This window comes from Streptomyces sp. NPDC020884, assembly GCF_044333935.1.
Classification (GTDB): Bacteria; Actinomycetota; Actinomycetes; order Streptomycetales; family Streptomycetaceae; genus Streptomyces.
The window spans coordinates 56104-169838 of record NZ_JBIRRY010000010.1; the positions used below are offsets into that span (position 1 = coordinate 56104).

A 113735-nucleotide genomic window follows, 5' to 3' on the forward strand; every position below is an offset into this window, starting at 1 on the left:
GCGCGCCGAGTTCGCGGCGTACTGCGAGGCGGCGGAGAGCGAGGACCTCGCGGCGGCATGGCTCTACCTGGGCGCCGGATGCATCGCGTCCTTCAACCAGGGCCGGGGCCTTCAGACACACGGGGAGTGGCGGACTTCCCTGGACCAGCTTGAGCAGCAGATCCAGGAGAACTGGCGGGGCTTGGTGGGAGCGGTCGACTTCACCGACGGGTTCACCACCGCTGAGGAGGTCTTCCAGCGGGATGTATGGGACCTGCCCACCATGACGATTCTGGCAGGGTTGCCGGAGTCGTCGTTGCCCGCGACGCTGCGGGAGTGGGCCAGGGCCTGTGGCAGCGTTGCCGTGGGGGACGCGGGACGTGCGCTGGTCGCCTTCGACCGGGCCCGTGAGCACCGGTTCGCGTCCGACCTCGCGCAGATCCAGGTCTCCACGATGCTGCGGGCCCTCACGTCGAGCTACACGCTGCCGGAGCTGGTCGAGTTCTCCGCCCAGTTCGCTGACGACTTGGCCCGACACCACATCGCCGCCGTCGGCGGTGACCCGGATGCTGACGCTTCGGGCACGGCTCCCTCCCCCTCCACTGCCGGACAGGAGGGCTGAGACGTGGCACAGCCCCTTCCTGCCATCTCCGCCAATGGCCTTGAGGTCCTGGGCGTGGAGTTGCCCGCGCTCGCCGCTATCCGAGTCGCCCTGACCGGCGGTGGCGGCGGGAAGTATCACGTCCCCCACTCCGACCTGCGGCGCTACTCCTACGGCGGCTGCCGCTACGCCCGGCCCGCGGCGGACGCGGCCACCTACCCGCTGTTGGAGGTGTTCAGGGAGATCTGCAAGAAGTGCGCTGTCTGTCTTCCGGACGCACCGGAGGCCTTGTGGCTGGCCGCCGCGTTCACCTCCGAGCAGGCGGTGGCTCTCCAGCGCGCCCGCGCGGACCGCACGGTGCGCACCTGGCTCGGCTACGCCCGCTACGCGGCCCAGCCCCAGCCCGGGCAGGAGGAGCAGTTCGAAGCCTGGCTCAAGCGGGCCCGCAGGGACCGCAAGCTGTCCAAGGACGCCCGGGCGCTGGCGCAGGCCCGCCAGGAACTGGAGGCCGGCTTCGTCGAGTTCCTGGCCGGGTACGCCGCCGACTGTCCGGAGGTCGACGCCTACAACGGTGCCCGTGATGCGGTGCGCCGCACGGCCGGCAGCCCGGAGCGGCGCGTCTTGGCCGAGGTGACGGCCGCGGTCGCCGGGAGGTCCGCCCGGCGACCGCAGCGATACGAGTCGCAGCCGGAAGTCGATGTGTGGCCGCTGGTGTCCGGGGTGTGGCTGGCGGCCCGCTCGCGCGGGATCGGCGCCGCCCGCACGGCCGGGCTGGTCCATGACGCGGTGTCCAAGGAATTGGCCGGGGCTCGCGTTGTGGACGTCACCCGCCTCCCTCCGCCACAGACCCGGGGCGAGGGGTACGCCAGCCCCTCGGCCTGGGCGGATCACTTCCCTGTCAAGTTCTTGTGTTCAGCTCTGTGGGCTGTTCGCGGGCGGGCTGATGGCCTGTTGCTCTGGGCCCGAGTCGAGCCGGGGAGCGGGATGCTGGCCCGTCACCTTCGGGGTGGTTTAGAGGATTGCCCGGCGGCGTAAGTCTTTCGGGTGTCATGATCTTTTTGGCATTCGCCGAAGATGATGACCAACCGATCCCGAGCTGGAGGACGTCATGGCCCAGCGCCAGAACGGCACTGTGAAGTGGTTCAACGATGAAAAGGGATACGGCTTCATCACGCCGGAATCCGGCCCCGATCTGTTCGTGCACCACCAGGAGATCCAGGGGAACGGCTTCAAGTCCCTGAAGGAGGGCCAGAAGGTCTCCTTCGTCGCAACCCAGGGTCAGAAGGGGCTGCAGGCATCCGAGGTCCAGCCCGAGGCGTGAACGCGTTGGTCTGGGTTCGCCCGGCCCGGCGGAGCCGGGCCGGGCGAACGGGCTGGTGCGGTCAGGTGAAGGGCCGGAAGGGGATCACGTTGTCTGCGGTCGCATCCGGGACCGGGGCGGGTCGGGCAGCCGGGCCGGTGCCCTGGGTGAGGACAGCCTGGGCGAGCGTCAGCCGGGTCACCAGCCCGCGAAGGTGGTCGAGTTCGTCGTTCTGGTTGGCGATGGTTTTCTTCAGCTGGGTGACCTTCTCCCGCAGTCGTCTCTCCGGCTCGGGTATCTGCGTGGTTTCGGTGCGGACCCGTTCGAAGAACTCGTTCTTCAGATCGACGTGCCGCTTGTAGAGGGCCATGCGGTGAACCCCGGCTTCGGCGGCGAGGGCTGCGGCGGTGAGGCTGCCGTCGGAGGCGCCGGCCTCCCCGGCCAGGAGCCGGTCCATGGCCTCGCGGATGCAGGTGCGTTCGTCCTGGTGCTGCTGGTTCATATCAGGGCCTCAGCGGTCTGGGCGGTGGCGTCGTGGGCGTCGGCCATCGTGCGGAGGTTGTCGGCGTTGATCCCTATCTGCTTGCGGACCGGCTCGGGCCAATGGCTGGCCAGCTCTTCGATCTCGTCGGCCCGCTGCCGCATGCGGAGCGCGTGGGTGTCGGTGCGGACTGTGTTGCCGCAACCTGTCTGGCACGCGTACTGCCTTGGAGCTGTTGCGCCCGGATCGGGGTCGCAGAGTGCGTTGTCGCGCTTGAAAGCGCAGATCAGGAATGCGTCCGGGTTGTCATAGAGCACGATGCCGTCCCGGGCGAGGAACTGGGTGGCCTTCTTCGCGAACGTCCTGGGGACGATGCGGCCCTCAAAGCGGGGTGTGCTGGCGGCACCGGTGATTGCGCGTCGGGCGGCCGGGCCGGAGACCTTCTCGCCAGCGGCAACTCGGTCGCGGAGACTGGCGGCGGTGTCGGCGGCGGCGAGAGCAGTCTCAACGTCGAGCTCGCTGTGGATGCCGCGGCGGCTGCGGGAGCCGTATCCACTGGATGTGCGGGCGTCCAGAACGGTGCGCATGTGACCGTACTGAATGGCGAGGGCAATCAACCCGCCGGGGCGGCGCGCGATATGCCAAGCCAGAGTGCGGCGGAAACGGGAGAGTCCGACCGAGCCGTAGGGGTCTTCCGGGATGGTCTGATGCAAGAGGTTCTGGGACGTCGCCTCTTGGTTCACCCAGGCTATGAAGCCTTCGATCCTTGTGTTCAGGGAGGATCCCTTCAACACACCGGGGTAGTAGTGCTGCCGGTGGAAGTCATGGTGGGCACTGCTGAAGAGATGCTCTCCTTCAGGAACCATGCGCTCCAGGACACGGATGGCGCGAACGACGGGCGTGATGGCGACCCAGGGGACTTCACGCTCTTCTCCGTAGGAGACATGAATGCCGTCCTCATCGGTGACGTTCTTGAAGTGATGGCTGTGGATCAAGTGGCGCCCGGGGGCACCATCGGCGGCCGGTTCGGGGTCAGGGCAACACCCTGAACGCAGAACTTGCGCCTCCTGAGGACGCATGCCTGTCAAGAAGAGGCAGATGATCATGGCGGCAGTGCCGAGATGCCGCATCAGGACAGCCGCCTCGTTGAAGTCCAGATGCTCGCGCCATGGGCGTCCGTCGATGTGTCCGGTGACCGGCACGTTGAGCGGGCAAGGGCCAGGCCGCTGAACTGTCAGATCAGTGAGCCCGTACGTTTCTGAGAATCGGTCAACCTGGCCGAGGCCAGCGCCGGTGGTGGCGGCGATGAACTTGCGGGCCACTGCGGTCCTGCCCTGGTTCTCGGTGCTGGGCAGAGGGACGCCCGCCTCGATAAGGGGCACCAGGTAGGCCGTGAGCGCGTCTCTGCCCGCCTGAGGCGTCGGGCGTGCGCCGACCGAGGCGTGAAGACGCTGGCTCTCCGCCCAGGCCGCCAGGATGTCGTCGGCGAAATCCTCGACCATGCGCATGGCCCAGACCAGCAAGGGCCCGATGACCAGAGGGTCAAGCGGCTCGGTCGTGTTCTCGCCGCTGCCCTGCTGGCTGACGGCGGGCAGGAAGTCGTCGATGCCCTCGCTGTCCCATGGAGGCCGGGCGACCCCCGAAGGATGGGCCGAGAGCCGGTCGAAAGCCCATAGATCGGTCAGATAGGTCAGAACCTTCTCCGCGCGGCCGCGACTGACGCCGCCTTTCCAGCGCTCAGCGGGATACTTCCGCCACTCGTCCTCGGTGCAGGCGGCCAGGTCCGTGATGCCCTGTTCCTCCAGCCAACGTGCAAGTCGGATCCACTCGCGAGACGTGTTCGCCATGTCCTCGGCGGAGCATCGGGCCCGGGCGGCCATGCCGCGGCTTCTGAGACGAGTGGGACGAAGCTGGCCGTTGATCATGGTCCAGGCCGGCAGTTTCAACTGGCCTCGGAACAGCTCGGGGCACTTCGTCCAGAGAATGCTGAGCAGGCGGGTGCCGGGGTTGTCGATGAGCGGGGCCAGAGGCCAAATCATCTCTCGGTAGCGCGAAACAGGATGCGAATTGTCCGGGTGTGTCCATTTCGGCAGCACGATGGGGCTGTCCGGAGACGGCATCGGCAGCACATACGGATCGCCCTCAACGGCGGGGACCGCGGTCACGGGGCAACTTCACCTTTCAAAAGAAGATCGACCAGAACACGGTCATTGCCGGTGACGCGGGTCAGAGCCCCGTTCCAGCCGGCCAGCCCGACTTTGCGCTGCAGATCCTCCAGCCGTAGCCAGTGATCGTTCCAGTGCCTGTGCCACCAGTGGTCGGGCAGAGCGGACCGCAGCCCCTGCAACTGCTGGTGGAGGTAGGCGAGGCGGGCGTGGTGGCCGGGGTGGACGTGTGCATTGGGGCAGGCGAGACAGAGTAGGAAGTGGGCTCCGCATCCTCCGTCGGGGGAGGGCCAGGGGCTGGTGGTCTCGTCCTCGCAGTCGGCTGTTGCCGTCTCCTGGTGCCCCGGATCCGCTGCATCGGCGAGGCGGCCGGCGAAGGCGGTCTTCCGTGCCAGGGCGAGGGCCTCCTGGACCCCGTCTTCGATCACTTCTTGCGCGGCCTGCTGGACGTTCTTGTCGGGCAGGACGTAGACGCTCTCGTGGGTGCCCCGGGTGTGCTGCAACGGGCGCCCTTCGCGGATCACTGTTGTGCGCCGGGCCCGCTGGAACGGCGATCCGACCAACTTGTGATGGTCCACCCACCCCTTGACGTCACTGTCCGAGACGCCGAAGGCGAGAGGGCCGACCGGGCGCGGCCGGTCCATTTTCTGGGAATCACGCCCGGTCAGACCGCTGCGGGCAGTCATGAGCAGATCCGTGCCCGGGGCCAGACTGACGGCCAGAGCACGACCATGTGCGGTGGCCTCCAGGGCGTGGGTGACCAGCCGGCCCGCAGAATCAGCGCCGGAGTCCGTGACGTTCTCGGTGGAGTACCAACGGCCGGGCCCGGCCCGCCGTTTCTCCACCTGAATCTGGTAGGTCACCGTGGCCGATTCCCCAGCCGACGGCGTTGCCGTCGGCGTAGGCATGCGGTCGTAGGCCGAGAGGTTCCATCCGAACCGGTCGGTCAACAGCACGGCCAGCGCGGCCAGCTCCCCGCGGGTCAGGAACAGCCGCCCCCACGTCCTGTCCACGCTTCTGCCGCCGAGGATCCTGCGGTTCGTCACCGTGGTCTGACCGCTCGGCAGCAGGGTGCGGGGGACGTCACCGGTGCGGGCGAGATAGTCGAGGACCTGACCCAGCTTCCACTCGTTGGTGCCCTCGGCGATCTCCCGGGCCCGCCAGCGTTCCAGGACCACCGTGTTCTCACGGATCCGAAGCAGTGCTGAGCGGAAATGCCGCCGGGCAGCCAGCCGCACCTCCTCCCGTTCGGAATCTTTGAAGGACTGCTTGCTCGGCTTCGGCCGGGGAATCCGCCGGGCAAGCTCTTCTGCCACCGGCCCACTGCCCAGCCGCGGATCGTGCACCAGCACACTGCGTACCGAACCGAGAATCTGCTTGCCGGAGTTCGAGGCGACATATCGCGTGCGCCAGCGTTTGAGCATGGCGGCGGTCAGCTCGTCCAAGTCCTGCGGAGGGTGATCCTGTTCTCCCAGGAACCGAGCGAACCACAACAGCCTGAGCCAGTGGTTGTAGGCCGTGAGGTGGCTGTCCCAACGGCGGGCCTGGGCCGCGAACCCGGCTGCCAGGGACCGCTGCATCGGCTCCGGGGCGTCCAGCTCGGCAAAGTGGAACGTCTTGGTGTGGCCGGCCTTGTTCACCACCGTCACCACGAGGCCGTCCTGAACGATCGGCACCTTGGTGCGGTGGTCACCCGGCGGGAGGCTGGCCTTGTGTCCCCGCCCGCTCACGACGCGGACTCAAGCAGGGCGTCGATATCCTGGATGCCAGCCGTCTCGCGAGCCAGCCGAGTGAAGACCCCGTCCACGTCCTCGACCTCCTCGCCCTCGTCAGTGGCCTCCGCGGCAGCGAGGATCGACTCCAAGTGCAGGTGGGAGACGGGCGCCAGGTAGTGCCGCTTCGTCGTCTCCACGTCCACGTGTCCCAAGATCGTCTTCACCAGCCACCACGGGTCCCCGAACAGCTGGGCAAAGTCCCGCCGGTCCTTCTTCGTCAGCCCGTAACGCTTCTCGAAAAGCTCGTTCAGCAGGATGAGCATGAAGAGGGCCATGGAATGCCGGGCCGAGTGCGGGGTTGCGTACGGAGTCTTCCCACGGACCTCCGCGAGCCTGAACTCCCGCTTGATCTCACGCTCCCCAGGCGTCAGAAGGACTTCCTCGCAACGCAGATTGGCGGCCCTGAACACGCCGTTCCACCGGTCCGGGAGCATCGGCATGCCCTGCTCGGTCAGCCACAACCATGCTGGCTCCGGCCCCTCCGGCCCCTCCAGGAACAGCCACTGCCGTTCCCTCCACCCCAGCAGGCTCAACTCCTGCCCGCCGACGACGCCGTCGACGTCTACCCACTCGACCCTCGTCTTCAGCCCGCGCGTCACCTTCGTGACCAGCTTCATCATCGACAACCGGTCGTAGGAGCCCTTCTCCTGGGCTTGCTGGACGGCCCAGGCCCGCTCGGACTGGACGTAAGCCTCGACCTGGCCGACCGCGTCCGCCGACGCATAGAACGTGCGGGAGGTCTTCGACCTCGTCACGGCGCCCGCAATCCTGCCGTGGAGGTAGCGGCCGTGCCGCAAGTGCTGGGTCGGCAGTTCGAAGGTCAGCAGCGAACCGCCCTCCTGCCGGCGCAGCCCCGAACTCAGCAGCAACTGCACGAAGCTGGTGTTGCGGATCTCCGTGCGCGACTCCCAGCCCGGTGCCGCCATCCCCGCTCTGGTGTGACCCCGCAGGCCCACGTCCGACCACAGACCCCAGGTCCGCGGCGTCAGCCACGACACCCGCGAACTCACCGCGTCCGCAGCCCGGTCCTCCCGCCGTGACACGTCCACCGGCAGCGGGTAGACCTTCCCCCACTTGAACAGCTTCGTGAACGCGGCCGCCTCACGGTTCCACTTGGTGCCACCGATCCGCTGCGGATTCCCCGGAGCGCTGCACCGCCAGTCCCGAAAGTCTGCAAGATCCTGCTCAGTCGCCTCTGGCCACGACACCCCACGCGACCACAGAAACTCCAGAAGTATTCGGATGTCCGTCGCGTAATTCCGCTTGGATTCGATTTCCAGGTTCCGGAACTCTTTGGACCGTACGAAATCCAGCAATCTGGTTTCGACCATGCCGTCCGGCTGCACGAAAACCGGATCACCCGGCTTCAACCCGATCCGGGCCACCGCCCCCGGCAGGTCCTGTACCCCCAGGACACCCTCGCTTGGCAGCGATCCCCACCGCTCGGCATCCGGTACCCGCACTACTTGCCACATGCTCAACACGCGCCCCTCTAGATGACTGAGAACACGCTCGATCATCAGGGAAGTGGTCGAACTTGCGACATGGTGGCCGCGCGCGATCGCCGAGGCCTGCGCGCGACTGGAGGCCGAGTTCGAGGCTGAGTCGGCGCACATGGCGGCGCGGCTGCTGCTCGTCCACGACTGGCCGCTCACGAACGGCCGGGACGCCCCCATCGCCTATCTCGCCGCTTCCCCGGTGCTCGGCCTGGTCCCCTTCGGGTTCCGGCGCCGCGACTACTTCAGCGACATCGGAGACGCCACCGGGCCCTCCTATTCGGCGGTCATCGCCGCGCCCGGGCACATCGTCGCCAAGCTAGAAAAGGAGCAGGCCGCCCAGGGCAGGCACCACCCGCCCCGGTTCGTGGCCGGCGGGCCCCTCACCAGCCGCCGCCGCACCGACCAGAGCGCCGCCTTGAAACTGCTGCGCACCGCCTTCCCCCTATTGCCCGCGGACGCCGACAGTGGCTCGGCCGAGGTCCTGACAGCCGTCGAGGAGCAGCGCCGCGCCCGGGCTGCGGCGGGCCACCGGCTCGAGCGCGGAGACGCCGACGAGCGGGCCTACCGGACCGCGTCCGCGCTGCGCGACGGCTACGGCTGCTGGATCCCGGGCGGGAGCGAGGAGACCGCGTTCCTCAAAGAGCTGAAGTCCTGGCTGGGCTGGCATGTGCTGCGCGTCGACACGTGGTGCGGGCCCGACGGTGGCGAAGGCGTCTGGGCGAGTCTGTACGGAACCCTCGACGACGTCAGCGAGGGTGAGCTGGCGTTGAAGCCCGGCGGCCAGCACCGCCCGGTCCGGGTGCCTCTCAACAGGGTGGTGGCGCTGGTCGGCGCACCCCGCTGGGACCGGGACCAGCACCGGGAAGCTCCACTGTGGAAGCCGTACGAGCCAGTGCGCGCTGTTGGCCCCGCTTCCACAGGCGTGATGGAGCGCCGTATGCGCGTCCTGCCCGGCGTCGACGAGGAGGGGTGACAGGACGCGCCGGGATCAGGTGAGGCCGTGAGCCGGCCCGACGTTGTCCGGGTGGGCAGTGCTCCGGAGGTCCGGAGGCCCGGCGTGGTCTGGGTGTAGCCGACCTGCTGGCCTCGCTGTGTGCTGTGGGTCCCGCCCAGCTCGGCGAGCTGGTGGAGCAGTTGACGGCCGCCGAGTGGCTAGCGGACGTCTCGGTGACGGACACGCACGTCACAGGCCGGCTGTGCGAGCGAGTCCTCGACCTCAGCTGTCCGGAATCGGCCGGGTGAGTACCCGGTCATCCGGCTCACCCGGACCGGTCAGAAGCGCCGTCCAGGCACCCTGCCTATGGGCTCGTCCGAAGCCACGCGGCCATCGCGCTGTACCCCGCGTGGCAAAGGCAACCAGTAGGTAGACGCGCTCGCCATACGGGGTTCCGTCTCGCCCCGGCATGTCGAGATGCCTTCTGCCCCTGCCCAGTGCAGCGTGTCAGGTGGAGCTCACCCGGACGCCCTTCGCACGTCGCCCGGGTGGGCCGCAATCCCGGTGGGCCCCGCACGACTCGCAATCCCGAGACCGCGTGGTCAGTAGGGCCGCTCGTAGGGGCTCATCCCGTTCGAGCACGATGGGATACACGGCATGCCTACGGGCGCAAGGCAGTCCTGGCAAGGCTCCTCCTCGTCGTCGTACGGCTCGAACGGCTCTGCGTACACGGATTCCATCGGCTTGTCCCTCTTCTGCGCGGGTTGGGTGTCGGCAGAAGCTACGACCGCAGGAAGGCCACCCACCAGCGCCGGCGAGAAGCCGCCTTGCATCGCGGCGCTCGTACGCGCTCGTAGACGGCGTACGGACAGGCCGGCAGACTCCCCGCCTCGGCAGAGAACCGCCGGACGCCGTGCGGGCCTCAGCTACGGACAGGCGCCCGCCCGCAGCTCGACACAGAACCGGAGAAGGCCCGACACAGCGCTCTCCAGGTCACCCGCGCAGAGAGCCGACTCGGCCCTGCGAACGTACTCGCGGGCCGTGTCGCGGTGTCGGAGCCCCCCAGCCGCCGGGTAGCTGCGCCCCTGCCGCAACTCCGCAGCGGCAAGCTCGACCAGCTCACGGACTGCCACAGGCAGCGCCTCCGCCGCAGGGCGGGACTCAAGCGGCAGCGGGGCAGGTACATGCTCGGCCACGACGTGCGCCTCACGGTAGAAGGTGGCGTTGCGTTCACTCGTTGCACAGACCACTTCACCGTGCTCCGCGCAGTCGACGACATGATCAGTGAATGGGCCGGCTTGGAGTTGGCGCGGCATGGACACCTGCTCATGCTCGGTGATCTGGACCTCCGGTGCCTCCCAGGCCAAGCAGTCGCACCTCCTTGCGCGGTGCTGCCCGGGGTCCTCACCTTCTTTGCAGTCGTGCAGTCGGTTGCCGTCATCGACGACCAAGGTTCCCCGGCCTCGCTGGTCGGAGTGGAAGGTCGCGTTCACCTGCAGCGTGCGTGCGTTCCGCCGGGCTACCGCTTCCAGGGTGCGGTGAATCTCGCTCCATGCGTGCGACCAGGTCCAAGAGGCTGCCCGGTCCGCCGTGGCGACTCCGACCAGGGACCGGTCCGCACCGGTCCCTGTGTAGGCGAGAGTGACGAGATCCGCCCGGGCCTGCAGGGCCTTGTGCTCCTCACGGATGGCCTTCAGAGGCACAGGCACATCGAAGTCCATGGACCCGTTGTAGATCATCTCGTCATCGTCAGCTGATGCCATGTGACCGCTCCTGGTGGTGTGGGTGGGCTTCCATGGCCCGAAGTCTTGGCCTTCTCCGGCAGTCCGCCGCATCCCCGCGAGTTCCACAGGGCCAGCAGGCCAGTCCGCCAGCCGCCCACGGGCCCAGGCGGACAGCGCCTCCGCCACCCCATACGGCTCCAGAGCGCTCGACGTGGAAGACTTTCAGGGCGCGAGCCGAACCGTACGTACGCCGTGGTGCGCGGGACCTTGTGCCCGCGCACCACGGCGTACGTACGGATCAGAAGCCGAGCACCTCGACCTGTGCCAGCACCTCATCGAGCGCGTCATCCCCGATCGTCCCAACCGCGTTCAGCCCCGCCAGGTACGTCCTCAGCCGCCCCGGTGCCGAGAGCCACTCGTTGGCCTTCGGCCCCCCAGACGGTTCCCACCAGCCCACCAGCTCCTCACCGGCGATCTCGTTCAGCACACGGGCCGCCTCCCGCTGCGGCCGTTCCCGCTCCTGACGCTCCTCCTGGGCCTTCCGACGAGCAGCCTCCGACGCGGCTTCATCCTCCTGGGCTCGCTTGTACGCCGCGTGCCACGCGTCGTACCGGGCGTCGCGCACGATCCGTTCACGCAACTCGCTGACCGATCCCAGGTACCCGATCTGCCGTCCCCCAGTGTTCAGCCGGAGCGTGCGCGGGGCGGCGCCAAGGCGTGGGGTTCCGAACCGCGTGATGACGCACGACTTCCAGAAGCCTGTCGGAGCGAAGCAGTCCACGACCGTGACAGTCCGAGCTGTCTTGCCGGTCACCCGAGCCACGGCCACCTTGTCACTCGTCCTGTAGCCCGCAACCGCTGAAACAGCCTCCCGAGCGGTCTGCATGCCCAAGAGGTCAAATGCAACCCCGCCGGGCTCGTCGTAGATCAGCACCAGGTCATCGACCTGGAGCTGGGACGTCTCAGTGACCGGGACCAGTCGGTCTTTCTTCAACGGCCGGTCATCGGGGTGCCGACGGGCCCACGTCGGCTTCAGGTCAGCATCGTCCGGCCACAACCCGAAGACGATCTGCGTGGCGAGCTGGCCAGCCTCAATACGCGCGGGCTGAGTAACCGTCTGGGTGGTCATGCGGTGAACCCCTCTCATCCTGTGCCGCCGGTGCAGCGGAACGAGACGAAAGGTAGGTACGAGCACCCACACTGGCGGCAGCCGCGCGAAACACGGAATCGACATCTAGGCCCATCGTGGGCCACCACGCGCGGGAGTACACCCGCCTGACCAGCGCTAACGCAGGTCCGCTTACCCCGCGCGACCCGGGCCTTCCGTTCTCCCTCAGGCGCTCCCGCGGTACGCCGAGGTCCACAGAGCGCGCCCGGCAGGGCCAGACTGCAACTGCCCCAACAAGCCCCTCGAGCAGAACCGGATCCTCGACCGGAGCATGCCGAAGCGGCGGCACGAACCGTGCGGCGCCCCAGGGGGGGAGGGCACACGCAGGCGTTTCGCACCGCCGCGTTCAGCATTCGGCCCCTTCCTGTAAGAGAGGCCGAACCTGCCGGGCTACCGATCGGCTTAGCGCCGGGCTGCCCAACAGAGCCGAAGATACTTCGCTGGCGAACCGCGGCTCAGATCTCGCGAATATTGCCCCCCGGAGCCCCCGAGAGTCACCCCCAGGGACGGACGCAAACTCAACACGCGCCGGAGCCCGCCTCGGGTGCGGCCGCCGGACAGGGCTCGGCTGCCCGGTTTGAAAGCGTCAGGGGCACGTCGGGCCGACCGTAGCTCAAGCCACGGTCCGGGCAGAGCCCTTGGCGCCCCCCGTTAAGCCTGCCGCCCCGCACGGTGGGGACCCGCGCGGGGCGGGGCCGGCCAGCCGAGGGGGATGGCAGGCCGGGGGAGCCGCGCTTGGAAGTGACACAGAGCGCGGCAGGTTCGAGAAGTCAGGTGCCGAAGACCAGCGCCGGCAAGCGACGTTCGATCAAACGCCAAGCCCACGCTGACAGTTCCTTAGCCTTCTGACGCTCCACTCCGGACTCCCACGCAAGCGCACCGTTCAGGCCGTACATGAGCACCACAGCCCTGCTCGTGCCCTCGATCTCCTCCTGGGTCAGGTCAGCGGGCAGGAAGTCGGCGTGACCGCCGTAGGCGTAACAGAGCAGGGCGTGCACGTCACTCGGCCCGAGCGTCAGCTGGCCGAGCTCCAACCGAAGCCGGTGGTCGGCGTCTACGGTGACGGTCACGGCGCCACCTGCACATCGATGCTGGCGGGCAGAGTGACGGTGACATCCACCTGGATTCCCTCCCACTGCGCCACCACGGTGTGCGTACGCACGAGGCGGCCATACATCTCCGCCGGTTCACAGCTGGTGACCACGCCCCCCAGCGCCTTCACGTACGCCTGGAACGCCTCCACCGTCTCGTACTCCCGCTGGAGGTACCCGTACAGCACCCGATCATCCCCCGACTGCGGGATCGGGACCGTCCAGTGCGGCGTCGGCAGATCCGGGTAGTCCGTGAACAGCTGCGCCAAAGCGAACGCAACGGCACGCTGGCTGCACGCCGGGGTGATCTTCCTGGTCGCCTCGGTGTGCGTGGCGGTCATCGCTGCTCCTGGATCGTTCGGTTGCTGACGACTCAGAAGGTAGTCAGCGAAGCGGCCACAATCCCGTTCTCGCGAATCCGGATCGGGCTGCCAGACCAGGGAGGCGTCCGAGCCGGGACCGGCCCTTCACTCGACACCGAGGGGCGGTCACCCCTCCCTCATTTCCCATGGCTCGGGTCTGGTGCGTAACCCTCCGCCCGGAGAAAGGCATCCAGGACAGCCGCGACAAGGTTGCCTACACCCGGCCCGCCACGTTCCACGTTGTACGCGTTGAGCCGGCGCTTCAGTTCGAGTTCCTCAGGAACGGCATAGTTGAGCTGTTCACGGTCCACCCCACGGCGCATGAGGAGCGCTTCCGTTTCGGGGTGCGGGCTGAAATCGATGGCTGCATCACCATCGCGCCCCTCCTGGGCTCTCAGGGCGTCGGCCAGCTCCTGAGCCTTGCGAGCAAGGGATGCTTTGCGCGGCATCGCTCTCCTTCCACGTAGGGATTGCTAGGCGTACGGCTATGGAAACGGCTATAAGTCTAGGCGTTCTGGCGTATGTAAGCCTAGTACTACCTAGCGACGAATGCCCGCCACCCGGGGAGGGTGGCGGGCATTCGTTTTCACGAAAGGGCTGGTCAGAACCCCATGACCCTCAGCCATCGGTCGAGCGCGACCGTGACGATGTCCGCGACGGGCATCTTGTCCAACCGGTTCAGAACGCGGTACATGGCCAGTCGGTGGTTCAGTTGCAGGTCTGCTGGCACTTGTGACTTGAGCGGTTCGCGCGAGATGAACCGCTCATTGAGGACCACTTCGGCCGGGCGGATCTCTTCAGGTGTGCCGTGACCCGTGTATCCGTTCCATGGGGGCAGCATGTCGTCGGCGGACGCCTTGCCACCTCGAAGGAACCAGTCCACAGCCACCGCGACCAGGTCAGCCGGCGGAATGTGATTTATCCGGGACACGACCTTGAGCAGCTGCAGTCGGTGTGGGATCTGCAACTCTGCCGGTACGGACGCGTTCAGAGCTTCCCGGTTGATGAACCGCTGGTTCAAGACCTCCTCGGCCCGGGGGAAGCCTTCGTTGACCGGCGGGGGCACGTGGTGATCCCACTGACTCGTGACGGCCGCAGCGGCTTGTCCCGAGCGCCGCTCGAGCGTAGCGCCAGGGCCCCCGACGCCGTTTCGAACGCCATCGGCTGCTGCCTCGCCGACCTCCTGATCGCCGACCGCTGCCGAAGCCGCAGCATGCGGAGGTACTTCCGCCCCAGGCCGGACAGAAGCGCCAGCCTCCTGGGCGTCGGCCACCCGGCGACCGTCGGGACTGCCAGGCGCCTGATCCCTTTCCGGTGTCCTCCCCTGCAAAGGGATGTCGGCGGAACCCAGGGAGTCGCCGACCTGATCGGAGGAACCTTCGGCATCAGATGCGGCCGAGGGAGCTGCCTCGTCTCCTTCTGGTGCACCAGACGCTCTTGGCACACCGTCGGCGGCGGCTCGGACGTACTCTTGCGCTTCACCGGTCTGCGCTGCCGCCTCCGGTTCTTGCGTGGGCGTACTTACCTCTCCGGGCACCACGGTCTCATGACGCCCGGCATCGCTGTCCTCATCCTTCGTTGCAACAGGACCTGCAGCCTGGACGCGGACAGGCTGCTGCTCCTCTGGCACCGCAGCGACCGAATGGCCGTCTCGCCCCTCCTGAGGAGCGTCAGCAGTTCTGGTGCCGCCAGCACCTTCTGCGGCAGCGGCCTTCGGGAACATGGGCTTGGGCGGTGTCCGGCGTGCCGTCTCACCTGTCGCCTCAGCTGCCTTGGTTTCCTTGGGCCCAGCGGCTGTCTTCTTGCCGGCGGCCTTGCGAGCTCGCAGCGCAGCCATGCCGCCCTGCGGCTGCGTGGACGACTCATCGGCCATACTTCTCCACCGCCTCCGCGACAGCCTTCATCTCCTCAACGAACGGCGTGGTCCGCTTGGACGGCGGGCTCGCACAGATAGGCACTCGGAGTCGGCGCTGCGGGATCCAGTAGTAGTCCCCCACTGAAGGACCAATCACAGCCTTGTTCTCCTCCGCAAGGCGCTCGAGCTCATCGAGCAGCCAAGCCGCAGGACTCCGGCCGACCTTGTACGGGATGAGCAGGAGAGGGTAATCCGGGAGGTTCTTCAGCAACCCCTCCAAAGCGCGGAGCTCCTCGTTCCCCAGCACGGCCGGTACGACGGTCACACGAGCAGCCGCCATCGCTCCGTAGGTAGATTCACTCCCACCCGGGTGAGTGTCGACTACCAGACGTCGCTTCAGGTCACGCGACCACTGCAGCAAGGACTCCGCCACGGTCCCAGCCCTCGGCTGGTTTCGCTCAAAGTCCGTGTGGCCGGGGATGAGGTCCGGCTTCCGGCCTCGGCCCGACAGCGGCTTGGGCGTCTCACCGGTCTGAAATGCCCTAATGAGAGGAGACTTGATCCTGTCTTCCTCGAAGTAACCCCACCCGCGGGTGACCCCACCCCAGTCCCACTCGAAGTCAGTGAGGACGCCGTTGAAGAGCCAGGCCAGCTCCTTGGCAGTGCGGCTCTTACCCACGCCCCCCTTGAAGCCTGCGACGGCGACGACGTCCGGCTCCTGCTCGGGCGGCACGTAGCCACCGCCGGCCTCAGTGGTGTCTTCCTCGTCGTGGCCCTCGTGCTGGGTAGGGATCGCGGTCGTCGCGTCCGCGGCGGCCACTTTCAAAGTCTCGCTGGTCATGCGTTGCCACCCCTCATGAGGTGGCTATCGTTGGTCTTCACGACTCTTTCTCCTTGCAGACGGTTGAGGGTCGAGCACCTTGCGCCCGTTGGGGAAAGGCCTCCCCGGCGGGCGCTGTGCGTTTCAGGGGGAGGCCCAAGCGCACTCGCGCCTCTCCTGACGGGCTCCATCTTGCCGGACAGCATCCCAGCACTTGGAACCGGTACAGCGTCACTGGTGAGTTTTAGTCCACAAGCGGCGCTGAAACCTGCCTGGATGGCCCGCCCCCAAGGTAGCTGTCAGTCGCGGCACGCCACGGGTTGCCGCGCGAACCGATCCGCTTACGGTTGGCACCGAACCAGCCTGAAACTGGAACATCTGACCAAAAGCACCTTGGAGTCGCACAAACATCTGGATATCCGCTCTCGACATGATCGCCGAAGGGGTGGTCAACAGGAAGGCGTCGCCTCCGGTTGACGGTTGACAACCGGATGCCCGCCAACGCCGGAGTTTCGGTAGCCGCCCACAGTCGACGCGATTGCCAACATCCAGCACGAAGCCCTTGCCTACGAGTACGGCGGATTGCCAGCGTCGGTGACAGTTCCCCAGCTGCAACCGCTGGCGCTTCCGTACCGCGAAGCAGTACTGCCTCGTTGGATACCCAGGGGTGCCCACGCCGCGCCCGGCGCTACCAACGAGGTTGAAACTGCATATCCAGCCGCCTGGCTACACGCTCAGCAACTGCCGACACGACTATGCCCTTTGCCACCGCCGACTACCGCGGCCCAGCAACCGGCCCGAGAAACAGCCAGCCCGTAGGCAGGCGCTACCGAGCCGAACCAAAACAACCCTCTCCCGCAGGCGACGTTCCGGCCCTTGCAGCAACTAGCCATTGACAGCTGGCATACGGCCGCAAGTGCATATCCAGGCGGTTTCCCCCGTAGCAGCGACTCCGATGCCGTATCCGGAGCCGCACTGGATACGGGTATTCGTCTCGCACCCCAGCCCTTCCCGCGACTCGGACAACCGTCTCCCATGGGAGACAAACGCCCTCTCCCACCTCACGCTGGCAGGCTGCTCAACAGCTCAAACCCGCCGAACAGCCTCCTCGGCCTCGACGAGGAACCGCAACGCAACCTCGTCGAGGGCCGGCGGCACTCCTTCCAAGAGCGCCTGGGTCCGGATGTCCCTGACGACTTGTCGCAGGTGCACGGCCGTACTCGCCTGCTCCGAAGGCGTCTCATCATTGCCGTCCAGGTACCAAGCGAGGTCATCCCACCACTCATCCAGGTCCTCCACTGCGAGGAACGACGAGCGCACAGCCAGCAAGTTGAGCGCGGCCTGGCGCACCCTGGCATGCCCCGAGGCGACCCGCCGGGTCTGCTCCGCTTCCAGGGCCGCCTTCGCCTTCGCCAGTCGAGGCGTACGGAGTTCCCACTTCGTCTGGATCGCCAACCGCAGCCGCTGCAGGCGCAGGGCCGCGCCCCCGCGGGACTCGATGCCGAGAATCACGCCCAGCTCCCGGCCTTTGAGCCCGGACCGGAAGCACGCCTCCAGCACCGCGACCTCCTGGACGTCGACAAGCTCACGTAGACGACGGGTCAGCCGAAGGCGGTCGAGGTTGTTCTCCCGCAGGGCTGCTCTGGCGTCCGCGAGCTGCTGTTCCTCGTCCCCAGTGCGTCTCCTCAACGCTTCCAGACGGTGCACCGGACGTTCCAGAACCTCTTCCCGCTCCCGGAGGTAGGCCAGAACGCCGAAGATGTCCTCCGGAGCCGGGAACAGCTCCAGGTCGCGGTCTCCTGCTCGGTGGTGACGTCTCATCACACGCTCGACAACGGGCGCGGTAGCGCGGTCCCTCAGGGGTTCTGGCGTTCCTCGTGGCATGACCAACAGCATGCCGGATCTGTCTTCACAGTAATGACAGGCCTCTCCGGGAAGGCCATTCCGAGGAATCTCAACCTGCCCTCACGCGCCCGCACGAAAGGTCGAATTCGCTCGGATCGCCGCAGGTCAGAGCGTCATCCGGACAGCGTGACCACCCGCACTTTACCGGGTTCGGACAGCCGGGAACAGCACCGCCGGACAGCCCGCCACCAGACGGCACCAGCGCTCCCGCTCCGCAGCCAGTCCGCCCCGCAGCAGCCCGCTCCCGCCCCCTCCCATGCACCCTCCGCCACCGCCCATCCCGGGCCCGGCCCCTCTCACCAGCACGCCCCAAGGCGGGCGCAGCACTCCCACCCCCCACCGCCCCCCACCACCCCCGGTCCGGAGCGCCACAGGCGCTCCGGACCGGCGGTGGTGAGCCCGGCCATCAGGCCGGGCTCACCACCGCCTCATGCAGATCCCCCTCGCCCTGGGCTGGCGTAGCGGCCGCCAGCACAGGCCAACTTCAGCGCCCGGCGGGGCACCTCTGGCCCCCGCCGGTGCGCACCCCTCGCTCCTCGCCGTGCTCCTGGTCCCCGCTCCTGGGCCCCTCGGGACGTCACGGGCCCGTAGCTGCTCCGCTACGCCGTACGGGCCGCTCCGAGGCGGGGGCACCGTACGGCGGCCGCCAGGTGCACACTCTGCGGCCCCTGGGAGCGCCACGGGTGCACGGCCGCACCGCGGCGGCCCCGCCCGTCCGCACCCCCGCCTCGGGGGTCCTCGTGCGCCCTGGAGCACCTTCGAGCCCAACCGCGCCCCGCCCCGGCACGTAAGGGCACCGGTAGGTGAGCCGGCCGAGCCCCTGGGCGAGACCGTGAACCACCGGGCCCGACACCAGACCACTATCAGCACCACTCACCACCCCTCGCTGCGGAGCGCCCAACCGCGCCCGCTCACCGGCCCCGCCGCGGAGCGGCCCGGCACCCAGCGCGCAGCGCACCACCCGAACCCCAGCCGAGCCCGACAGGGCGCACGGCGTCCTACGCCAGCCCCGCCAGGCCCGGAGGGCCGCGCTCTCCCTTCTTCTCACACCCCTTCCTCCCTTTACTTCCCGCGAAGATCCCAACTAGCTGGTGGGCCTCCACGGTGCCTGAGCTGCGAGTACGGCGATTTCCCGAACAGGTTTCCTCCACCAGCTGGCGGTGGCCGGTCTGGTTGGTATCTCTCGGCGTGTTCGCAACGTCAGGAAGGTGGAGACCGGATGCCGAGGCCAGTGTCGAGAGAGGTCACTCTGCTCCCGGAGGGGGTGCCGTTGGCGACCCCTCGCCGGCGTGCGGCCGCGCTACGAAAGGCATCAGCTGCTGGCGAAACGCGCGGGGATGGCACAGCGCGCTCAGATGGCTGGGAGCGCACTACTACCGACGAGTTGATGTTGGCCGGGGCCACGCGATTCGGTGTCATGACGCTGCGGCAGGCCGCGCGCCGGTACTGGCACGGGGTGGAGGAGACGGCTCGTCAGAGGGTCCGCTGGCTCCGAGAGGCGGGCTATCTGCGCATGTCGTCGGATATCCGTTGGGCGGGCGCGTGCGTGTGGACGACGGCGCGGGGCGCCCGTGCGAGCAGTACGGAACTCCGTCCGCCGGAGTGGCCCGGGGAGCGGCTGCTTCACCGCTTGGCGATGACGGACGCGGCGTTCACCTTCGAGCTCGGCGGTGCCCGGGTGCTCTCGGAGCGCGAGGTTCGACGTGCTGAGGCAACAACGTCAGGGCGCGCCGAGCAGGTCGCTGCGGCGCTGACGCGGCAGCCCGGTTCCACGTTCGACGGCCGGGGACGGGAGCGATTCCTGTGTGCCCCTGTCGGAGCGGGCGGGCGGGTCCATTACCCGGATCTTGTGGTTGCCGCGCCGTTGGGCCTGGTGGCTGTCGAGGTGGAGATCACGGCCAAGAGCCCGGCGGAGATCCGTCAGGTACTGCGGTCGTACCGCGACTCACGAGCGGTCTTTCCTCAGGTCGTCTACTTCGCCACGGAGCCGGTGATGGCTCTCCTGCACGGGCATGCGCACCCGCGCACGGGTGCCTGGTCGGACGGGGTCGCGCAGCAAGTGGGCCTGCTTCCTCCGGGGCCGCCTCAGTACCGGCCCGACAGTCCGTTCCTTGTCCGGCATTTTCAGCCGAAGGACCCGGGCGTGGCCTATCAGCTCGACCTGAGGCAGGTACCGGACACCTGGCGGGTGGATTTCTCGCGGTGGAAGCAGCTGCGCGAGCGGTGGGCAATGGAGGCGGCCGGCGTCGGATTCCTGACCTGGTGGCAGCAGCAGGCGTAGCTGGAGAGCGGACGTGCTGTGCGTTTCAAGAGAGCAAGGAGAGCGGGGATTTCGTGGATCACATGACGGAGATGAAGCGGGATGAGGACGAGTCCGTAGCCGGGTGGCTGGGTGCGGTTTGGGGGATGGCACTGCTTGCGGTGTGCGCGCCAGCCATCCCGATCGCGGTCGCGGGACGACTCGCGGTGCGGGTGGGAAATCAGGCATGGCGAGTCCTGACCGCGGCGGCTGCCGCCTGCGCCGGCGTTCTGTTCGTTGTGGCGTGGGTGATGGAGGGGACCGTTTCCGGTGCGGTGGACTGGCATGTCGCGGGGGTGGTCGGCCTGTGGCAGGTCATCGCTGCTGCGGTCGGTTGGGACCTGCCGCACGACATGTCCGTGACGGCCGCGCTGGGTTGGATGGTGCCGCTGTCGGTCCCGGTGGGGCTGGCCTCGGCGGCCGTGTGGATCGCGGTGGTCGACTTCCAGGCAGGGGTTGAGCCGCAGTTCGAACTTGACGACGTTCCTGCCGTCGTGGAACTCACCAGGGCTGAGCGGCGTGCTGCGGGGAAGACCGCAGCGCGGATGCGGGCCGGCGCGTACACGGACGCCACCACGGTGCGCCGGGACTTCCTCGGTCGGCGGGTGGAGATACCGGGAACGGTCGGTTTCGGTACCGGTCGGGCCGGGCTGCCGGTCGTCGCCGAGCATGACGGGTTCCTGCGGCCGACCTTCGTCCAGGGTGTGCCCGGCTCGGGTAAGACAGCCGTGACCAACTCGGTCGGCGCGCAGCTCGTCGGACTGGGATCCGGCTGGGTGGTGGTTGACTTCAAGGGCGGCCGGGATGTGGCCGCGCACTACGCGGAGGTTGCGCAGGTCCACGGGCGGCGCTTTCTCCACTTTGACCTGGCCGACCCGAACGGCTCGCCGTACGCGCCGGTCGCCCCGGGTGCTCCGTCCTCACCGGCGTTCTACGACCCGCTGGTCCGCGGTAACGCCACGTCGAAGTCGGACATGCTCCTGAACTCGGTGGGTCGCGATGGGGACGCGGCGGTCTACTTCCGCAGCGCTTACGAGTACACGCAGCTGGCGTACCAGGTCGCCGACTGGTCGGGGTACAACGTGGGCAAGGGCGGGTTCGAGTGCCTCGTCGACCTCCTCGACATCGAGTTTCTGCAGAAGGTCGCGGACGGGATCGACATCCATGCGGTGGCTGCACGTGTCCCTCCGGCGCAGCAGGTGGCAGCGCGCCGGGCGGTGCATGAGGTGCGTGAGCGGGTGGCCACGATGGTGGCGAACTGGCGGCGTGATGAGCTGACGCGGTCGGCGGTCGCGGATACGCAGCGTCTGATCTCGACGTACAGCAACGGGCCGGCGGCTGGTCAGTGGCTGCGCCCGGGGCCGGGGGAGCAGACGATCGATCTGCGCCGGGCGGCGCACGAGGGCGACATCGTCGTCTTCTCGCTGAACGTCTCCACGTACGGCTCGCTCGCCCGGACGTTGGGGACGCTGGTGCTGCTGGACATGCAGAACACCACGGACATGCTGCGGCGTGACATCGCCTCGGGTGCGGCACCGCAGTGGCCGTTGTATGTGCAGGTCGAGGAGTTCGGGTCAGCGACCGGCGATGCGGTGCTCGGGCTGTGCAACAAGGCCCGTGACGCGATGGTCCGGCCGATCCTGTCGACGCAGTCGTGGGCGGACCTGGTGGCCGTGGACGGCACCGGTGTGTGGGCGAAGCGGGTACTGGAGACGTGCGGGAACTTCCTGTGCCTGCGGGTCAACGGAGCTGAGGATGCGGAGGTGCTGTCGGGGCTGACCAGTCAGGTCACGAAGGTGTACGGGCGTAGGCAGCATCAGCTCGACCGGCATGGCCGTCGGCGTACGAAGCGCGGCGGGCTGATCCAACGGGATCCCCGCCGGGAGGCGCGGGTGCCCGCGTCCGTGTTCCAGGACCTGCCCGACCATCACTTGGTCTGGCTCACGAAGCATCCGGCCCTGTCGACGGTTCACTCGGTGGACGAGGGTCCTAACCGGTGGTGGGAGGCAGTCCATACCGTTCTCGTCGATGCCTCGGCGGTTCCTTCGGTGCGGGAGCCGGTAGTCGTCTGGAGGCCGGACGGGACGTGGGGGCTCCCCGGGCTGGAGCCGGTGACGCTACTGAAGCAGCCGCCAGCCCGGCCCGCAGCTGCACCGGGTCACCCTCTGCCAGAGCATCCGGCGGCAGGAGCCCTTCAGGGGTTCGCGACCGGACAAACCCCGGTGCCGGCACCTCCCGCGCGCGTGCCTGTCTCGGAGATTCCACCCGCTCCTCGGGGCTTGCCTCGTCTTCCTCCGGAGCCGGCCCCCGACGGGCCGGGGCATGGGGATGGCGATGGTGACGATGGCTGGGATTCGGTCATGTCGCAGTTCGACTGAGTCAGGTGGCCGTATGCGTGGGTGTCCGGTCGGCATCCGACACTGCCTCTCGCAGCTACAGCAGGTGCGGGGGGTTCACCCCGGCGCCGGACCGGTCCGCTTCCCGCTTTGGAGATCACGTGAGCTATCCGCACCTCCCGCACGGAGAGACGACGCCGCCTCAGCAGGAGCCGTCAGATCCCAATGCGTGGCTGCCGCCACCGCCCGGAGCGTCGGCGGCGGCTGCGGGGCACGCCGATCCGTCGGGTCAGGCGGGCGCTGCGCCGTGGGGTGAGCAGCCGGGCGCAGGACAGGGTGGTTGGCGGGCGCCCGGCCCGGCGGACGGGTACAACGCTGTGCGGGCGGCGGAGGAACTCTTCGCGCGGGGTGCCGCGCCGGGGCAGTCTCAGCAGTTCGTCATCGATCCGGTTGCGCAGCCGCAGACGGGGGCGGCGACGGCCAAGGAGAGGAAGCGGCAGAAGAAGGAGGCTAGGGGGAAGGCCAAGTCCGTTCCCTCGGAGACACCTACGGCCGCGGCCGGTGATCGGTTTGACGTGCCTCGCCCCGGAGGGCGGTTGAGCGGCGGCAGGGGCACTCACGTTGCCGCCCGGATGACTGCCCTGGTGTCCGTGTCGTTCCTCGCGCTGGGGACGGTCGGCGTGATGGCGTACACCGCAGGTCATCCGGCCCCGGTGGAGACCGGCATCACCGATGAGGAGGTATCCCAGTACCGGCTGACGCCCTTCCCGGTGGAGCGGGCGATCGCCTTCGCGGACCGGTACGCCCGGCTGTGCGCGAACCAGAATCCGGAGCAGGCCGAGCAGCGGCGCCAGGCCATTGCCCGGCTGTCCTCTGCCGGGGTGGACCCCACGTGCGGGTGGGACGGCAAGGGGACACAGGTTGTGGCGTACTCGGTGTGGTCGGGTGTCATGGAGCCGATCGCCGAGTATCCGGAGCACGGCTTCTACATCGGGGTCCAGGTGCAGCTGACCACTGGGGGGCTACGAACCTTGTCTATTCCGGTGTGGGTGGATGACCTGAAGTCGGGCAATGGCATGCGGGTCGTCGGCGACGTGGGGACGTTGCCGCAACCGGATCCGGCGACCCCGCCGGCGGTGAAGGACCCGCTGGAGGCGGACTCCGTCCTGTCGGCGGAGCTTCAGGGGAAGCTGTTCGCGGACTTCTTCACCTCGTGGGGGGCCTCGAACGCAACGACGCTGTCGCGGTACGTCGCGCCGGGAGCGAGCACTGCGGCGAGGGCGGGGCTCCGGGGTGCGCTGGGGTCCCCGCAGGTGTCCGACGTCCAGGTGCTGCTGCCGAAGGGGGTAGGGGCGACGGACGGACACGAGTGGGGTGTTGATGACGTCACCTGGGCGAGGGTGAGCGTGCGGTGGAAGGCGGGAAGCAGCCTAGTCACGGAGCGGTACCGGGTGCAGGTCGTTCTGACGGATCAGGGCTGGTTCGTGAAGGACATCAGGGCGGGTGTGGTCGACCAGGAGGGCGGGAAGGCCAACACGTCTTGACCCTGTGGTGCCCCTCGGCTGATGGCGCCCGGGCGGGGCGGTGGTGTCGGTGGCCCCGGGGCCGGGCGGAGCTGTGGCAGCTGAACGGTGCGCGGCCCGCCATCCGGCTGCCGTCGCGTTACGCGACGTTGAGGTCCTGGTCCCAGTCCTCGATGGTGCAGTCGCCGGGCTGCACCCGCGCGGGCTCGTCGGCGAGGTCCCAGTCGGCCACGAAGGAGTATGTTCCGCTGACCATGGCGTCGCCTTGCAGGTCGTCCGTCCCGCCCCCGTCTGAGCTGCTGCGGACCACGGACGCTGCGAAGCCTGCTTCGAAGGCGCCCTGGAAGGTGAACTCGACCTGCCCGGCGTACCGTCGGAAGTCGAGAGAGTCGATGTTGAGGGTGATGAAGTCGCTGGTGGGCGGTCCGGCGGTGATCGGGGCTCCTGTCTCCATGGCCTCGAGCCCGGCTGTGACCCGGCTGTGCATCTCCCCGATGAGCTGCGCTATCGGATCTTGGAGGACGTCTTCCAGTTCGGTGGCGCACAGGTTCTCCAGGAGGGAGATCGTGAGTCGTCCTCGGTCATCCAGAGCCACATCGATGCGCTGCCACAGGCCGTCTTCGTCGTCGACGCATACGTCTATCTCACGGAACGAGCGGTAGTCGCCGATGCCTTGCTCTGTCATCGCCAGGACCTGAACGACCGCCGGGGCAGTGTCCAGGAACTCACGCCGGGTGTCCGGTTGGCTGAGATCTGCGGTGGCGGCCTCCAGCAGGTGTGTGGCCACCTTGCCCGACCGGCCGAAGGTCTGGACTCGGGCGAGCACGGCAGGGCGACGCTTCTCGGCGGCGGCCAGGCAGTTCATCGTGACGCCCGCTTGGCGTGTGGAGTCGCTTTTGCCCTCCACTCCGTTGCACGGTGGGCAGATCGGGGCAAGGTTCTGAGGGTCCTGGACGTCGAAGTCGTCCGGCAGGCCGTACGCCGCCTTGAGTCGTTTCAGGTCCGCGTCGGTCACGTTTTTCGGGATGATGTGGTCGATCTGGGAGACGCTGAACTCCAGCGGTCTGGTGCACCAGTAGCACTTCGAGTCCCAGGCTTCCCACAAGGCCAGGCGCAGGACTCTGTTGGCCCGGCCCGCTCGGTAGCGGGCGATGGTGGCTGTCTTGCGTCCCATGGTCTTCCCCCCAGGCACCGCTGCGTGAGGAACCGTTGTACCTCAGGCTGTGCGGGTGCGCCGACCAGACCGTCGAACGGGAAGAGCAGGAGGCGCCAGAGCGGAGGAGGTTCCCGCGCGCACCGCCGCCTTGTGGTCGCCGTGCGCTGGCAGCCATGGTCCGCAGAGCCGCTGGGCTCTGTCGCGGTTGCAGCGGCGGCCCCACGACGGGGCAGCGGGCAAGGACCTGCGGGGCCGAGAGGGTCACCGGCCGGTGAGCAGGCCCTTGAGGATGCCGTCCCTGTAGGACACCCGCGGGGTGAGCGGGCGCACCAGGTGGCGCATCGACGTGCTCGCCGGAAACCGGATCCGGCCGATGGGTAGTTGCAGGTCGAGCGGTGCTCCGGGGGGCAGTACGTGGAAGCCGTCGTCCTCGTAGTACGGCGCGAGATGGGTCTGGTGGGCGTGAATGCCTCCGAGCATCACTTCGTACCCCTGGTCGGCGTAGGAGCGGACCAGGGTGTCGACGAGCCGGTGGCCCAGTTTGTGGCCGCGGGCGCTGTCGGCCACGGACACCGCCTCCAGCTCGACGAGGGTCGTTGCCAGGGTGAGGCACAGCTTCCGGCCCAGTGTCGCCTCCCTCGCCATCAGCCAGTCGAAGGGCGGGATCGCGTGGGCGAGACCGACGGCCGGTCCCGCAGGGGATTCGTGGGCGAGGAGCAGGGTCGCGGTGCCGAACTGGGCAGGCAGTCGCAGTCCGGTGCGCATCCGCTCGATGATCTGGTCGGGCATCGCCGCGTCCGTGAAGTTGACCGTCTCCAGCAGCGCTCGTACCGTGCTGGCGTCGTCATCCGGAGTGGCCGGGCGGATGAGGTACCGCTCTTCCAGAGCGCCTCCAGCCTCAGGCCGAACCGGCTTGTTGCGGCGTTCTGCACGTCGTCGAGAAGCTCGTCCCATACCCCTTGTCCTTCCTCACCCTGCCGAGCCCGGGAAGACGATGGTCCTCATCCCGGACTGCGCCATCGTGCACCCCGAACCGGCCACAGACCAACCCACAGTCCCTGGCAGTACGGAGCCGCGAACCGGCCCGAAGCCTGCGGCTCACACCGTGTGTTGGTCTTCTGCGGCCCCGGTGATGGGGCGAGCAAAACGTCACGTGGGGACCGCGCTGTCCGGGGCCGCACAGAGGGTGTCCGCTTTGCTGGCTAGAACGTGAGCGTCGGAATACCGCACCTCAAGCAAGGTGAACGCTCATGTCTCCTGCCCTTTCGGCCGTCGCGGCTTTCAGCCCGGCGTCCTTGCACACGCTCGCCGCTCCGACGGTGGACGGTGTGCTGAACAACATCGGCACTGAAGTGAAGGTGATCGGGCTCTCCCTGGCGGGAGTGATGATCGTGGTCCTCGGAATCAAGGTCATCATCTCGATGAAGGGCGGACAGAGCCTGCGTGAGGCCATACAGAACCTTGGGGTTCTCGGTCTCGGTGTCGCCATCATCGTCAGCGGTGCCGTGATCCTCACCATCATCCAGACGCTCGCGACGACCACGCTCAAGTAGCTGCCCCCGGGCGGCGCAGGGCCGTAGGGGCAGCTCCCTCTCAGGGAGCTCCATGAACTGGCATGACGGCGACGGGATCGTCGCCCACGACTACACGCGGATGCGGGACCGTCCGAAGCGCATGTTCAGGCTGGGCGGGCCGCTCCCGCAGTGGATGCCCGGCATCAACATGCAGGCCTGCGGCGTGACTCTGCTCGTCGGCCTGGGCTGGGGGGCGCTGCTCGGTCTGGTCAGCCTGGTGATTCCGCCGCTGCGCGACGCGTGGTGGGTGGCTGCCGTGCTGTTCGCCGGCCCTCCGGTGCTCGTGGGCTGGATGTGGACGCGTCCTATTCCCAGCAGCAAGCTGCGCCCCGGCACGGAGCTGCTGGTCCGCCTCGACTACGCGTTCCGACAGCCGCGCCGGGTTCAGGGGCTAGGGCGGTCCGAGGAACCGCAACGCCTGCACTGGCAGGTCATTCTCTGGTCCTCGCCCGGGGGATCTTCCATCCGCAGTACACGAAAGGGGGGCTCCTGATGGGGGCGCTGATCATCGGCATCGTGGCGATCGTGGCCGTGCTGGCCCTGACATGGTTCCTCGTGCCATCGACGAAGGACGGGCACACCGATAAGCCGAAGAAGGACGGGAAGACCGGTACAGCCGGCGGAGGGCAGATACGTGAAGATGCTCATCGGCTTCCGTACCGGTACGCGGATAACAGGATCTTTGTCCACGGGGACTCGGTGTGGACCGGAGTTCGGCTGACGACGCATCCTGAGGAGCTGGCGTCGGCGGACGAGCTCACTGCGATGGCGACGGAGCCGGGGCGGGTGTTCGCGGCGCTCGGCCGGTCGGACCGGCCGGTGGAGTGGCATCTGAAGATCGTGGAGAAGCCGGTCGACGCTCCGGCGGAGACCGCGCGGATCGTGGACGCGGCGTGGCTGCCGACGCGGAACTACCGGGCGTATGTGGAGCGGATCGCGGAGTACCAGCAGCGGCTGGGCGCTTCGGAGCGCGAGGTGGTCCTGTTCGTGAAGCTGGGCTCTCTGACCCACGGGCCGACGGTGAGCCTGGGGGAGACCTCTGCAGAGGTGCCGCGTCCGCGAAGTGGGGAGAAGGCCGGGCTGACTGCTCGGGCGGGGGAGTTGGTCACCGGGGTGTCCGAGGAGGACCTGGCGCCCGCCACGATCGAGCGGTGGCAGGCGGTGGCCGCTTCCGTTCACCAGGCGTTCGGCAGGCTCGGGGAGCCGCTGTCACGCGCGGACCTCGTGTACCACATCCGCAAGCCGCTCTACGGGCACCTTCCGGTGCCGAAGGAGCCGGTGATCCGCTCCAGGGCTTGGGGGCGCTCCCAGTTCGACCTGGTCGTGGATTTCCGGGGGGACAACTCGCGGCCGACGCACATCGAGATCGAGCAGGTCGACGAGGAGACCGGGCAGCAGCTGGTGTCGTACGCGACGACGCTGGTCGTCGCGTCGTGGCCGGAGAGCATGCGCTTTCAGCAGTACCAGGCGTGGGCCCGGCGGGTGGGGGAGCTGGACTTCCCGGTGGATGTCTCCTGGCGCGGCACGCTGCTGCCGGCGCAGCAGTTCAGCAAGGAGATCGTCAAGATCCACAACAACCTCAAGGACGAGTATGAGGACATGGTCGCCGGAGGGAGGACACCGGACCAGCAGCTGACCGGCCAGGTCGCCGTGTCCAAGGAAGCGGTCGACGCTGCCGTGGACGACCCCCGCCCGGGGTTCGAGGGCCGGATGAGGTTCGCGGTGTCCGCGCCGACGGTGGAAGAGCTGAACCGGCGGACCAGCGAGCTGAAGAAGCACCTGGAGCGACAGGCGGGCGTGGAGGTGCTGCGTGCCAAGCGGCTGCAGTGGCGGCTGATACAAGAGGCGCTGCCCGGCGACGAGCCGAAGGTGCCCATCGCCCCGTACCAGCGGATCCAGTCCCTGGAGACGTTCGGGGTCGGTCTGCCCACGGCCGGGGTCAACATCGGGGACCGCACGAGCCGGGATCGCAGCGGGCATGTACTGGGCTGGAAGGGACCGTTCATCGGCTGGTCCGGCCGTTTCCCCGTTCACTACGCGCTGCACGTAGGCCCGGCACGGAACATGGGGGCAGGGGTGGCCTGCGCAGGAGCGTCCGGCGGGGGGAAGTCCAGCCTGGGGCTGCTCAAGTTCTGGCAGGAGTCCGAAGCGGGCACCGAATGCGTGGCGATCGACCCGAAGGTCGACTTCGCCCAAATGTGCTACTACCTGGCTTTCGGGGCGCAGGTGAACGACCCCGAGTTCGAGCGGGAGGCCGCTGAAGGCACCATCGGCACGGCCTACTCGAAGTTCCAGCCCGTCAACGCAGAGTTCTGGGCCGAGACCCGGGTCATCGACCTGCTCAAGAGCCACGACGGTGTTCTGGACCCCTGGGCGATCACCCCTGACGTTCACGCCGGCCGGCTGGTGGCGGAGACGATGTTCGCCGGGTTCATCGGGCAGCAGATGTGGCAGCGCGTCCAGGTGCCGGTCACCGTCGCGATGGAAACGGTGGTGGACCGCTACGACCAGCGGTTGCAGGCCCTGATGGCGCAGGGGGCGGGCGCGGCGCTGGCCGCGGCCAGCGCACCGCGGCCTACAGCGTGGGAGGTCGTGCAGGACATCGAGGACCAGCTCGCAGCCGCGAGGGATGACGCCACGAGCCGGGCTGACAAGCTCGCGGAGCTGGAGCTCGCAGTCACGGTGCTGAAGTCGCTGCGGAAGATGCCCTACGCACGTCTGGCGTTCGCGAAGGAGCCACGCCCGTTCGAGGCGACCCGCCGCCGCCGGACGGTGATCACTCTGCGAGGACTGGAGCTGCCGCAGGACGACAACCCGGACAACTGGCAGGCGCCGGACCGGCTCGCGTCGACGATCCTGCAGATGGTCATGCGGATGGCCAGCCAGATGCTCGACGTAAAGCTGGAGCAGCACCCGGTGACCGGTCTGATGGCGATCCGGCCCAAGGCGCTGTTCGTCGACGAGAGCTACGTGGTGACGGCGACACCGGCCGGCCGGTCCCTGCTGCAGCGAGCCCTGAAGCAGGGCCGGTCGTACGCGATGGTCGTCTACCTGATCACGCAGCAGGTCGCCGACCTCATCCGGATCGAGGATGCGGAAGCCCGCGAAGGCGGGACGAACCAGATCCACTCGGCGTTCATGTTCCTGCAGAAGTCGGTGGAGGAGGCACGCCGCGTCGCGCCGATGCTCAAGCGGGACCCGGACGACCCGCGGGTCACCGCCTCGCTGATGGAACCGCACCTGGAAACCGGTGTGTGCATGTACCGCGATGCCGACAACCGGGTGGGCACGACCGAGATCGACCTGGTGTTCATGGAGCTGCTGCGGGCTACCGACACCAACCCCAAGACCCGGCCTTCCCGGCAGGCAGTCGACCCGCCGGCCGACGTGGCGCTCTGGTCGTTCCAGACCGACATGGGTGACCTGGAGGTGGCTGCCTGATGAGCATCCCACTGGCTGTTCGCCTGATTCCGCCTAGGCCCCGCAGCGGATCCGTCCGCGCGGGCATGACGCCGCTCGCCGTCCCGGCGGGCACGCTCCCACCACCCCGCCGCAACGGCCTGTTCATCCGTCAGGTCCGCCGGGCATCCGCAGCGGCCCGGGCGGGGGTCTTCACCGTTCTGACGGTCGCGGCCCTGGTCCTCGGCACGCCCATGTCCACAGCGCAGGCCGCCCCGTTCGGGCTGGACTGCATCGGTGTGCCGGGCAAGGGCAACTGGGGCCCGGAGTTCTACGCCTCCGCCTCCACCGTGCTGCTTCCGACAGCGAAGCCCCAGTACGGTCCGGCACCGACCGCGGACATGAACAAGAAGACCGTCGCCCGGAACTACACGCTGTACGAGCTGACCAACGGGCGCGGGCTGCTGTGGTCGACGTACAAGAAGAACGCCAACGGCGACGACTCCTGCTCGATCATGGACGTCGCCGGGAACTGGATGGCTCAGACCACGTTCGAGTTCAGCAAGTCGCTGGCCAACTTCAGTCTGGCGATCCAGGACCTCGCGATGAACACGGCCCCGTTCCAGGACCTGTACCAGGGCAAGAACGACTCCGCGAACAGCCTGGTGGCGAAGCTGTACTCAACGGTCTGGGCCCCCCTCGGGACCGTCATGATCACACTGTGCGGCGCGTGGGTGGTCGTGCAGAGCAGAACGAAAAGCAGGGCCAAGGTGTGGCAGGGACTCGGTGGCATGGCCGCCGCCCTGTTCGTCAGCGCGCTGCTGCTGCAGGGATCTTGGTACACCACCCTCACCTCGGAGGCCGACCAGGCGATCAACGGGTTCTCCTCCGCGATGACCGAGGTCATGCTCCCGGAGAACGCGGCGACGAAGACGGCTGACCCGTGCTGGCTGGCCGAGGGAGTCCCCAACCGGGCCAAACGCATCAGCTCCTGCACGATGTACAAGGCCATGATGTTCACCCCGTGGGCGGCGGGGCAGTTCGGGCACAATGCCGACAGCGTCATCGACAGCGGGTGGAAGGGCGACCCGGGTGGCGGGTGGAGTACCGATGACTGCTCGCAGGGGTACCGGTGCACCGACATGCGCACGGCCCAGGTGATGGCACAGACGTACACGCGTGCCGACGACAACGACTCCCTGGCGAAGAAGGGCGACTACTTCGAGAAGGTCGCCAAGCAGATGGCCAAGGACGAGCGCAAGAGCCGGTTCAACGACTGGCGGGGAGCGAACCCTTCGTCGCGGATGCAGGTCGCCATCGCCTCCGGCATTTCCAACGTGATCCTCGCACCGTCGATCGACATCGTCGCTCTCTTCAAATTGTTCTGGGAGGGCTTCATCCTGGTCCTCATCATCGTGCTGCCGATCGTCGGAGCCATCGCGGCTTTCCCACCGGCTACGTTCGTCGCACGGGAGTGGGGCAACGCCTTCACGATCGCTTTCGTCCTCAAAGGCATCGCCTGGACGGCGCTCACCCTCCTGCTGGCCATCTACACGATGATCCTGAGCAGCAGCGCTTCCCTGGGTGTGCAGGTGCTGATGATCGTCATGGTCGGAGCGGGCCTTTGGTACTTCGCCCTCAAGATCATGAAGGGTGCGCGGCGCAGCACCGATCAGGCTTTCGAGGCGCAGGCGGCGTACAACGACGTCACCTCCCGCTCGGGCAACTTCGTCAAGACGCAGGCCAGGTCCGCAGCACGCCGCGGGATGAGCCAGATCACCGGAAACCGGATTCCCAGTCCCCGAGGAACCCGACGCCCGCAGGCTCCGTCCCGGCCAACAGCGCCAAGCTCCTCGCCGGCTGGAGGTTCCGCCGGGGCGGGTGCGGGCAAGCCGAACGGTGGGCAGACGACCGTACAGCCAAGCAAGCCCGGGGGAGCGAAGCCGCCGGCTCCGACTTCCAAGGGGACCGGAAGCAGCCCCAGCGGTCCCGCTGCCACTCCGCCCCCCGCGAAGGGGAAGCAGGGCAGCAGCACGACCACTGGGGCGGGAGGCGGCAGCGTGAAACGTCCGGCTGCAACTCGGCCGGGCACGTCCGTGAAGCCCGCGAGCGGTGCAACCGGCAGCGGATCGGCTGTTCCGCCGACCCGCTCACCGTCTCCGCAGACAACAGTCTTCCGTCCGGCCCGCGGGCCCGTGCCCATCGCAGGCCCAGCCCCCACAGTTCCAGCGACACGGCGCCCCTCACCGCGCCCATCGCCAAGGCCGGTACCCCCCGCCGCACCTGGTGCGGTTCCCTCTCCGCCGGCTCGCCCCAACCCCCCAGCGACACCGGCTCCTCCCCGACCGCGCTCTCCCCGCCAGGACTGAGCGGCTGCGGGCGCGAATATAGGGGCACCCCGGCGTAGACGGAGCGTGAACCCAGGCATGACGCCCCGATCGAGGGAAGAGCTACGCGTCGGCCCTAGGGCACTGCTACGTTGTTGCCGTCGCCGGGACCCTGGGATACCCGGCGGAACCCCTTGACCCTGTGTCCAGGGAATACGCGCCCAGGGCGAGGATCGCAACGCAGACCGGACGAACGTCCACAGCAGTACAGGGCCTCAACGCCCCGTTCTCGGCAGATTGAGCGTCGAGGAAAACGAAGGCCTCCCGGGCGCCCCGGGGGGCCTTCGCCTTGGTCTGGATCAGCGCGACGCGTGCCACTTCTTCTCCCAACTGGCAGTGACCAACGCCTAGGGACGGTCACTCGATCCTGCAGTCCATGCCCCTCATCCCTTTCGACGCCCCAACGCGGGAGCGGGCCGCTCATGCTGGCACGCGGGGCAGATCGGGCTGGCCGGGCCGCCGTAGCGGGCGGTCAAGCCCCCGCAGGCGCGTACGCACGGACCGACCTGATGCGGGGAGCAGCCCAGGATGAGCGCCGCCGACGACGCGGGGGTATCCAGGGGAATGCGCTTGGGAGCATCGTCGCTCATGCGATCGAATCTACCGTTGGACCTGGGACAACCCCCTACTCGGCGCGCTGGGGGCCCTGGCCGCAGAGCGAACTCGGGGGCCGGGGTGCTCTGCTCGCCTCATCGACCTGCGTCCGCTCCTGCGCCGATTCGGCAGTGCGGCCTGGTTGTACGTCCGCGTCTCATGCTCTGATGTGCGCGGTCATTGCATGATCGAAACAGCAGAGGCGATGAGCCGCTGCCGCCTGTCGCCGCCTGCCTGGCCGACGGCCCCTCGCCGCCTCGTGGTGAGGCGCCCGCGCCTGACCACGAGGTGATGGAGATGCCCATGCGCCTCCGTAGCCGCAAGTAGCGTCACGCGGTGATCGACGTACCGATGTGCCTCCGTATCCCAGATTCCTGCTACGTCGATGGAGACGGTGCCTGAGGTGAGACCGGCGTTCGGTGCGGTGACCAGGGTGTGGACGTCCGTCGCGGCCAGGTTCATCTTGCGGGCGAGCGCACGGTCCGCGGCGGCGAAGCCTGCCAGTACATCAACGAGTTGGTCGGGAGCCCCATTCAGCGTGTACGCCTGCACCTTCCCCCGGGTCTGATCGGCGATACGGCTCAGGGCAACCCTGCCGGGGGGAAGCCGGTGCACCGCCGCGATCGTTCCGTGAGCGCCGACGAGTACCTCGGTGTCGCGCGGTGAGGTCGAGAGCCACAGCCGGCCTGCATCGTCGCGGCGCCGTACGGGGATGCGACCAGTGGATGACCGGGCTCGGCGCAGCCGCATCCTCCAAGCCGCCGGAAACCCGGAGCGCAGGACCAGGGCAAGGGACATCAGGGCGACCGCCGTTGACAGGGAAGCGGCGGGGAACACAGCGGCGGTCAACGCCGTGGCGCACAGGGCGAGGTGGCACAGCACCACGGTCACGGCACGTGAGCCACGGTGGCGGGCGGAAAGCCTCGCTCCCGCTGGAGCGGCGAGAGCGAGAGCCCACATGGGCACGACCTCCCAGGAAGCTATCGCCTCGGGTACGCCCGCAGCTTCGCCGACGCGGTGGATGGCAGCGGGGATCCACATCATCGTGAGGCAGGTCGACAACACGGTCGTGGCGACGCTGCGGTTCGCGCGGAGCCACAAGCCGAATCCGCACAGAGCACCGACGGCGCACACAGCGAGCCCTGCTGCGGGGCTGGTCGTAGCGATCTGCAGCGTGATGAGCGCCATCGCGAGGGCTGCGGCGGCGAGGAGGAGCCGCCGGGCGCGCGGGAAGGTTCGAGCGGTTGATGGTGTGCTCATGCCTGGGCCGTCCTTCTGCAGCAGGGTCTAAGCCGCTGGGGACGGTACGGAGAGAAGCGGACAGGGCCCGGAGAGGTCATCTCCGGGCCCTGTCGCGGTTCGGTTCAGGCGGTGGTGAGTACTTCAGCGTCCTGGAGGTCGGCCGGCCAGGCGCCGGTCTTCTGCCACTTCCCGTTGGAGGTGAGGATCCAGCCTGTGGCGGTGTTGCCGTCCTCGGCCTTGGCTGCGGCCTGGCCGTCGGGGAATGCCCACAGCTCGGTCTCACCATCAGCGGCCGCCGTGGCCGGCAGGGCCGCGGGGAGCTCCGTCAGCTTCAGCTGTGAACCCTCGGTGGTGAACCGCCACATCCTCCGCTCGCTGGGAGCTGCGGAGCCGGTGTCGATCAGTCCGGACATGCCGTCCAGGGTCGAGGTGCCATTCCCGCCGGCGCCGCTGACGCTCAACGGAAGGGCCGGCTTGCCGTCGCTGCCCTTCACGTAGCTGAAGGTCGCCTTCTCCGTACCGGTTCCTGATGCCGGGTTCGTCCAGCCGGTGTCAACGGTGCCGCTGACCGTGCGCTCGTTCTCCGGGCCGCTGGCCACAGGGGTTCCGGCCGCGTCGACGGTCCAGCAGCTCCAGGGGGTGAAGGTCTCCTGCCCCGGGCTGCGGGAGAACGCCGTCTGGCAGTCCTGGCTCTTCCAGTACGCCTGGATGTCGGCGGGCACCGGGTGCTTCTGCGCGGTGCGGTGACCGGCCTGCCAGTGCTTGATGTTGACCGACCACAGCGACGCGATCTTGTACTGGTTTGCCGTCGAGCTGGACCAGGTTTCGCCGGACGGGTGGTCGGCCTCCGTGGTCTGGAACCACAGCTCCGGCTCCGCGGACGAGCCAGTGAACTGTGCTCCGGAGATGGTGCCGGTCACCCCTGCCGCGGTCAGCTGCTCGCGAGACATCGCCAGGACAGCCTTCCCGCCGGTGGCGTTGAGATCAGCGACGGTCAGGGCGCCATCGCGTGCCTGCGCGCCCATGCCGCTCTCGCCGACCAGGGCGTAGCGGAAGGAACCGTCGAAGGCGCGGCTTCGACTGCCAGTCCCGGCGAGCTGGCCCTGGGCGACCGGCTCTGGGACGGTGACCTGCTTGCGGATCTGCAGGGTCGCACGGTCCAACGCGGCCACAGCCACGCCCTGGTGGGCGAGCAGGTCCTTCCCCGGCCGTACTGCCAGGCCCTGTCCGGCCGACTGTGACGGCTTCGCGCTGTTCTCCTGCGCGGGCGCGTTCTTGTCATCGTCGCCGGAGGCGGAGCAACCGGCAGCGAGCAGCACGGCGGCCGCGGCCGCCACGGCGCGGGTGGGGAAGCGGTTCATGTACCTCTCCTCGAGCTCGGTGGTCCGCCGGCAGTGCCGTCGACGGAGCGGATGTCAGGCTGTCGCGGATATTTGACCACTACCGCTGTGCCCGGGCGAAACCGGCTCTGCCCCTGCCGTACGAGCGTCTGCAAGTGGTGGCGAGATTCTGCTGGTCGTGCAGTCCCGGTCGTTGGAGGCCGCAGCGTGTTCAGCCGGACAGGATGACCGCCTGCACTTCGGGTATCGCGAAGGCGGTGCCGACTGCGGTGAGGGCTGTGAGAGCGGGGACGAGGACGGCCTTCTCGAAGCCACCTCCGGCTCGTATTCGCAGTGCTGCTGGCGGGGCGAACTCCCACCAGCGCTTGCCCCGGTACACGATCGGCCAGGCCAGCGGGCACCCCTGTTTGGTGATCATGTCGCCGAGGCAGTGGGTGAGCGCCCCGACCGTGACCGCCACGCCGAGAACCGGATAGCCGCGCCCGGTTGGTAGCCACCACATCGCTGCGGCAGCGGCGCCGCCGGTCATCAGGGTCGTCACGACCCATCCCTGCCGCCTGGCCCAGCGTCCCATCAGCCCCCGGATTGCGAGGCCCAGCGTTAGGAAGAGGACCGTGGCTGCTGCTGGTCGACCGAGCAGCCCGCACGCGGTGCCTACCAGTGCGCCAGCCGCGACAGCGAACACCGCGGTGTGCGTCAGGGTCCGGTGTCCGCCAGTCCGTGGGGCCTCACGTGGCATACGTGTCGCGTTGTACACCGTGGTTGAGACCCGGTCGACCGCTCTCGACACCGCTCCGGAAACAGGGCCGAAGGTGCGGGCAACGGTTGACGACGGGTGATCAATGTCCGGGAGCAGAGCAGCGCCTGCCGTCACCGCAGCGCCGACGGCGAGCTCAGCCGAAGGCACCGTTCCTCCGAGAAGTTGAACGCCTGCTGCGCCGGCCATCCAGACCGCCACCCCTGATAGTGCGTGAGTGGGTCCCATGACCATGTCAGGCCGCCTCTCCGAACAGGGCCGAGAGGAGCCCGGCGAGGAACTCTACGGTGGGCGGCACCCACCGGTAGGTGACGTCCGCGATGCCTCCGACGAACGCTGTCGCTAGATCACGGATGCCGCCGGCTCCGTCGTCGCGGACGTACCTGAGCAGGCCTGAAGCAAGGCCGATGGCCAGCATGGCGGTAAGTAGCCACCGTGCGACACGTATCACTGGTGTTCCCTTCGAGGACCGTCGTCTGCGGGCCATCACGTGATCTGGTCACCGAGTCGGCTGACCAGGTCGCAAGCCCAGCTGCCGAACTCGGCGACCGTGTCAGTGACGTTGCTGAGCCACCTTGGGTCAGTGACATCAACCCCTTGGCCTACCCATCGCCACGCGCCCAGCACCACGCCGACGGAGACAAGGGCGATGAGGAGACGTTTGACGGCCCCGACGGGACCTGCTGATCGTGATGGCATGAAGCGGATCGTCCCCGCAACACCGGACAGGGCCGGTGTCCGACTGCCGAGCGCTAGACAGCTCGGACGGCTCAGTGGGGACGCCCACCGAGCACGAGGTGCCGCCGGACCTCGGAGGGGGCCCGTGCCGCCTGGCTGGCTCACGCCGACGCGCAGGCTGAAGCTGCTGGCCCTACCGGAACGCCCGATTTGGGCGTGCGTGGGGACGGGCGTCCAAGACCGATATGGCGGCGAAACTTCTGGACGGCCTTCTCTGTGCCCTTTCCAATCCCGGCGGGAGGGCGACGTGGGCGCGCCGGCCGGGACCATCCTCTGACGGACTTGGAGCGGTGGACCTGCCGGCGCTCGCATCGGGTTGCAACGATGGCCTCTGAAAGACCAAGCCCCTTCGGCCCTTGCCAGGGGCTGAAGGGGCTGAAGGTTCGGGTCTCGACTACTGCGAGCTCCTGGCAACCCAATCGCGTTCTTCGGTAGACCTTGAAGTTCAGCCCCTACCGCCCCTGCGGAGGGCCTTGGGCGCAGCCTGACCTGCGGCAACACGTTCCAGGGCTCAGGGGCTAGAACGCTTCAGCTCAACCGAATCCGTCGCCAGCCGGTAGAGCCCGGGCTGCTGACGAAACGCACCGAGAGCGGACCTCAAACTCCTGTGGGAGTTATCGCTCGCCGCTGAGACCGTTCCGTCTTCATCCCTGTACGACGAGCGGCCACAGTCAGCGGATCCACGGCCTCGCCTGGCGAACCTGTCCGGTAGTCACCGTTGGGCGCGGAGTCACGGTCGTGGGGGACGAGGTAGAAAACGCGGCGGCGGAACAGGCTTGTCTCAGGGTCCCGCGCCACGGCTGATTTGAGCTCTGCGTAGCCCACCAGGCGACCCAACCCGTCGAAAGGGGGCTTCCCGACTCGGTAGGGGCTGCCGTGGACAGCCTGTCGCACGTACTCCAAAGTCGTGATGTCTTCCAGCCAAACGATATTGGCTTCTCCGGTGACGTCCGTGTCAGTGAGTAGCGAGCTCATGCTGTCCGCGTCCCTTTCTTGCTATCGGTTTCCTCGGGTCGGTGGGTGAAGCCTCGCGTGCCCGCGTCTACCGTCCCTCGCCAGTTTAGTTGGATGCAGCGGCGTTGCGTAGAGGCCACCCATCGCCCGTTTTGCACGTTTCGTGGGTTCTTCGGACTACTCATGCCCATCCCGCAACAACAGGCCCGGGTAGAACCGAACACCGTTCGACTTAATCATCTCTTCTGCAGACTTCAGACCGAGCTCCTTGCGTACTCGGTCTGCGAAAGCGCGGCTCGAAGCCGGCTTCACCTCCTCGCCTACGCACCAGGACTTGTAGATCCGGTGGAGCCTGGACTGGAGCACCTTCTCGTCCGGCTTCTTCTCGGTTGCGTCGCTGAGGAACCGGCCAATGTGGTCTTCAGTTGCCTCGTAGGCCGCCTTGGCCGTTCGAACTCTCTTCGGGCCATCGAGGTTGTCTCGATCAGCACCAGGAGCACGGGTCGCGAGGAAACGGCGTGACCCCTCAATGAGCCACGCAAGGATGCCGGGCCCTTCCTCCTCGACCAGGATGCGGGCCAGGTTATCGATCTTCTTGTCGTCCGGGATCTTGTGCTCGAAGGGAATCAGGCGAAGCCGCCGCCAGAAGGCGTGGCCGCCGGTCGCAACCTCCGGGTAGTGGTTGCCCAGGAGCCAGAGATGGTGGGTCGGCGGGAAGGTGAAGTAGTCCTGCCTCATGCGACGCGCGGTCACGGGCTCGCCACCGGTGAGCTGCTTCATCCGCACCTCGTTGAACCGGTCCGTGGCCTTCAGTTCGCTGCACACCACGAGACGCCGTCCGTACAGTTCGGTCAGCTCCGTCGAGTGCTCGTTGTAGCCACCCCGGTCCATAAGGAAGCCCGGAGGAGCTGCGTGTGCGTAGTCACCAAGGATCTGCACGACCAGGTCCAGTAGCACAGACTTCCCATTCGCCCCGTCCCCGTGGCAGAAGGGCAGAACTTGGGCGCCGACATCACCGGTGATGGAGTACCCCAGTAGGACATGGAGGTAATCGATCATCTCCTTGCCGTCTGCGTCATCACCAAAGGTGTCGACCAGGAATCGGTAGAACCGCGGCGTGTCCATGCGCACAGAGGGAGCGACGCGTGTGCAGCGGGAGTTGAAGTCTCGTGAGGGGTCTGCCGCCCGAAGTCGGCCAGTTCGTAGGTCGACCACGCCGTCTGGGGTGCACAGCGTGTACGGATCGCCGTCAAGTTGGCCGGCGTCCAGCGAGAGGGCGGGAGAGGCCTTCGCCTGATGCAGCATCGCCTTCATCCCGCTCGTCGACGACGAGTAGCGGCGATGGCGGACCACCTCTTGCGGCGAGAAAATCCCGGATGGGTCCTTGGTTGGCATCTGAGCAGCCATGTCTCCAGCAGCCCAGATCGCAGCGTTCTCGCCGCCCCTCAGTTTCCATCGCCCGGCGTCCCAGGAGTACCAGCCGTTCCCGTCTACGTAGCGGAACTTTCCTCCATACATGGAGGCGAACAACTCTGCGTTTGCGCGGTCGGTGAGATCGTGCGGGAGCCTCCTCTCTGGACGGCAGCCAGAAGGAGGGCTGGAGGACTCGTCGACGTAGAGACTCGCTTTCTGCGCGGGCAAGCTGGGTTCGACGGTCTCGGCAGCTGGGGCGTTGAAATCGAGCATCTGCTGAGCGACGGCTTCTGGGTCGAAGCTGGGGGTGCTCATGAGCGTCCTTCGAGGTGAAGCGGGCGCCTGGCACCCGCCGTGAGTCCGTCGCTGATGATGCGGGCAATCTTGTTCCGCTGGTTGGGCCGCGCCGATTCCGCGGCCTGCGTCAGACGCTCGACGGCGTCTGCTCTGGACAGTCGTCCTGCTGCTACGAGGCCTCCGCCGGTGAAGGCAGCCTTGTTCAGTTTGGCCGTAAACCCGGTGCCCTCGTCCGCCATCGAGCAAGCTCGGACGTCGTCAAGTAGCCTGCTCAGCCCGTCAACAGGCTCGTGGGTCCGTCGACTCAGAGGTCGGCTCACTCTGCCCGAGCCCGTCGGTGATGACGTTATGCCGTGACCGGTCCGGATCAGCTCCTTGGCCAGCCACTGGGGAAGGGGCGCAGGGTTTCGGGTTGCTCCCAGAGGTGTGTAACTGCCCTTCACGGTCCGCATGAACGGTGCTACGACGTATCCCTTCTCCGCCCGCACATCGACCTGCCAGGCCAGGGCAGCTGTCACTCCGGCACCGGTTGCGCCGGACGAGGACCTCAGCTGCATGCCATGAGGCAGCGTGTACCAGATATGCAAGCCTCCGGACGCTGTTTCCACACGCAGCGTGCTCTCGTCGTGGCAGGGGTTCTTCTGTCGAAGGTAGGCCGCCAGCAACGCCAGTGTGTGGAACCCGTTCTCAAGACCGGCCAAGTCGATCGACGGATGGATGGGGACTCCCGGCAGAAGACGATCTCGTGGAGGCTGCTTACTCGTGTGTGCATCCACGTCGAGGACTACCACGTGTGCCGGACCGCACGACACCCCCACCCCTAGCCGAGGCTGAATACCCCACCACTGACGAATGCGGTCGAGGTCAGTAGTCGCAGCGTGGAAGCCATGGCACCAGCGGCCGGCCGGGATGCACGGGCACCCCGTGGGTGTGTGCTGCTCCCGCGGACAACGGGGGCAGTTCGCAGCGGGGACCTTGCGCCCAGGGGTCAGCGGAAGCACCGGCCAGCCTCTCTGCGCGCACCAGATCGCCGTATCCACCAAGGACGGACCCGGTGACGCGGCGGAAGCTTCTGGAGGGCGGGTCATGCTTGCTGATCCTTGTTGAGGGTCTAGCCACACCACTGGACGTCCGGGAAACCCGCAGGTCAGAGGCGCATCTATGGAACGGGGAGGGTCTATAGGGGCTGAAGTTTCAGGTCTGTTGGTGCGAGCCTAGCGCAGCGGGGGTCCAGCTTTGGGACGTGCAGGGGAATGTTCGAGACGATGCCTCAGGTTCCGCCCCTTCAGACCCTGCGAGGGGCACGCTGCTGCGGTGCGCCGACGCCCATCACAGGGACGGACGAACATGTTCCTTGCGTCGATATCACTGCATTTGTGGCCTTAATGTCTGTTCTGCGAGGGTCCATAGGGGCTGAACTTCCAGCATGAGGGTCTGCCGGGGAGCGCATGCAGCAGCTCTGCGGCCTTCGCCTGTCGCTCTCACGCATTGACTGAAGGGTTGTCGACCCGGCGTCCAGACGCTGGCAGACCTCCGGTCTCGGCCAATAGAGGGCCTCTGGGTCCCTCATCAGGGACCAACTCCGCCCCTGAGGGTCTGAACCCTCACCCCGGCGGCTCTGTGTTTTCGCAGGTCACAGCACCTTCCTCATCTCAGTCAGGGTCTGAAGGGGCTGAACTTCCTAGTTATCAAGCGCTGGAGTCTTCACGCGCGCGCGTGCGGCCGCATGCGTGAAGAAAACCGCTTCCGCTTCTCACGCGCGCCCGCATCTAGATCCTTGAGACGGTACGCGCGCCCGCATACCCCCGCACGCAAGACGCTTAGTAACCTGGAAGTTCAGCCCCTTCAGACCCTTGATCAGAAGAGAAAGAGCTCTGACCTGCTGTTTTACGAAGGGTCAGACGGGCTCAGGCAGGGTCCCAACAGGGCCCCCCCGCCCCCCAGGCCCGTTTGAGCCCCTGCTTTCTGCCACCTGCAGACTCAGTCGTACTGAGCCGAGCTGAAAGCTGCCCGTGCCGCCACTGAAGCCCGGATGCTCTGGGATGCCGCTGTGGCAGCCCATGAAGCACAGCTGATGAGGGGGCCTACGGGACTTGGGAGGCACAAGCGGGTGTGGTGCGGATAGCTGCAGCTTTCTCCGAAACCTGGGGCGTGGACCATCGTCGTTGGGTTTCAACGGTGGAGCCAGCTGGATCCACGAGGGTCTGGCCCCTGGAGTCCGACTGTCGGATGAGGCCCTGAGTCCGGTCGGACAGCCGACGCGAGTGTCGCGAAGCGAGGCTGGGGATGAGGGAAGGACCTGGAGCGTGACCGGATGGACCCGACTGCCCGTGGTGCTGGTCGTTGAGACCTGAACCTTCGCCGACAGGACGTAGCTCATCCTTAGAGGTCGTACGCCAGGACGAAGCTCAGGACTGCTGGCAGAGGCAGGCGGAGCCTCGGAGGACTCACCGGCGTAGATGTGAGCGCAAGGGCTCGCCGCAGGGATAGGGTTGTCAGCAGCGACTGCTGAGTGCTGGTCACTCTGACCATGAGGCGTCGTCAACTGAACAGGACCACGAGGAAAAACCAGAAAAGCCCCGCTAGCTCAGCTGCAAGTCAAAGGCGGCGAAACCTTTGCAGCGAGCCCTTGCGGGGCGTTCTGGGAGACCTACATGAAGGATCGGTCTCTTGAGCACCAATGTACCCGCATCTGCGCGGGATGACGCAACAACAGATAGGCCCACCGGGCGGCGAGTCTCTCGCCGGCGTCCGGTGGGCCTACGTGTGTCTGCTGCGTGTGCTCCCCGTGGCTACCAGCCGACGGAGGTGGGGCTCAGGGCCTCGACGATCAGTGTTCCCCCTGCTACGTGCGTTGCTCACCTCTCGGAGGTCTTGGTGACCTAGTTCTCCTGCGGACTGGTGAGGCGTGGCCCGTGTGGCGCGGGCTCTCGTACTTAGCCAGTCCTGGCCGTTCGCTCGATGTGGCGTCGAGCTGGCAGCCGCTTCGTTACTCGGGCCCCGCTACGGGCCCGTTGGTCCCCCGCACATTCGTGCGGTTTCAACCGGTTCGCGCCGGACCCGCCAAGAGCGGGCCCCTTTGCGCTCGCTTTTGGCATCACGAGCACGGAGTCATGATGCCGTATACCCGCACGCGCGGCCAGCCCTCCTCAGCGGCGCGCCGCCAAGTAGCTGAGCCGACTGCACCCAGAAGTACCGCTCGGCCGTCCTTCACCCTGATCACGTCGGAGTCCGACCAGTGGGTGAGCGGGACGGCCTCGCGGCGTATGCGCACGGGTCGGGACTGGCTGAGAGCGGTCCGTTGGATGGTCGCTGCTGGTGTCCGTAAGGGGGCCAACGCGACGACCATCCGGGTAGCCGAGGACATCGCGGCCCGGATGCACCGCAGCAAGGACGGCACCGTGGCGTACTGCCAGACCGCCATGCAGAAGCGCCTGGGACTGTCGGAGCGGTGCGTCGCCGCTCACATCGCGATCCTGCGTGAACTCGGCCTCCTGGCCTGGGTCGAGAGGGGCAGTTCCCTTCGCAACTCTCTCCGGAGCCGGCACGGAGACGCTTTCGGTCCTGGCATGGGATTTCGACGGTCGGCGACGATCTACGCCCCGGTCGCTCCTCGCGCGTGGGATGACGCGATGGGGCACCGGATCGACGGGGAAGGCTACTGGGCGCGGCAGTGCGGAGTCACCGAGGCAGGCCGCGTCCGGGCCGTCGCTGAAGTTCAGGATGACCGGCAGAAGCGCCAGCTGAAGCCTGTGGATAACTCTGACTCGTGCACCCCTTCTGGGACGGTGCCTCAGCCACGTACTACCCCTGCTTCTAGTGGGGGCTCTCAAGACACTGCGCGTACACGCACGCTGCAGACCAGTAGCCGACGGCCGACGAAGCGCCATCGGGCCAAGGCGTCCACAGCGTTCACTCCGCAACAGGCCGCGTACTCCATTCGGGAGACGCGGTTCGTCAAGCTGCACACGTGGTGGACTCAGGGCTCGTGCGACCGTCAGCTCGCCCACTCTCTGCGCCCGTTGTACTCAGCCGGCTGGTCTGCGGAGGACTGCACGAGGGAGCTTGCTCGCTGGAGGGTCCCCTTTCGTCCCCGTCATGTGGCCGCCTATGTGACGTCTGAGATCCGACGTCGTGCGAACACTGGTGAGCTCTGCCTGCCGGACGATTCGGTAAGGCCCTATCGGCAGGTTCCCGCGCGGGAGACGACGGAAGCTGAACGGCGCGGGGTGATGGCCGCAAAGTGGCAGGCCTTGTACGGGCCCGCCTGGGACGCGTCGGCTGAGATCCGCCGAGTGTGCCGCGAGCGACTGCGGGCGCACCAGACTCCCGAATGCGGACAAGAACGACGGGCGACGGCACTTGCAGAGGCACGGCCCGAGCGAGTGCTGCTGACGTCTGCCGAGATCGAGCAACTGCATGCCCGCTTCTCTCCTCTCCAATCTGGTGAGGACCTATGGGCGGAGGTGGAAGAGCGGGCTGCCGCTCGTGCCCAGGGCGCTACCTGGGAGACCGCCCCGGCGGTCGTCGAACCGCGATGAGGAAGGGCTGGGGCCATGGCAGAAGTCGGCGGGAGCCGCCCGCAGTCGGCAGTAGGGCTGGCAGGCTACGCCCGAGGTCTCACGTACAGAAGGGTGATCCATGCCGCACGAGGATGCTCGGCTCCTGGACCAGACGCTGGGGCGGTACTCCCGTGACTCGGTGCTGACGCTGCTGCGTGCCGCGCTGGATTCGCCGGGATGCGCCCGGTTGCATGATCATCTGCTGTTCGCTTGGACTCGTGCGTTGACTTGCCCTGCTGGGGAAGGGCAACAGGCGCTTGCCGGTGACCTCGCCGAAGTTCTGCATGCCGCTTTGCGAGCGGACCCCGGGCGCGGCATCACCACCGGCCGGGTGCCCAACGATCCTGCGGCTGCTGTGCGGTTCACGATCGGTGAGAGGTCCTATCTCGTTCATCCTGGTGAACTCGACCATCCACTGATGGTTCTGCGGGCGCTCCGGGACACCGCCGATGCAGTGGATGAGCACATGGTGGACGCGTGCGGGTTCGGCATCCGGGACGTCCTGGAGCTCGCACTGCGCCACACCGATCACACCGTCAGGCATCTGGCGTCGGAGTGGTCTCCGGTGACTGACGCGGAACCCGCGCCAGAGCAGATCACATGCGAGGTCACGGCCGCCGAGTTGACCGCCGCGGGGAAGATCGGGGCCGACCATCTGACCGGCGCCGACTTCGCCGACCCGGGCCGGACCGCAGCCGCGTGCGCCTACCTGACCCGCGACACCACCGAACTGCCTCTCACCTACGCACCCGGTCTGCCCCTGCTCGGCCCGACCCTGCTTGTGAGGGTCGACGGCCGCACAGAACCTGTTCCAGCGGCGACGGCCCTGGAGGCCACGGCTGCGGCGGCGGGCGATCTGCTCCAGGCACACCCCATAGCGGACGACGCCCAGTCGAACCTCCGCCTTCGCGCCGTCACCCGCGTCGCACGTCTCCTCGGTCTTCGGGAGGCACCCGCTCAGACGAGCGAGGTGTGCCGGATCAGCTCACCGTCGCACCGGCTGGAGATCGCGGTCGTCGCCAGCCTCGCCGACGATCTGGCGGCCCTTGTGGAGAAGGCGCGCACCGAACTCCTGACGACCTCATCCGGAGCGGGTCGGCTTGTCGTGTACGCGGGGCCACGTTTCCTTGGCCGGGAGGTGGTCACCGACACGGTCTACGTCCACGTGGAGGAGCTCACCGAGATCTTCGCCGCGGCCGGCGGCGACCTGGCCATGGTGGCGTGGTGGGTCCTGGAGCTCACCCAGCACCCCGGGGCGGACGCCGTCGCGTACTACGACGTGCTGGACGCCTGGAGCGCCTGGCACGCCCAAACGACCCTTCTGCCTCCTGGCCCGCCACAGGAGGGCGTGGTCCTGGTGGAGCCGTACGGCGGGGACGTGTCGTGGCAGCGCGCTGCTCTGTGGGCGTCGACGGACGCGCTTCTGGATGCGGCCGGACTGCCGCCCGCGATCGACTGGGACAGCTGCCGCCTCACGGTCGCGCAGCAGGGTGAGGGGCGATGGGCCGAGCTTGCACAGAACCTCCCAGACGGGCGGGTGCGGGCCTGCATCAGCAGTCACCCGCCGCTCGTTATCCTCGCCACCATCAATCCCGACCCGGAGGCGCTGCTTGGCGAGGCCGCGTTCGCCGGCTTCGCCGACGGGGTCCGTGGCACCCTTGCCGGCCACCTCGACCTCGCACGCCACTTCACCCTGCCCGGGCGTCGGCCGGTCACCTTGCACTTGACCGAGACCGTCGCCCCTCCCGAACCGCCCGCGAGTCGCCCGGTGGAAGTCCCAGCGGACTTGCTGGCCGTGCGGATCGGCCTGGACGAGCAGGCCGCACGTATCGACCTCGATCTCGATCCGGAGCTCCTGGCCCGGTTCGCCGAGGACGGCCACCACATCCTCGGCCGGATCCTCCACCACACCGTCAGCCAGGTACGCGCCTCCCACAGTGCTGGCAACGGACTGACCGCGGACGAGTTCAGCGCCGCCTGGGACACAGCCACACCAGTGATCACCTGGTACAGCAACGACCCGTTCGCGCCGGCCCCCGCTCCACCCCACTACCTGCCGAGCACCACCCCCCATGTCCGGGTTCGAGCCCTGCGGGTGGCCGCAGAAGCGGTGCTGGCGGCGGGCGTACCAGCAGGCACCTACGCCGGGCCCGAAGTACTGCGCCAAGGAGGCCCTGCCGAGAAGGTGTTGTACGCCCTGGAGGAAGCACTCGTCGGACAACTACGCGCCCATCGGCCGGATCTGGTTCCCATCCTGGCCCGGCACCTCAACGCTGCTCTCTCAGCCCGGCACCTCGCGCGGCAGGAGGCCGCCCCCGGCCTTGCCCGAGCCGAAACGGACATCTGGGAGGAGGAGGCCCGACGCCGGGATGCCGGTGGAGCCGCCACCACCCCCGCCCTCATGGTTCTCCTCCAACAGGCTGTCGCCACCGTGCCCACAGGTGAACTGGCTGCCGACCTCATCGCCGTCGCTGACCTTGTCGCGCTTGCCGAGGTTGTCCTGCGCGCCACGCTGGTGGCCGTTCCGGCCAGCCGGAGACTGCATTCCGCGACGCTCACTGTCGATGCGACCGGTGTCTTCACCCTCGACGACCACCCCGAGGCGACAGCCTCCGCCGAGGAAACCGCGGCAGGGCACCTCGGCCTCGACGTCCGTGCCCTTCGACAGGCACAGGAGCAGATCTGGCTAGATCGGGCCCGCAACTCCGCCCCGCAACCCCTTACCGCCCCGGAGCTGTTCGCTTCCCGACGAGGCATGCGCACCCCTCTCGCGTTCACCAGCCTCACCCCGCCGGCCGGCAGCACCCTCGCCCGTGCGGACCAGGAGCTGATCAGACAGTGGGGCTGCGGGCTGGACGCCTTGGCCGCCGTCCTTGCCACCGCCGCAGACTGGCCCGTCGAGGCCGACGGCATAGCCACGGTCAACAGACAGGACCTCGCCCGCGAGGCCGCCGTCTGGTCCCAGCTGCCGGAGGGCCACATTCTGGCAGCGGTCGACCACCTCGTCCTCCACTGCGGCAATGCCGCTGGAACGCACGCGCACGCCTACGCCGAGGTCGAACGCCGGATCCGGCCCACGACACATCCTCTGATCGCGCACGGCGATGGCATCCTTATCGCGCCCTGGCTCATCCGTACTTCCCAGCACCTCTACGGCGCCTCCCTCGGTGACGGCCGGCTGCCCCGGCCGGACACACCGCCGAAGGCGGCTGACCTGCTGGACCGGTACCGCCAGCAGCAGAACAACCAACTCGAGACCGACCTGGTCGAAGCAGCGGCACGGGCCGGTCTGCCGCATCGGCCCCGACTCGACGTCGGGCCCGCGGCACGCCTTGGCCTAACCGGTCTGCCGGGCGAGATCGACCTGCTTGTCGCCGACCCGCCCCGGGGGCGGCTGTGGGTGATCGAGGCGAAAGACCCGCACCGGACGATCAGCAGTCACAGCGTCGCCCAGCATCTCGGCAGGTTCGTCCGCTACCGCAAGAAGCTCCTCGCGAAGGCCCAGGTGGTCTCCAGTCACGCGGCAGCAGCAGCGCAGTCCTGTGGGGTAGACACCTCACAGGACTGGAGGGTCATCCCGCTGTTCGTCACCCGCAGCATCGACCCGGCCGCCTTCATCGCCGACCCGGGCGTGGCGTTCACCGACATCGCCCACCTCACTGCACTCCTGATTGGCAGTACGGACCCGGACATCGGGTGGAATGCAGGCGCCATCAGTACCTGAACCTCTGACGCTCGCTGGGCCGGGCCAGCAGGACAGCCGTACGCCGTGGGCTGGAGCATGCGGGCGGACCCGTCCGAGCCCGGGGCCGGGGTCGGCACGCTCGCGAAAGAGGCCTCGCGAGCGGCGGTCACCTGGCATCCTGGTGCCGGCCGGGCATCCCTGGCCCTTCTGCCCCCGCGTGCGCGGGGACGGCGTCACCAGGCGCGCACCGGCTACCGGTCGCGGTCTGGGGCGCATCCGTCGTCCCCGTCGAAGCAGAAAGGGCCCCCGTGCCCGAAGACACCGCCCCGCCCAGCCCGTCCAGCGCTCTCGATGAGACCATGGCCGCGCTCGCCGGGGCACACCCCGGCCTGCGGCAGAGCGAACTGCTCGAGTTCGGCGCCGCGTTGGCCGATGTACGGCTCACCCCTCCGGGCACCGCCCGGTTCAGCTAGTGCCGCATCAGGCAACGTTCGCCCTGGGTGGTCTGCGACGATGACTCCATGGACGAAGAGGTCATTCCCATTCTTCGCGTCGAGGACGCTGCGGCGGCGGTCGCCTGGTACGAGCGGCTGGGCTTCGCCAACCAGTGGGAACACCGCTTCGAAGCGGGACTTCCCGCGTTCGTCGAGGTCGCCCGGGGCGGGGTGCGGTTGTTCCTGTCGGAGCACAAGGGCGATGCCCGTCCCGACACGTTGGTCTACCTCCGCGTTCGTGATGTCGAGGCCATCGCCTCCGAGTTCGGTGTGCAGGCGAAGGATGCTCCGTGGGCGCGTGAGATTGAACTGCGCGACCCTGACGGCAACCGGCTGCGGATCGGCACGCCGACGCAATGACCATGGCCGGCAGCGCGCGGCAGGGAAGCTGTGCTGGTGGCTGAGCGAGTACGCGTCTGCGAGATCGATGACGACGAGGGGCAGCGCCTGCTGCGGATCATCCGCCGGGGCAGCGGATCGGTGGTGACCTGGCGGCGGGCGCAGATGGTGCTGCTGTCCGCGCAGGGCATGCCCGTGGCGAAGATTGCCGAGGTGACGTTCACCAGCGCGGACCGGGTCCGGGATGTGGTCCACAACTTCAACGCCGACGGCTTCGAGTCCCTCTACCCGAAGTACAAGGGCGGTCGGCCCAGGACGTTCACCCTGCCCGAACGGCGCGAGATCAAGCGCCAAGTCCATGCCCGCCGAGCACGGTCTGCCGTTCTCGACCTGGAGCCTGGTCAAGCTGGCCGACTTCCTGGTCGCCGAGGGGGTGGTCGACGACATCAGCCACGAGGGCCTTCGGGTCCTGCTCCGAGAGGAGGGCGTACCGTCGCCAAGGCCCTAGCCTACGCCCGCCTGGCCACCGAAGACGCGGCCGCCCAGGCCGAACGGGCCGCAGATGAGGTCCGATGGGAGAGCGAACGACCGCCGAGGGTCAGCCCCCGCATGTGGCTCCGTGACAAGCGGGCGCAGCGGGACACGACGACATAGACACCAGCCCCTACCTGCCGGCGGCCCTTTACCGTTGGGCGGCGAACGAGCCGTTGCGCGAGGGCGCGGCCTGCTGGACGGGTCGGCGCCCACGCCGTCGCCGCGAGCTCCGAGGGGTCCGGCCGGATGCAGTCCCCAGGGGCTGGCCCGCGCTGCGCAGGCGGCGGGCGGACGCCAGGGTGGTGTCAGCCTGCCTCGTCCCAGCGCTCGGGGTCAGGCTTCAGCAGCATCCCTGCCTGTCGGGAGTCGCCGTCGGCGAGATGCCGGGCGAATGCCGCAAGATCGGCGCGGTCGAGAAGGAGAGGGCCCTTCTCCCGGAAGAAGCGGAGCGACCGCGTCGTAGTCACCGCCGCGCACGGGAAGAGGTTTCCGGCGCGGGCGGCAGTCGTTCAAGAGGCGGTGACCCCCCATCCGGGATCCTGGCTCTTTCGGACGGAACGCGGGCTTGAGGTGGTGATCATGCTGAGAGCCCCTTCCGGAAGACCTCCGCGACCGGGAGCCGCCGGGGACAGTCCGCCGGATGATCCGGCTTTGAGTACCCAACCGCGCTGCGTTCAGGCACAGTTGGACCTGCCGGGCCGGGCAAGCGATCTCCTCCTGGGGTGTCAGGAGCCACCGGTTCCCACAACTCGGGAAAGAAAGAGGAGACGTCGATGTCGCACCCTCAGCAGCACCAGCGCCCTGGGCGTTTGTTGCCGATGCGGTTCGGTCCGCAGATCGTGCCACCTCTGTCCGATGCCGGGGTCGTTGGGGTGGCCTGCGGAGTGGCGGCCGGGCGACCCGTAGCGCTCACGTGCGCGGGCGACCATTCTTCGCTCCGCGTGTGGGACATGGCGGACCATCAGGAGGCCGGCACCCCTATCACTGTGGAGAATGCCTGGCCCTTCACCAGCGTCACCCACGCGTTCCTGGAGGGGCGTTCCGCCGCGGTCGTGGTGGGCAGCGACCTGCGGGTGTGGGACCTGGACGACCGTCAGCTGATCCGCCACGTAACCCTGCCGTACTTCCCGCCAGAGAAGGACTTCAGGCACGGACTCAGGGACGTGGCCTGCACCCGCGTGGACGGTCGGGTGGTGGCCGTCACGGGCGGATACGACAAGACTGTCAGGATCGTGGACCTGCTCGCCGGCGAACAGGTGGGCGACCCCCTGACCGGCCACACGTCCACGATCTGGGCCGTAGCCTGCGGAAGCCTCCACGGCACCCCGATCGCTCTCACCGCGGGAGACGACACGACCGTGGGGCTGTGGGACCTTCGACAGCGCCAACCGATCGGGCGACCGCTCACCGGTCACACCAAGGCCGTGCGCAGCGTCGCCTGGGGCCGGGTCGACGGACGGTCCGTCGCCATCTCCAGTGACAGGGACACCGTGCTCGTGTGGGACCTGGAGACCTCACCGCCAATGCCCCGCCCGCTGGAGGACCTCGGCGGCGAGGTCCGGGCGGTCGCGCTCACCACCGTCGGCGGACGCCCGGTCGCGGTCACCGGCGGAGAGGACGTGCGGTTGTGGGACCCTCTCACCGGCCGGCCCGTCGGACCGCCGCTCTTCGACGGCCGCGACACCTTCGTCTCATCGCTGGCATGCGGCACTCTGCACGGCCGTCCGACCGTACTCGCCGCGATCTACGGGCAGCACGTGCGGGTGTGGGACCTGGAGGAACACCGGCGGATCGGACCCACCCCACCAGGGCGGTACGCCGACGAAGTCCCGGCCCACTGGACCGATCCGGCCACGGGCGATGTCTACGACCTGACCGGGGACCTGGTCGACGACGACGGCGACCGGTGGAAGGTCGTCGACTACGACGGCATCGAGCCGATCGTCTGCGAACTCCCGAACGACCCCACGGTCGCATTCGGCATCGTCGATGCCCATCAGGAGTTCGGACTGAGTTCCGTCATTACACCCGGTCGCCATCGCTGAGCAGACGGGGGCGCCCCTATGGCCTGTCGTCAAATGTCACGCCCACATCAGGAGTGACGCGAGGGTGACGGCCGCTTCGTAGGACCGGGCGGTCTTGTCGTAGCGGCAGGCGATGCCGCACCGTTCCTCCAGGCGGTTGAAGCACCGTTCCATGCGGCCAGGACCTTGTGGAGCTCGCCGCCACCCAGGGCCACCGGAGGGCCCTGCGGTCGTCCAGCCGCTTCCGCCCCGCAACGACTCGGGCAGCAGCGGCCGGACGAACTCCCATTCAGCATCGGACAGTTCATGGCGACGTATCACCATGATCCACCACGGACCGACTCCTCCAGGGCCGCGAGCTCGTGCGGCGGGCCGACGGCCACACTGCGGCGACCAGGCGGGCCGGCTCGGGGTCGGCTCCGGCAGCCAGCAGGAGCGGCACGAGCGTATGGGCCGCCGACCGCCACTGCCCGGCCTGGGCGCCACGGGCATCGGCGACTGTTCTCTCAGCCTGGCGGCTCGAACGCAGACGGCTGCCGGCGTTTCAGGCTTCGGAGACGTGGCTCGTACTGGCGAGCGCTTGCACGGCGAGCTGATGCCATGAGACGGGTACGAGAGCGACGACCTCATACCGGTCCACCTTGATCACGATGTGATGAGCGTGCTCTGCCACGTCCGTGAGGATGCGCGTCAGCTCGGTCCGAGCGTTGTCCGAGCTGAAGAGCTGGACCTCCGGCGCGGCGCCCAGAGCGTTGCGCGCCTGTCCGTACCAGCCGGTCGAAACGATCACCGCGGCGGGTCTGTTGTGGCGGGAGACCAGTTGGGGCTTGGGGCCGGTGAGGGTGTCGTTGCAGGACAGCGCCAGAACGTCTCCCCACTCTCCGCGTAGGCGGCCGACGGCGAGCTTCCGCTCGTAGGCGGGCATCGTCGGCGGCTCCATTGTCATGGCGCGCATCGTCGCAGCGTATCGCGCCACCCTGCAAATCTTACGACACCGTTAGAAACTGACGATGTCGTGTTGCGACGTCGTTAGTTTCTGCGCTACGTTCCATGACGGCAGAGATCAACTGCCGGGCCGCAGAGCCACGTTGCTTCAGAACTGCACAGAGCGCATACGAACGGCCCGCTCATCGGCGGGCCGCTGAACTGAACGGATTCAGTCCCGCGCATGCCACCACGGATGCGCGGGAGCTGCGCCCGCTCAGGGCACACAAAGGGCCCTCCGCCCCCAGCGATTGCAGCGCTGGACGAAGGGCCCTCCCCCGGGATCAGGCCCCGGGGACCGTCCGCACACCTCAGTCAGCGAGGAGCACGGAACATGCAGCACTCTACGGCCACCGAAAACAACCGGTACGCCGCCTTCGAACACCCCGCCCACCCCGACGACGAGAAGCCCAGGCCCCTCACCCCTGACCAGCGCCGCCGCGCCGCCGAGATCCGCCGGGCCGAAACCGACCGCCGGATGGACCGAGCCGGTCTCGGCCTGGGCCTCAGGGGAGTCTGATGGCTGCCAACCAGGTCGCGGTTCTGAACCGGCGGCCCCTTCGCAACGCCCGCGCGGTCCCGCGTTCCGACGCAGACCGCGCGGCCTGCGCCAGCAGCGCCGACTTGTTCGAGCGGCTCGGCGGGAACGGCTCTCCGAACTCCGCCGACAAGACGGCGGCCGCCAAGGTCTGCACCGCCTGCACCCTTGGCGAGACCTGCGCCTTCCGCGTGAAGGGTGGTGACCGCCGATGACGTACGACGAGCAGAAGCGGCGCGCTGACGAGGCGCGCCAGGCCGCCGAAGCGGCGGAGCGGCAGACCGGCCGCCTCACCGGAAGGGGCGCGTGATGGCTCCGCTGAGCTTCAGCTTCTCCGACCTCGGCCGACACGGATCCTCCGGCGGCAGTACCTTCCGCGGCCGGGCGCCGGGTAACGCAAGGGCAGCCGACGACGCGGGAGCCCGCTTCGAGGGGTCCGAGCGCAGCCGGGAGACCGGGCGCCGGAAGCCCGACCCCGGCCGCCGCGGAATCCGTGGATGGAGGCGCGTCTGATGGATTGGGACCGGTACTTCAACCCGGGCCCCCGACGGTTCTCCGCCAACATCACCGCCACCCGAACCGCTGCCGTTCGCAGCGAAGCCTCCAAGGCCGCCAGCCGCATTGGCGCCCTGCGCAAGCTCGACGAGCCCAGCAGGCGAGACAAGCGCACCTGAGACCGACAAGGGGCGGGGCCATCGAGGTCCCGCCCCGAGGAGATGAACACCAATGGCCACCCATGGCGGCGAACACACCCCTGACCACCTGCTCGACCTCGCTCGCCGAGCGCAATCCCTCGCACTCGACTCCATCTCGAACGGTGACTTCCCGGAGGCGGCAGCGTGGGCCTCGGTCGGCCGGCTGCGCATGGAGATGCACCGAGCCGCCCTCGCCTCCCACTGCCCCGACTGCCGAGGGCGGGGAGTGGTCGCCGTGCCGTGCACGAACGCCCACTGCACCGAAGACCACGGCGACCTCGACAACCACCGCCAGCACTGGGGCCCCTGCCCGAACCGGGTGACCCACCCCTGGATCCCCGGCCCGGCGGCGGACACCGCTCCGGCCCCATGAGCACAGCCCACGCACACCAGTAAAGGAGCACGCCGGTGTCCGGCATCAACCTGACCGGCCTCGCCACGTCCCCCGTGGTTCTCGTGGCGGTCGTCATCCTCGGACTCGGTGCGGTCATCGGCATCTTCAAAGTCCTCACCCGCGGCAAGAGCAGCACCTCCGGCCCCCTCGACGAAAGCGAGGACCAACGCGGAAACCGCGAAAAGCGAGAAAGGGATCTTCGCGTTCGCCGGGCGAGGCGAGTAGCCGATATCGGCACCTATGCCTTCGCCAGCATCGCCACCTTCGCCGCGCTCCTCGGAATGTGGCCGATCGCCCAGAACAGCGTGAAACTCGCCGGAGTTCCCACCGACTGGGTCAACCTCGGCGCACTCATCGCCGTCGGAATGGTCGAAGGCACCATCATCATCTCCGGCATCCGGGCCCGGGCGAACATCCTGGCCGGCGAACCCTCCGGAGCCGACGGGATCGCCATGTGGGTCGCGGTCACCGTCTCCGCGATCCTCGCCTCGATCGAAGTGGCCGTCGCCGACCACAACGGCCTGAGCGCGGGCGAAGTCTTCGTAGCGGTGCTGGCACGTCTGGCAGCACCCGTCATCGCGGGCTTCCTCTGGGAACGGGGCCTCGCTCCGGAACGGCGCGCGACCGGCGTCGAGAAGGTTCACTCGCTCATCACCCTGCGGCGGCTCCTCGTGCGCCTCGGGCTGGCCGCTCCGCACACCGCCGACCTCGGCGCCCTGGACCGCGACTTCCGTCTCGCCAAGGTCGCCCGTCACATCGCCAACGCCAAGCGCCGGCGGAACGGCAGTGTCACCGGAAGCCAGACCAGCCGCCGCAACCCGCGTCGAGGCCGCGGCCCCGCCACCCGCTGGTCCGAGTGGCGTGCCCGCACCACCCTCATCACTGCCGTCCGGTACGGGGCGATCCAGCCGCCGGACGGAATGAGCCTCGGGGATCACGTCGGACTGCACGCGCTCACGGAGGCGCTCATCGAGGGAGAAGCTGCGGTACCTCTCCATCTCGCGACCGCGCGGCCCCGATCGGGGACCCCGACGGGCGTCCACCCCGACGACGATCCCCTGCCCCCGACGCGGCACCCCGATCCGGCCCCCCGACCGGCCGCCCCGATCATCGGGGCCGACGCCCCGGCCCGGTCATCGGGCCGACTCGATCCCGACCCGAGGATCGGGCCGACGCCGCACCCCGACTTCGCTGCGTCGGCCCCGACGCCCGACCCCGACCTCACCCCGATCATCGGGCCGACGCCGGACGCCGACGCTGCCCCGAGGATCGGGCCGACGCCGGACCCCGACTTCGCTGCGTCGGCCCCGACGCCCGACCCCGACCACGCCCGCCCCGACCCGAATGCCACCCCCGACGACGTACCTGTCGGGCACCCCGACCACACCCCGATCAGCGGTCTCACCAGCGGAAACGACTCCTCTCGGGCAGAGGAGCCGTCACCCCCGACGCAGCCTGCCGGTAACCCCGATCAGCTGGAGCCGCGTCGGCCGACCAGCTCGGTCCGCCACCCGATCAACGCCGTAAGCGACGGCACCCGATCAGTCCGCATCGACGTGCCGGTCACCCCCGACGCCACGTCGGGCAACCCGACCAGCACCCCGACTGCGCCCGCGTCGGCCCCGACGGAAGACGCCGAGCAGGCCGCCCGATCGGCGCCGACACCCGACGCCGCCAAAGGCAAGTCGGGGGGCCGACGAACCCGCGAGGAGTTGATCGCGGCGGTCGAGGCGCTCGACCCCGACCAGCCCACCCTCAGTCCGAACTACGTAGCGAACACCGTCAACTGCTCCTGGAATCGGGCCAAGGAACTGCTCCAGGTGACCGGCCGGCTCCCCGACCCCGAACCGGCCGAAGGGGAGTAACCATCTGCTCCACCTGGCCGAACGTATGTACGATTCGGGAGGCGGGCCGCCTCGGCCGTCCCCTCATACAGCGCCCCGCGTTCGATGCCCGCAGGCACCTCGGGGCGCACGCCCGGCCCTCAGGTACCCCGCACGCCGCTACCCGCCGCCAGTGGGCCCAGCCGCGCCGACAGGCACCTGGAGCCCGCTCCCTCTCTACCGCTTGGAGGTATACACCCCATGCCCATCCGTGTCCCACTTCCTCAAGCACCCCGCCGCCCGGGTGGGGTGTGCCCGTGAGCAGCAAGAACGCGCCGGAGGGCGGCCGGCGTGCCGACGGGCACTCCGTTGGCGACGGCGTGATGCGCGCATACGACGAGACACGCGACGAGCTGGCCAGCGTCTACACCGAAGCTCGCACCGCCACCGAGATCGCCGTTCGGCAGCGTGCTACTGCATGGGGCTGGAAGACCCACGCTCCGCTGAGCTTCCAGTGGATGCGGCTACCGCTCAACGTCCCTGCCCTGATCGTCGCCAGCGTCACCACCGCTCTGGCGAACGACCCCTGGTTTCTCTTCGGCCGCGCCCTAATCGGACTGATCGTCGGCCTGATCCTGGCGAAGACCTTCCTGGCCGGACTCGTCCAGCTTGCATGGAAGACACCGGGACTCGGCTACCTGCTGCGCCTGGCCGTCACCAGCACCCTCTGGTTCCTCCTCATCGTCCTCGCCACCGGCTACGGCCGACCCGCTCTTCACTACCTGTTCGGAGTCTGACCAGCATGAACACCACCGGAGCGGCACTCGGCGGGACCGGCACCGTCATCATCGGCATCGCCCTGCTGGCCTACCAGTCCGGCCGGTGGAAGGGCGGCGACCCGACCCCCAAGATCCACTACTTCCTCGGCTTGGCCATCGGCGTGCTGTTGTTCCTCGGCGGCGGAATCCTCGGCGCCATGGGCGGAGCCGCAGCCGCCCTCGGCGACGGGGTCGGCTCGTACGTCCTGGCGGGAGCGGCCGAGATCGACGTCTCCGGCCAGAAGCCGACAGCCACCGGCGCTGAGAAGGTCGGACTCGGCGGTGTCGTCACGGGCCTCGTCCTCGCCTGCTTCTACGCCGGGCTGATCAAGTCAGGCCGTGCCGACGTCACCGGCTCCCTCGTCCGAGGAGCACTTACCGGCGTGTTCCTCGGACTCGGAGGCGGTCTGATCGGCAGTGCCATCGGACTGATCACCACCAGCGGCAACACGGTCGGAGACCTCCTCCTCAACTCGGCCTGAGCCGTCCAAGGACCTGTCTGCGGCCTGGAATCGGCCTGGCTGGCACCTGCACCCAGCCAGGTGCCAGCCAAGGCCAGGAACAGGCTTTGACCTGCTGAAACGGGTCAGACAGGGCGCAGGCGCACCCCCCACCTGAACCACCGAGAACGGCAGAAACCCACGATGACCCGCCCCGCTGACGAAAACGAGATCGTCGACGCCGAACTCCTCGAAGGCAACCTCCCCGCCCCGGACGCCACCCCGGACGGGGAGGCCCCGGACACCACCCCGTACGTGCGCATGCTGCTGCACCTCGCTCGACGCCTGGCCACCCGCGAGGCCCGCGTGCTCGCCACGGGTGCCCGGCACACGGCCGGTGAGCTCAAGCGCTGGCGGGCCACCGAGGACCTCACCGAAGCGCACGTCGCCCGTGACCTTCTCAACACCCAGTACCGCCTGTGGCATACGGCCCAACGCAAGAGGACCGGCCTCGCCCGAGCCCAGATCAGCCGCCTGGAAGCGCACAACAAGCGCCAGATGCAGCTGATGCTGCAAGGCCGCGGACCCGGGCCCACGCCGGCCACCACGAACGCGATCGAGAAGTGGGCCAAGTTCCAAGCGAAGGCAGAGATGGTGGAGTTCGAGCCCGCCATGCCGACACCCGTGGCCGTCACCGTGGGACGTGGGCAGATACGCCGACGGCGCGCCCGCCGCTTCCACGCCACGGCCGTAGGTCTCACCGTGGTGGAGGGCCTTGGGCTCGCGCTGCTCACCGGCCCGGTCGTGATCACGGACCTCGCCCTGGCGGCGGCCACCGCCACCGTCCTGTGGGCGCAAGGGCGCGTCCGCACGACACTGGCCCCCGCGCTTCCGCACCTGATGTTTCCCTACGCTGAACTGCCCGGGGAAATCGAGCCCGAACAGGAGCCGGTTGCAGAGGGCGAGGGAAAGCCGTTCCCGATCCGGCAGGCCGAAAATGCGGAACAGGTCGAAGAATGCCTTCTCCGTGCCCTTTCGGTCGACGCCGATATCGCACAGGTCACGAACGCCGTGCGTCTCGCCTACGGCTGGCAGGCCGTTGCCGTCCTTAACTCCGGTACTCCGGCGGACATTGTCCGCCTGCTGCCGAAACTCGATGTCGCGCTGCGGGTCGGGCAGGGCCGCACCATGGCCCAGGGGGGATACAACCCCAACGACAGCGCGGAGGTGATGGTCCGGGTCCTCACCGAGGACCCGTTCGCCAACCCGCCGGCCTTCCCGGTCCGGAACCCGTTGTCGTGCTCGATCCTCAAGCCCGTCTCCATCGGCGTCAGCATCGACGGCGAGTCCACGGACGTCGTCCTCGCCGGCCAGCACATCCTCATCGTGGCCAAGTCCGGCGGCGGCAAGTCAGCGATGGCCCGCACCCTCGCCGAGTACGCCACCGCCTGCTCCGACGCCGTGGTCTGGGACCTCGATCCGACCGGCCGCGGCCTTGGACCACTTCGGGGCCTGGCCGACCGAACCGCCTACACCGAGGTGGAGATCGAGGCCGCGCTGGCCGATCTGGTCCGCTACGCCGAGAATCGCATCGCCGCCCTCGGCGCAGGCGAGGACAACTGGGTTGTCACCGACAACGATCCCGCCCTGATCGCCTTCGTCGACGACTACTCCAAGCTGTCGAAGAAGGCCAAGGAGCACGCCCTCGCCCTCCTTAGGATCGGTCGGAAGGCCCGGATCACGCTGGTGATCTGCACCCAGGACGCAACCAGCGACATCATGGGTGACGCCGTCGCCGACTCCTTCGGGATCCGCGTGATGCTGCCCTGCCGCATGGACGACGTGCCGATCGTCGTCGGCGACAGGAGTGCAATCTCCGCAGGCTGGCTGCCGCACCTGCTGGTGCCCAGCCCGGGGGAGTGGGATATCGCAGACGCGGGACGCTTCTACTGCCTGACCCCCAGGCACCGGGCGCCGATGCTCCGCTACTGCCCCCACCTCGACGCCGGCACGGCACTCCTGCGGGCCAGGGAGCGCCTCAACGCCGGACGTCCCTCGCTGGACGCCGTCACCACAGGCGATGCGACCCGCAAGCCCGTCCCCCGCATCGCCCAGCTCCTGCTGGACGCCTTCGAAAGCGAGGGATGGCCGGAGCAGATGACCGTCGACGAACTGCACGGCCACCTTCGGGCCGCCGACGCCCCCTTCTGGGGACGCTGGGATGACCGAACTGACCGGCTGGCCATGGTGGGACGCACCCTGCAGGCCGAGCTGAAGAAGGCCGCGCTCACGATCCCGACTGTGCGACTCACCCACCGCCCGAACAAACCCACCGCATACCAATTCCAGGACATCGAGGAGGCGATCAACAGATCGAGCCACTGACCACCACGCACGCGCTGGGATCGGCAGGATGCCGGTATGACGATCCACAACCCCACCATCCACCTCCGCCAGTCGGCGGACGCTCTCGAGCGTCTTCTCCGCGAACTACACAGCGGAACGGCCGCATGGCAGCACACCCGCCTCGCAGCGACCAGCGCACACGAGCTCGCGCGGATCGCTGCGGCCCTGCCCGCCGTCACCGAGCTTCTCGGCGTGGCCCTGCACACCCACGCAGGGCCGCGCGCCGACACCGCCACGGGAGCTCTCTCACAGGCAACCACCACAGCTCGGGAACTCACCGGGCACCTACAACGCGCACGAACGCACGCGCAATCACTGCGCTGAACCGTCCACTTGGGGGACCACTTGGAATCGATACAAGACGCCGGGCAAGGTGCAATCGCCCTGACAGCCCTTGTTGGCTTAGTGCTCCTGCGGTTGGCCGGATGGCGACAACGCCGGATCACCGCACTGCGTCATGAGATCGAACGCCGATCCGAGATGGTCCGCTCCTACGACAGGGACAGCGAGGCATACCGGCTCTACCGGGACGAGACCGACGGGATGGCAACCGAGATCCGTCGCCTGAAGGCCGGCGCCGGGGCCCTCACCATCACCCTGTCCGTGATCATCACGCTGTTCGGCCTCGGTGCAGCAGGGTACGGCGTTGTGACCGACTCGCCCCTGGCACTGCTCCTCGGCGGAGGGGCAGTGATCACCGGCCTTCTCTTGCTCCTCAGCTGACTGGACAGTACGGCCAGCCCCGCCAGTGATGGCGCAGTCCCCTGCCACACCCGACAGGGCGGCCTCTTGGCTCTTGAAGAGGCCGCCCCAGCGTCGTCCCTTGGGACCTTCTCAACGCGAACAGTGCGGTAGCCTCCGGAAGCGGCGTGCACGTACGCCGGAGCTCCCCGAAGAGGCGGCCCACGCCCGATCGATCTGGTGCATCACCTGAAGCGACGGATGGATGACCGGCACGCAGTACTGGTGCGACGAGGAACTGCCAGAGGACCTCCGGACCGACGCCGTAACGCTGACAGCTGAGCCCGCGGCCCATTCCGGACAGCTACACGACGGGGACGGGCCCCGCTCCTCACCGCAACCCGGTTGAGAGCGAGGCCTGGCTGCTACTCCTCAGTTTCCCAGGTGATACGCATGAGGTACGGACGGTCTCCAGGAAGTACCTGAAAGGTCCACACCAGCCCCGCCGCGTCGGTGACACCGGTATCGCCTTCCTGGGAGGGCAGAGAGATACCCTCCCGTGCCATGTAGTCCTTCACCTGCTCGATCACCTCGGCGGCGTTGTCCTGGGTCATCTCAAGGCCGAGCTCCCGGCGCGCGAAGAGCCGCGCCGTCATGAGACCCATGCCGAAGGGCAACTCGGTCTGCAAGGCCAGAAACCACTTCTCGCGACGAGGTGACGCAGTCCGGCTGGGGACGCCGGCTTTGACCTGGGCGTATGTCCGCTCCCTGTGACGGGCTTTGTAGCCTGTGACGACGGACGCGTCACTGCTGAGGGTGACCGAGAACTTGTCCCGGGGGGTACGAAGCCGCCACCGGCCAGTCTCGGGATGCCGCAGCGCCGGTCGGGCCTGGGCGGTGAGCAGATCTTCGAGCAGCGAGCGTATCTGCACCTCTGCCGTCCGGCGGTCCCCTCCGTGCGCGGCAACGAAGTGGTTGAGGGCCGCATTGGCGATGGAGACCTCGTACGCCTCGTCGGATTCCAGTGGACGCGCACTGGTCTCCTGCCAGCGGGTTTCCAGCTGAGGCTCCTCCTTCGGACGAGCGGCCTCGGGGCGGCCGAATCCGCCACAGGTCCGGCACCAGCCGTCAGCCATCGATGTCCTCCGGGCACAGCGTGAACCGTCCTTGTTGTAACGGGTGCACTGTCGGGTGGGTGGCGTGGGGATCGCGGCCATCGTGAGGTCCCTGGGGCGTGGTGACGGGCAGGCGCAGAATCTCGCGGCCTGCATGTTGACGCCCTGACTGTGCAGCCTCCTCCCTCTGATCACCGCGCGCACGCGAATCCCCTCCGCCGGGCCTCATCGATTCGGGCCGCGTAGGTGGCCGGGCGCCCCTTGCACCGTGCTCTCGCAACAGCCGGGCAGCCCGGATGTGCAGGGTGACGCGGGGGCCGAGGCCGCGCGCCAGGCCGCGGCCATGCCGCCGCTCGCCGCGAGCCAGTGGCCGGCGCCCGCCGCCTGGAGCCAGTCGCGCCGCCGCGCGCAGGTCGACCGCCCGCGTGGCCGCGGCCCGCTGCACGCCGAGGGACGGCCGGTACGGCGCGGCGCCTGGCCGTGTGATACCCCGGCACCCCACGCCGTTCATCCTCAGGATCACGGCGGTGTGCTTCGCCCCAGAGCCCGTCGGATCGTCAAATGGTGCCGCTTTCCAAGGTGCTGAAGCTCCCACGCGGACAACAAGGTGACGGACACCGGCGGCCCGGCTACGAACAGTGCCTGGATCGCGGGAGGGGCAGCTACATGTGGGCCGTCCAAGGTCTGGAAGACGAACAGAGACCACACCAGCACGGGTGAGAGCAGGGGCGGCAGGACTTCGGAGACGTCGCCGACTCGGAGGCTGTAGTGGACGCTCAGCACCACGGCCGCGGCGCAGAAGGGCGCGCCGAACAGCAGGCCCGCAGCGGAGGCGAGCACGCCGACGATCGGCAGGCCGCCGAGCGCCTGGGTCACCTGCAGTGCGCCGCCGAGAAGCAGGAATCCCAGCCCAACTGCCGATCCGAGCAGCGCTGTGAGACCTGCAGTTGGCCCAGCGAGCCGCCGGAAGTAGACGGCGCGCAGGGGAGGCCGTGCGGACAGCACGAAGCAAGCCAGAGTTATGGGGCCCGCCACGAGAAGAAGGCCGGCGCTAAGGACCAGCTCAAGCACTCGGTCCTTCGCGAAGTCTGAAGCCGAATCCTGGAGGGGATAGGACCGGAGCAGCCACAGTGTGGCTGCTCCGCCGACAGCAGTCCGTGTGACCTGGGCGGCCGTGATGGCCGGATCCGTTATCCGGTCCTGGCGATTCGGGTGGAACAGCCGGTGCGCTGTTCGGAGAGGGAGGACGAGCAACCGGAGGCATCCCGCGATCCGGGTGCCCCCGGTGTACGGGGTGCGTGCGGCGAAGCTCATCGTGTGATTCCTCGTGGACATGGATGGTTCGGGTCTGACGTGCTCGTGCGGCCGAGGCCACCGGGCTGGCCGCCCGAGGGGGAACTGCAGAACCTACGAGGTGATGCCATGAATAGCGATGATTAGCGAGGATTGCCCCATGGTGATGCCTCGCTAGGGTCTGCGGGCTGGAGCGATCGGCTGACCGGCCGGACAGCGCGCGGGTGGGCACCTCCGTACCGGAGGCATGCCGGCGATGGACCCGTCCTCGGAAGGGCGGGCCGCCCATGTTGTTGCTGTTGCAGCGAGGACTTTCCAGGGCGCGGCCTTCGAGCGCGACGCGCTGTGCGGCCCGTCCGGCGTACCGATGGTCACATCCAGAACGGAATGAGGCGTTGGCCCTCGTGGATCTGTAGGAATCGGGTGATGAGTGCGGCGGGGTCTCGGCCGGGTACCTCTGTATTCCGTATCGCGAGCGCGACGTCCACCTGGACCCGAAGCCTTGGCTCCAGGAGCGGGGCGTCCCAGAGTAGGCAGGTGACCTTTCGGGTGGAGGCGTGGATGTCCTCTTCGACGTCGACGGACTGAGGATGGAGGGACCCGGGAATGGCGTAACGCTGCCCCAGGCAGACGCGGTCGGCGTCCTTGATCAGCCGTGCGACGGCCTCTCGGGCTTCCCCTAGCTGCTCGTCCAGCGCGACCAGCCTCGTCCACATGTCGGGGCTGTCTGCTGGGACGCCGAAGAGGTCGGTGGCGGTCTGGCGGCCGGCCCTCCACAGGAAGAGCGCATCGTCAGGCAGGGGGTACAGGTACGTACGCTTCATGATCGTCTTTCTTGGTCAGAGTGCTGGTCCAGTCGGCGGTCGCGGAAGTCCCGAGGCTGCGCCTGTGCGCATGCGCATGCCGACGGGCACGTGCGTGTCCGTCTAAGGCTGTGGGGTCGGCAACGTGAGGCCTTGCTCGCCGCAGCGGAGGTTCGGGAGGGGAAGGAAGGAGGCGCGGAGCCCGACCTCAGTGAGGTCGGGCTCCGCTGCGTGCCTGACAGGTCGGGTCAGCCGGTGAACTGGGCGATCAGGATGGCGAACTCCTCCTCGCTCATCACCTCGATCTTGTGCTTCTCGGCCTTGGTGAGCTTCCCTCCGGCTCGCTCACCGACGACCAGCAGGTGGGTCTTGGAGGTCACGTCACGGCCGGGCTTGCCGCCTGCGTCCTTGATCAGCTGGTTCATCGCGACCCGGTCGTAGGCAGCGAGCGGTCCCGTCATCGTGCCGGTGACGACGACCGTCTTGCCTGTGAGCGGGCCGCTTGCGGGGGTGGACTGAGGGTCGGCAGCCAGGTTGACGCCTGCGGTGGTGAGCTTCTTGACCACCGCAGCGACCCGGGGGAGCTGCCGGGCGATCTGCTCGGCCTTCTTGACCCCGATGCCGTCCACTTCCATGAGCGCCTGGGCGTCGGCGGTGACGAAGGCGTCCATCGACCGGAAGTGGTCGGCGAGCCGTTCGGAGAGTTCCCTTCCGGTACCCGCGATGCCCAGCGCCGCCAGCACCTTCTCCAGCGGGCGGACCTTCGCCGCCGTGATCTGCTCCAGCAGGTTCGCCGCCTCACCGCTGCCCCGGGTGACCTCGGTCAGCCGGTCGAGGGTGAGATGGAAAAGGTCGCCGACATCGCGCACCAGACCAGCCTCGACGAGATTGCCGATTACCGACGGACCAAGGCCGTCGATGTCGAACTGCTCGCGCCCTGCGGCGTACAGCAGGGCAGCGGGTAGCCCGCAGGAGCCGCCGTTGTTCGCCGTCTCATTGCAGGTCCAGCGGCCCTTCTCGGTGTTGATCTTCCCGCCGCACACCGGGCAGGACGCGGGGAAGATGATCGTCTCCTCGGTCCCTGTGCGCAGGTGCGTCACCGGCCCGACCACCTGCGGGATGATGTCGTTCGCCTTCCGGACGTAGACCGCATCTCCCTTCATAAGGCCAATTCGATGGATATCGGAGGGGTTGTGCAGCGTGGCGGAGGTGACCATGCTGCCGTCGATCTCGACCGCCGCCAGCACGGCCCGGGGCGCGAGGATGCCGGTCTTGCCCACGGCCCAGACCACGTCCAGGAGCTTGGTCATCCGCTCCAGGCTGGGCAGCTTGTAGGCAACGCTGTAGTTGGGGTGCCGCGAACCGATACCTGCGGTGGTCTGTTCGGCTCGGCTGTTCGCGCGGATGACCACGCCGTCGATGTCGAACGGCAGGCTGGGACGCATCGCAGCGATCGCCGCGACCTGGTTCTGCACCTCGGCCATCGTCGAGGCGACGTGGGTCTTCGGCGGGGTGGCTTCCGTGGTCTGTATCCCCGTATCCGCGATCCACTTCATCAGGTCGGCGTGCGAGGTGTGGGCGAACACCTCGCCTCCCGGCAGTTCGACGGCCTGGAAGGCGAAGAACGTCATCTCCAGGGCATAGACCCTGTTCCTCGCCCGGATGGTGCCAGCGGCGGCGTTCCGGGCGTTGGCGAACGCGTCCCCGCCGTGCTCGGCGCGCACCTCCTTGGCCCGCTCGAACTGCTTGTGGGTGAACAGGATCTCTCCCCTGACCTCGAAGGTCAGCGGCCGGTCCAGCTGCTGGGGGAGACCGGTGATCGTGCCGATGGCATGGCTCCAGTCCTCACCGTGACGGCCGTCGCCGCGTCCGACGAGCTTGACCAGTCGACCGCTCTGGTACCGCGCGGCGACTGCGAAACCGTCCAGCTTCACGTCCACGACATAGCCGCCGGTGACCGGGCCGCCCAGACGCCGCTGGAGTGACGCCTCCCATGCCAGCAGCTTGGCGGGCGTGTTCACCTTGTCCAGGGACTGCATGGGCACCGTGTGCGCGACCTCGCCCGCAGGGACCGCCCCGTCGGCGACCTTGCCGGAGGGGGAGTTCGTAGCCATGTCCGCAGGGTGGTTCTCCTCCCATGCGGCCAGCTGGTCCCGCAGCCGGTCGAAGGTGGCGTCGTCCAGCGGGCTCTCGCCGGTCGCGTAGGCACGAGAGGCCTCCTGGATGGTGGCCACGGTCTGGTGGTAGGCAGCGGTGCTGCTGATCGTTGTCTCGATGACCGACATGGGCACGGACCTTTCTGGACGCGGTGCAGGACCCGTCCGGCAGTGCGTATCCAGCGCCGCACGGATCGTCCCTGCGGCGCTGGCGGGTGGGGTTGACGGGCTGAGCCTGCGCCCCTGATCGGCGTCGGGCCGAACGCTCGCGAATCTCGGCTCGAAAGACAGCACCCCCACGAAACGAACGCCGCTGTAAGCCTTCTCGCCAGCTCCGGTAAAACAGGAAGGTCAATGGCCGGCGCGGCGTCGCGCATCGCTGAGGATCTCGTCCCGCGCTGCATGCGCGTCCACCGCAGCCCGCAGCGCGTCCCACCAGGTGCTCGCGTACCGTTCCCGCTCTGTGGCTTCCGCCAGACGTTCTTCGGCCCTGGCCAGCCGGGAGGCGAGGGTCCTGCAGGTGCAGGCAGCGTCGGGGTCCATGATCCGGGCGAGACACCCGGGAAGCAGGCACAGTGCCCCGTCCGGGTCGGTCCACCAGCAGCAGCCCTGCGGAAGCTGCTCTGCAGGAACGGCGATGGGCGCCCCTCGATCTCCGGGTCTGCTCATCGCGGTGGGACGCCGAGGTTCAAGGCGGCAGTCAACGACGGTGGGAGCACGGGTCAACCTTCCGTGTGGCAGAGGCATCCGCCGGCCGACGGAGAGCCATAGTGGATCCGGTAACGGACAGTCCAGCCGCAGAGGCCGCAGAGCTGATCCGTTGCACGGCGTGGTCCGGCAGCGGAACTCCCGGTCTGCGCAAGGCACTGCCGAGACGAGCGGGTCCGGCCAGTTGCCAGTTGCCCGTCGCAGGGTGACAAGAGGGTCTTGCTCCGTTGCACGGACGCCGGGCCCCGGACTGCCGGAGCTGTCCGGGCCCGGCACGCAGGTTGCTTCTATACGGTCTCGCTGTCCCCATCGAAGAACGCGGCGGCGCGCCCCAGCACGTCCTTCTGGGTTTCGCTCAGCTCGTCGTTGACGTCGCCGTACGAGCCGAACAGCTCCACGGCGGTGTGCGCGAGAGCAACCAGGTCCCAGCCGTTGAACGTCTCCAGAAGAGACGCCAGAGCGTCCTCTCCGCCCTGAGGGCGGGGGGCCCGTGCGCGTGTGGCTTGGCGGGTGCAGGGTTGCCCGGTGCGGGCCTGGGCGCACTCCTCGGCATCGGCGTGCGGCAGGCACTCGGCGCAGGCCAGCGTGAAAGAGTCACAGATCCCGTGTTCACTGTCGAGACGCGCCGAGTGCCGCCACTGCGGCTGGTGGCAACGAGCGCACCCGCGCAGACGAAGGCGCCCGAGACCGTCTCGGAGCGCGGCGAGGACCTGGGCCATCTCGTCGATGCTCAGATCGAGGAACCGCAGGTCAGCCGTGCCGTCATCGCGGACGACCAGCAAGTCCTCGTCGTAGATATCGGTGTACGAGCCGGACGCTGCAGCCCGGGGTTCTTCGACATCTTCGCCGTCGGCATCGACCAGGACGAAATGCTCGCCGCCATGCAGGCTGGAGACGGCCGCGCCCCACAGATCCCAATGGAGCCCGGTGCCGTGAAGCGTGGCCCGCTCGGCGTAGTTGGCTACGAACACGTTCCCGCAGCCGCCATCGTTGAACGACAGGCCGCGTTGCTCCGCCGGCCCGCCTCGGAGAACGGCGACAAGGCCCGGGAAGGTGGCGGTCAGGTAGCTGGCGGCGTGCTGCTCGGCTTGTGCGAGCGAGGCGGCCCACGACTCGCGTGCGGGGGTTTTCGAGCTCGGGGAGGTGGGGGCGACGTCGTGTGGCATGGTGAACTCCGGCGTGACGGGCAAGTGGGACGTCCGCAGAATGCCGACGGACCACGACGGACTCCCAGCCGCCGCGAATCTTCGTCCTGACGGAGCTTGAAAGCTGGGGTTCACGCGGGTGGTGGATCGCCGACCATCTGCACCTACGTCGTGACCTGCCACTGCTGGAGGAAGAACGGGTCCGAGGGGGCGGCGTCCCTCAGCGACTGACCATCTGCGGAGAGCTCGTCCCGGGAGACCAGCATGGGGACGGCGCGGGTGTTGCCATTGGACAAGTGTGGGCAGAACTGCAGCGCCAAGTCCTTGCACTTGGCGTGCAACGCGGCTTGGAGTACTTGACCCCCAGGGGTGGCCAGTACCCACGCCTCCTCGGGCAGCTCATCGCCACACACCTGACAGAGCCACCGGCTGTGCGCCGCGGCGCAGCGTGCCCCATCGAGGGCGAACCAGAAGACGAAGTCCGCGGTCCGGGGAGCGACCCAGGGCACCGGCAGGCCCTTGTGGACTGGGCGGGGCAGTCCGGTCGGGTCCGAAGCAGCGAGCCCGGACTGTTGCAAAGCGCACCAAATAGGGACTTCCATGCCCAGCGCTGAGCACTGGACGTTGCCGCAGACGAAGCGGCGGATCTCCGCGTCGTGCTGAAGCGGCTCGGCACACTCTGCGCACGGCGGTGCAGGGAAACTCACAAGGCCATCCTCTCCGAAGGAACCTACGGGCGTCCCCGTGGGCCCCGAGCGGGTCCACGGCTGACGATCACGGATTCTCGGATGGGACGCAGCAGATCCGTGAGTGCCCGCGAGTCCTGCGAAGTCCGGTGAAGGCGGAGGGCGATAGCGCAGGGGCACAGCCCCTGGCCGTCGGACAGGCCGACGGCCCCAGGGCTTACACCGCCGCCCGCCTGGCAGTGACGGGCGGCAGAAGATCTCAGTCCAGGGTCTCCAACCAGGCAATCAGCCCTCGCTCGTACCGGTCACGGGCCGCGTCGGCGACGGCCCGTAGTGCGGCCAGACCCGGCACGTGGGCGTCTACGGCGTCGCGCATGAAGCCCGGCATTACGGCAGCAAGCTGCTCCTTGGTCCGGCCGGCGGCCAGCCCGGGGCCCCGCCGCTGGGCGCTGACGGCGAGCTCAGCGAGCTGCTCCGACGTCACTGTGGTCTGCACCGTGCTGACCGTGTCGCCAGGGCCCTTGTTCAGAATCTCGAGCGCGTGCGCCTTCCACAGCGTGACGCCGTGGCCCCGGAACTGCACTTTGCCGGATTCCCACCCGCAGGTACAGAGCAGACGAGCGTCGTCGTCGCTGTGGTGGTGCCAGTTCGGGATGTGCCTGCCCGACGTCCAGAGAGCGTACGCATGCTCGGGGCACGCATGACCGCTCAGTGGCCGGTGCTGGAGCCAGTCGGCACTTGACCAGTCCTCGCGTTCTGGAGGTGCACCGGAGAGGTAGGCGATCATGTCGAACTGGCGGAGGCAGCCAGGTATCAAACATGAGCGCAGGGGCACTCCGGTGCGCTCCCATTCCTGGTGAGCGAGCAGCATTTCCTGTGCGAGTACGTCAACGACGGCGGTAGCCAACACGTCGGCTTCACCCCCTGATAGGCGGATCGGCTGCTGCGCCGATGCCATCGCAAGAGCGTTGGGGCCGAGCCTGATGGCGATTGCACGGGCGGCTGCCGCGATGCGGGAGTGCAGCTCGTCGACGCGCTCCGGGCCGGTGAGGGGCATCTGGTCTCCATTCGGGGGCGGGTCGCATGGTGGCCGGAGAACCGGCCAAGTGGGGCAGGCAGCGCTCGGTGAGGCCCGTTGTCGAATCGACGCTCGGCGTGGGGCATGAGGGGAGGCCTCCTGACCTCTCGGTGGCCCGGGTGGACGCTGCCGGTTGGCGTCGTAGCCGTGTACTACGACCGCAGGCGCGAGTTTCGGGTCGATACGAGTCAGGTCGGGGTGACGACCTACGGCTGCGGATGGTCGGCGTTGGGAGCCGGGCAGGCTGGGACGGTGCACCAGTGCGAGCCGGCGAACGTGACACCGCCGTGCGTGACGATCGCCGCAGCAGCCAGCCCTCTCGCGAGTGCGTTGAACGCTTCGGCTGCCGCTCCTCGCTTCGGGGAGTGGAACTGGAGAACGTCACCCCTGGAGCCGACGACGCTGGCCGACCGGCTGGCGATGGCCACGAGCGCCTCAGTGGGGTGGTCACGGAGCTCGGCGATATGGAGGGGCACCGCAAGCCGCAGTGTCTCGACGAGGACGGCGTTTCCTGCGGCAGCGTTGTGGGTCGGCTCGGAGCGGCGTTCGGGACGGATGAGCATCGGCTTCCTCGGACTGGGGGCGTTGGGAAGGCCGATGTTGCGTGCACAGGGCTGGATCAACCGCACCGTCGCGAATCCCCTGACCATGGGGTCTTCTGGCGCCAACTGGAACTGGAAGCAGCGAGGTTGGGAAACGGTGGATGTCAGTGGGGCCCCATAGGGTTGAGGTATCGCGACTTCTTCCTGGCCTCCTCACTTCGAGGGGCAGCGATGAGCCTCATGCCGTGCTCGCGGTTATGGCCTTCTGCCTGCCATTCGGAGCCCGGCCGCGGTCAATCGCCACGGGTGAGGACGCTTCCACCTTCTCAGGACCCAGGAAGGGCCATGACTTTCCCATTCGGACCGCCCATCGACCTCAGCGACCTGTCCAACTTCGTACAGGTGGACGCGCGCCCCCGCCGGTCGGCCTTCGTCGGCCGGGTCTCCACCAAGGACAACCAGAACCCCAGCAGCTCTATACCCCGGCAGGTAGCCCTCACCGGCCAATGCCTCGAAGAGGGGGAAGAGTTCGTCGGCTTCTACTGGGACGTCGAGTCCGGGATGCTCCCTCCCGAGTCCCGGGGCCTCGCCCCGCAGGAGATGTACGACGCGCTGCGCGTCCCGACCCGTCGAGACGGCGGCCTCCAAGACCTCCTCAACCACGCCGAGCCGATGGGCATCACCCACGTCCTGGCCGAGAGGGCCGACCGTGTCGCGCGAGCCATGCTCACCAGCCTCAACACCGAGCACCAGCTCCAGAAGACCGGGGTGGAGGTGGTGTACGCCAACGAACCGCAGGGCGGGACCGAATCCGGCCGGCTGCGCACCCGCCGCTACGGACAAGTCGAGGCGGAGGTGTACCGGACGGTCATGCTGGAGATGTCCATGGGCGGGCAGTTCCAGCACGCCCTTGGCGGATGGAACCACGGCTATCCGCCCTACCCCTACGTCGCGGTCGTCGACGAGAACGCACCGCCGCCGCCACGGGGCCGGTTCGGAGAGGCGCGGCCGAAGAAGAAGCTCGCCCCGCACCCGGACCCGCGACGCTTCGACGCCTCTCGGGAGCTGTGCCGCCTGCGGCGAGAGGAGCACCTGAAGTCGGGCGACATCATCGCGACTCTGTCGGCCGATCCGGAGCGATACCCGATCGAGGGCAGGTGGACGTACAACCTCGTCGAGGGCCTGATCGCGAACCCGAAGCTCACCGGCTACCAGGTCTACAACAGGAAGGCGTCCCGGACCGGACGGCCAGGCTTTTCCCAGTGGAATCCGATCTCGAAGTGGGTGTGGTCGCCGGGCCCCGTGCATGAGCCCGTGGTGAGCCTCAAGGAGTGGAAACACGCCCAGGAGGTGACCGCCGGGCTCCGGGCGGGCACGGAGGGCGGTCCGCTGCTGCGCATCCAGGCCACCGCTCGGCGACAAGGTCTGACCGTCACGAAGGTCGACAGCACCAGCAGCCACACGCTGTACAGGATCGGCACCCGGCAGGTCGTCCTGCCCACCCCTATCCCGGACGCGGTCGCTCAGCAGATCATCGAGGACCTGGAGCGTGCGGCGTGAGCGGGGTCATCGAGTGCCAGGCCAGTCGGCGTGGCCGGCTGTGGGTGGCGCACGAGCGTGAGCACGCCGTGTACGGGAGCGGGCGGACGCTGCGGCTGGTCCGCGCGAGCGTCGAAAGTGGTCTCGCGCTTGTCGGCGTGACCGCCGAGGTGAAGATCATCCCAGTGACGCCGGAACTGGAGAAACTGCGTGACGCTGAGGAGACCCGTGCGACGGCCTTGGCGAAGGCGGTGGAGAGCCTGGCTCTGCGGCGGACATCCCTGAGCGATATCGCCATGGCGACCGGGGTATCCGTCAAGCAGGTGAGGCTGCTCCTCGCCACACCAACTGGCCATTCGAGGACTCATGCGGATCCCGACTCCGTCCCCGCTGAGGTGTGCTCGCCCTCCGCCCTGCCGTGATGTGAGGAGAGCACGTTGTGGGTGATCGGCCCTCCCTTGGGCAGCGAGCGTCAGCCCATTACTGCAGCTCTGAGGCCTCCTGGGGCCGGGGAGCTAGTCCAGAGCCCTCGATGCGGGCACCCGTGTACGCCGGACAGGGCCCAGGACGTGCATCCTGAGCCCTGCCCGATGAACGACGGTTCAGCACCCGGTGCGCAGCGGGGTGAAGGAGAGCTTGCGGCCCTCCTTGGTGTCGGCGGCCGTGCTGTGCGTAGAGGAGTCGACCTCGAACCAGACGTCATCCCTAGTGGCATCGCCATCGACGTCGTCGAGCTCGACGCACCACCGTGGTTGCCGGGTGACCCGGTCGTAGGACTCCGTGCCCTTCTGCACCTTTGTGCATGACCGTGTCGGTTCGGTCGTGTACCAGGTTCGCGTCTTTCCCCGCGACGTTGAGGTGTGCTTCACCCGCTTGGTGCCGTTGGTGCACTGCTCGACCATCCTGGGGCGGGTGTCGCGGACGGTCTTCTTCGGGACGAAGCGAAGGTCATCGCGCAGTCCGGAAACGGAACTGTCGGTGGAGCTGGCGCACGCACTGAGCGCGCTGATGAGGAGGGCGGCAGCGAGCGGTGCCAGAAGGGCCGTGCGGGCTTGGCGAGACATTGACTTCCGCCTCTCGTTGGTAGCGGAACGGGCTGGTATGGGCACGAAGAACTGCTCCTGTCTTCCAGACGTCGTCAACGGGGAGTGCCAGCGCGCCTTGGCAGCGCTGATAGAGCAGAGGATCTCCGACGAGGGTGGTGGCGCCGACTGCTGGCGAATTCCTCCCGAACCGCTCCCGTTCTGAGCAGTCCTGATCGCCTACCGAACGGACAGCTCAGCCGGGTTCGGAGTGACGAGCGGGGCGCCCGCGGAGCCCTGCGATTCGTGGCCGGGGTTCCATGGAGTTGGGGTCTCACGCTCGGTCGGTTCGGGTGGGCTCAGGGTCTGCAGGGGGCCGGCCGCACAGGCCGCGCTTTGTGTAGCCGAGGCCCACGGCGCCGCATCTGCATGGAGGGGAGAGGTCGTCCAGCGCAGGTGGGAAGAACTCGGCCCAGGCCAGCAGCGATGCCGTCCACCGGCTGTCGAGGAGAGCGAGTGCTTCGCTCCTGGTTGCTGGCCGTCCTTCGTGTCGCCCGGTGATGACGTACGCAAGCCCCTGGCGGGCGACGTCCACGAGCATCTCGCGCTGTCCGCATGACCGGCCAGCGGGAATGTCCGCCGCCAGGCTCAGGCTCCGGTAGCCCTCCATGAGGTAGCGGCGCTCGTCTACTTCGCATGTGTCCAAGACGGCAAGGAGGTCGTCCGCAAGGCGGTTGATGTACACCGTGGTGTACGAACCGGCGTCGCCGCCGGTGTGCGTCGCGCGGGCGCCGAAGACGAGGCATGCCCGCATGAGGAGATCGTTGAGTGCCTCATCATCTGTCACGCCGGAGACCGTAGGCCCGACAGCGGACAGTCGTACTCGCCGAGACCTCCCTGAGTCCCATCCGAAAGGAAGCGTCCTGGAGCCTGGATGAACAGGACCTGCGAACCACCCGGTCGGCAGGCGTTGCACCGCCGTAGCGGTGCAACTGGGAGAGTTCTATCCCGATGTGGCTGCCTGTCTACAGATCCGGGGGGCGCACGCCGCATCCGCTGAGGCGGTGCTCACCGGGGCGTCGACGTCGCCCCGGTGAGCCGTACTAGATCAGGGCAAGCAGAGGCCGGTGTGGTCGACAGGCTGCGTGCACCCGTCCGTGCACTGGTGCCCGGCGGCTGCCTGGGTGGTCCTCATCGCTTCGTGGCAGTCGGGGCACAAGGCTGGGGTCCCCGGCCAGTCGGTGGCCCGCGCGAGGAACGCCACGGCGCCGCAGCGCTGGCAGGTGTCGCCGCTGGTGCGTAGCCAGGAGGTGTGCAGGTAGGTGTAGACGGTGTTCGGCGGTGGAGTGCCGTGGGTACGAATGTGTCCGCTCTGGTCGAGGGCACTCAGCTTGTCAGCGGGGACGATGGCGTGGTGCAGGCGGCGGTCGCCGAGGACGCCCACCCAGGTCAGTTCTGAGACGCCGAGCGCGGCGAGCGCGTCTTCGGTGCCTTGCATGCTGCCGGGGTAGATGACGGAGGCCTCGGCCAACCGGGGTGCGTACACCGCTCCGTTGGAGGTCCGCCAGACTCCGCGCTCGTCTCGCCAGAAGGTGGGCACCCGTCCGCTGGCCAGGCAGTCGTCCATCCAGCCAGCCACGATGAACTGCATCACGCCGGATGGCAGCCCTCGGCTGCCGCTGCGCCTGGTGCCGTCAATGATCAGGTCATGGGTGATGCCCCACACACGGCGGCGTGCTTGGTGCTCGGCTACGACGCTGAAGTCCCCGTCCTCAAGGCCGTACGCAGCGGCGTACGCCGCTTCCCAGTTGATCGTCGAGGCGCCGTCGGAGAGCTGATCGAGTGCCGCCGTCAACTGCTTCGTCAGAAGGCCGGCATCAAGCAGGGCTCCCGCGTCTTCCTCGCTGATGCCCAGGGCGTCGCGGGCGATGTCGAGGAGGTGGTCCGCGTGGCCGGTTCGGGGCAGTTGGGCGGATAGCCAGGTTTGGAGGTTCTGCGGGGCGGGGTGCGCGGTGAGCTGATCGCGGAGGCGACGAGCGAGGTCGTTGAGAGGCATGACCGCAAGAAACCGCGCCTCAGGGCCGTGTGTCGCTTCATCGCGAATCCGAGAAGTGGTGGCTTACCGGCACCTCTGCGCTCGCGGGCAGAGACACCCGAGGGCCGAGCCGCCACCTCACCTCACGGGGAGGCGAGTGCCTGACCAGACGGAAGATGTCAGTGCCCAGGTCACAGCCGCGCCGACTACGTCCGCGCGGCCTCCGGCCTTGATCATTGTCCGGCCGCCGCTCCAGTCGCCCCACCGGGGATCAGTCCCGCGTTGATCGCCGACTCCAAATAGTTGCGGGCGTCGGGCAGGGCGGCGACCCGGTCTTCGTCGGTCAGCTCCTCCCATGTTGGAAGGTGGGTGCAGTCGTGGGCGAACTGCTGACGGGCCTTGGCCAGGGCTAGTACGCGGGGATCGTCGAGCGGAATCTGGGGCAACACGGTGCTCTCCTCGGAATGGCGACCCTGCGATGCTGAAGTCATCGGTGCTGTCCGTCAACACTGGGGTGAAGGGCCAGGCGGAGTAGCCTGCCCGCCCTGCGCGTCGTGCTCGGGAATGAGACCGGGGGGAGCGTTCGCGGTCATGGCGAGCGAGGTGCAGCTCCATGCGCCTCGGAGCCACGCGTCCGCATCAGGTGCGGGCAAGCACACCACGTCGGTGAGGCCGGACAGTTCGACACCGCGTAGATGAGTTTCCCACACCTGCCGGCATGCGATCGCGGCTGCGACAGAGTCGGCCGGCAGGTCTGGGCTGGGGCGATACCACAGGCGCGCGAAGTACATCACCAGGTCGGCGGCCGCGCCAGCCATGCCTTGGCGCTCTCCCAACTCGGCGGCCCAAGAAGCGATGTCGTCCGCAACGTCACTCTTCCCGACGAGGGCGGCCGCGGGGCCGGGCAGGTAGACCACGGTGTCGGCGAGGCGCTGGCCGAGGCTGCCGACGTCGGCTCCTGGCACCGTGCTGGCGGTGACGAGCAGCAGGGCCTCGGCCGGGCCGGTCGCTTCCATGGCCGCAACTCTAGGGCCCTGCTGCGGGCTGCATGGCCCCAATGCGCGGTTCTGTCGGGAGGAATCTACGGCTTCGTCTCGGCGATCTTCCGGGCGCGCTGCATCTCCTGGTCGGTGTGGGGCGTGCCGCCGCCGTTGACGAGCAGGTACATGGCGGCCTCGTCATTGATCGTCCCGGCCGTCCGGAACTCGGCGACCTGGAACTGGGTGCGGCGGTCGAACTTCAGCCGTTCGGGCTCGCACAACCCGCTATAGCGGACGTACGGGCCATCTTCGGTCAGCTCTGTCTGCTCCACCACCGCAGGGTCGAACCAGGAGGCGGGAACAGCGAACTGTCCGGTGAACCACAGCTGCGCTGTCAGGATGCGCTGCTTCCCGTCGACGGCAGCCCATACCGCCGTCCCGGCCGTGTACACGTCCCCCATGGCGGCAGCCCAGTTCGGGTTGTCGCGGTCACTGATGATGATCACACCAGTCGGCAGGCCGATCATCCAGGAACGGACGAGTGCCACCCGCTGGTCCTCCGTCCAGACACTGCCCCGCTGGTAGGGAGGACCCACGTCCAGCTGCCCTTCCTCGACCTGGCGAACGAGGTCGTGAGCCCCGCGGGCCCTCGGGTTCAGGGTGGTGTGCTCGATGTGGGTGGGCGTCTGCCGAGTCATGTGAATGAGGTTCCTTCGCTCCTAGGGACGGGGTGCTCGGAGGAGTGAAGCCGTCCTTGCCCGCCGCGCTGGAGCAGCGGCGAATCCTGCCTCCCGCTACCCCTCGATCCGGTAGTCACCGTCCTCGATCAGGCCCTCGTGGGCGAGTCCGTCGCGGGTTCACCCTTGGGGCTGACCGACGTAGGTCTGCGCTTGTTTGCGCCACAGGGTGGCGTACTCGCCGTCGGCTGCGAGGAGCGAGTCGTGGGTGCCTTCCTCCAGGAGGCGTCCGCCGTCCAGGACGATGATGCGGTCGGCGGCCCGGGTGGAGCCGAGGCGGTGGGTGATCAGAATGACGCTGCGGCCTTCGCTCAGAGTGCGGATGCGGTCGTAGACGGCTTCCTCCGCGCGGGGGTCGAGCGCGGAGGTCGGCTCGTCGCAGATCAGGACGGGTGCGTTCTTGCGGTGGAAGGCTCGGGCGCCGGCGAGGCGCTGCCATTGGCCGCCGGACAGGTCGCGTCCGCCCCACTGGGAGGGGGCGAGGTTGGTGTCGAGACCGTCGGACAGGCCGGCGATGACGTCATCGGCTCCGGACGCGCGGGCTGCGGCCATCACGGTCTCGTCGTCCCCGTCGCCTTGGCCGAGGGTGATGTTGTCGCGGGCGGATACCTGCCAGCGGGCGATGTCCTGGGGCAGCAGCGCGAGACGTGACCAGACCTGTTCGGGGTCGGCTGTGGCCAGGTCCACGTCGTCCCAGGTGACGGTGCCGGTGGTGGGGGTGTAGAGGCCAGCAAGGAGTTTGGCGAGGGTGGACTTGCCCGCGCCGTTCGCGCCCACGATCGCCAGGACCTCGCCGCGGCGCACGGTGACGCTGATGTCCTCCAGAACGGGCTGTCCGCTGCCGGGGTAGCGGAAGGTGACGTTGCGCGCGGCGATGACGGACGGCCGGTCGGGGACGGGGGCGGGGGCGGCGGGGAGCTGGGCGCGGTGCTGGGCGTCGGTGAGGAAGGCGGACCAGTCGCCGAGGTAGAGGCCAGTCTTGTAGGTGGAGTTGATGCCGGTGACCAGTTGGCCCAGGAGCAGGCGGCAGGTCTGGACGGCGATGAACGCGGTGCCCGCCGCGGCGGCGGGGATGTGCCCGCGGAGCACCAGTGCGAGCAGGGCGCCGTAGACGACCAGGGCGGCGCCTCCGGCCATCGTGTCGCCGAGGAGCTGGTAGCGGGCGGTGGTGCGGCCGATGTGGGCGGCGTGCTCGGTGAGCCGGTCGGTGACCGTGGTGAACTGCCCGAGGAGCCAGCTGCGCATGGTGTTGGCCCGTACGTCGAGGGCGGTGGCGCGGCCGGCGGTGCAGTAGATGAGGTTGTGGCGCAGGCGGCGGTCGGAGAGGGTGTGCCGCTCGGCGAGGTGGGCGGCGCGGGCACCGCGGACAGCGGCTGCGCCGCGCGGGATCACCGCGAGGAGCAGGAGCGGAAGAAGTACGGGGTGGAGGGCGGTGAGGATGCCGGCGGCGGCGAGGAGGCCGAGGAGGGCCGCGGTCAGGGCGGTAATCGCGTCGATCATCAAGTGGGCGTCCTTGGAAGCCCGGTTGGCGGCTTCGCTGTGGTCGCACCAGGCCGGGTCGTCGTAGGCGGCGAGCGGGACGCGGGTGGCGGCGTTGAGATAGCGCAGTTCGGCGATCGCATCGACGCGGGGGCCGATGCGGGCGGTGACGGCCAGGGTGGTGGCGGCGACCAGGGAGCGGCCGGCGGCGGCGCCGCCGATCAGCGCGAGGGAGGGCAGCGCCGTCTGGATGCGGTCGGCGGTCGGCCCGGTGGCGAGCAGCGGGGCCAGGGCGCCGCGGGTGGCGTAGAGGCCGATAGCGGTGATGGCGCCGGTGGCCAGCTGCAGCATGGCGGTGAGCAGGACGGCGCGGCGGTCGGCGTCCCAGGCCAGGCGGAGCGCGGTCGCGGCCAGGGCGGGCAGGCGCCGGGTGATGGTGGTGAAGTCGTCGGCGAGGGCGTTGTCGTGGCGCTCGGCGCTGACCGTGTATTGCGGGATGGGCTCACCACCGCCTGGGCGGCGGCGCGGCCACGGCAGCCGGAGCCGTCGCCCCGGTGCGGGGGTCGTGAGGGTCGCGCGGGTGGCGCTGCGGTGCGCTGTCTCTGTCACATCCTGGGCAACGCCTCACCCATACGGGTGGTTGTGGTGGCGAAGGGTGGCGAATTTCAGTTCGAGCGTTCCACCTGGAGAGCGGGTGCGTAGGGCCAGACGCGGTCGGTTTCGTCCTGCCCGATGATCGCGGTGCCGGCTTCGATCCAGGCGTGGGCCCCTTGGGGGACGAAGCGGGCTCCGATCACCCAGCGCACGCGGCGGCCGGTGAGCGCGGCCGCGAAGTGCGCGGCCAGGGACTCTTCCAGGCAGGCGGCGCGGCCGGGCCAGAGGCGGGCGGCCCGGCGTACGGCGGCGAAGGCGGCTTCCGCGTCCTGGGGGCGGGCGGGGCGTCCCGGCAGGAGGGTCGCCGCGCGGGCGACGGCGACGCCGATGCGGATGGGCAGGAGCCGGAGCAGGAGGAGCGTGGCGAACAGCGCGACGTGCGCTGCCAGTTGTTGGCCGGCGCTGGCAGCGACGGGTGTGGCGAACCGGATCTCGGAGCAGCGGTCGGCCTGTGCGGCGGCAGGCTCGTGGTGGAGGAGGCCGGCGCGCTCCAGGTCGTCGGCGAGGGAGGTGAGGTCGGCACGGACCTGCGCGAGGTCGGCGCCTTTGCTGTGCCAGTGGGCGGCGAGGTCCTCAACGGCCGTGGCCGGGTCGGCGCCGCCGGTGATCGCCTGCCACAGGCGGGCGCCGACCGGATCGAGGAAGCGCCACCGGCCACGCCCGGTACGGATGTCCATCAGAGCGACGCCGTCCGGGCTGGGCGCGGCGTAGACGCCGGGACGCGCGCTCATCGGGTGACCTCCTGCCGGCTGGCGGCGGTCGTCTCCCACCACGTGGTGCGGGCGGTGGGCAGCGTGGAGAGCCACAGCTCGGTCACGATCAGGGCGTGCAGGCCGGCCAGGGGCGCGGGTTCGCCTCGTACCGCGCTGTTGAGCGAAGCGAGCGCCCTCGATGTGTCGAGCAGACCGGCCTGGGCCAGGAGGGAGCGGGCGATGATGCGGCGCAGGGACGGGGCGTTGGTGCGCAGTCCGGCGAACAGGCTGCTGGTGAACGCGGTCTTGGTGCGCCGGTGCAGCAGGTAGTCGGGGACGTGACCGGTGAAGGCGGCGCGGGCCAGGGGCTTGAAGTCGCCGGGCTGGGTGCGGGCGTAGCCGGGAATCGCGTGGCAGGCGTCCACGACGAGGTTGTCCAGGAGCGGGGCGTGGACGGGCAGGCCCCACTGCTGGCGGCTGATCTGGTCGAAGGTGGCGTGACCGTCGCCCATCAGCTCCAGGGCGAGCCGCTCGTGAAGGGCACCGGGAGCGATGTCCGGACGGGCGTTGTGGGCGCGGGCGGCGACCAGATCGCCGACCACCGTGCGTCCCGTGGAAGTGAGCCAGGCGGTGGCGGCGCCCCTCCCGCACCAGGTGAGCATCTGCCCGGCCGGCGTCCCGGCGTGGGGCGGGGCGATGTGCCCGGGCCCGGCGGTGATCGCGTCCGCCAGGGCGGCCAGGGCTTGCGGGTAGAGGGTGCGCTGGGTGCGGGCGGCCTGCCCGAGCACCGGCCACAGGGCAGCGCGGCGTGTGCGGGCGAACGCCACGGTGCGGCGCAGCGCCTGCTCGCGGTGCCCGGCCCGGTACTGGTCGATGACCGTGGTCGGGACCGCGTCCAGAACATCGTCGCCGCCGCGGCCCGTCAGGTGTGCCCGGGATCCGCGAGCGGTGGCCGGGGCGAGTTGTGCGGCCTTGATGGCCAGCAGGCCGAGCGTGAACGACGGGGTGTCGGTGAACGGCAGGCGTGCCGGGTCCAGCAGGCCGTCGAAGTGCTGCACGCCGGCGCGGGTGCCGTCGATCGTCGCATGGGTGATCTGCGGGTGGTCGTGGGCTATGCGCTCGGCGTATCGGATGTCGTCCTGCCCGCCCATGCGCGCGTCGGTGTAGGTCACGGCCAGCAGCGGCCCGCGGGCGGCGGCCAGGCTGGTGACCGTGCCGCTGTCGACGCCGCCGGAGAGGTCCGAGGAGATCGGGCCCGAGCCGGTGGCCCGACGGCCGACGGCGGCGGTGATGGTCTCGCGCACGGCCGTGGTGCCTTCCTCGAAGGACGTCTCGGCAGTGAGAGCCGGTACGGCTTCGGTTCGCGGCTGCCGCCCGGGGGCCAGGACGAGGCTGTGGCCGGGCGGGACGCGGCGCACCGCGCGGAAGTGGCTGTCGGTGGCCAGCACGTCGACGCCCCGGACCATGAACGCGCTCAGCAGCACGGCAGGGTCGGGCTCGGCCTCGGCGAACGCGGCCAGCGGGGCAGCCGCCGTCGCCCACAGCACGCCCTCGGGGACCGGGATCCAGTACACGGTCACCGTCCCGGCCCGATCACCGGCGATTCGCAGCCCGGTACGGTCGCACACCACGGTGAGGCAGGAGCCGGGAAGACGCATCGCGGCTGTCCAGGCCCCGCGCTCGGCGGCCGCGCGTGCCGCGGAGAACTCCTCGCGGGTGGCCAGGCAGCATCCGATCGCCAGGAGCTCGGCCTGGCCGCGGTGGCCCGCGCCGCGGCGCACCTCGCCCGGCTCGAACCCGGTCGTCCAGATCCGCGCCGGACCGTCGGTGAAAACGTCCTGGGCTTGTCGGGGACGCCAGTTACTTCCGGCCCAACTGCCTCGCCCCGTGTCGAATGTTCCAGCAATGAACCGCATGGTGGCCACCCCGATCTGCTCGTCCGTGCACTGGTCTGTCGCTGTTCACCGAACGAGCGCCCGGCTCGCCGGCCATCGGCCGACGCTCCGGGCGCTCGCTCACCCGTTCCCGCTCACGCCCCGCCGGGGGCGCCGTACTACTGCCAGTACTGGGTGTCGTCCGCGTTGTTGCTGCCCGCGGAGCCGAGGGTGGCGCCGGTGACGGTGCCGAGCTCGCTCAGCACGGGCGCGGTGTAGGTCTCGGTCTCGGTGGTCGTGGCGGTGGTGTTCATGGAGTACCTCCGGTAGTCGTCGCGCTTCGGGTGTCCGCCGGCCGTCCGGGGTGTCTGGCAGCTCCCGTACGGCCTCTCGAACTCCTCTATGACACCGCGTCCCAACTGGGCTGGAAAGATTCGAAGTTGGGAAGTTCTTAGGACTCCGGCTGGAACGGAACTGGTATGCGACTGGGAGGTAGCGAGGTCAGCGTGCGTCCAGGAGCTCGAGGACGGCGTGGTGGTAGACCGCGTACACCTGCGGGAGCTCGGCGAGGCTGGCTCGTTCGTCGATGCCGTGCAGGCCCTCATACGGGACGCCGAACCCGGCGGTCGACGGGATTCCTCCCGCTTGTCCTGCCAGCAGGTTGCCGATGTTGGACGGGCCGGCGGTCTTGGCCCGCACCGTCATGCCCAGGGATGCGGCGGCTTCCATCAGCGCGGCGGCGGGCTGTTCGTGCGGCTGCAGTTGGAAGGGCGGCCAGCTGGCGAGCGGGGTGACCCGGGTGGCTGCGGGGCCCGGGAGCTCGGCGTCGAGCTCGGCGGCCGCTTTGCGGACCAGGATCTCGGCGTCGTGGGCGTCGAAGGCCGGGGTCGTGCGTACGTCGACGTTCAGGTCGCACCGGTCCGCTGCCACGGAGAAGCCCTCGCCGCCGTGTATCGCGGTGACCGAGACCTTCGGCGGCAGTGCGAATGCCGCGTCCGCTGCTGGGGGGCCGGGCAGGTCGGATGTGTCCAGGAGTTGGACCAGACGTGCGGCACGGGAGACGGCGCCAAGGACGCTCCGGCTGGATCCGGAGTGCCCGGACTCGGCGGACACCGTAAGGGTCGCGCGCCATAGGCCCCGTCCTCCGACCACGACGTCGTCTATGCCGGGGTAGCCGATCATCACGCCCGCCGGGATGGCGGCTTCCGGGTCGGCGAGGTACGCGCGCGCTCCGCCAAAGCCGCCGGTGTGTTCGTCGACGTCCAGGAGGACCGCCAGCCCGCCGCGCAGCGTTGTGGCGAGAGGCTGCAGGTCGGCGGCGATGTGGCAGAACGCGGAGGCGGCGAGCTTCGAGTCGGCGGCACCCCTTCCCCGCAGGAACCCATCGGAGATGTCTCCGGCCGTCGGCGGAAACGTCCACGCTTCCTCGTCGCCGAAGGAGGCGGTGTCCACGCAGGCGTCCAGAGTCCACCAGGGGCCCGGCCGTCCGCCGGCGATCTCTACCAGCAGCCCAACCAGCTGACCCGCCTCGTCGTGCAGGCGCCGGTGCGGCAGTGCCCGGCTGCTCAGCCAGTCCTCCAGAACGGTCAGGACCGGGGCGTAGTCGTCGATGCCGCCGCGGCTAGGCCTGCGGATCAGGTCCTGGGCCAGCTCGATCACGGACGCCGACCGCGTAGCAGCATGGGCCGCCAAGTCCTTCTTCACACTTCTCCTTGTCCTGGCGTCGCGCCGTGCCGGACCGGCAGCGCGCGAACAGCCTCCACCGTCTCCACCGGCCGCGCGGACGCGCACGCCTCCCGCCCATGCTGCACCAGTCCCACCGCGGCCTCGCGTCCCAGCAGGACCCCGCAGTCGAACCCCTCGGCCCCATGGAAGCTCGGCAGCGGAACCACGGCCGCAGTCTCCGACGCCACGAAGTAGCGTTCCATCGCCTCCAGCGGCTCGACGAGCCCGATGTGGAGCGTCTTGACACCGTTGCGGCGATCGCCGGGGTCGCGGAGCTCCAGCAGCCGCACCAAGTGCTCGGACAACCCGCGGTGACGCGGCGGCCCGTACAGCACGCGGTGGTGCACCAGATCGGGCTGCCGCGCGACGGACGTCTCGATCGCCGCCAGGTACGCCTTCTCGCGACTGCGGGATCCCATGACCACGAGAATCTCGCGTGCATCGGCCACAACGTCGACCATGGCCTCGACCAGATCGGCATACCGGGTGAGCACCCGCACGACCACGTCGGTTCCGGTGGCCTCTAGAGCACTGGCGGTATCGCGCCCGTCCTGGTGGGCGAAGAGCACCTCGGAGCGTTCCCGGTAGAGCTGGCTCAACGCCCGGCGGTTCCTCACCCCCGTGCGCTTGCGCCCCGACTCCCACGCGCTGAGCAGGCTCCCGTCCGTCGCGCCGCCCGTGATCTCGTTCAGCTGGTCAGCAGCCTCCTCCTGGGTCAGGTTCTGAGCCAGCCGAGCGCGCTTGAGCGCCGAATCCGTCATGGCCGATCCGGTCACCGATCCCCCAGAGGTGTACGTGAACGGCAGGCAGACCGCGGGCACTTGGCCATCACCGCGTGCCGAGTTGGCGAGTCGCGGCTACGCCGTGCTGCGTGTCGCAGCTCTGCCCTGGTTGTGTTGTGCCCGCGCCCGGGCCTGGACCTTCTGCCGGGATGTGACGACAAGAAGAATCTGCTCATCGTGCCCATTACCGCCGTCGGGATCCGCCGACGGTCCCCGCCCGGTAAGCCGCTCCTGCCCTGCACCGTGCCCCCAAGCCGATCCGTCTCGTCCAGTGAGCGATGCTGCCACCCAGACGCGACAGGCGACAGCCCCCTGTCCAGCGCGATGCGCGGCTTGCGGCTTGCCGGATACCGGGGAGCTTCGACGTGCCCCCGGCCCCCGGTGCGGCCGGCGCACTGTGCGCGAGTTCAGCAATGAGGGGGTGAATGACTCGCTTCACTGAAGCATCTCCCGACGAACGGTACGAGTCAGTCGATGCTCAGCGGCGATGCACAGAAGGAGTTAGAAGCGGGAGAAGCCATGCGTCGCAGGAACGACGATAGTCAGACGGTGCGCTCGGTGAGGCTTACGGCGTACGAGGGCAGTCCCTGGCGCAGGATGGTCGTGTTCGCCCCTTCCAGAAACTTGACCGGATCGAAGGTCAGGACCGCGTCCGTCCCTCGCAGCGCCCGCTGTTCCCGGCAGAAGCGGTCAGAGAGCGGGACTCCGAAGTAGGCCGTGGCCCACCCGTCCGGCAGTGCCGGATCGGCCACCTTGCCCTCGTCCGTGAGGCACCAGGCGTGCTCGAAGCCGCTGAACGGGATCTCCGACGGAACCAGCACGAACCCTTCCACGTACGTCCACCCGGCCTGCTCGGCCCAGCGGCGGGCGACGTGAAAGCAGCGTCCTGGTTGCTGGGCATCGGGCATGGGCCAGGCAGCGGGCTCGTATGCCTGGCCGTGGCGGGCGACCAGCTCCGCGAAGCTGGTGTAGACCCATGAGTCGTCCCCGAGCGGCAGCTGCCGGTAGCGTGCGATCCACTCCTGAAGCACGTCAGACGCCGCGGTGCCCGGCTGGTTGGCATCGGCGGTCACCCGGCACCGTCCGAGCGCCGGTGCTGCCTGCTCTCGGCAGTCTCGTCCACTGCTGGCGGTGCCTCGTGGTCTGCGCGCACCCCTTGCGATCGGCCCCGACGAATTGGAGCGAGCGTCGAGTCGTCCTGTGCGACACCGTTGACCACGGCCATCTCCACGTAGTCGTCGTACAACTCGACCCCGGCAGGCAGCGTCGGCACCTGAATGAGCCCGGCCTCCAGCAGTTCCAGCACCTGCTGGTTCCCCGAAGCGCCGCGCAGCAGCCACCCAGCACAAACCCGCGGCGCTTCAGCAGACGAGGAGTGGCAGCCGAATCGGCGGTCACTGTCCGGGTAGGACGTCGGAGCGGAAAGACGGAAGGCCTCCGCAGGGAATGCACCCGGGACCGCGTCCCGCCGCCACGGGCACCGCTCCGTACCAGCGCAAGGACTGCGCTGAGCGACTGGCGGCCCTTGGTAGTCCACCGACGTCACGCCCCAGACCGGGCCCGCAGGCCGCCGCTGGGTGACCGTGCCTCCCTTTCGGCTGGTCGGAAGCCCTGGGGAAGCCTCACCGTCGTGCTCAGGATCTGTGATCAGCGGTTGCCCGGACGCCAGGACCGCATTCAGTGCCTCCGTGACCTCGTCGACCGACAGGCCGCGAGCGTTGGCCAACTTGGCCAGGTGCGCGTGAACTCGTTGATCGTGCTCGGCCTCGTCGTCGAGCGGCTGTTCGCAAGAGAGGAGGGTGCGGTCTGCCTCAAGGGCCATGGCTAACGACTCCTGGAGTGGTCGGAGAGGTGAGGATCGCACAGGCGCGTGGATCGCGGGCCCAGTCTGATCTCAGGCGCTCTCGACGCCGAGGCCGGGCGAATTCCTTTCGGCCGTCGCGTCGACAGGGGTGTCGGTGCGGCGGCAGATCGGTGCGCAGGTGGTCCGTTCACCCTCCGGAAGAGCCTGGTCATCCGTCGTATGTGAGATGGAACCGCCAGGTCAGCCCCGAGCCTTCCGGGCCGGGCGCTGGCGCGAGCACAGGCTGGCCGCGCACGAGCAGATGCCGGGCGACCACACTCAGTTCGGAGGACACGATGCTCTGATGCACGGCGTGCAGGGTGGACCGGTCATCCTCGGCTCCGGAGCAGTCGGCGCCGGCCGCCTCCCAGGAGAACCGAGTAGCTGGGGCGTCACCTGGGCCTTCCACTGTGATGCCGGTACCGGCGGCGTACAGCTTCTGACCTGGCAGGGTTCCGATGTCGGTCAGGAACGGGTCACGGCCGCCGGCGGGTGCTGCAACGGCTCCTGAGGTACGAACAGCATCGTCTTCGTGGCCATATGCGAGCCACAGCACCACTGCTCCGTTGCCGTCCGGCCCGTTCTCTTCATCGCCGGGCAAGTCATGATCAGGACGGTGGGGCGGGAAGACCTGCTCACCACGGAAGGTGAACCATTCACCCACCTCATGGATGGAGAGCGTGGCGACGGCGTAGTGGGCCTGAGCGACCGCGAGCTCCAGGACCCCGTCGTCGCTGACCCCGGCAGCGCAGGCAGCCACAAGCATGTCGTCCGCCCAGTAGTGGAACCAACGCAATTGGATCTTCCCCCGTTCAGGGGCCGTGACGTCAGGAGCTGTGAACAGAACCCGCGGGTTGAACGCCTCCGGACCTGCCCCGGCATCCGACCACGTCAGGTGAATGTCGCGGTGGTCGTATGAGATGTCCGCCAACAACCGGGTGAGGCGCTCGCCATGCTTTTCCACTGCTGCGCACCGGCAGGACGGGCATAGAACCTCCTCGAAGGCCCAGCGCGAGACACCGCACACGCACGGCGTCGCGTCACGAGCGATCGGCGGCACGTACGGCACCAGCGACAGCATGAAGAATCTCCCGAAAAGGAATCGGCCCAGGCCGCATCCGATGACCGGAGCAGCGCAGCCAGTTTGAAGGGTTCCTTCACCGGCGTCCCAATCACCGCGAAACTGGCCCGCGGGAGGTGGGCGGCGATGCCTCGGACAGCGGCCGAGTCCGGGCTCGCCTTGCACACGCTTAGCGGTGGGGGCGGTACGTTCCGGTCGGCTCGCTGTACCGGGTACTGCGGGCCGACAGGTCGGGAAAGCACTGCTCCGTCCGACGCCCGCCGCCCGCAGCGTGGCCGGCTCGACCACTGCCGTGGTGAGGAAGCGGCCGAGCTGGACTTCGCCGTGCCTGTTCAGGGTTGAAGGCCAGGCGCGTTGGCGACCTCGAAGGTGTAGGTCGTACCACCTCCGGTGCGAAGGGGCTTGTCCTTCGGCCCTTTCGTCGCCCACGGGATCAGGTCCTCGCGGTGCTCGTGATACTTCAGATCCGTGTCCTGCATGTCATGGTGCAGGCGCGGATTCATGCACGTCATGCGCCGGTACGGCGGCACCTTCCAGCGGTACTGCCATTCCACCTTCCGCCGACCGTCGGAGGCCGCCCCGTCCCGGGCAGCGTCGGCCTTCGCCGGTCGGCGAGCGGCAGTGAGGTCGACGACGTGCACGACACCGTCGCCGACGGCCGGTCCCAGACCTGACTGACGGGCCTTCGCCTTCGCCTTCTTCCGCGCTGCGGGCGGAAGAACGTTGTGACGCTTGATGTCGACGAGCTGCGTCTCCCCGGTGTGCTGCTGCATCATCTGCCACGCGGTGTAGAGCACGCTGGCCCAGTCATGCGCGCCCGGCTTGGGCTGCGCCTCGAACTGCTCACCGAGCGGAAGCAGCGCTTCGTCGTGCCACCTGAGTGGCCCCCACAGGTCGGTGTACTGGCGGGAGAACACTGCGTCGCGGGCCCGGGCACGCGCAGCCGTCACAGGCATACCGGCCGCCATTGCGACGGGAGCGTCGTCGGGCAGGTCCGGGATGTCACCTGGCCGCGCAGCGTAGAAGGTGACCCATATCGCGCGCATCGTCTCCGGGAGGCGGGCAGGTTCTCCAGCCTCTTCCCGTGCGAGCCATGCGATGGAGTGCTCGGGGCCAAGGTGTTCCATCTGCTCGCGGCCCCACAGGGACCAGGAAGCCGCAACGATCGGAGTGTGCAACTCCACCATGCGGCCGTCAGAGGCCTTCAGCCGCTCGGAGTGGTGGCCGATCGGATCAGCGAAGACGATGAAGCCAGAAGGGCTCGGCAGCCGAGAGGCGGTGATCCTCTCCTTCGGAGGCGATCCCGCTGCTGCTGCCACGGCCATGCCGGTGGCGTTCGACCCGAAGGAGTACGTACGAGCCTCTTCCAACCGCAAGGACTCCTGGCCTGCCAGCACCTTCGCCGACCAGTCGGCGCAATCCAGCGCCCTCAGCCTCGGAACGTCAGGGACGGGAAGAACGGACCAGCCACCCTGCCGGATGGCCATGGCCAACTCGTCCATGCAGACGTTCGACCGAGTGAAGCGCTCTTGCCGCTGCTGCCACGTGGGAAGGACGGCAGGCTGTGGCGGCGACCATCGTGCTCCGCGGGTCTGCCTGCCGGTGACCGTGTCCATGCCGTTCCCCTCGTGATTTCCACCCGCGCTCTACAGCGGCGCGGTCTCGTCGGGACGGACTGAACAGGTAGGAGTCGGGTCTGGGCACGCCCCGGCGAATTGGGGGGCCGGGTGGGGGGCGACTTACCCCCCTGGCACTGTGAGTCGTGCTGGACAGCAGCCCGAGCCAGCACTTACGACCAGCCGGATGGGCAGCTGTAGGGCTCACGGCGCGTGGTACTCGACCCCGACACGTCGTTCGAGCGCCAGCGGCTCACCGACCGTCCGTCCGCGCAATGGGGGCATCAAGGCAGTCCACGCCGTGATTGTGGGTGGCGCTGGAGTCGTCGAGGCCGGCCACCCGCACATCGACCCTGTGCTCGATGGACCTGTATAACCAGTCCGCCGACGTGATGCGCACGGTCCGCGAGGCGTACGAGATGGGACGTCTGAGCGCAATACACAGCGGGAGCAGTCGCCCGTAGCCGGGGACCTCACAGGGGATCCCTTCGGGACACCGCCATCCCGGCTGGCGCAACTGCCCCTTCGTGGACTGAGGTTGTCGGGCCGCATCGCAGTCCACCCATCGCGGAGCTGACAGAGGCGGAACCGTCCGTGCCGTCCGCGTGAACGAAGGCGGCACGCACAGCGGTCCTATGCGGACGTCCTCAAGGGCTCGGTGTGCGTGATTCCGTGAAAGGTGACGCCCGCGTACAGGTCCTGTCGGCGCTCCGAGAACGCGGTAAAGCGCAGCTGCTGGCCGCTGCTGAGGAGGAGCTGGGCGAACACGGGGTCGGTGCTCTCCGGGTAGAGCCGCTTGTCGGGAACGAGGTCAACTACCGGCCACGCCAAGCGGGCCTCGTGATGGTGCATCGTCTTTGTGACGGCGTTGTATACGAGGACGTGCACCAGGCCTTCGAGAAGGTAGACGTGCCAGGTGGCCCTGTCACACGTATAGCCGAGGGTCAGAGTCCGGTCCGGGCCGGTGAGCTCGTCCCTGTGCAACGTACGCGGCTGGTTCTGGGCAGTGAGCAGGTCGGTCAGTTCCGAGTGATTCATGGAATGCTCCGGGGATGTGGGAGCAGTGCACCTTGGAGTGCGCGTCTGGGTCGCGCGGCGGCGAATCTGCACCGCGCCGGAGCTCTGGCCCGGACGGTGTCGGCGGGGCACGGGCAGCTGGCCGTCGTCCAGGTGAACGGTTGCGTCGCTGCACCTTCGTGGCGGAGCTCCGGCGCGGTGCAGATTCGCCGAACAGGCCCGTTGCATACGCTCCTCACGACCTCACGAGGGCGGACGCCGGACAGCAGCTTCGAGGAGCGGCCCGTCAACATGGCTGCACCGGAACACGGGGCGGCGTGTACGAGACGATGTTGCTGGCCCCATCTCCGAGCGGAGATGGGGCCAGCGGTGATGAGTGCACGGTCGCTGGATGCGCTCGGTCGATCAGTCGGTGACGCGGTACGGGTGGCCCACCTGCGGCTCGTCGCCGTCGGCGGTGATGTTGTGCGGCCATCGGCATGCGACGGTCTCGATGTGCACGCCGGGATGCTCCTCACAGCGGACCCGGTTGTTCGGCGCGACCTTGGGCAGCGGGACCGGGATCACCACGGTCGGCACGGAGCCGAGTGCGGCCTCGTCGTTCGCGTGCTCTTCCAGTGCAGCGGAGAGCGCGGTGTCGCGGATGGTGAGGTTCTGGGTCTTTCCGTCGTGATGGGTGACGAGAGCCGTGGGGCCGTAGCTGGTCCAGCCCGATGCGTCGGTGACCAGCTCGGCCGTGATCGAGGTGACGACCCGGCCCGTACTCTCGCGCTCCTGAAGGGTCTCCACGGCCGCAGAGGTAAGCGTGCTGATGTCCATGCAGGGTGCTCCTGGTGACAACGAGGGGTGCCCCGGCGGGGCACCCAAGAACGGAGGAAGGGCCGGGACGGACCGTCACGGCCCGTTGCCTGCCGTCCCGGCTTCCCATCCAACCGAGGCTATGGGCCAGGTGGTCAGAGGGAGGACGAGACGGCAGGCGTAGGCAAGATCCGGTACGGGGCGTGGCCGGTTCCCGCTCACCGGGTGGGCGTCAGGCGCAGGCCCGGTAGTCGTCGGCGTCGAGCAGTTCCGCGATGGCCCACGGACCCGCGTAATCCGGGAAGCTCATGACGACGGGACGCTCCGCTTCCGCCGCGTGTCGCAGGAGGGCGATCCACGCGTCCCAGATCTCAGGCTTGGCCTTCCACTCGGCGAAGCGCTCCTGCACACGCCCGGCAACTCGGGTGTCGTCCGCGTTCGCATGATCAAGGGTGCACAGTGCGGCTGCGGCCTCGGGCACGCCGATGATCCAACCCGCCGACTCCAGCTTGTGCCACCCGATTCCGGTGGGGTTCTGGGGGTGCCAAGCCTGGCGGGTCCAGAACGCGGACCGGTAGGCGCTGATCGCCTCATCGACGTTCACGAAGGGCACGCCGAGCACGGCCAGGTCGCAGTCCGTCTCCCGGCCGGGGATCGGCTTCGGCTGCTCTGGCACGCTCTCCGAGTTCGGGATCAGCATCCCGAGGTCGTGCATGGTCGTGGCGATCGCGCTGACATCGCTGTTGGTAAGGGCGATTGCTTGCAAGGTCGTGCTCCTGACTCCTGGTGGGCACCGGGGCTGTACTCGGTGATGACCGCACCCAACCGGGCAGGGCAGGTGCTTGTCGCCAGCTCGCGAATCCGAGCGTCGGCTTCAGCCGCGCTCGACCACCTCCCCGGCAGCTCATGAGGCTCATGAGGAGTGATGGCGGGCTGGTGACGTCAGGCGTTGCACGCGTTCCAAGACGGGCTGGAATCCTCTGCCCGCTCGGGTACATCCCGGGACCTGGCGGACGGCCGATGATGACCGCCGCTGCGGTCCGGCACCCCGTCGCCCTGGTCCGGGCGAAAGACGGGGCCGGTGACGCTTCAGCGCCTCGGATCAGGAGAGCGACTGGGTCAGGTCTCCAGCAAGGCCTCGGGCGCTGCTGCAAGTGCGCGGCAGCGTGCGGCCACGGCCTGCGGACCGAGCGCTGCCAGCGCCCACAGGGCGCTGGCCCGCCGGCCGGTGGACCAGATCCCGGTCTCCGGCGGCCGGAAAGGGAGGACGGCGATGTCCTGTGCCTCGAACGGCTCGGGGTCGAGGTAGGTCATGCCGCCCGTCCCGCACAGGTACGTGCGGGCACCGGCCGCGGCGGCCAGGTCGGCGAGCCGCTGGGAGCGGCCCGGCCGGGCGGGCAGATCGCTGCTGGTCAGGATCTGCCCGCGCCATCCGAGCAGGTCAAGCAGGAGACGGGTGGACGTCTCGGCGACGGCCGCGGTCCGCTCCGTGGCGAAGGCGCCCAGCATCGGAGCCATAGCCTGGGCGAGGGCCGGCCAGTGGGGGCTGTTCCCGTAGTGCTGGCGCAGCATGCCTTCGGTCCTGCGGCGTGCGAGAACTGGATCGTCGATCAGCGCGTCCCGGAGGAGGGTGGAGCGCCCGCTGGCAGGCGGGTGGGGATGATCAGCCACCGCTGGCGGGCCGGTTCGTCGAGGTCGGCGAGACGGGCCCGGTGCTGGTAGTCGCGGCGGGTGAACTGGACATCCTCCAGGACGATCCAGGTATCCGCCGCGAACAGCTTGGCCAGCGTGTTCAACCGGGGAAAGATGTTCGGCTGATGGATCGCGCACACCCCGCCCAGCGCGGACAGCTCACGAGATGAGGCGGCTGGTGAAACCGTCGCGGATGAGGGACTCGTACGCGTCATGCACGTCCTCCGGGACCTCCTGGGAGATGGCGAAACCGAGCTTCGGATACTCGATGACCCGCTGGAGGTCGCCGACGAGCATGTCCAGCACGAGCTTCTCGTCGCCGATGGACTTCAGGTAGTCGTCGAACTCCAGCGGCTCCGACTCGCACCGGATGTCGACGTCGGGCCACAGCTTGCGGGCGGTCGCGAACGACCGCCGTTCCATGTAGGGCTTGGAGACCAGCAGCACCGTCGCGGGACGGATGCCGGCGGCGGCGAGGACCTCGCGGGAGAGGGTGATGTTCTGCCCGGTGTTCGCCGCGTTCGGCTCGAGCAGGATCGCCTCGGCGGGGACGCCGAGCTCGATAGCGTGCTCGCGGAAGTGGACGGCCTCACCCCGGGGGAAGACTTTGGCGGTGGTGGGGCTATTGCCGCCGGTGAACACCAGGGTGGGGCAGAGACCGGCGCGGTACAGCTCGGCGGAGTGCGTGGCGACGCCGAGGTCGTGGCTACCCAGCCCGATCGCCGCGTCGGCGGGCCGCAGCTCGTGGTGCATCTGGTGGTAGTCCCAGATCAGCTTCGCCCGGCGCCACTGGTCCTCGGAGATGGCCTGCTGGTCGTTGCTCACGCGTGTGTTCTCCCTGGTCACCGTTGCCGGGGGCCGAGCGGCCCCTCGCTCATGGCCTTGATGCCCTCGATGCTGCGCAGTTGGTGCACAAGTCCGTACTGCGCGGCCTGCCTCGCGGCCTGGCCGAGGACGAGGTGTCCATCATCCCGGGTCGCTGGATCCGAGAGCAGGATGTGGCCATGGGCGGTGTCCAGTCGCACGCGTTGCATCGGTGACTCGGTGGTGCCGCTGCTGCGGGCGATGTCGATGAAGTGCAGGGCCCGGGTGAGGTCGCCGGCGCCGCGGCGGGCCAGAGCGAGTTTCTGGTGGGCGACCGACCAGTCGTCCGGTTCGGTCAGGTCTTCGAAGTCGCGGGTTGCGGCCTGCATGACGCGGGTCGCGTAGTCCTGCTGGCCGTCCTTGCTCAGGGAGGTGCCCACCCACAGCCTCGCGCGGGCGCGGTCGCGTCGCGAGAGCCGGTCGTCGACGGCGAGGGTTGTGTAGTGGCGGGCGGCGAGCTCCAGGTTGCCGGACATCTCGGTGACGACCGCGAGGGAGAGGTCGAGCTGGGCGACACGGCGGGGGATGTCGAGTTGGGTGAAGATGGCGCGCGCGTCAGCGTAGGAACGGCTGGCGGAGAGCGGGCCGAGGACGGCGCCCTGGTCGCGTTTGAGGTCGCCGAGTAGAGCGGTGGACCGGGCGAAGAGGTACAGGCCCTTCTCGTCCAGCTCGGACGACCTGAACCGGGCCAGCCACCGGTTCAGGAGGCTGTCGGCGAAGGTGAAATTCTGCCGGGACAGGGCGACCACGACGCGGTCGAGGTCGTCGGCCCAGCTCTCGTACTCCCAGGCCCTGGGACCGGAGGCGGTGACGCGAGGCCGGTCGGCGCTCGGCCCGGTGTTGGTCATCTCGGACAGGATCGTCTCGAAGCGCAGGTGGACGGCGGCGTCCGCGCGACTGAGGGCGGTGTCCAGGATGGCCTGGGTGTCGGGACGCGGCGCGGTATCGGCGAGCTTGCTCTCCCACTTGGACACGGTCGCGACGGCCAGGCCGAGCTGCTGGGCGAAGGCCCGCACGCTCAGGCGCAGAGCGCCCCGCAGGGCCTTGGCCTCCAGGCCGGTCCAGTGGTGCACCGTCGCCACGCGTCGTCACTCCCTTCCACTCGTCATCGAAGCACGGTCCGTGCAGTCGGCGGGACGGAAGTGGAACGGAAGTAGAACGACGGGTCGTTGGCCACAAGTTGGGCAGCGGCCACGCTCAGAGCGTCACTTCTACGTCGAGCCCTCTGGATGGTCCCCAGCATGGAACCCCTCACCGAGCAGCGCCAGGTCAACGGCCCGGTCGTGTACGGCCTTCTGCGGCTGGTGCGGGCCTCCTCGGCACGGCAGGAGGCACTGGTCGGCTCGCTCGCCGAGTACTGCCGCAGTCACGAACTGCAGTTGTCGGGCGTCTTCACCGACCGGGACACGGCGGCGGGCGCCGCGTCGGCGGCGTTCACCGGGCTGCTGGACGTGCTCAAGCTGCCGGACGTCTACGGCGTGATCGCCCCGGCCATGTCGCACCTGGGACCGAAGGCAATAGCCGCCGAACGCAGGCAGCGGATCGAGGCGGCCGGCTCACGGCTGCTGCTGGTCCGAAAGCCCCGGAGCACCCATCACTCCGTCGCCCGCACAGGTCCCGTCCGCCACTGCCACCCCGGCACCACCCGCGTCTTGGACGCCGAATCACGAGGACCACGATGGCCCTGACGACCCAACACTTCTTTGAGGCTCGCCCCGAGTCGATCAGCCAGGCAAGATCCTTCACCTCCGAGGCCCTGACCTACTGGGGCCTGCCCGACCGTGTCGAAGACATTCGGCTCTGCGTCTCCGAACTCGCCACCAACGCCGTGGTCCACGGCACCGTTCCCGGACACGGCTTCCTGGTCAAGCTCGACGCCCAGGAGGAAACCGTGCGCATGGAAGTACACGACAGCCACCGCCAGCACCCCAAGGCCCGGCAGGCCGCCGATACCGACACCTCCGGCCGCGGCCTGATCCTCGTCGCCGCGCTTGCCGACGGCTGGGGAGTTCAGGACCGCACTCCGTCCGGAAAGATCGTCTGGTGCTGCTTCAAGCCCGCGGGAGGCATGACAGCATGACAGTCCTTCTCACACCGTCCACCCCTGATCTGCGGCTGCTGGTGTCCCTTGCCGCCTGGACCTGGGCCGATACCCGCCCGGACGGGCATGAGGCCGCGCACATCCTCATCACCCGCGCTCCCGCCCTTACCGGCTCGGGCACCGCCGAGACGGCCGAGGCCGGGGTGCAGCGGCTATCCGCCAGCCTGGGAGGCCTGGCCGGCGCCCGGGAGGTCGTTCCGGAGCTTGAGCGCTGCCTGCAGATCTTCGGCGACCAGGTGCTGCTGCACGTGCCCGGGGTGTCCCGTCGGCTACGGCTGCCTACCCGCCGGCCCTGGACCGAACTGGTTGCACGCAACGCAGAGGCGGTCCCGCTTCTGGGACTGGATCCGCTGCCGCAGACCGCCGACGCCGTGCGGATCGACGCCTACCTGGATGCCATGCTCGCCTCCGACCGGCTGATCTTCGGCCGAGCCCGACTCCGCTGAACCCGCCAGTCCGTCCGCCGGACGCAAGCACCCCGGCCCGGGCCCCCGGGGCGTCTCCTGCTGATCAACCCACAGCGGTCACAGGAAGCCTCCCTCCGCGTCGACAAGGCCCCGAGTGGCCGAGTTGTAGATCGCTCCGCGGAACGGCTTCTGCGCGATGCGGTCAAATCGGGCCGTGTCCCATTCGCGCAAGTCGCCAGCTCGCGAGTCCGAACCTTGGCATTCGGCCGCCCTGGACCGGCTCCCCGAGAGCTCACCAGCCGGGGCCGGCACCGCGGGGTGTGGACAGCACGCGCCAACACGGACCTCGCATCGGGCCGGCGAGACATCCCGTCTGCCCCGAGCCGACGGGAACGGACGCCTCAGATCGCGTTCAGGCTGCTGTGCCCCTCGCCGTCGATGACCGGCCCCCGCTTTCACGCGTCCGACAAGCCGCCGATGGCCGCCTGCGACAACCGAGGCACTATGCGGGCGCGGCAGCGTCGGGGCTGTCGGTGTGCGGGCGGGGTGCGGGTGCCCACCAGATCTTCGTAGTCAGCCTGACCAGCCCGTGGGTGGTGTCGGTCTCGGGATCCCACAGGGCGTAGATGCCGTCGTCGGTGTAGTAGACGTTGACGGGGGTGTCCTGGGTTGGGCCGGTGGACCGGGCGCCGCCTTTGCCGCCGTAGCGGATGCGGGTGGTGGGGTTGGAGGCCCTTACGCCGGGCACGTAGCGCAGCTCGGTATTGGACCATGCTGTCGGGTCCGGCTCCGGGGTGTGCTCGACGGTGCCGGAGTCGGTGAACAGGGTGGTCCAGCTGCTGCGGTCGGTCGGATCGGTGCCCGGGGCACCGGCGCACAGGCGCAGGGCCCTGGTGGGGAAGCCGTTGCGGCGGGCGTGGACGACTACGGGGTCGGCGAGCAGATGGCCGGTGCGGGTGACATTGCGGCCTCGGGTGTCGACGCCGGTGGCGGTAACATGCGCGCCGGTCGACAGACCCTTCGCCAACTCATTCAGTTCGGTCGTCATGGAGGCGTTCCTTCGTCGTGGGGTCTGGGCGAGTTCGTGGTCGGGGCTGTCGTCGAGGGCGACGATGTACGGCGCGCTCAGGACGCCGGTGCACGCGGCGCAGTCACACGCGTGACAGCAGAGGAAGCAGCTCGTGACATCACAGAACGGGTCGGGACCGTGCCGGTGGCGGGGGTCGGGCTCCTCACAGCCCCAGGACCCGCAGGAGCGGTCGCCGGAGGCGGGGAACACGCGATGCTCGCGGGTCAGCGCGTGCGCCACCCTCTCGCCGGGGCACGCGAAGGCAGAACGGTCGGCGGCGTCGTTGCTGAGCCACGTTCCCCGGCAGGCCACACACCGGTACCGGCCGTGATCGTCAGGGCGTACGGAGTGCCTCACCGGAACCGCACCGGAAGGTCCTCGGCCGCGCACAGCTCCAGCAGCGCGATGAGGCCCTGAGTGGACCGGCCGTTGCTGCTGGCACCGGTCCACAGGAAGCCCTCGGGGTCATTCTCGGCGAGGGCGGTCACGGCTGCGCGCAAGGCGGGTGCAAGCTCGGTCACCTGCCAGCGCTCCAGGTGGCCGGAGTCGTCCGGTTGCTGCAGCAGGTGACGCAGAGGGCTGCTGACGGTGTCCCAGTCCGTGCTGCCGCCGAAGCCCCGCATCTGGTTCATGTCGAGGTGGATGTGCTCGGCGAGTGCGCGGCGGAAGAGGCTGAAGCCGCTCCACGACCACTGCGGAAGGGGGTCTGTGGGCTGGGGGCCGTCCGGGCGGTCGGCGTACAGGGTGAGGCCCATGTCGAAGCTCCGTTCTCGGGGGTGCGGAGCTGATGCTCATGCGTATCCGGTTGGGAGCGCAGTGACCGCGAATTCGGGCTGATTCTGGCCTCGGTCGGGGTGGTGCAGCCTTCGGCCGGCGTCCGCCGCGGCCAAGGACAGCTCACGTGTTCGTGGTGCGGACGCCGGCCGGCACGGGTCAGCGGTGGACGAGGTACTCGCCGCTGCCGATGAGCCCCTGGTGCGCGAACGCGTTCAGCAGAACGCGTGGGTGGGGGGCGGGCCCACCGGTGGCCAGCCAGCGTCGGGCGGCGGCGGCGTCCCGGAGGTTGCCGTCGATGTGGAGGGGGCCGTCAGGCGTGGGGACTGCCACGTAGTTACGTCCGGCCAGTTGCTTCACGAGCTGTTCAAGCTCGGCGGCCTGGACCATCTGGTGGGTGATCTCAGTGGTGGACAGGTGCATTGCGCCTCCGAGAGTTCGGTCCCTCCGCGCGGGCGACGGGATCTGATGACGCCGGCAGCCTGGCGTCTGAAGCGGACAGGTACCACGAACTGTGGACCGGGCGCCGCCTTTGCCGCCGTAGCGGATGCGGGTGGTGTGGTTGGAGGCCCTCGTATCGGGCCGTCGAGACGTCCCGTCTGCCCCGACGCCGACGAACGCAAGCGAGAGCAGGCCGGCGCCGGGCTTCGTCGCAGGCCGCAGCACGTGGGCACGCTGTCGTCTGCGGGCCGACATTGCGGGACTGCACAGCACCGAGGCCATCGACGTCGAGACGTACGAGGCGGCCAGCAGTTGGATGTTCTCGGCCTCTGACTTACGTCCGCCACGGGGCCCCTCACCCAGGAAGCGCAGGGAGACGGGCTCCGTGGTGCTCGGAACTCAGTGTTCCAATGCTGCGGCGACTGCCACGGCACACGCCTGCGTGTCCTCCCGATAGCGGCCGACCGGGGCGTCGGGGTAACCGGGGGAGACGTACACCGGCGTGATCTCCCCGTCGACGATCAGACGTGCGCGCCATCCGCGGTGAAGGCGGACAGCATGGGCGATGTTGCCGCGGAAGTCGACCAGGACGTACGGAGGGCGGCTGCCCGAGGCTGGAACCGACCTGAACCCGGCCATTAGCGCGACCGGGCGCCGCTGCCGCCTGCGGTCGGCCGGCCGGTATCCGGATCGCACGTCCACCGTCTGGTCTTCAAGCAGGGCCCGCAGTAGCCGGTCGGCGCGGCACTCGCACACGGACGTCCGGCACTCCTGAGTCTCGACCCACGCTCTCAGGCCGGCGACCTGAGCGGTGATGGCGGACACCTCCTGCGTGCTGAGCACGTCCATGGGGTCGTCGGGTTCGTCGGATTGACCGAGCATCGCGAGGGTGGCCATCGCGTCGGAGCGCAGATCCGCGAGCCGGAGCCGAAGGCGGGCGAAGCACTCCGGGACGGTGCCGTCGGCCAGCGTGGCCAGCGGACCCGTGTGCTCACTGAAGGCACGGGCCGCTGCTACGGCTGCCCCGTGGTCGGCAATTGTGGTGATCATGTCGGGGGCCTTTACGAGACGGGCTGAGGAGCAGGTGAGCCGTGAGTGTGGGAGTGCTGGACGACCCGGGGAACGGGCGGCAGCGCAGGCCGGTTCGGGGCGATCGCCCGGGGCACGATGCGTCCCTCGAGTACCGGCTGCGCGTTGACCAGGCCGAGGATCTGTGATCGGAGGCGCCACTCAACTGCCGCGGCCGGCACCTGTCGCCCGTTCGCGAATCTGTTCTGTAGCCCGGCCGTCCACGCTCGACGACGCACGCCCGTAGGAGCGAAACTGAAGGGACTGAGTATCCGTATTGCCGACGGTGTGGGCGGACTAGTTCGGGGTGGTGTCCGCTTGGCCACCTAGCGTTCCCCGCGTCCCGATCACCGACGTGCAGGAACTTCAGCATGACGACGCAGCCCCACAACCCCTATGGCTACGCTCCCGCGGCGGACAGCCGGTACGGTCTGGCCGGCACCGGACCCTCGCCGTACGCGCCGCAACTTCCCGGGCACCCGCCGGCCGGACCGCCGCTCGCCAACATCGGCGCACGACTCTGCGCACGCCTGCTGGATCTCGTAATCTGGTACGTCGGCTACTTCCTGACTGCACTTCCGCTCATGCTCTGGATCGACTCCGGTGGCGGCGCCACCGCACAGGCGCTCCTCCTTACCTGGCTGCTGGCCTCGTTCATCCTCTACTTCCCGTTCACCATCTGGCGGTTCGGCTCCACCCTCGGGAAGAAGATCTGCAACGTGCGCGTGGTGCGCAGCCAGTCGGCACAGCCTGTCGGCTTCTGGCGCGCGGCCGCGCGGGAGGCCTTCTTCTTCGTCGCTGCGGTGATCCCGGTCCTCGGCCTTCTTAACCCGCTGTGGTGCTGCTGGGACAAGCCCTTCCAGCAGTGCCTCCACGACAAGGTCGTGGACACCATGGTTCTCACCCGGCGGCCGTGACCTCTAAGCCACCAGGCCACACACCACGGCCACGGCCGGTCACCCCTTGGGGTGACCGGCCGTGGCCGTGGTCGTGGTGCCGCTTCCGTGCTCAGGCAGGAATCATCGACGGTTCCGTCAGCATGCCCGCCACCGTCAGCTGCTCGGTCACGAGCTCGTGCTCCTCAGCGGTCAACTTGCCGACCGCGAGCAGACCCGCAAGGTGCACACGGAGGTTCTCCTTCTCGCGGAAGAAGTAGTGGTAGTCGCTGAACTGAAGGTGCATGGAGCCGCCCCCGGCGTCAGAGATCATCTGCACGCCGAGGGCTCGGTTGATGATGGCGGCGACGCGCTTGAGCGCCTGCTGTCGCAGAGCCTCGGCCGCCGCGCGCGCCGAAATGGCGGCCTCGACCTCCTTCTGTACGGTCTTCGCACTCTCATAAGCCCTTTGCCACTCACCGAACAGGTTGTGGTCGGAAATCCACCTCCGAACCTCCAGCGCCGTACCAAGGCGACCGATGCGCCGGGTCTTGGTCTTCAAAGTGAGCGTGACGGCGGTGGGGTCGTACGACCGCTCGGCGAAGCCGTCGAGATTGCACTCCCATCCATCACGCGGCGTGGGGATCTTGACGACCGAGACCGTCTTCGCTGTCGTGCCAACGACCTTGGCCACCATCGGAGTGGGAGCCAGCTCCATCACCTCCCTGCCGGTGAGCACACCCAGAACGTCAAACGAGGGACCAGATGCACCCGTCGTGTCCACCACGACCAGGAGGTCACCGACGCCGATGTCACCCACTTCGGTGACAACCGGAATGCGCGCCTCGGAAGCAGGAAGGTCATCGAGCATCACCCGACTCTGAGCGTTACCGCGCAGCTTGGCATCGTCGGGCCACAACGACCGCCACAACAGCGTCGAGATCGTGTTGACCGCCCGCTGCGCGTCGCGTGCCCTGTGCCGCGCCTCGTGCGTGTCTGTGTTGTGCATGTGCTGCCCTTCGTTGACCAGTTACGCGGTTCCAGGAGTGGCCCGCTGTGCCGAAGAGTGCGCCGCCGCTGGCACGAAGGCTCTTCCGCGCGAAACCGCAGCGGCGGGCCCAGCCCGCGCGCCGGCGGCGGCGCAGGGTGATGGTGTAACGGCATCGGACAGCAGTGCGTAAGCGCGGAGCCGGGGTCCGTCAGCTGAAGTGCACGGGGAGGTGCTCCGCCGCGCGCAGGTCCAAGAGGGCCAGTGAGGCCGTTGGAGCTGGAGTGCTCCACGGAAGCCTTCTTCATCCTTGCGTGCAAGGTCAGCCAGTGCTTCACGTAAAGAGGGGGCCAGCTCACGCACCTGCTCGGCGCTCAGCTTGCCACGGTCGTCGTTCTGGTCCAGTAGGTGGCGCAGGGGGCTGTCCACGGAGGCCCAGCCCGATGTGCCGCCGAAGCGCTGCATGGTGGGCAGTGCGATCCGAATGTGCTGGGCGAGGCGAGGGCTCGGCGGAGGACGCCGAAGCCGGAGTAGGGCCACTGGGGGTGGGATCGCTGGGGATGCGACCGGTCGGGCGTCCGGCTCGGAAGGAGAGGGCCATGCCTTAGCTGCATTCTTGGGCGGGTGGCGAAGCGGAGCTGTTGTTCACGCGGCGGCGGGTCGGCAGCACGACCGGTCGCGAAAAGCGGAGCTTGCGGGGGACAGACCCGCGTTCGACACCGTCCAAAAGGAAGCGCCTGCGGGGCAACCAGTAATCTGGCTTTCCCCGCAGGCGTTCTGGGATCTTGACGTCAGGCCGAGACGACCGAGTCGGAATCCAGGTAGTGACTCAACCGCTGAATCCGCTCGTCAAGGGCCGAGGCCATGCTCATGGCGTGCTGCAGGTCCCTGACAGCAGACTTTCGGCGATCTGCCGCTCGGGACTGGGCATAGAGGTTGTCCATCTTGTCGACCAGCGGCGCGTCCTCTTCATGAAGAGCGAGTACGGCCTGAACGGCCTGCTGAGTCTTCGCAGCGACCAGTGCCGGAACCGGGGCGCTCGCGTACGCGCCCGCCCGCCGGGTTACGTCGAAGTCCGTTCGACATCCTCGTTTCAGCGACCTCTGCGGCGCCAGGACCTCGGCCCCGTCGACGGACAGCACCGGCTCCTTCCTCGGGACGGTTCCGTTGCGCCGGGCCCTCAGATCGCCGACACGGCCGAAACAGACGAAGAACTCCGTCGGGTGTATGGAGAACAGACGCTCGCTGCCGAGGAAGATGTCACCGATCTTGGTGTCGTTGAAGGCCGGATCGACTGCCAGGCAGCCCTCAATGCCTCTGCCGCTCACCGCGTAGAAGGTGCGCCACGTGTAGACCCGGACCGCGCCGAGAAGCGGGTCTGAGTGCTTGAGACGCCGGATGTGCAGGGCGCCGAAGTCGGTCTCCGCGGTGTGCTCGGTCATGTGGCCTGTCCTCCCTGGATGGCCCCCTGGCCGAGGGCGATGAGGAGTAGGAGAAGGTATACGCCCTCCAAGAGGCGTACGGCGGCGAGACACAGGGCGGCAGACCGCCTGTATGCAGCCCGGCAGTCTGAGCCTGCCGGACAGCGTGAGTGCCCTCCACCGCAGACCCCTCCCGGTGGAGAACCCTTGGCAGACGTCCCGCACACCTGGGTGTCACGAGCCGTCCGGCGGAGCGACGAGACTCTCCCGGACGTCTTGGATGGCGTCGTACAGCTGCTGCGCCGGTCCGCTGCTGGGGGAGCCGAGGTCCTCGCGGGCCACGTCCAGGAGCACCGTCAGGTGTTGTCCGCGGATCTGCCCGGTGGCCGAGCGCCGGGCCTGGACGATCGCTTGGTGCAGCTCCCGGCGGTACGCGCCGGGCTGCAGTTGGGCGAGCCGGCCGCGCCGGAGGTCGATCCGTCCGGCCGCACCGTAGAGGTTGAGGCGTTGCCAGGCCGGGATTCGCCGGAAGGCATCGTCGTCCAGCTCTGGAAGCGGCACCCAGGCGGCTTCGGCGTCGGTCACGGCGCGCACGGCGGCCTCCCGATCGGGGTACGACGGACCGCGGCCGAGGGCGCGTCGTCGGTGCTCGGCGCTCCACCGGACGGTGTCGCTCTTGCGCCGCCGGACCGGGGATACGGCGGCGACGTCAACGCCATCAACGAGAAGCCGAAAGCCCCCGGCGTAGTGCGGGTCGGGCTCAAGCCGCCACGCGCGGCCGTCACTCGTACCCAGGTCGACGGGGCCATCAGCCTTCTCTGTCTCCTGCTTCTCGTCAGTTCGCAGGCACTGCAGTGCATCCATGAGGCGCTGGGCGTCCTTGCTGCGCCCCAGAGCCTTCACGTCTAGTCCGGCCAGCTGCTGCAGATCGTCCTCGGCGGGGAACCGCAGGGCGGTGCTGAGGGCGGCGTCCCGGACTGCGGCGGGCAGCTTGGCCCACCGCGGCGCACTCGCGGTGGCCAGTGGGATCACCGCAGCGACCAGAGTCGTGCGGGTGTCGTCGTCCAGAGCCGTGAACGTTCGCGCGACCGCTGCCTGCACGGCGGGGGAGGGGGTGCGGCGTACGCAGTCGCGGATCAGCGCGGCGGCGGCCTTGTCCCGGCCGGTGAAGTGCTTGGCACCTGAAGGCTTCACGGGCATCAGGTTGGCGGTGCGGGCGGACCAGCCCACCCGGGAGGTGCCGTAGCCGGAGTGCTCCGGTTGGACGGAGCCGGACCGCTCTCCGTCGCGCAGCAGGTACCAGCAGCTGTCCGTCTCGTCGTCGTAGCGCACCAGGGCCCAGCTGGAGCCGGCGTGGCGACCGAGGTCGACGATGGACAGAGGGCGCCCCCGGCCGCCGTCCGCCTCTTCCGGCCCGGCACCGTCCGCCGTTTCACCGGCCTGCACGCCGGTGGCGGACGTGCCGTCCTCCCCGGGGTCCTGCGGACCGTCCGTCGCCGTGCTCGGACGCAGGGCCGCGGCGAGCTCTTCGCGCAGGGCGGCCAGTTCCCGGCGGTACTCCGTGTGCACCTGGTCGAGCCGCGCGGTCAGCGCACTGTTCTTCGACTTCAGCTCGCCTTGGTGGCCCTGCAGTTCCTGCAGTCTGCTGGTGAGACCGGTGTTCTCGGTCTGGGCTGCGGCGAGGGCGGACAGGTTCTCCTCGTGCCGCCGCTGCAGCTGCGTCAGAGCCTCGCTCTGTTCGCTCACCCGCACGCGCAGCGAGTCCGCTTCGCCTTGGAGCCGCCCGTGCGCGCCCACCAATTCCTCGTGCTCGGCCGTGAGCTCCGCTTGCGCACCGGTCAGCGCCTCGTGCTGCTCCGCCAGCTGCCGACGGGAGGTCTTCTCTTCCTCGTGCGCCGCGCGTAGCGCCTGGTGCTCGGCGTCCAGCGTGGCGAGCGCGGCGACCGCCTCGGAGGCACGCGCGTCCGCCGCGGCCGCTTCTCCCAGCGCGCAGGCCGCTTCAAGGACTGCGGCTGCTTCCTCGGCGCGCGCCTCCGAGGCGGTCGCCGCGCTCTGCTCCGCCTGCTCGACGGCCTCTTCTCGGGCCTGCTCCGCCTCCTGCACCTGTTGTTCGGCCGTGGTGGTGACGTCCTGGATGTGGGCCGCGACCGCAGCGGTGTCCGCGCCGGCCTGCTGACCCTGATGCACAGTCTCCAGAGCCGTCAGGACCCGGGGCAGCAGCGAGGCGAGGACCTGCTCCTCCCGTACGGCTCGGGCGACCGCCGTCTGGACCGGCACCGGCGTGGGTCGGGCCGCCCGCTCCTTCTCCAGCGCCTTGCGCCGCCGGTAGGTCCGTTGACGGTCGCGCGGGTTGTTGTGCTGCACGCAGAACTTCGTGGGCGAGCCCGACTTGCCTTCGGTACGCGGTGCCCGGGGGTAGGTGCAGTCGAGGAAGTCGCAGTCTGCACCTCCGAACCCGGCTTCCAGAAGTTTCCTCGCAAGCCACTCGTCTGCGGCCGCCGCCTTACCGGGCCGAATGGTCTTCGCGCTCATCTGGTCCTACCAGGGGGTGCTCGGAAAGCAGAGTGTCCAGGGCCTGGGCTGCGGCCTGGGGGAGTTGCGGGCGGTAGAGCTCAGCCCATGCCCGGACCCCATCGAGCGCCTGCGCGGCGTCGTCGGGCCATGCGGCCAGGACCTGGCAAGCCCGCTTGATCGCCAGGTCTGCGTAGGCGGCAGGCACCTCATTGGCGATGACGTCGCTGATGCGCTGAGCAAGCGTCCCTACGGTGCCCGGGACCTCCTCAGCCTCCAGGCGGTCGGCCTCCTCGCGTAGCGCGGCGGCCTTCTCCCCGAACAACCGCTCATCGTCGGTTCGGGGACCGGCGATGAGCGGAGAGATTCGGTCCTCCAGTTCGTCGGCTCTGGCTCGAAGCTCAGCGGGGGTGGGCATACAGCGCCTCATTCCGGTGTGGGGGTCAACATCGGTCAGTGCAAGGGCATCAGGCGAAGTGCCGGGCGAGGAGGACCGCGCCCACCAGCGCGGGTCCGAAGATCCCCGCCAGGTTGACCAGGTCCATCAGCGGTCCGTCCCCGCAGCCACGCCATCGCTGCCGTCGTCGCACCGGTTCTTCCCCGCTCTCGTCGGTCCGCGCGTGTTCTCGGTGCCCGGAGATCTCTGGGTCGTTCCGCAGGCTAGAGCATGGATCTTGAACAAGCAATTCAACTCAAACATGATGTTCTTTGAGTCGCGATGAGATGAAGCGTAACTGCCTCTGATCAGTGCAGAAGTCCTGTACGCGTATCTGAGACGTGATGTGTATTCCCGGCCCCCTTGCATCGGTAAGGGTGTACCTCTGCTCAGATCGGCGCCCGCACCCTTGGAACCCTCCGGGCACCCCTCCGGGGCTGCCCCTTTCGTTGGAAATCTGGACCGTCTCGTGTCGACCGTGCGCCGGGTCCTGATTCCGGATACGCTCCCCTTAGCCGGAATCAGACTGGGCGCGGCCTTCAACAACCCGCGCCAGCAGGCAACCGGCGACTGCATGGACTTCTGTGAGAGGCCCTGAGAGGACCGGGGGAGAAGATGAGCGAGGAGATCCGGCCGCAGCGCACGCTGCCCGCGCACGTGCACGACGCCGGCCGGGCACTGCTGGCCGCCGAGGCCGCGCGGCGCGGCCTGAGCGTCGCCGCCCTCGTCGACGAGCTGCTGCGCACCTCCCGCCGCCACTACGTCACCGAGACCGGCCTCGACCGGCAGAGCGACGCCGCATGAGCGCCACGGCCATGGACTGGTGCGAGTTCCTATGGACCCGCATCCACGAGGACCGCCACGCCGCCGAGGGCGCCGGGCAGGCCCCCGACGGCACCCCGCGCACCTGGGAGCTGACCGAGGCGGGCACCGAGACCTTCGGCGTGCGCGCAGGAGAGCACCTCCCGGCCACCGTCACCACCGGCCACGGCCCCTGGGCCGACCACGTCGTCGCCCAGCACGTCGTCCGCACCCAGCCCCGCCAGGCGCTGGCCGACCTCGACGCCCTGGCCCAGCTGGTGGACCTGCTGGCGCACTGCCATAACCACGACCTCACCGTCACCGGCGAAGTCCACACCGTCGTCACCCAGTTCGCCGAACGCTGGCGCGAGCACCCCGACCACCCCGCGCGGAGCGCGCGATGACACGCCCCTCCCGGCAGCGACCTGCACCCGAGCCGCCGGTCACCGCTGCCCGCCCCACCGCGGCGGACCGGCCGGAGACGACCATGCGGCCCGTCCGCGTCCACGGCGGCCGCACCGACCACACCGCCCGCGAAGAACGCCCCGGCCGATGGCGGATGCTGTGCGGCGCCCTGCCCGTGCACCCGGACGACTTCACCCGCACCCTGTGCGGCATCCCCTGCACCGGCTGCGCCCGCGCGCTGGCCGACACCGCCGACCCGGCCGGGGCCGCCCTGCGCTCCCACAGCTCAGCCGTCCAGCACCGGGAAGACACCGGGCAGCCGCCGCTGCCCCGCAGCGAGCCCCGGCCGCCGGGCGTTCCCGGCCCGGCACAGCGCGAACTGACCGACAGCCTGCAGCTGTACCGCCGGCTCGCCCTCGACCCTTCCTGGCGCCACCCGACCTTCGCCGACCTAGTCCTGGAGCACGGCCGGTGGTACCCGCCCGCTCCCTGGCCCGCCGAGCAGGAGTGGACGCACACGCCGGGCCGTTGCTTCGAGGCGGCGCACACCTGGGCCGACCGCGCGGGCTGGACCTACGTGGAGGGCTACGCCCTGGTCCCCGGCACCTGGCCGGTCGCCGCCATCGAGCACGCCTGGTGCCTCACCGACACTGGAGCGGTCGCCGACCCCGCGCTGCCCGACGGCTTCGCCACCGCCTACTGCGGCGTGCCGCTCACCGACGCCTTCCGCCGGGCCCGGCCGGACGGCCGCGACGCGGTCCTCACGGTCGGCAGCAACCTGACGCTCGGGCCCAACACCGCGGTGCTGCGCACCGGCCTGCCGCCCCATGCCCTGGCCGGACCACCCTGACCCCAGCCTGACCCCCGCCTGGCCGCCATCCCCGCCGTACGAACCGCCCGCGAGCAGGAGCACAACCATGAACCAGGACACCCAGCGCACCCCGGCCGGCCCGGGCCAGGGGCAGCAGACCCTGTTCGCCCCGGCCACCCGCACGACGCTGACCTGCCGCGGTGAGGACGGCGGGCCCCTCACCGACGACGACTTCGCCGCGCTCGAACTCCTCCTCGCCGCCTACCGGGTGGCCGGGTCTCGAACTTCCGGCGCGGCGACGACGGGGGAGGCGCGGTGAACGACGTACGCCTCTCCGACCGCCGCAGCATGCCGGGTCCCGCGCCGCGCGTCGTGGTGTTCAGCGACGAGGCCGCGGCCGTGGCCCGCACCGCCGCGATTCCCGCCTGGGTGCGCGCGACACGCTCGCCCCTGGAGACCCCGACCTGGCAGGCACCGCCCGCCCCGACCGGCGAGGAGTACTGACCGCGATGTCGTCGACCGAGCTCGTCCCCACCGCGCCCGCCCGCCCCGTAATCCGCCGTGCCCGCGCCGAAGCCGACGTGCACCTGCCCGGCGGCGGCCGCATCACCGCCTCCGCCGCCCGGCGCCTGCGCGAGGCGGTGCCGCGCAACTCGCGCAGCGCCCGCGACTCGCGCTGGAGCGCCTACCAGGACTGGTGCGACACCTACGGCTGGGACACCGCCGAGCCCAACGCAGTGCTGTGCTTCCTCGACGACCTCGCCGACCGTGGTCACCCCGCCACCACCCTGGACGCTCACTTCGGCACCCTGCGGATGCTGCGCTCCATGCAGCGCACCCCGCTGGACAAGGTCGAGATCAAGAGCTGCCTCGCCATCGTCTCCCAGCGCCGCGGCGAAGAGGCCGACGACCCGCTGGTCGAGCCCGGCCCGCTCCAGGCCGACGGCGTCGACCTGAACGAACTGCGCCTGATGGCGCGCAAGCTGGACCGCACCACCGTGCGCGGCAAGCGCGACGCGGCCGTCCTGCTGCTGGACTGGTGGATGGCAGGCCGCGCCTCCGAGCCCGCCCGCCTCAATCTCCACGACGTCACGTTCACCACCGTCAAGGTCACCGACCCCGCCACCGGTAAGAAGACCCAGCGCCCGGCCCTGATCGTCAAGATCCGCCGAAGCAAGGCCGACCAGGCCGCGCGCGGCCAGGAGGTCCGCATCCTGGCCCCCGACGAGAGCGAGCTGTGCCCGCTATTCGCGCTGCGCGAGTGGCTGGACGTGCTGGCCGACGACGGACAGCTCAGCCCGGGGCCGCTGCTGCGCCGCATCGACAAGCACGGCAACATCGGCGCCAAGGCCGCCGGCCGCCACACCAAGGACGAGAAGCGGCGCGGCGGCATCACCGCCGACACCGTCAACGACATCGTGAAGGCCGCCGCCCGCGCCGCGAAGCTCACCCCCACCCCCAGCTCGGAGGAACGGGCAGCCGAGGCACTGGCCGCGCGGGAGGCAAAGGAGGCGGCCGAGCAGGCGGCTACCGCCGAGGAGTCCAACGCCATCATGAAGGCCTGGCGCACCACGCGGCGCGCGGCCCGCGCCGCGATCCGCCGGATCACCGGCCACTCCATGCGCCGCGGTTGCATCCAGGCCATGCTCGACGCCGGGAATCCGGCCGAAGTCGTCGCCGTGCACTCCCGGCACTCGCCGCGCTCCACCGCGTTCGACGCCTACCGCAAGAAGAAGCTGTCGTGGAGCGAGAACCCGACCGGCGCCCTCGGGTTGACCGCGTAGCAGCACACCGCGCGGGGCCGACTCCAGAGGCGGGACAGCCTGTCCCTACAGTGGCCGAGTGGACCCTTTTGTCTTCGCTGAGCAGGGCATCAGCAGCGTACGTGTGGACCTGACCGACATCGGCGCTCCGGCCGCGCTGCTTCAGATAGCCGGTGAACAGCCGGTCCTATACCTCAGTCCGCACCAAACTGCGGACGAGGCTCTGAAGCAGGCATGGGCGACGATGCGAGGCACCGGCATGCCCCGCGCGGACGTCGAGCTGCTGGTGTCGTTCCACTGGCCGACTGAGACCACCTAGCCGTCTGGGCCTATCCCCGGTGCGCCGCGGTGAGTCACCGGACGCCCTGGTGCGCTGGCTGGCCGTGCGGAATGGTCCGCTCATGCGCGACGAGGCTGACGCACCGGAACGACCTGCTGCGGATGTTCGGCCGCGAGGGCCACCCGACCCGGCCCTGTTCTCGTATAGCTACCGCCAGGTGGTGTGTAGCGCTGAGTAACTACTTGGGGCTGCGGTCGCGCTGATGGAGTGCGGCGAAGTCGGCGTGCGCGGCCTGGACGGCCTCGGGGTACACCTGGGTCTTCTCGTGTTCGGCGAGGGCCCGGTAGAGGCTGGGGTTCTGCCCCTTGCGGCGGCCGGTGGGGATGATCAGGTCCGGCTGGATGGTCTCGACGGTCTCGCCGCCTTGGCGGCGGCGGAGCACGGTGTGCAGCATGTCGTCGGTGATGACCGGGGGGCCGGCCTCCGTGGTTGCCTTTGCGGGAGCGATGTTCCGCCCAGGTTGTGTTGCTCCGCGATCTCGTCGAGCCCCCGGTGCAGGCATCTACTCGTCTTTCACGGTGAGGCCGAGGACCTGGGCCAGTGCTGGTGCCATGTCCAGGAGCTGATAGGTGCTGATCGTTGCGCCCTTCAAGGCTTCGAGCCCGGAAGCGATGCTCAGCCCGGCAGCTTCTCGCAGGTCGACCTTCGTCATCTTGGCGTTGTCGAAGTGCGCTCGATCCAGGGTCGAGCCGGGGAAGGTGATGTTGGTGAGCACGGCTCCGCCGAAGTCGACGTCGCGCAGGAGGCAGTCCACGAACGCGACGTTCCTCAGCTTGGCCAGGCGGGCGTTCACCGAGTCGAACTTGCAGTTGTAGAAAGTGACGCGGTTCATGTGGGAGCCGGAGAGTTCCGTGCCGGCGAGGACCACCTCGTTACATTCGCTGTCCATCCAGGTGGTCTCTGCGAGGTCGGTCCCCACCATGCGCACGGTATGCAGCCAGATGTCATCGAACTGGGAGCGCCGGTAGCGGCCACGCGTGAAAGTTGTCGCGGAGAACGCGGACTCGGTGAATCCAGAGCTGCCGCCATCCACGTCCTCGAAATCGCAGCCGTCGAAGTGGAGCCACTCGTAGGTGCCCTCTCTTTCCATTTCCCCGGTGAACGGAGTAAGGCGGTGCGCGTACGGAAGCTTGGCGAGTTCGCGGGGAGATCGGGCTCGCATCAGGTTCTCCAGGAGGTAGGGGCCGAACGGCCCGGGCGGGGGACTCGCCCCGGGCGCCATCAGCATGGTTGAGGGCAAGAAGGGAGCTCCCTGTCTATCGCGGCTCGCAGGACTTTGCTCAATCGCCGAGATCCGGAAATCTGCTGCCTGAATAGGCGGCGTCATGTGGAAGATGGGCAGGCATAAGGGAAATATGCCGCATAGTGCATCTAGGGTGAGCGCCTGGACCTGAAAGCAGGGATCGCCCTGTGTGTCCCCGGAGCCTTTAGCGGTGGCCAACTACCCCTGCTCAGGTGGCTGTTCGGCCCATTCCTGCGGGAGTGGGTGAGCGCCACTCGTCCCGTGCGGTGAGTTCCGTGAAATTCATTTTGCGCTCGGCTGGCTCATCGCCCGCTCTCGCGAATTGGCTGACGTCCGTTCTGGACGAACCTCGCGCGGGGCTCGTTCCCGACTGAAGCCCGCCGGAGGCGCTGTCATGCCTTGGCTGGCGTTGCTTCCCACCGTGCACCACGGGGACCGGGAACTGTTGCCGGAGCCGTGAGGTCCAGGTCGAGGCGGCTGTTCATGTCCAGCTCGAACCGCCCGTAGGGATTCACATGGGTCCAGAACAGAGGGGAGAGCGCCCGGCGGTCCGCATCGGTGAGCTTGTCCGCCCATTTCGGATCGGCCAGGACCTCCTGCACCAGCAGCGTGTTGACGTGGACCAGAGCGGACGTCCAGACCTCGATCAGGTCTTCCGGCTCCCAGTCCTGCCGCACCCGTGGCCTTGGCCTCCAGGTGCCGCATCACCGCGGTCAGCATCGCAGTGCGCTTCGGCTCACTCGCCCGCTCCAGGCTCGTCGCCTTCGATCCCAGGCCGTAGCGGGCCAGCGCGGCGAGCCGGTTCGGCGGCAGCTTGTCCAGTTTCACCCGCCCCAGCCGGTACACGGCGATCTCGTCCACCCGCTCCAGCGCCCGCTTCATCGCCGTACCGGTGGTCTTCGTCGGCGGCCGGCGGAAGGTCTCCAGATACGAGTACCTCCTGCCCTCCGGCGTCTCCAGCAGCGCCACCAGATCCGCGGGCAGCGACCGGTCCGCCCGCGAGGCCGCCCTGGCGACCGTGGTGTGCAGGCGCTTGTCCGCGATCTCGCGGACCTCGGACACCTGCCGCGCCAGCACCGACACCCCGGGCAGCAGCACCCGGTGCTTACGCAGCCAGCCCACCGCATAGTCGAACAGGGCCTTCGGCCCCTCCGAATGCGCGGTCCACGCCCGCCCGTGCAGGAAAGTGCGGAACTTCCGCCCCCACTCCGGGTCGTCGTACTCGTGGTACTCGTACGCGTCCCGGATCTCCCACGCGTGCTCGTACGCGGTCTTCGGACGCTCGGTGTACCGCTTCACGACCGACGCGTCCTCGATGCCGAGCTGCTCGGCCAGGTGCTCCAGCACCGGCCACGGCACACTCAGCGGATCGTCGGGGAGGAACCTGCCGATGTAGCGCACCGTGCACATCTGTAGCGCGAAGCCCAGTTGGTGGTACTGCGTACGCCGCAGCGCGATCAGATCGCGGTCCACGTCGTCCAGGAAGAAGAAGCGCTCCAGCTCCGGGCGCGTCGGCTCCTCGACGAACTTCCCGTACGCCTCGGCCTGGTCATCCGTCAGAAATTCCACCGGCATGCGGCGGAGCCAACCACCCGCCGGTACAGAACGTGGATCTTTGGCCGAAGGGCCCCAGGAAGCAGACCACCCGTGCTAGAAGTTCACCGCTCACTGCTCAAGATCGTTCTCAGCGCCAACCGCTGTACCGATGTTCCCCAAGCCCGTAGAGCCCCGTGGGTTCAGAGAAACTGAAGCTTGTTCAGTTGGAACTCGCGGGTCGGTCCGTGTGCATCAGGTGGGGAAGTCCGTGGGTTCGGCGGGCTCGGTGAGCACGATGGCCAGGCCGCGGTTGACGGCGAAGCGGATGCCCCGTCCCCAGCCCCGTGCCTCGGCGAGCTGGTAGGCGAGGTACTTCGCCCAGGCCAGCCGGTAGGCGCCGTACACCCAGCCGAGCACCGTGGCGCCCTCGGTGCAGAGATACGCGAAGACCGGGTCGCGGTCGTCACCTGCGAGGCGAACGGCATCGTTCGGCGCCGCGACCAACTCCCACTGTTTCTCTTCACCGATCATGTTCGCGGCGGCGAGGTCAAGGGCAGCGATTGGACGCACATCAAAGGTCATCGGCTCAGAGTACGAGCGTCAGCAGTTGCGCGTTGACCGAGGACAGGTGCGGGGCGGAGCGCGGCGGCTGTCGTGTAGAGGCCAGGTCGCTTGTCCGTCGAAGCTGTCGATCTCTCGCCTTCCGTCATCATCAGGCCTTGCCGAGGAACTCTTGGGCGCCTCGGAGTCTGGTGTTCAGCCGGCGCTGCGTCTCGTGGCTGTCGAGGCGCACGTCCAGAGCTCCGAGGAGGCGCGTGTCAGCCCGGCGGCTGGCAGGCAGCAGGGAGGGGTCGATCCCGTCGCGCCGGGCGATGAGCAGGCCTAACTCATAGCGGCTGAGAGCGTCTGGTCCGGCGAGGTGGAAGACGCCGGCCGCGTCGGACACCGCGAGTTCCCAGAGGGCGGCCGCCAGGTCGGTGACGTGCACGGGGCAGCGGATGTCATCCGTGAACAAGGCTCCAGCCCGTGTCCCGGCGGCCAGTTCGTGCACCATTCGTTCGTGGGCGGACCGACGGTCAGTACCGATGATCAGCGAGGTGCGGGCAACGGCCGCGGCAGGGTGAAGCAGGCGCACAGCAGTCTCGGCGGCGGCCTTCGCGGCACCGTAGGGAGTCACCGGGTCGGGAAGGGCCGTCTCGTTGTAGCGGGTGCGGCGCATTCCGGAGAAGACGGCGTTGCTGGAGACGTGGACAAGGCGGATGCCCCGTCGCGCCGTCGTCTGGGAGAGGCGGACGGGACCGTCGGCGGTGACTGCCCAGTCGGCTTCCCCGCTGGAGGTGTTGATCACCATGCTGGGATGCACAGTGTCGATGATCTCGTCGAGACGACGGGGATCACGCAGGTCCAGGCGATGCCACGAGGCACCTGAGATGCTTCCCGGGCGGGAGTTGAACGTCGCGGCCGTGATGCAACTTGCACGTAACGCCTGGTTCACCAGCTCGGTCCCGAGGAGCCCGCTGCCTCCGATGATCAGCACCGTCATGTCGGAACACGGTAATGGAATCGCACGTCGCCCGCGGTGGAACGGAGAGGGAGCCCGGCGCCGGTCATACCTGGTGGGCCGTCAGTGCAGGTCAAAGAGCCGCAGCTTCCCGCCGATCGGCGAGGTTACAGAGTGCTACCGACCACCTGGTGGCAGCAATCAGCGATACGAGCGGGCACCGGAGGCCACGATCATCTCGCGTTGATGGTGGCCGACCACCCGCTGCGCTCGAATCGGCAGGTGCCATCCGGGTCGATCCGTACCGCGGCTCCGGAGATGGGCAGATCCCCGTCCATGACGAGCCAGGTGCGAATGCGGTCCAGTTCGTCCCACAGGCGGCGGGGGCCGCCTTGGTGGACGGTGGGAAGGTCCCGCGCTCCCGGTGCGGCGGCGCGGGCCCAGGAGCCGTCCTCGTGCAGCATGTAGGCGGTGCGGGTGCCGTCCTCGGCTGTCTCCATGCGGTGCTTGATGCCGGGAACGGTGAGTTCGAGGGTGGAGCGCACGTCCCAGGTGCTGTTCACCCGCATCACCGGGTAGCGGCCGGTGGTGACGCTGTCGCCCTCGGCGGTCCGCGCGGTATTCCACAGGGCGGTGTCGTCGCGGGCGGGCGGGTCGTAGTCGTCACCGTGGCGGGTGTTCATAAACCCCGCCGGCTCGGGTGCGACCTTGCCGAGGGCGCCTCCGTCGGCGGTCTTGTCCGCGACGATGACAAGGCCCGTCTGGGACAGGGTGGTCACCATCCGGCCGCCGGTGGGCAGCGCCTTGAGCCAGGACGCGGGGACGGCCGGTACCGAGACGGTGGAGACGATGCGGTCGAAGGTGCCGGGCAGCTCGCCTGTCACGTCGCAGACCTCCAGCTGCGGCCGGTGCCCGGTCTCGGCCAGACGGTCTCGCGCCGCCTCGATCAGATACGGGTCCACGTCGATGCTCGTGACCTGCTGGTCCCCGAGGCGCTGGCACGCCAGAGCGGTGCCGTACCCGCTGCCGCAGGTCACCAGGACCCGGGAGTCGTCGGTGATGAAGGCGTGCTGGTAGAGCTTGACGACGAGCCTGGGCAGGGTGGACGAGGATGTCGGCCGCGTCTCCGGGACCACAGCATCTGGCGTTGCGTGGTCGGCGTGGTGCGGACCGGCCCGGGTAATCACGCTGAGATTGTCGTCG

General features: G+C 68.7%; 108 protein-coding genes and 3 pseudogenes (2 of these 111 only partly in view). 41 read left to right on the plus strand and 70 right to left on the minus strand.

The annotated features are described in order from the left end of the window. From ACH4UK_RS27985 to ACH4UK_RS27995, 3 genes are all read left to right on the plus strand, one after another. Positions 1 to 601, plus strand: partial view of a hypothetical protein gene (locus ACH4UK_RS27985; protein WP_398360719.1) — the 3' portion only. It extends 329 nt beyond the left edge of the window; only the last 601 of its 930 coding nucleotides appear in the window; its start codon lies off the left edge, out of view; it ends in the stop codon at positions 599 to 601. Positions 602 to 604: 3 nt separating this feature from the next. Further along, complete coding sequence (locus ACH4UK_RS27990) at positions 605 to 1615, plus strand: hypothetical protein (protein ID WP_398360721.1); 1011 nt, start codon at positions 605 to 607, stop codon at positions 1613 to 1615. Positions 1616 to 1688: 73 nt separating this feature from the next. After that, on the plus strand, positions 1689 to 1901 hold the full coding sequence (locus tag ACH4UK_RS27995; RefSeq protein ID WP_359755558.1) for a cold-shock protein: 213 nt from the start codon (positions 1689 to 1691) through the stop codon (positions 1899 to 1901). A gap of 61 nt (positions 1902 to 1962) precedes the next feature. Here the strand turns inward: ACH4UK_RS27995 and ACH4UK_RS28000 are convergent, their stop codons facing one another. From ACH4UK_RS28000 to ACH4UK_RS28015, 4 genes are all read right to left on the minus strand, one after another. Further along, positions 1963 to 2382, minus strand: a complete 420-nt coding sequence (locus tag ACH4UK_RS28000; RefSeq protein WP_359755559.1) for a hypothetical protein — start codon at positions 2380 to 2382, stop codon at positions 1963 to 1965. Next, positions 2379 to 4526 carry an integrase gene (locus ACH4UK_RS28005; protein WP_398360723.1) on the minus strand — a complete coding sequence of 716 codons (2148 nt, stop codon included), beginning with the start codon at positions 4524 to 4526 and terminating at the stop codon, positions 2379 to 2381. The genes ACH4UK_RS28000 and ACH4UK_RS28005 overlap by 4 nt, the downstream gene beginning before the upstream one ends. Next, positions 4523 to 6178 (minus strand): hypothetical protein, encoded by a 1656-nt coding sequence (locus tag ACH4UK_RS28010; protein WP_359755561.1) that lies wholly within the window; start codon positions 6176 to 6178, stop codon positions 4523 to 4525. The genes ACH4UK_RS28005 and ACH4UK_RS28010 overlap by 4 nt, the downstream gene beginning before the upstream one ends. Before the next feature lie 74 nt (positions 6179 to 6252). After that, entirely contained in the window at positions 6253 to 7821 is a 1569-nt protein-coding gene (locus tag ACH4UK_RS28015; protein WP_359755562.1) for an integrase, read from the minus strand. A 7-nt stretch (positions 7822 to 7828) separates the two neighbouring features. Here ACH4UK_RS28015 and ACH4UK_RS28020 point away from each other — a divergent pair, with 7 nt between their 5' ends. Together ACH4UK_RS28020 and ACH4UK_RS28025 are read left to right on the plus strand one after the other, a co-directional pair. Then, positions 7829 to 8773, plus strand: coding sequence for a hypothetical protein (locus tag ACH4UK_RS28020; protein WP_398360725.1), 945 nt, complete (start codon positions 7829 to 7831; stop codon positions 8771 to 8773). A 125-nt stretch (positions 8774 to 8898) separates the two neighbouring features. Continuing rightward, positions 8899 to 9042 carry a hypothetical protein gene (locus ACH4UK_RS28025; RefSeq protein ID WP_331759491.1) on the plus strand — a complete coding sequence of 48 codons (144 nt, stop codon included), beginning with the start codon at positions 8899 to 8901 and terminating at the stop codon, positions 9040 to 9042. A gap of 618 nt (positions 9043 to 9660) precedes the next feature. Here ACH4UK_RS28025 and ACH4UK_RS28030 read toward each other — a convergent pair. From ACH4UK_RS28030 to ACH4UK_RS28065, 8 genes are all read right to left on the minus strand, one after another. Then, positions 9661 to 10497: a hypothetical protein gene (locus ACH4UK_RS28030; RefSeq protein ID WP_398360727.1), complete on the minus strand. Its 837-nt coding sequence runs from the start codon at positions 10495 to 10497 to the stop codon at positions 9661 to 9663. Positions 10498 to 10756: 259 nt separating this feature from the next. Beyond that, complete coding sequence (locus ACH4UK_RS28035; protein ID WP_398360729.1) at positions 10757 to 11587, minus strand: hypothetical protein; 831 nt, start codon at positions 11585 to 11587, stop codon at positions 10757 to 10759. Positions 11588 to 12396: 809 nt separating this feature from the next. Continuing rightward, the gene (locus ACH4UK_RS28040; protein WP_398360731.1) at positions 12397 to 12696 is read right to left on the minus strand and encodes a hypothetical protein; all 300 of its coding nucleotides are present in this window, start codon (positions 12694 to 12696) and stop codon (positions 12397 to 12399) included. Then, positions 12693 to 13058: a hypothetical protein gene (locus ACH4UK_RS28045; protein ID WP_398360732.1), complete on the minus strand. Its 366-nt coding sequence runs from the start codon at positions 13056 to 13058 to the stop codon at positions 12693 to 12695. Before ACH4UK_RS28045 ends, ACH4UK_RS28040 begins: the two co-directional genes overlap by 4 nt. Before the next feature lie 158 nt (positions 13059 to 13216). After that, a complete protein-coding gene (locus ACH4UK_RS28050) occupies positions 13217 to 13528 on the minus strand; it encodes a hypothetical protein (RefSeq protein ID WP_398360734.1) in 312 nt (103 codons plus the stop codon). 152 nt (positions 13529 to 13680) lie between these two features. Next, positions 13681 to 14952 (minus strand): hypothetical protein, encoded by a 1272-nt coding sequence (locus ACH4UK_RS28055; RefSeq protein ID WP_398360735.1) that lies wholly within the window; start codon positions 14950 to 14952, stop codon positions 13681 to 13683. Continuing rightward, positions 14942 to 15775 carry a ParA family protein gene (locus ACH4UK_RS28060; RefSeq protein WP_398360737.1) on the minus strand — a complete coding sequence of 278 codons (834 nt, stop codon included), beginning with the start codon at positions 15773 to 15775 and terminating at the stop codon, positions 14942 to 14944. The genes ACH4UK_RS28055 and ACH4UK_RS28060 overlap by 11 nt, the downstream gene beginning before the upstream one ends. Positions 15776 to 16840: 1065 nt before the next feature. Beyond that, the gene (locus ACH4UK_RS28065) at positions 16841 to 17650 is read right to left on the minus strand and encodes a hypothetical protein (protein WP_398360739.1); all 810 of its coding nucleotides are present in this window, start codon (positions 17648 to 17650) and stop codon (positions 16841 to 16843) included. Between the two features lie 1426 nt (positions 17651 to 19076). On the opposite strand from ACH4UK_RS28065, the gene ACH4UK_RS28070 reads away from it, so the two are divergent. The 3 genes from ACH4UK_RS28070 to ACH4UK_RS28080 all read left to right on the plus strand — a co-directional run bounded on the left by ACH4UK_RS28070 (position 19077) and on the right by ACH4UK_RS28080 (position 23838). Further along, positions 19077 to 19940 carry a hypothetical protein gene (locus tag ACH4UK_RS28070; RefSeq protein WP_398360740.1) on the plus strand — a complete coding sequence of 288 codons (864 nt, stop codon included), beginning with the start codon at positions 19077 to 19079 and terminating at the stop codon, positions 19938 to 19940. A 53-nt stretch (positions 19941 to 19993) separates the two neighbouring features. Beyond that, positions 19994 to 22336, plus strand: a complete 2343-nt coding sequence (locus ACH4UK_RS28075) for a hypothetical protein (protein ID WP_398360741.1) — start codon at positions 19994 to 19996, stop codon at positions 22334 to 22336. A 335-nt stretch (positions 22337 to 22671) separates the two neighbouring features. Further along, a complete protein-coding gene (locus tag ACH4UK_RS28080; RefSeq protein WP_398360743.1) occupies positions 22672 to 23838 on the plus strand; it encodes a conjugal transfer protein in 1167 nt (388 codons plus the stop codon). Between the two features lie 118 nt (positions 23839 to 23956). Here the strand turns inward: ACH4UK_RS28080 and ACH4UK_RS28085 are convergent, their stop codons facing one another. After that, positions 23957 to 24991 carry an HNH endonuclease signature motif containing protein gene (locus ACH4UK_RS28085; RefSeq protein WP_331759471.1) on the minus strand — a complete coding sequence of 345 codons (1035 nt, stop codon included), beginning with the start codon at positions 24989 to 24991 and terminating at the stop codon, positions 23957 to 23959. Between the two features lie 243 nt (positions 24992 to 25234). Further along, a complete protein-coding gene (locus tag ACH4UK_RS28090; protein WP_331759469.1) occupies positions 25235 to 25927 on the minus strand; it encodes a GNAT family N-acetyltransferase in 693 nt (230 codons plus the stop codon). Positions 25928 to 26223: 296 nt separating this feature from the next. Between ACH4UK_RS28090 and ACH4UK_RS28095 the strand changes: the two genes are divergently transcribed. The 4 genes from ACH4UK_RS28095 to ACH4UK_RS28110 are packed head-to-tail and all read left to right on the plus strand — an operon-like array spanning position 26224 to position 32315. Continuing rightward, positions 26224 to 26526 carry a hypothetical protein gene (locus ACH4UK_RS28095; protein WP_331759467.1) on the plus strand — a complete coding sequence of 101 codons (303 nt, stop codon included), beginning with the start codon at positions 26224 to 26226 and terminating at the stop codon, positions 26524 to 26526. A 52-nt stretch (positions 26527 to 26578) separates the two neighbouring features. Further along, positions 26579 to 27040, plus strand: coding sequence for a hypothetical protein (locus ACH4UK_RS28100; RefSeq protein ID WP_331759466.1), 462 nt, complete (start codon positions 26579 to 26581; stop codon positions 27038 to 27040). Then, a complete protein-coding gene (locus ACH4UK_RS28105) occupies positions 27040 to 29988 on the plus strand; it encodes an ATP-binding protein (protein ID WP_398360746.1) in 2949 nt (982 codons plus the stop codon). The genes ACH4UK_RS28100 and ACH4UK_RS28105 overlap by 1 nt, the downstream gene beginning before the upstream one ends. Beyond that, the gene (locus ACH4UK_RS28110; RefSeq protein WP_398360747.1) at positions 29988 to 32315 is read left to right on the plus strand and encodes a hypothetical protein; all 2328 of its coding nucleotides are present in this window, start codon (positions 29988 to 29990) and stop codon (positions 32313 to 32315) included. The genes ACH4UK_RS28105 and ACH4UK_RS28110 overlap by 1 nt, the downstream gene beginning before the upstream one ends. A 789-nt stretch (positions 32316 to 33104) precedes the next feature. Here the strand turns inward: ACH4UK_RS28110 and ACH4UK_RS28115 are convergent. From ACH4UK_RS28115 to ACH4UK_RS28145, 7 genes are all read right to left on the minus strand, one after another. Further along, a complete protein-coding gene (locus ACH4UK_RS28115; protein ID WP_331759458.1) occupies positions 33105 to 34187 on the minus strand; it encodes a hypothetical protein in 1083 nt (360 codons plus the stop codon). Positions 34188 to 34291: 104 nt separating this feature from the next. Continuing rightward, the gene (locus ACH4UK_RS28120) at positions 34292 to 35530 is read right to left on the minus strand and encodes a hypothetical protein (RefSeq protein ID WP_398360749.1); all 1239 of its coding nucleotides are present in this window, start codon (positions 35528 to 35530) and stop codon (positions 34292 to 34294) included. A gap of 190 nt (positions 35531 to 35720) precedes the next feature. Continuing rightward, positions 35721 to 36500: a metal-dependent hydrolase gene (locus ACH4UK_RS28125; RefSeq protein WP_398360751.1), complete on the minus strand. Its 780-nt coding sequence runs from the start codon at positions 36498 to 36500 to the stop codon at positions 35721 to 35723. 1 nt (position 36501) lies between these two features. Further along, positions 36502 to 36684: a hypothetical protein gene (locus ACH4UK_RS28130; protein WP_398360753.1), complete on the minus strand. Its 183-nt coding sequence runs from the start codon at positions 36682 to 36684 to the stop codon at positions 36502 to 36504. Between the two features lie 917 nt (positions 36685 to 37601). Beyond that, positions 37602 to 37979, minus strand: a complete 378-nt coding sequence (locus tag ACH4UK_RS28135; protein WP_331759452.1) for a DUF6009 family protein — start codon at positions 37977 to 37979, stop codon at positions 37602 to 37604. A gap of 156 nt (positions 37980 to 38135) precedes the next feature. Further along, the gene (locus ACH4UK_RS28140; protein ID WP_331759450.1) at positions 38136 to 39686 is read right to left on the minus strand and encodes a phage/plasmid primase, P4 family; all 1551 of its coding nucleotides are present in this window, start codon (positions 39684 to 39686) and stop codon (positions 38136 to 38138) included. Further along, complete coding sequence (locus ACH4UK_RS28145; RefSeq protein ID WP_331759448.1) at positions 39683 to 40756, minus strand: bifunctional DNA primase/polymerase; 1074 nt, start codon at positions 40754 to 40756, stop codon at positions 39683 to 39685. The genes ACH4UK_RS28140 and ACH4UK_RS28145 overlap by 4 nt, the downstream gene beginning before the upstream one ends. Positions 40757 to 44309: 3553 nt before the next feature. Here ACH4UK_RS28145 and ACH4UK_RS28150 point away from each other — a divergent pair. The 4 genes and pseudogenes from ACH4UK_RS28150 to ACH4UK_RS28165 all read left to right on the plus strand — a co-directional run. Next, complete coding sequence (locus tag ACH4UK_RS28150) at positions 44310 to 47954, plus strand: hypothetical protein (protein WP_398360755.1); 3645 nt, start codon at positions 44310 to 44312, stop codon at positions 47952 to 47954. Positions 47955 to 48223: 269 nt separating this feature from the next. Further along, the gene (locus ACH4UK_RS28155) at positions 48224 to 48388 is read left to right on the plus strand and encodes a hypothetical protein (RefSeq protein WP_398360757.1); all 165 of its coding nucleotides are present in this window, start codon (positions 48224 to 48226) and stop codon (positions 48386 to 48388) included. 48 nt (positions 48389 to 48436) lie between these two features. Next, the gene (locus tag ACH4UK_RS28160) at positions 48437 to 48769 is read left to right on the plus strand and encodes a glyoxalase superfamily protein (RefSeq protein ID WP_398360759.1); all 333 of its coding nucleotides are present in this window, start codon (positions 48437 to 48439) and stop codon (positions 48767 to 48769) included. Between the two features lie 36 nt (positions 48770 to 48805). Next, positions 48806 to 49250 (plus strand): annotated as a pseudogene (locus tag ACH4UK_RS28165) (transposase); the annotation flags it as partial. Between the two features lie 337 nt (positions 49251 to 49587). Here the strand turns inward: ACH4UK_RS28165 and ACH4UK_RS28170 are convergent. Then, positions 49588 to 49749 (minus strand): hypothetical protein, encoded by a 162-nt coding sequence (locus tag ACH4UK_RS28170; protein ID WP_398360761.1) that lies wholly within the window; start codon positions 49747 to 49749, stop codon positions 49588 to 49590. A gap of 483 nt (positions 49750 to 50232) precedes the next feature. Between ACH4UK_RS28170 and ACH4UK_RS28175 the strand changes: the two genes are divergently transcribed. Next, positions 50233 to 51327, plus strand: a complete 1095-nt coding sequence (locus ACH4UK_RS28175) for a WD40 repeat domain-containing protein (protein ID WP_398360762.1) — start codon at positions 50233 to 50235, stop codon at positions 51325 to 51327. 523 nt (positions 51328 to 51850) lie between these two features. Here the strand turns inward: ACH4UK_RS28175 and ACH4UK_RS28180 are convergent. Next, entirely contained in the window at positions 51851 to 52261 is a 411-nt protein-coding gene (locus ACH4UK_RS28180) for a hypothetical protein (RefSeq protein ID WP_398360764.1), read from the minus strand. Positions 52262 to 52624: 363 nt separating this feature from the next. Between ACH4UK_RS28180 and ACH4UK_RS28185 the strand changes: the two genes are divergently transcribed. From ACH4UK_RS28185 to ACH4UK_RS28230, 10 genes are all read left to right on the plus strand, one after another. Then, complete coding sequence (locus tag ACH4UK_RS28185) at positions 52625 to 52810, plus strand: hypothetical protein (RefSeq protein WP_331759436.1); 186 nt, start codon at positions 52625 to 52627, stop codon at positions 52808 to 52810. Further along, positions 52810 to 53043: a hypothetical protein gene (locus ACH4UK_RS28190; protein WP_398360766.1), complete on the plus strand. Its 234-nt coding sequence runs from the start codon at positions 52810 to 52812 to the stop codon at positions 53041 to 53043. The genes ACH4UK_RS28185 and ACH4UK_RS28190 overlap by 1 nt, the downstream gene beginning before the upstream one ends. A gap of 282 nt (positions 53044 to 53325) precedes the next feature. Next, positions 53326 to 53502 carry a hypothetical protein gene (locus ACH4UK_RS28195; protein ID WP_398360768.1) on the plus strand — a complete coding sequence of 59 codons (177 nt, stop codon included), beginning with the start codon at positions 53326 to 53328 and terminating at the stop codon, positions 53500 to 53502. A 52-nt stretch (positions 53503 to 53554) separates the two neighbouring features. Next, entirely contained in the window at positions 53555 to 53896 is a 342-nt protein-coding gene (locus tag ACH4UK_RS28200) for a hypothetical protein (protein WP_398360770.1), read from the plus strand. Between the two features lie 35 nt (positions 53897 to 53931). Next, positions 53932 to 55782 (plus strand): hypothetical protein, encoded by a 1851-nt coding sequence (locus ACH4UK_RS28205; protein ID WP_398360771.1) that lies wholly within the window; start codon positions 53932 to 53934, stop codon positions 55780 to 55782. A gap of 275 nt (positions 55783 to 56057) precedes the next feature. Beyond that, positions 56058 to 56537: a hypothetical protein gene (locus ACH4UK_RS28210; protein ID WP_398360773.1), complete on the plus strand. Its 480-nt coding sequence runs from the start codon at positions 56058 to 56060 to the stop codon at positions 56535 to 56537. A gap of 5 nt (positions 56538 to 56542) precedes the next feature. Continuing rightward, complete coding sequence (locus tag ACH4UK_RS28215; RefSeq protein ID WP_398360774.1) at positions 56543 to 57040, plus strand: hypothetical protein; 498 nt, start codon at positions 56543 to 56545, stop codon at positions 57038 to 57040. A gap of 162 nt (positions 57041 to 57202) precedes the next feature. Continuing rightward, a complete protein-coding gene (locus ACH4UK_RS28220) occupies positions 57203 to 59383 on the plus strand; it encodes a hypothetical protein (RefSeq protein ID WP_398360776.1) in 2181 nt (726 codons plus the stop codon). Between the two features lie 36 nt (positions 59384 to 59419). Next, the gene (locus tag ACH4UK_RS28225) at positions 59420 to 59728 is read left to right on the plus strand and encodes a hypothetical protein (protein WP_331759418.1); all 309 of its coding nucleotides are present in this window, start codon (positions 59420 to 59422) and stop codon (positions 59726 to 59728) included. A gap of 21 nt (positions 59729 to 59749) precedes the next feature. Then, a complete protein-coding gene (locus ACH4UK_RS28230; protein ID WP_398360778.1) occupies positions 59750 to 60127 on the plus strand; it encodes a hypothetical protein in 378 nt (125 codons plus the stop codon). 383 nt (positions 60128 to 60510) lie between these two features. Here ACH4UK_RS28230 and ACH4UK_RS28235 read toward each other — a convergent pair whose 3' ends face one another. From ACH4UK_RS28235 to ACH4UK_RS28270, 8 genes are all read right to left on the minus strand, one after another. Further along, the gene (locus tag ACH4UK_RS28235) at positions 60511 to 61221 is read right to left on the minus strand and encodes a hypothetical protein (protein WP_331759412.1); all 711 of its coding nucleotides are present in this window, start codon (positions 61219 to 61221) and stop codon (positions 60511 to 60513) included. A gap of 498 nt (positions 61222 to 61719) precedes the next feature. Continuing rightward, positions 61720 to 62514: a hypothetical protein gene (locus ACH4UK_RS28240; RefSeq protein WP_331759410.1), complete on the minus strand. Its 795-nt coding sequence runs from the start codon at positions 62512 to 62514 to the stop codon at positions 61720 to 61722. Positions 62515 to 62864: 350 nt separating this feature from the next. Then, positions 62865 to 63317, minus strand: coding sequence for a hypothetical protein (locus ACH4UK_RS28245; protein WP_331759408.1), 453 nt, complete (start codon positions 63315 to 63317; stop codon positions 62865 to 62867). Between the two features lie 227 nt (positions 63318 to 63544). Further along, positions 63545 to 65581, minus strand: a complete 2037-nt coding sequence (ligA, locus tag ACH4UK_RS28250) for an NAD-dependent DNA ligase LigA (RefSeq protein ID WP_331759406.1) — start codon at positions 65579 to 65581, stop codon at positions 63545 to 63547. An 866-nt stretch (positions 65582 to 66447) separates the two neighbouring features. Beyond that, positions 66448 to 67326: a hypothetical protein gene (locus ACH4UK_RS28255; RefSeq protein WP_398360780.1), complete on the minus strand. Its 879-nt coding sequence runs from the start codon at positions 67324 to 67326 to the stop codon at positions 66448 to 66450. Between the two features lie 143 nt (positions 67327 to 67469). Then, positions 67470 to 67601, minus strand: a complete 132-nt coding sequence (locus ACH4UK_RS28260) for a hypothetical protein (RefSeq protein ID WP_398360782.1) — start codon at positions 67599 to 67601, stop codon at positions 67470 to 67472. A gap of 649 nt (positions 67602 to 68250) precedes the next feature. Further along, on the minus strand, positions 68251 to 69048 hold the full coding sequence (locus tag ACH4UK_RS28265) for a hypothetical protein (RefSeq protein WP_331759398.1): 798 nt from the start codon (positions 69046 to 69048) through the stop codon (positions 68251 to 68253). A gap of 227 nt (positions 69049 to 69275) precedes the next feature. Continuing rightward, positions 69276 to 69632 (minus strand): hypothetical protein, encoded by a 357-nt coding sequence (locus tag ACH4UK_RS28270; protein ID WP_331759396.1) that lies wholly within the window; start codon positions 69630 to 69632, stop codon positions 69276 to 69278. Positions 69633 to 69956: 324 nt separating this feature from the next. Between ACH4UK_RS28270 and ACH4UK_RS28275 the strand changes: the two genes are divergently transcribed. Continuing rightward, on the plus strand, positions 69957 to 71171 hold the full coding sequence (locus tag ACH4UK_RS28275) for a recombinase family protein (protein ID WP_398360784.1): 1215 nt from the start codon (positions 69957 to 69959) through the stop codon (positions 71169 to 71171). Further along, the gene (locus tag ACH4UK_RS28280; protein ID WP_398360786.1) at positions 71168 to 71572 is read left to right on the plus strand and encodes a hypothetical protein; all 405 of its coding nucleotides are present in this window, start codon (positions 71168 to 71170) and stop codon (positions 71570 to 71572) included. Before ACH4UK_RS28275 ends, ACH4UK_RS28280 begins: the two co-directional genes overlap by 4 nt. Before the next feature lie 180 nt (positions 71573 to 71752). On the opposite strand, the gene ACH4UK_RS28285 is transcribed toward ACH4UK_RS28280, so the two are convergent. From ACH4UK_RS28285 to ACH4UK_RS28360, 16 genes are all read right to left on the minus strand, one after another. Further along, a complete protein-coding gene (locus ACH4UK_RS28285) occupies positions 71753 to 71944 on the minus strand; it encodes a hypothetical protein (RefSeq protein WP_398360788.1) in 192 nt (63 codons plus the stop codon). A 562-nt stretch (positions 71945 to 72506) separates the two neighbouring features. Then, positions 72507 to 73019, minus strand: coding sequence for a hypothetical protein (locus ACH4UK_RS28290; protein WP_331759389.1), 513 nt, complete (start codon positions 73017 to 73019; stop codon positions 72507 to 72509). Between the two features lie 261 nt (positions 73020 to 73280). Next, on the minus strand, positions 73281 to 74228 hold the full coding sequence (locus tag ACH4UK_RS28295) for a hypothetical protein (RefSeq protein WP_331759387.1): 948 nt from the start codon (positions 74226 to 74228) through the stop codon (positions 73281 to 73283). A 212-nt stretch (positions 74229 to 74440) separates the two neighbouring features. Beyond that, entirely contained in the window at positions 74441 to 74656 is a 216-nt protein-coding gene (locus ACH4UK_RS28300; RefSeq protein WP_398360790.1) for a hypothetical protein, read from the minus strand. A 54-nt stretch (positions 74657 to 74710) separates the two neighbouring features. Continuing rightward, a complete protein-coding gene (locus tag ACH4UK_RS28305; RefSeq protein ID WP_398360792.1) occupies positions 74711 to 75223 on the minus strand; it encodes a hypothetical protein in 513 nt (170 codons plus the stop codon). Between the two features lie 65 nt (positions 75224 to 75288). Then, the gene (locus ACH4UK_RS28310) at positions 75289 to 75885 is read right to left on the minus strand and encodes a DUF262 domain-containing protein (RefSeq protein WP_331759381.1); all 597 of its coding nucleotides are present in this window, start codon (positions 75883 to 75885) and stop codon (positions 75289 to 75291) included. 159 nt (positions 75886 to 76044) lie between these two features. Beyond that, positions 76045 to 78012, minus strand: coding sequence for an ABC transporter ATP-binding protein (locus tag ACH4UK_RS28315; RefSeq protein ID WP_398360794.1), 1968 nt, complete (start codon positions 78010 to 78012; stop codon positions 76045 to 76047). Positions 78013 to 78068: 56 nt separating this feature from the next. After that, positions 78069 to 78788, minus strand: a complete 720-nt coding sequence (locus tag ACH4UK_RS28320; protein WP_331759377.1) for a lasso peptide biosynthesis B2 protein — start codon at positions 78786 to 78788, stop codon at positions 78069 to 78071. After that, positions 78785 to 80665, minus strand: coding sequence for an asparagine synthase-related protein (locus ACH4UK_RS28325; protein ID WP_331759777.1), 1881 nt, complete (start codon positions 80663 to 80665; stop codon positions 78785 to 78787). Before ACH4UK_RS28325 ends, ACH4UK_RS28320 begins: the two co-directional genes overlap by 4 nt. A gap of 137 nt (positions 80666 to 80802) precedes the next feature. Continuing rightward, positions 80803 to 80937 (minus strand): hypothetical protein, encoded by a 135-nt coding sequence (locus ACH4UK_RS28330; protein WP_331759375.1) that lies wholly within the window; start codon positions 80935 to 80937, stop codon positions 80803 to 80805. A 187-nt stretch (positions 80938 to 81124) separates the two neighbouring features. Then, on the minus strand, positions 81125 to 82327 hold the full coding sequence (locus tag ACH4UK_RS28335) for a M20/M25/M40 family metallo-hydrolase (protein ID WP_331759373.1): 1203 nt from the start codon (positions 82325 to 82327) through the stop codon (positions 81125 to 81127). Beyond that, positions 82324 to 83109 (minus strand): helix-turn-helix transcriptional regulator, encoded by a 786-nt coding sequence (locus ACH4UK_RS28340; protein WP_331759371.1) that lies wholly within the window; start codon positions 83107 to 83109, stop codon positions 82324 to 82326. The genes ACH4UK_RS28335 and ACH4UK_RS28340 overlap by 4 nt, the downstream gene beginning before the upstream one ends. Before the next feature lie 563 nt (positions 83110 to 83672). Then, a complete protein-coding gene (locus ACH4UK_RS28345; RefSeq protein WP_331759368.1) occupies positions 83673 to 84203 on the minus strand; it encodes a hypothetical protein in 531 nt (176 codons plus the stop codon). After that, positions 84200 to 84952 (minus strand): DUF6283 family protein, encoded by a 753-nt coding sequence (locus tag ACH4UK_RS28350; protein ID WP_331759366.1) that lies wholly within the window; start codon positions 84950 to 84952, stop codon positions 84200 to 84202. Before ACH4UK_RS28350 ends, ACH4UK_RS28345 begins: the two co-directional genes overlap by 4 nt. Positions 84953 to 85142: 190 nt before the next feature. Continuing rightward, positions 85143 to 86054: a hypothetical protein gene (locus tag ACH4UK_RS28355; RefSeq protein ID WP_331759364.1), complete on the minus strand. Its 912-nt coding sequence runs from the start codon at positions 86052 to 86054 to the stop codon at positions 85143 to 85145. Positions 86055 to 86386: 332 nt separating this feature from the next. After that, positions 86387 to 87670, minus strand: coding sequence for a hypothetical protein (locus ACH4UK_RS28360; protein WP_398360798.1), 1284 nt, complete (start codon positions 87668 to 87670; stop codon positions 86387 to 86389). A 247-nt stretch (positions 87671 to 87917) separates the two neighbouring features. Here ACH4UK_RS28360 and ACH4UK_RS28365 point away from each other — a divergent pair. Continuing rightward, positions 87918 to 88101 (plus strand): annotated as a pseudogene (locus ACH4UK_RS28365) (tryptophan synthase subunit alpha); the annotation flags it as partial. A gap of 202 nt (positions 88102 to 88303) precedes the next feature. Here ACH4UK_RS28365 and ACH4UK_RS28370 read toward each other — a convergent pair. The 7 genes from ACH4UK_RS28370 to ACH4UK_RS28400 all read right to left on the minus strand — a co-directional run bounded on the left by ACH4UK_RS28370 (position 88304) and on the right by ACH4UK_RS28400 (position 93123). Beyond that, entirely contained in the window at positions 88304 to 88708 is a 405-nt protein-coding gene (locus tag ACH4UK_RS28370) for a hypothetical protein (RefSeq protein WP_331759358.1), read from the minus strand. A 384-nt stretch (positions 88709 to 89092) separates the two neighbouring features. Further along, on the minus strand, positions 89093 to 89506 hold the full coding sequence (locus tag ACH4UK_RS28375; protein WP_398360800.1) for a hypothetical protein: 414 nt from the start codon (positions 89504 to 89506) through the stop codon (positions 89093 to 89095). 211 nt (positions 89507 to 89717) lie between these two features. Next, complete coding sequence (locus tag ACH4UK_RS28380; RefSeq protein ID WP_331759354.1) at positions 89718 to 90251, minus strand: hypothetical protein; 534 nt, start codon at positions 90249 to 90251, stop codon at positions 89718 to 89720. 353 nt (positions 90252 to 90604) lie between these two features. Beyond that, a complete protein-coding gene (locus ACH4UK_RS28385) occupies positions 90605 to 91156 on the minus strand; it encodes a WbqC family protein (protein WP_398360802.1) in 552 nt (183 codons plus the stop codon). Further along, the gene (locus tag ACH4UK_RS28390; protein WP_398360804.1) at positions 91096 to 91281 is read right to left on the minus strand and encodes a WbqC family protein; all 186 of its coding nucleotides are present in this window, start codon (positions 91279 to 91281) and stop codon (positions 91096 to 91098) included. Before ACH4UK_RS28390 ends, ACH4UK_RS28385 begins: the two co-directional genes overlap by 61 nt. Before the next feature lie 55 nt (positions 91282 to 91336). Then, the gene (locus ACH4UK_RS28395; protein ID WP_398360807.1) at positions 91337 to 92002 is read right to left on the minus strand and encodes a YdcF family protein; all 666 of its coding nucleotides are present in this window, start codon (positions 92000 to 92002) and stop codon (positions 91337 to 91339) included. Positions 92003 to 92019: 17 nt separating this feature from the next. Continuing rightward, positions 92020 to 93123: a hypothetical protein gene (locus tag ACH4UK_RS28400; protein ID WP_331759350.1), complete on the minus strand. Its 1104-nt coding sequence runs from the start codon at positions 93121 to 93123 to the stop codon at positions 92020 to 92022. 159 nt (positions 93124 to 93282) lie between these two features. Between ACH4UK_RS28400 and ACH4UK_RS28405 the strand changes: the two genes are divergently transcribed. From ACH4UK_RS28405 to ACH4UK_RS28415, 3 genes are read left to right on the plus strand one after another with little or no spacing between them, the layout of a single operon-like run. Continuing rightward, positions 93283 to 93729 (plus strand): hypothetical protein, encoded by a 447-nt coding sequence (locus tag ACH4UK_RS28405; RefSeq protein WP_331759349.1) that lies wholly within the window; start codon positions 93283 to 93285, stop codon positions 93727 to 93729. After that, positions 93720 to 94121 (plus strand): ATP-binding protein, encoded by a 402-nt coding sequence (locus ACH4UK_RS28410; protein WP_398360809.1) that lies wholly within the window; start codon positions 93720 to 93722, stop codon positions 94119 to 94121. The genes ACH4UK_RS28405 and ACH4UK_RS28410 overlap by 10 nt, the downstream gene beginning before the upstream one ends. Next, a complete protein-coding gene (locus tag ACH4UK_RS28415) occupies positions 94118 to 94588 on the plus strand; it encodes a hypothetical protein (RefSeq protein ID WP_398360811.1) in 471 nt (156 codons plus the stop codon). Before ACH4UK_RS28410 ends, ACH4UK_RS28415 begins: the two co-directional genes overlap by 4 nt. 463 nt (positions 94589 to 95051) lie before the next feature. Here ACH4UK_RS28415 and ACH4UK_RS28420 read toward each other — a convergent pair whose 3' ends face one another. The 4 genes from ACH4UK_RS28420 to ACH4UK_RS28435 all read right to left on the minus strand — a co-directional run bounded on the left by ACH4UK_RS28420 (position 95052) and on the right by ACH4UK_RS28435 (position 97883). Then, the gene (locus tag ACH4UK_RS28420; RefSeq protein WP_331759346.1) at positions 95052 to 95597 is read right to left on the minus strand and encodes a hypothetical protein; all 546 of its coding nucleotides are present in this window, start codon (positions 95595 to 95597) and stop codon (positions 95052 to 95054) included. Between the two features lie 374 nt (positions 95598 to 95971). Beyond that, positions 95972 to 96373 (minus strand): hypothetical protein, encoded by a 402-nt coding sequence (locus tag ACH4UK_RS28425; RefSeq protein WP_331759344.1) that lies wholly within the window; start codon positions 96371 to 96373, stop codon positions 95972 to 95974. A gap of 178 nt (positions 96374 to 96551) precedes the next feature. Further along, the gene (locus ACH4UK_RS28430; protein WP_331759342.1) at positions 96552 to 96815 is read right to left on the minus strand and encodes a hypothetical protein; all 264 of its coding nucleotides are present in this window, start codon (positions 96813 to 96815) and stop codon (positions 96552 to 96554) included. A 417-nt stretch (positions 96816 to 97232) separates the two neighbouring features. Next, positions 97233 to 97883: a hypothetical protein gene (locus ACH4UK_RS28435; RefSeq protein WP_398360813.1), complete on the minus strand. Its 651-nt coding sequence runs from the start codon at positions 97881 to 97883 to the stop codon at positions 97233 to 97235. A gap of 389 nt (positions 97884 to 98272) precedes the next feature. Between ACH4UK_RS28435 and ACH4UK_RS28440 the strand changes: the two genes are divergently transcribed. Beyond that, positions 98273 to 98818: an RDD family protein gene (locus ACH4UK_RS28440; RefSeq protein ID WP_398360815.1), complete on the plus strand. Its 546-nt coding sequence runs from the start codon at positions 98273 to 98275 to the stop codon at positions 98816 to 98818. 91 nt (positions 98819 to 98909) lie between these two features. On the opposite strand, the gene ACH4UK_RS28445 is transcribed toward ACH4UK_RS28440, so the two are convergent. The 5 genes from ACH4UK_RS28445 to ACH4UK_RS28465 form a co-directional block, all read right to left on the minus strand. Beyond that, positions 98910 to 99785 carry a hypothetical protein gene (locus tag ACH4UK_RS28445; RefSeq protein WP_331759336.1) on the minus strand — a complete coding sequence of 292 codons (876 nt, stop codon included), beginning with the start codon at positions 99783 to 99785 and terminating at the stop codon, positions 98910 to 98912. A gap of 770 nt (positions 99786 to 100555) precedes the next feature. Next, positions 100556 to 101206 carry a hypothetical protein gene (locus ACH4UK_RS28450; protein ID WP_331759334.1) on the minus strand — a complete coding sequence of 217 codons (651 nt, stop codon included), beginning with the start codon at positions 101204 to 101206 and terminating at the stop codon, positions 100556 to 100558. Between the two features lie 213 nt (positions 101207 to 101419). After that, the gene (locus ACH4UK_RS28455; RefSeq protein ID WP_398360817.1) at positions 101420 to 103549 is read right to left on the minus strand and encodes a hypothetical protein; all 2130 of its coding nucleotides are present in this window, start codon (positions 103547 to 103549) and stop codon (positions 101420 to 101422) included. 139 nt (positions 103550 to 103688) lie between these two features. Further along, the gene (locus tag ACH4UK_RS28460; RefSeq protein WP_398360819.1) at positions 103689 to 104114 is read right to left on the minus strand and encodes a hypothetical protein; all 426 of its coding nucleotides are present in this window, start codon (positions 104112 to 104114) and stop codon (positions 103689 to 103691) included. 49 nt (positions 104115 to 104163) lie between these two features. Beyond that, complete coding sequence (locus tag ACH4UK_RS28465) at positions 104164 to 104286, minus strand: hypothetical protein (RefSeq protein ID WP_398360821.1); 123 nt, start codon at positions 104284 to 104286, stop codon at positions 104164 to 104166. Positions 104287 to 104747: 461 nt separating this feature from the next. Here ACH4UK_RS28465 and ACH4UK_RS28470 point away from each other — a divergent pair, with 461 nt between their 5' ends. The 7 genes from ACH4UK_RS28470 (at position 104748) to ACH4UK_RS28500 (ending at position 108231) form a co-directional block, all read left to right on the plus strand. Further along, the gene (locus ACH4UK_RS28470; protein WP_331759325.1) at positions 104748 to 104936 is read left to right on the plus strand and encodes a hypothetical protein; all 189 of its coding nucleotides are present in this window, start codon (positions 104748 to 104750) and stop codon (positions 104934 to 104936) included. After that, positions 104933 to 105337 (plus strand): DUF6221 family protein, encoded by a 405-nt coding sequence (locus ACH4UK_RS28475; protein WP_398360823.1) that lies wholly within the window; start codon positions 104933 to 104935, stop codon positions 105335 to 105337. Before ACH4UK_RS28470 ends, ACH4UK_RS28475 begins: the two co-directional genes overlap by 4 nt. Continuing rightward, positions 105334 to 106188, plus strand: a complete 855-nt coding sequence (locus ACH4UK_RS28480; RefSeq protein WP_398360825.1) for a hypothetical protein — start codon at positions 105334 to 105336, stop codon at positions 106186 to 106188. The genes ACH4UK_RS28475 and ACH4UK_RS28480 overlap by 4 nt, the downstream gene beginning before the upstream one ends. Positions 106189 to 106255: 67 nt before the next feature. Continuing rightward, the gene (locus ACH4UK_RS28485) at positions 106256 to 106468 is read left to right on the plus strand and encodes a hypothetical protein (protein ID WP_398360827.1); all 213 of its coding nucleotides are present in this window, start codon (positions 106256 to 106258) and stop codon (positions 106466 to 106468) included. Continuing rightward, on the plus strand, positions 106465 to 106653 hold the full coding sequence (locus ACH4UK_RS28490; protein WP_398360829.1) for a hypothetical protein: 189 nt from the start codon (positions 106465 to 106467) through the stop codon (positions 106651 to 106653). The genes ACH4UK_RS28485 and ACH4UK_RS28490 overlap by 4 nt, the downstream gene beginning before the upstream one ends. A 5-nt stretch (positions 106654 to 106658) precedes the next feature. Then, positions 106659 to 107933, plus strand: coding sequence for an integrase (locus ACH4UK_RS28495; RefSeq protein WP_398360831.1), 1275 nt, complete (start codon positions 106659 to 106661; stop codon positions 107931 to 107933). A 58-nt stretch (positions 107934 to 107991) separates the two neighbouring features. Next, complete coding sequence (locus ACH4UK_RS28500) at positions 107992 to 108231, plus strand: hypothetical protein (protein WP_398360833.1); 240 nt, start codon at positions 107992 to 107994, stop codon at positions 108229 to 108231. 199 nt (positions 108232 to 108430) lie between these two features. On the opposite strand, the gene ACH4UK_RS28505 is transcribed toward ACH4UK_RS28500, so the two are convergent. The 7 genes and pseudogenes from ACH4UK_RS28505 to ACH4UK_RS28535 form a co-directional block, all read right to left on the minus strand. Continuing rightward, a complete protein-coding gene (locus tag ACH4UK_RS28505) occupies positions 108431 to 108646 on the minus strand; it encodes a hypothetical protein (RefSeq protein WP_398360835.1) in 216 nt (71 codons plus the stop codon). A gap of 108 nt (positions 108647 to 108754) precedes the next feature. Then, entirely contained in the window at positions 108755 to 109492 is a 738-nt protein-coding gene (locus tag ACH4UK_RS28510; RefSeq protein WP_398360836.1) for a pentapeptide repeat-containing protein, read from the minus strand. 395 nt (positions 109493 to 109887) lie between these two features. Then, positions 109888 to 110172, minus strand: coding sequence for a Tn3 family transposase (locus ACH4UK_RS28515; RefSeq protein WP_398361214.1), 285 nt, complete (start codon positions 110170 to 110172; stop codon positions 109888 to 109890). Continuing rightward, positions 110165 to 111070, minus strand: a pseudogene (locus tag ACH4UK_RS28520) (DUF4158 domain-containing protein); the annotation flags it as partial. The gene ACH4UK_RS28515 and the pseudogene ACH4UK_RS28520, both read right to left, overlap by 8 nt. Before the next feature lie 213 nt (positions 111071 to 111283). Next, complete coding sequence (locus ACH4UK_RS28525) at positions 111284 to 111613, minus strand: hypothetical protein (protein ID WP_398360838.1); 330 nt, start codon at positions 111611 to 111613, stop codon at positions 111284 to 111286. 130 nt (positions 111614 to 111743) lie between these two features. Then, positions 111744 to 112574: an SDR family oxidoreductase gene (locus ACH4UK_RS28530; RefSeq protein WP_398360840.1), complete on the minus strand. Its 831-nt coding sequence runs from the start codon at positions 112572 to 112574 to the stop codon at positions 111744 to 111746. Between the two features lie 191 nt (positions 112575 to 112765). Further along, a protein-coding gene (locus tag ACH4UK_RS28535; protein WP_398360842.1) for a methyltransferase domain-containing protein crosses the window boundary here: on the minus strand, positions 112766 to 113735 show its 3' portion. The gene runs 170 nt beyond the window's last position; 970 of the gene's 1140 nt are visible here — the last part of the coding sequence; the start codon falls outside the window, past its right edge; the stop codon is at positions 112766 to 112768.

Bases quoted from the DNA above. Each gene is read 5' to 3' on its own strand.
- ACH4UK_RS27995 (WP_359755558.1), top strand. From the start codon at position 1,689: ATGGCCCAGCGCCAGAACGGCACTGTGAAGTGGTTCAACGATGAAAAG.
- ACH4UK_RS28000 (WP_359755559.1), bottom strand. From the start codon at position 2,382: ATGAACCAGCAGCACCAGGACGAACGCACCTGCATCCGCGAGGCCATG.
- ACH4UK_RS28015 (WP_359755562.1), bottom strand. From the start codon at position 7,821: ATGATCGAGCGTGTTCTCAGTCATCTAGAGGGGCGCGTGTTGAGCATG.
- ACH4UK_RS28030 (WP_398360727.1), bottom strand. From the start codon at position 10,497: ATGGCATCAGCTGACGATGACGAGATGATCTACAACGGGTCCATGGAC.
- ACH4UK_RS28035 (WP_398360729.1), bottom strand. From the start codon at position 11,587: ATGACCACCCAGACGGTTACTCAGCCCGCGCGTATTGAGGCTGGCCAG.
- ACH4UK_RS28045 (WP_398360732.1), bottom strand. From the start codon at position 13,058: ATGACCGCCACGCACACCGAGGCGACCAGGAAGATCACCCCGGCGTGC.
- ACH4UK_RS28050 (WP_398360734.1), bottom strand. From the start codon at position 13,528: ATGCCGCGCAAAGCATCCCTTGCTCGCAAGGCTCAGGAGCTGGCCGAC.
- ACH4UK_RS28055 (WP_398360735.1), bottom strand. From the start codon at position 14,952: ATGGCCGATGAGTCGTCCACGCAGCCGCAGGGCGGCATGGCTGCGCTG.
- ACH4UK_RS28060 (WP_398360737.1), bottom strand. From the start codon at position 15,775: ATGACCAGCGAGACTTTGAAAGTGGCCGCCGCGGACGCGACGACCGCG.
- ACH4UK_RS28065 (WP_398360739.1), bottom strand. From the start codon at position 17,650: ATGCTGTTGGTCATGCCACGAGGAACGCCAGAACCCCTGAGGGACCGC.
- ACH4UK_RS28070 (WP_398360740.1), top strand. From the start codon at position 19,077: ATGACGCTGCGGCAGGCCGCGCGCCGGTACTGGCACGGGGTGGAGGAG.
- ACH4UK_RS28085 (WP_331759471.1), bottom strand. From the start codon at position 24,991: ATGGGACGCAAGACAGCCACCATCGCCCGCTACCGAGCGGGCCGGGCC.
- ACH4UK_RS28090 (WP_331759469.1), bottom strand. From the start codon at position 25,927: ATGGGACGAGCTTCTCGACGACGTGCAGAACGCCGCAACAAGCCGGTT.
- ACH4UK_RS28095 (WP_331759467.1), top strand. From the start codon at position 26,224: ATGTCTCCTGCCCTTTCGGCCGTCGCGGCTTTCAGCCCGGCGTCCTTG.
- ACH4UK_RS28100 (WP_331759466.1), top strand. From the start codon at position 26,579: ATGAACTGGCATGACGGCGACGGGATCGTCGCCCACGACTACACGCGG.
- ACH4UK_RS28105 (WP_398360746.1), top strand. From the start codon at position 27,040: ATGGGGGCGCTGATCATCGGCATCGTGGCGATCGTGGCCGTGCTGGCC.
- ACH4UK_RS28110 (WP_398360747.1), top strand. From the start codon at position 29,988: ATGAGCATCCCACTGGCTGTTCGCCTGATTCCGCCTAGGCCCCGCAGC.
- ACH4UK_RS28115 (WP_331759458.1), bottom strand. From the start codon at position 34,187: ATGAGCACACCATCAACCGCTCGAACCTTCCCGCGCGCCCGGCGGCTC.
- ACH4UK_RS28120 (WP_398360749.1), bottom strand. From the start codon at position 35,530: ATGAACCGCTTCCCCACCCGCGCCGTGGCGGCCGCGGCCGCCGTGCTG.
- ACH4UK_RS28125 (WP_398360751.1), bottom strand. From the start codon at position 36,500: ATGGTCATGGGACCCACTCACGCACTATCAGGGGTGGCGGTCTGGATG.
- ACH4UK_RS28130 (WP_398360753.1), bottom strand. From the start codon at position 36,684: ATGCTGGCCATCGGCCTTGCTTCAGGCCTGCTCAGGTACGTCCGCGAC.
- ACH4UK_RS28135 (WP_331759452.1), bottom strand. From the start codon at position 37,979: ATGAGCTCGCTACTCACTGACACGGACGTCACCGGAGAAGCCAATATC.
- ACH4UK_RS28140 (WP_331759450.1), bottom strand. From the start codon at position 39,686: ATGAGCACCCCCAGCTTCGACCCAGAAGCCGTCGCTCAGCAGATGCTC.
- ACH4UK_RS28145 (WP_331759448.1), bottom strand. From the start codon at position 40,756: ATGACCCGCCCTCCAGAAGCTTCCGCCGCGTCACCGGGTCCGTCCTTG.
- ACH4UK_RS28150 (WP_398360755.1), top strand. From the start codon at position 44,310: ATGCCGCACGAGGATGCTCGGCTCCTGGACCAGACGCTGGGGCGGTAC.
- ACH4UK_RS28160 (WP_398360759.1), top strand. From the start codon at position 48,437: ATGGACGAAGAGGTCATTCCCATTCTTCGCGTCGAGGACGCTGCGGCG.
- ACH4UK_RS28175 (WP_398360762.1), top strand. From the start codon at position 50,233: ATGGCGGACCATCAGGAGGCCGGCACCCCTATCACTGTGGAGAATGCC.
- ACH4UK_RS28180 (WP_398360764.1), bottom strand. From the start codon at position 52,261: ATGCGCGCCATGACAATGGAGCCGCCGACGATGCCCGCCTACGAGCGG.
- ACH4UK_RS28185 (WP_331759436.1), top strand. From the start codon at position 52,625: ATGCAGCACTCTACGGCCACCGAAAACAACCGGTACGCCGCCTTCGAA.
- ACH4UK_RS28190 (WP_398360766.1), top strand. From the start codon at position 52,810: ATGGCTGCCAACCAGGTCGCGGTTCTGAACCGGCGGCCCCTTCGCAAC.
- ACH4UK_RS28195 (WP_398360768.1), top strand. From the start codon at position 53,326: ATGGAGGCGCGTCTGATGGATTGGGACCGGTACTTCAACCCGGGCCCC.
- ACH4UK_RS28200 (WP_398360770.1), top strand. From the start codon at position 53,555: ATGGCCACCCATGGCGGCGAACACACCCCTGACCACCTGCTCGACCTC.
- ACH4UK_RS28215 (WP_398360774.1), top strand. From the start codon at position 56,543: ATGAACACCACCGGAGCGGCACTCGGCGGGACCGGCACCGTCATCATC.
- ACH4UK_RS28220 (WP_398360776.1), top strand. From the start codon at position 57,203: ATGACCCGCCCCGCTGACGAAAACGAGATCGTCGACGCCGAACTCCTC.
- ACH4UK_RS28225 (WP_331759418.1), top strand. From the start codon at position 59,420: ATGACGATCCACAACCCCACCATCCACCTCCGCCAGTCGGCGGACGCT.
- ACH4UK_RS28235 (WP_331759412.1), bottom strand. From the start codon at position 61,221: ATGGCTGACGGCTGGTGCCGGACCTGTGGCGGATTCGGCCGCCCCGAG.
- ACH4UK_RS28240 (WP_331759410.1), bottom strand. From the start codon at position 62,514: ATGAGCTTCGCCGCACGCACCCCGTACACCGGGGGCACCCGGATCGCG.
- ACH4UK_RS28245 (WP_331759408.1), bottom strand. From the start codon at position 63,317: ATGAAGCGTACGTACCTGTACCCCCTGCCTGACGATGCGCTCTTCCTG.
- ligA (WP_331759406.1), bottom strand. From the start codon at position 65,581: ATGTCGGTCATCGAGACAACGATCAGCAGCACCGCTGCCTACCACCAG.
- ACH4UK_RS28255 (WP_398360780.1), bottom strand. From the start codon at position 67,326: ATGCCACACGACGTCGCCCCCACCTCCCCGAGCTCGAAAACCCCCGCA.
- ACH4UK_RS28265 (WP_331759398.1), bottom strand. From the start codon at position 69,048: ATGCCCCTCACCGGCCCGGAGCGCGTCGACGAGCTGCACTCCCGCATC.
- ACH4UK_RS28270 (WP_331759396.1), bottom strand. From the start codon at position 69,632: ATGCTCATCCGTCCCGAACGCCGCTCCGAGCCGACCCACAACGCTGCC.
- ACH4UK_RS28275 (WP_398360784.1), top strand. From the start codon at position 69,957: ATGACTTTCCCATTCGGACCGCCCATCGACCTCAGCGACCTGTCCAAC.
- ACH4UK_RS28295 (WP_331759387.1), bottom strand. From the start codon at position 74,228: ATGCCTCTCAACGACCTCGCTCGTCGCCTCCGCGATCAGCTCACCGCG.
- ACH4UK_RS28305 (WP_398360792.1), bottom strand. From the start codon at position 75,223: ATGGAAGCGACCGGCCCGGCCGAGGCCCTGCTGCTCGTCACCGCCAGC.
- ACH4UK_RS28310 (WP_331759381.1), bottom strand. From the start codon at position 75,885: ATGACTCGGCAGACGCCCACCCACATCGAGCACACCACCCTGAACCCG.
- ACH4UK_RS28320 (WP_331759377.1), bottom strand. From the start codon at position 78,788: ATGAGCGCGCGTCCCGGCGTCTACGCCGCGCCCAGCCCGGACGGCGTC.
- ACH4UK_RS28325 (WP_331759777.1), bottom strand. From the start codon at position 80,665: ATGCGGTTCATTGCTGGAACATTCGACACGGGGCGAGGCAGTTGGGCC.
- ACH4UK_RS28330 (WP_331759375.1), bottom strand. From the start codon at position 80,937: ATGAACACCACCGCCACGACCACCGAGACCGAGACCTACACCGCGCCC.
- ACH4UK_RS28340 (WP_331759371.1), bottom strand. From the start codon at position 83,109: ATGACGGATTCGGCGCTCAAGCGCGCTCGGCTGGCTCAGAACCTGACC.
- ACH4UK_RS28350 (WP_331759366.1), bottom strand. From the start codon at position 84,952: ATGGCCCTTGAGGCAGACCGCACCCTCCTCTCTTGCGAACAGCCGCTC.
- ACH4UK_RS28355 (WP_331759364.1), bottom strand. From the start codon at position 86,054: ATGCTGTCGCTGGTGCCGTACGTGCCGCCGATCGCTCGTGACGCGACG.
- ACH4UK_RS28360 (WP_398360798.1), bottom strand. From the start codon at position 87,670: ATGGACACGGTCACCGGCAGGCAGACCCGCGGAGCACGATGGTCGCCG.
- ACH4UK_RS28370 (WP_331759358.1), bottom strand. From the start codon at position 88,708: ATGAATCACTCGGAACTGACCGACCTGCTCACTGCCCAGAACCAGCCG.
- ACH4UK_RS28375 (WP_398360800.1), bottom strand. From the start codon at position 89,506: ATGGACATCAGCACGCTTACCTCTGCGGCCGTGGAGACCCTTCAGGAG.
- ACH4UK_RS28405 (WP_331759349.1), top strand. From the start codon at position 93,283: ATGGAACCCCTCACCGAGCAGCGCCAGGTCAACGGCCCGGTCGTGTAC.
- ACH4UK_RS28410 (WP_398360809.1), top strand. From the start codon at position 93,720: ATGGCCCTGACGACCCAACACTTCTTTGAGGCTCGCCCCGAGTCGATC.
- ACH4UK_RS28415 (WP_398360811.1), top strand. From the start codon at position 94,118: ATGACAGTCCTTCTCACACCGTCCACCCCTGATCTGCGGCTGCTGGTG.
- ACH4UK_RS28420 (WP_331759346.1), bottom strand. From the start codon at position 95,597: ATGACGACCGAACTGAATGAGTTGGCGAAGGGTCTGTCGACCGGCGCG.
- ACH4UK_RS28425 (WP_331759344.1), bottom strand. From the start codon at position 96,373: ATGGGCCTCACCCTGTACGCCGACCGCCCGGACGGCCCCCAGCCCACA.
- ACH4UK_RS28430 (WP_331759342.1), bottom strand. From the start codon at position 96,815: ATGCACCTGTCCACCACTGAGATCACCCACCAGATGGTCCAGGCCGCC.
- ACH4UK_RS28435 (WP_398360813.1), bottom strand. From the start codon at position 97,883: ATGATCACCACAATTGCCGACCACGGGGCAGCCGTAGCAGCGGCCCGT.
- ACH4UK_RS28440 (WP_398360815.1), top strand. From the start codon at position 98,273: ATGACGACGCAGCCCCACAACCCCTATGGCTACGCTCCCGCGGCGGAC.
- ACH4UK_RS28445 (WP_331759336.1), bottom strand. From the start codon at position 99,785: ATGCACAACACAGACACGCACGAGGCGCGGCACAGGGCACGCGACGCG.
- ACH4UK_RS28450 (WP_331759334.1), bottom strand. From the start codon at position 101,206: ATGACCGAGCACACCGCGGAGACCGACTTCGGCGCCCTGCACATCCGG.
- ACH4UK_RS28460 (WP_398360819.1), bottom strand. From the start codon at position 104,114: ATGCCCACCCCCGCTGAGCTTCGAGCCAGAGCCGACGAACTGGAGGAC.
- ACH4UK_RS28470 (WP_331759325.1), top strand. From the start codon at position 104,748: ATGAGCGAGGAGATCCGGCCGCAGCGCACGCTGCCCGCGCACGTGCAC.
- ACH4UK_RS28475 (WP_398360823.1), top strand. From the start codon at position 104,933: ATGAGCGCCACGGCCATGGACTGGTGCGAGTTCCTATGGACCCGCATC.
- ACH4UK_RS28480 (WP_398360825.1), top strand. From the start codon at position 105,334: ATGACACGCCCCTCCCGGCAGCGACCTGCACCCGAGCCGCCGGTCACC.
- ACH4UK_RS28485 (WP_398360827.1), top strand. From the start codon at position 106,256: ATGAACCAGGACACCCAGCGCACCCCGGCCGGCCCGGGCCAGGGGCAG.
- ACH4UK_RS28495 (WP_398360831.1), top strand. From the start codon at position 106,659: ATGTCGTCGACCGAGCTCGTCCCCACCGCGCCCGCCCGCCCCGTAATC.
- ACH4UK_RS28505 (WP_398360835.1), bottom strand. From the start codon at position 108,646: ATGCTGCACACCGTGCTCCGCCGCCGCCAAGGCGGCGAGACCGTCGAG.
- ACH4UK_RS28525 (WP_398360838.1), bottom strand. From the start codon at position 111,613: ATGACCTTTGATGTGCGTCCAATCGCTGCCCTTGACCTCGCCGCCGCG.
- ACH4UK_RS28530 (WP_398360840.1), bottom strand. From the start codon at position 112,574: ATGACGGTGCTGATCATCGGAGGCAGCGGGCTCCTCGGGACCGAGCTG.